At 57.1% G+C, this 85,275-nt stretch carries 83 protein-coding genes and 1 pseudogene; 62 read left to right on the plus strand and 22 right to left on the minus strand.

Annotated elements, in window-relative coordinates:
- Positions 1-108 (plus strand): IS3 family transposase (locus JFT58_RS25585; RefSeq protein WP_138762977.1); only part of this gene is annotated, 108 nt, incomplete at its 5' end.
- A gap of 496 nt (positions 109-604) precedes the next feature.
- Here JFT58_RS25585 and JFT58_RS30495 read toward each other — a convergent pair.
- From JFT58_RS30495 to JFT58_RS25640, 11 genes are all read right to left on the minus strand, one after another.
- Positions 605-1,324, minus strand: coding sequence for an MFS transporter (locus JFT58_RS30495; protein WP_332875137.1), 720 nt, complete (start codon positions 1,322-1,324; stop codon positions 605-607).
- 309 nt (positions 1,325-1,633) lie between these two features.
- Entirely contained in the window at positions 1,634-2,920 is a 1,287-nt protein-coding gene (locus JFT58_RS25595) for an OprD family porin (RefSeq protein ID WP_233095451.1), read from the minus strand.
- A 226-nt stretch (positions 2,921-3,146) separates the two neighbouring features.
- A complete protein-coding gene (locus tag JFT58_RS25600; RefSeq protein WP_198834704.1) occupies positions 3,147-4,499 on the minus strand; it encodes an MFS transporter in 1,353 nt (450 codons plus the stop codon).
- 69 nt (positions 4,500-4,568) lie between these two features.
- Complete coding sequence (gene dmpG / locus JFT58_RS25605) at positions 4,569-5,588, minus strand: 4-hydroxy-2-oxovalerate aldolase (RefSeq protein WP_198834705.1); 1,020 nt, start codon at positions 5,586-5,588, stop codon at positions 4,569-4,571.
- 10 nt (positions 5,589-5,598) lie between these two features.
- Entirely contained in the window at positions 5,599-6,537 is a 939-nt protein-coding gene (locus JFT58_RS25610) for an acetaldehyde dehydrogenase (acetylating) (RefSeq protein ID WP_198834706.1), read from the minus strand.
- Between the two features lies 1 nt (position 6,538).
- The gene (locus JFT58_RS25615; protein ID WP_198834707.1) at positions 6,539-6,730 is read right to left on the minus strand and encodes a 2-hydroxymuconate tautomerase family protein; all 192 of its coding nucleotides are present in this window, start codon (positions 6,728-6,730) and stop codon (positions 6,539-6,541) included.
- Between the two features lie 10 nt (positions 6,731-6,740).
- Positions 6,741-7,541: a 2-oxo-3-hexenedioate decarboxylase gene (gene dmpH, locus JFT58_RS25620; protein ID WP_198834708.1), complete on the minus strand. Its 801-nt coding sequence runs from the start codon at positions 7,539-7,541 to the stop codon at positions 6,741-6,743.
- Positions 7,542-7,552: 11 nt separating this feature from the next.
- Complete coding sequence (gene dmpE, locus JFT58_RS25625; RefSeq protein WP_198834709.1) at positions 7,553-8,329, minus strand: 2-oxopent-4-enoate hydratase; 777 nt, start codon at positions 8,327-8,329, stop codon at positions 7,553-7,555.
- 8 nt (positions 8,330-8,337) lie between these two features.
- Positions 8,338-9,795, minus strand: coding sequence for a 2-hydroxymuconic semialdehyde dehydrogenase (locus tag JFT58_RS25630; RefSeq protein WP_198834710.1), 1,458 nt, complete (start codon positions 9,793-9,795; stop codon positions 8,338-8,340).
- Positions 9,792-10,496 (minus strand): class II aldolase/adducin family protein, encoded by a 705-nt coding sequence (locus tag JFT58_RS25635; protein ID WP_198834711.1) that lies wholly within the window; start codon positions 10,494-10,496, stop codon positions 9,792-9,794. The genes JFT58_RS25630 and JFT58_RS25635 overlap by 4 nt, the downstream gene beginning before the upstream one ends.
- Positions 10,493-11,356, minus strand: a complete 864-nt coding sequence (locus JFT58_RS25640) for a VOC family protein (protein ID WP_198834712.1) — start codon at positions 11,354-11,356, stop codon at positions 10,493-10,495. The genes JFT58_RS25635 and JFT58_RS25640 overlap by 4 nt, the downstream gene beginning before the upstream one ends.
- Positions 11,357-11,462: 106 nt before the next feature.
- Between JFT58_RS25640 and JFT58_RS25645 the strand changes: the two genes are divergently transcribed.
- Complete coding sequence (locus JFT58_RS25645) at positions 11,463-12,371, plus strand: LysR family transcriptional regulator (RefSeq protein ID WP_198834713.1); 909 nt, start codon at positions 11,463-11,465, stop codon at positions 12,369-12,371.
- A gap of 594 nt (positions 12,372-12,965) precedes the next feature.
- On the opposite strand, the gene JFT58_RS25650 is transcribed toward JFT58_RS25645, so the two are convergent.
- Both JFT58_RS25650 and JFT58_RS25655 read right to left on the minus strand, forming a co-directional pair.
- Positions 12,966-14,081 (minus strand): alkene reductase, encoded by a 1,116-nt coding sequence (locus tag JFT58_RS25650; RefSeq protein ID WP_198834714.1) that lies wholly within the window; start codon positions 14,079-14,081, stop codon positions 12,966-12,968.
- Between the two features lie 162 nt (positions 14,082-14,243).
- The gene (locus JFT58_RS25655; RefSeq protein WP_233095452.1) at positions 14,244-15,116 is read right to left on the minus strand and encodes an AraC family transcriptional regulator; all 873 of its coding nucleotides are present in this window, start codon (positions 15,114-15,116) and stop codon (positions 14,244-14,246) included.
- Positions 15,117-15,223: 107 nt separating this feature from the next.
- Here JFT58_RS25655 and JFT58_RS25660 point away from each other — a divergent pair, with 107 nt between their 5' ends.
- The 16 genes and pseudogenes from JFT58_RS25660 (at position 15,224) to JFT58_RS25735 (ending at position 31,432) form a co-directional block, all read left to right on the plus strand.
- Positions 15,224-15,694 (plus strand): aldo/keto reductase, encoded by a 471-nt coding sequence (locus tag JFT58_RS25660; RefSeq protein ID WP_198834716.1) that lies wholly within the window; start codon positions 15,224-15,226, stop codon positions 15,692-15,694.
- Entirely contained in the window at positions 15,691-17,328 is a 1,638-nt protein-coding gene (gene mqo, locus JFT58_RS25665) for a malate dehydrogenase (quinone) (protein WP_198834717.1), read from the plus strand. The genes JFT58_RS25660 and mqo overlap by 4 nt, the downstream gene beginning before the upstream one ends.
- 300 nt (positions 17,329-17,628) lie before the next feature.
- On the plus strand, positions 17,629-18,453 hold the full coding sequence (locus JFT58_RS25670; RefSeq protein ID WP_198834718.1) for an alpha/beta fold hydrolase: 825 nt from the start codon (positions 17,629-17,631) through the stop codon (positions 18,451-18,453).
- 109 nt (positions 18,454-18,562) lie between these two features.
- A complete protein-coding gene (locus JFT58_RS25675) occupies positions 18,563-18,973 on the plus strand; it encodes a GlcG/HbpS family heme-binding protein (protein WP_198834719.1) in 411 nt (136 codons plus the stop codon).
- Between the two features lie 57 nt (positions 18,974-19,030).
- Positions 19,031-19,885 carry an SDR family oxidoreductase gene (locus JFT58_RS25680; RefSeq protein ID WP_198834720.1) on the plus strand — a complete coding sequence of 285 codons (855 nt, stop codon included), beginning with the start codon at positions 19,031-19,033 and terminating at the stop codon, positions 19,883-19,885.
- Between the two features lie 129 nt (positions 19,886-20,014).
- Positions 20,015-21,280 (plus strand): NAD(P)/FAD-dependent oxidoreductase, encoded by a 1,266-nt coding sequence (locus JFT58_RS25685; protein ID WP_198834721.1) that lies wholly within the window; start codon positions 20,015-20,017, stop codon positions 21,278-21,280.
- A gap of 157 nt (positions 21,281-21,437) precedes the next feature.
- Positions 21,438-22,361 carry a LysR family transcriptional regulator gene (locus JFT58_RS25690; RefSeq protein WP_198834722.1) on the plus strand — a complete coding sequence of 308 codons (924 nt, stop codon included), beginning with the start codon at positions 21,438-21,440 and terminating at the stop codon, positions 22,359-22,361.
- 277 nt (positions 22,362-22,638) lie between these two features.
- On the plus strand, positions 22,639-23,787 hold the full coding sequence (locus tag JFT58_RS25695; protein ID WP_198834723.1) for an FAD binding domain-containing protein: 1,149 nt from the start codon (positions 22,639-22,641) through the stop codon (positions 23,785-23,787).
- A gap of 12 nt (positions 23,788-23,799) precedes the next feature.
- The gene (locus JFT58_RS25700; protein WP_198834724.1) at positions 23,800-24,444 is read left to right on the plus strand and encodes a DsbA family protein; all 645 of its coding nucleotides are present in this window, start codon (positions 23,800-23,802) and stop codon (positions 24,442-24,444) included.
- Positions 24,445-24,551: 107 nt separating this feature from the next.
- On the plus strand, positions 24,552-25,202 hold the full coding sequence (locus JFT58_RS25705) for a DsbA family oxidoreductase (protein WP_198834725.1): 651 nt from the start codon (positions 24,552-24,554) through the stop codon (positions 25,200-25,202).
- A 4-nt stretch (positions 25,203-25,206) separates the two neighbouring features.
- Positions 25,207-25,866, plus strand: a complete 660-nt coding sequence (locus JFT58_RS25710; RefSeq protein ID WP_198834726.1) for a DsbA family protein — start codon at positions 25,207-25,209, stop codon at positions 25,864-25,866.
- A gap of 286 nt (positions 25,867-26,152) precedes the next feature.
- Positions 26,153-26,632, plus strand: coding sequence for a VOC family protein (locus JFT58_RS25715; RefSeq protein WP_198834727.1), 480 nt, complete (start codon positions 26,153-26,155; stop codon positions 26,630-26,632).
- A complete protein-coding gene (locus JFT58_RS25720; protein ID WP_198834728.1) occupies positions 26,625-27,842 on the plus strand; it encodes an FAD binding domain-containing protein in 1,218 nt (405 codons plus the stop codon). Before JFT58_RS25715 ends, JFT58_RS25720 begins: the two co-directional genes overlap by 8 nt.
- Positions 27,843-27,878: 36 nt before the next feature.
- Positions 27,879-28,241, plus strand: coding sequence for a DUF485 domain-containing protein (locus JFT58_RS25725; protein WP_198834729.1), 363 nt, complete (start codon positions 27,879-27,881; stop codon positions 28,239-28,241).
- Between the two features lie 77 nt (positions 28,242-28,318).
- Positions 28,319-29,899, plus strand: a pseudogene (locus JFT58_RS25730) (cation acetate symporter); the annotation flags it as partial.
- Between the two features lie 201 nt (positions 29,900-30,100).
- Positions 30,101-31,432 (plus strand): OprD family porin, encoded by a 1,332-nt coding sequence (locus tag JFT58_RS25735; protein ID WP_198834731.1) that lies wholly within the window; start codon positions 30,101-30,103, stop codon positions 31,430-31,432.
- 75 nt (positions 31,433-31,507) lie between these two features.
- On the opposite strand, the gene JFT58_RS25740 is transcribed toward JFT58_RS25735, so the two are convergent.
- Positions 31,508-33,277 (minus strand): CocE/NonD family hydrolase, encoded by a 1,770-nt coding sequence (locus JFT58_RS25740; RefSeq protein WP_198834732.1) that lies wholly within the window; start codon positions 33,275-33,277, stop codon positions 31,508-31,510.
- 167 nt (positions 33,278-33,444) lie between these two features.
- Between JFT58_RS25740 and JFT58_RS25745 the strand changes: the two genes are divergently transcribed.
- The 24 genes from JFT58_RS25745 (at position 33,445) to JFT58_RS25860 (ending at position 54,750) form a co-directional block, all read left to right on the plus strand.
- Entirely contained in the window at positions 33,445-34,824 is a 1,380-nt protein-coding gene (locus JFT58_RS25745) for an MFS transporter (protein WP_198834733.1), read from the plus strand.
- A gap of 101 nt (positions 34,825-34,925) precedes the next feature.
- A complete protein-coding gene (locus tag JFT58_RS25750) occupies positions 34,926-35,666 on the plus strand; it encodes a TetR/AcrR family transcriptional regulator (protein ID WP_233095453.1) in 741 nt (246 codons plus the stop codon).
- Between the two features lie 105 nt (positions 35,667-35,771).
- Entirely contained in the window at positions 35,772-36,518 is a 747-nt protein-coding gene (locus JFT58_RS25755; RefSeq protein ID WP_198834734.1) for a hypothetical protein, read from the plus strand.
- A 115-nt stretch (positions 36,519-36,633) separates the two neighbouring features.
- The gene (locus JFT58_RS25760; RefSeq protein ID WP_198834735.1) at positions 36,634-36,864 is read left to right on the plus strand and encodes an AlpA family transcriptional regulator; all 231 of its coding nucleotides are present in this window, start codon (positions 36,634-36,636) and stop codon (positions 36,862-36,864) included.
- 4 nt (positions 36,865-36,868) lie between these two features.
- The gene (locus tag JFT58_RS25765; RefSeq protein WP_198834736.1) at positions 36,869-37,711 is read left to right on the plus strand and encodes a ParA family protein; all 843 of its coding nucleotides are present in this window, start codon (positions 36,869-36,871) and stop codon (positions 37,709-37,711) included.
- An 81-nt stretch (positions 37,712-37,792) separates the two neighbouring features.
- Positions 37,793-38,002: a hypothetical protein gene (locus JFT58_RS30695; RefSeq protein ID WP_198834737.1), complete on the plus strand. Its 210-nt coding sequence runs from the start codon at positions 37,793-37,795 to the stop codon at positions 38,000-38,002.
- A 14-nt stretch (positions 38,003-38,016) separates the two neighbouring features.
- Complete coding sequence (locus JFT58_RS25775; protein ID WP_198834738.1) at positions 38,017-39,603, plus strand: ParB family protein; 1,587 nt, start codon at positions 38,017-38,019, stop codon at positions 39,601-39,603.
- The gene (locus tag JFT58_RS25780) at positions 39,600-40,148 is read left to right on the plus strand and encodes a DUF2857 domain-containing protein (protein WP_198834739.1); all 549 of its coding nucleotides are present in this window, start codon (positions 39,600-39,602) and stop codon (positions 40,146-40,148) included. The genes JFT58_RS25775 and JFT58_RS25780 overlap by 4 nt, the downstream gene beginning before the upstream one ends.
- Positions 40,145-41,335, plus strand: a complete 1,191-nt coding sequence (locus tag JFT58_RS25785; RefSeq protein ID WP_198834740.1) for an STY4528 family pathogenicity island replication protein — start codon at positions 40,145-40,147, stop codon at positions 41,333-41,335. Before JFT58_RS25780 ends, JFT58_RS25785 begins: the two co-directional genes overlap by 4 nt.
- A gap of 263 nt (positions 41,336-41,598) precedes the next feature.
- Complete coding sequence (locus JFT58_RS25790; protein ID WP_198834741.1) at positions 41,599-42,354, plus strand: PFL_4669 family integrating conjugative element protein; 756 nt, start codon at positions 41,599-41,601, stop codon at positions 42,352-42,354.
- Positions 42,351-42,869 carry a DUF3158 family protein gene (locus tag JFT58_RS25795; RefSeq protein WP_198834742.1) on the plus strand — a complete coding sequence of 173 codons (519 nt, stop codon included), beginning with the start codon at positions 42,351-42,353 and terminating at the stop codon, positions 42,867-42,869. The genes JFT58_RS25790 and JFT58_RS25795 overlap by 4 nt, the downstream gene beginning before the upstream one ends.
- The gene (locus JFT58_RS25800) at positions 42,866-43,321 is read left to right on the plus strand and encodes a single-stranded DNA-binding protein (protein WP_198834743.1); all 456 of its coding nucleotides are present in this window, start codon (positions 42,866-42,868) and stop codon (positions 43,319-43,321) included. Before JFT58_RS25795 ends, JFT58_RS25800 begins: the two co-directional genes overlap by 4 nt.
- Before the next feature lie 230 nt (positions 43,322-43,551).
- Positions 43,552-45,519, plus strand: coding sequence for a DNA topoisomerase III (locus JFT58_RS25805; protein ID WP_198834744.1), 1,968 nt, complete (start codon positions 43,552-43,554; stop codon positions 45,517-45,519).
- 903 nt (positions 45,520-46,422) lie between these two features.
- Positions 46,423-47,004, plus strand: coding sequence for an STY4534 family ICE replication protein (locus JFT58_RS25810; protein ID WP_198834745.1), 582 nt, complete (start codon positions 46,423-46,425; stop codon positions 47,002-47,004).
- 71 nt (positions 47,005-47,075) lie between these two features.
- Positions 47,076-47,333: a hypothetical protein gene (locus JFT58_RS25815; protein WP_198834746.1), complete on the plus strand. Its 258-nt coding sequence runs from the start codon at positions 47,076-47,078 to the stop codon at positions 47,331-47,333.
- A gap of 100 nt (positions 47,334-47,433) precedes the next feature.
- Positions 47,434-47,928 (plus strand): RadC family protein, encoded by a 495-nt coding sequence (gene radC / locus JFT58_RS25820; protein WP_198834747.1) that lies wholly within the window; start codon positions 47,434-47,436, stop codon positions 47,926-47,928.
- Between the two features lie 52 nt (positions 47,929-47,980).
- Positions 47,981-48,727 carry a DUF5983 family protein gene (locus JFT58_RS25825; protein ID WP_198834748.1) on the plus strand — a complete coding sequence of 249 codons (747 nt, stop codon included), beginning with the start codon at positions 47,981-47,983 and terminating at the stop codon, positions 48,725-48,727.
- A gap of 106 nt (positions 48,728-48,833) precedes the next feature.
- A complete protein-coding gene (gene pilL2, locus JFT58_RS25830) occupies positions 48,834-49,376 on the plus strand; it encodes a PFGI-1 class ICE element type IV pilus protein PilL2 (protein ID WP_198834749.1) in 543 nt (180 codons plus the stop codon).
- Positions 49,373-50,044: a chemotaxis protein gene (locus JFT58_RS25835; protein WP_198834750.1), complete on the plus strand. Its 672-nt coding sequence runs from the start codon at positions 49,373-49,375 to the stop codon at positions 50,042-50,044. Before pilL2 ends, JFT58_RS25835 begins: the two co-directional genes overlap by 4 nt.
- A gap of 9 nt (positions 50,045-50,053) precedes the next feature.
- Positions 50,054-50,773, plus strand: a complete 720-nt coding sequence (locus JFT58_RS25840) for a TIGR03759 family integrating conjugative element protein (protein ID WP_198834751.1) — start codon at positions 50,054-50,056, stop codon at positions 50,771-50,773.
- Entirely contained in the window at positions 50,755-51,303 is a 549-nt protein-coding gene (locus tag JFT58_RS25845; protein WP_177082066.1) for a lytic transglycosylase, read from the plus strand. The genes JFT58_RS25840 and JFT58_RS25845 overlap by 19 nt, the downstream gene beginning before the upstream one ends.
- Positions 51,300-51,815 (plus strand): integrating conjugative element protein, encoded by a 516-nt coding sequence (locus JFT58_RS25850; RefSeq protein WP_198834752.1) that lies wholly within the window; start codon positions 51,300-51,302, stop codon positions 51,813-51,815. Before JFT58_RS25845 ends, JFT58_RS25850 begins: the two co-directional genes overlap by 4 nt.
- An 8-nt stretch (positions 51,816-51,823) precedes the next feature.
- Complete coding sequence (gene traD, locus JFT58_RS25855) at positions 51,824-53,929, plus strand: type IV conjugative transfer system coupling protein TraD (protein WP_198834753.1); 2,106 nt, start codon at positions 51,824-51,826, stop codon at positions 53,927-53,929.
- An 89-nt stretch (positions 53,930-54,018) separates the two neighbouring features.
- Entirely contained in the window at positions 54,019-54,750 is a 732-nt protein-coding gene (locus JFT58_RS25860) for a TIGR03747 family integrating conjugative element membrane protein (RefSeq protein WP_198834754.1), read from the plus strand.
- A gap of 29 nt (positions 54,751-54,779) precedes the next feature.
- Here the strand turns inward: JFT58_RS25860 and JFT58_RS25865 are convergent, their stop codons facing one another.
- On the minus strand, positions 54,780-55,862 hold the full coding sequence (locus JFT58_RS25865; protein ID WP_198834755.1) for a hypothetical protein: 1,083 nt from the start codon (positions 55,860-55,862) through the stop codon (positions 54,780-54,782).
- A 117-nt stretch (positions 55,863-55,979) separates the two neighbouring features.
- On the opposite strand from JFT58_RS25865, the gene JFT58_RS25870 reads away from it, so the two are divergent.
- From JFT58_RS25870 to JFT58_RS25910, 9 genes are read left to right on the plus strand one after another with little or no spacing between them, the layout of a single operon-like run.
- Positions 55,980-56,309 carry an integrative conjugative element protein, RAQPRD family gene (locus tag JFT58_RS25870; RefSeq protein WP_198834756.1) on the plus strand — a complete coding sequence of 110 codons (330 nt, stop codon included), beginning with the start codon at positions 55,980-55,982 and terminating at the stop codon, positions 56,307-56,309.
- The gene (locus JFT58_RS25875) at positions 56,306-56,545 is read left to right on the plus strand and encodes a TIGR03758 family integrating conjugative element protein (protein WP_198834757.1); all 240 of its coding nucleotides are present in this window, start codon (positions 56,306-56,308) and stop codon (positions 56,543-56,545) included. The genes JFT58_RS25870 and JFT58_RS25875 overlap by 4 nt, the downstream gene beginning before the upstream one ends.
- Positions 56,546-56,562: 17 nt before the next feature.
- On the plus strand, positions 56,563-56,934 hold the full coding sequence (locus tag JFT58_RS25880) for a TIGR03745 family integrating conjugative element membrane protein (protein ID WP_198834758.1): 372 nt from the start codon (positions 56,563-56,565) through the stop codon (positions 56,932-56,934).
- 7 nt (positions 56,935-56,941) lie between these two features.
- Positions 56,942-57,355, plus strand: a complete 414-nt coding sequence (locus tag JFT58_RS25885) for a TIGR03750 family conjugal transfer protein (protein WP_198834759.1) — start codon at positions 56,942-56,944, stop codon at positions 57,353-57,355.
- Complete coding sequence (locus JFT58_RS25890) at positions 57,352-57,993, plus strand: PFL_4703 family integrating conjugative element protein (protein ID WP_198834760.1); 642 nt, start codon at positions 57,352-57,354, stop codon at positions 57,991-57,993. The genes JFT58_RS25885 and JFT58_RS25890 overlap by 4 nt, the downstream gene beginning before the upstream one ends.
- Positions 57,990-58,802 carry a TIGR03749 family integrating conjugative element protein gene (locus JFT58_RS25895; protein WP_090406491.1) on the plus strand — a complete coding sequence of 271 codons (813 nt, stop codon included), beginning with the start codon at positions 57,990-57,992 and terminating at the stop codon, positions 58,800-58,802. The genes JFT58_RS25890 and JFT58_RS25895 overlap by 4 nt, the downstream gene beginning before the upstream one ends.
- Positions 58,792-60,312: a TIGR03752 family integrating conjugative element protein gene (locus JFT58_RS25900; protein ID WP_198834761.1), complete on the plus strand. Its 1,521-nt coding sequence runs from the start codon at positions 58,792-58,794 to the stop codon at positions 60,310-60,312. The genes JFT58_RS25895 and JFT58_RS25900 overlap by 11 nt, the downstream gene beginning before the upstream one ends.
- Positions 60,275-60,691 carry a TIGR03751 family conjugal transfer lipoprotein gene (locus tag JFT58_RS25905; protein ID WP_198834762.1) on the plus strand — a complete coding sequence of 139 codons (417 nt, stop codon included), beginning with the start codon at positions 60,275-60,277 and terminating at the stop codon, positions 60,689-60,691. The genes JFT58_RS25900 and JFT58_RS25905 overlap by 38 nt, the downstream gene beginning before the upstream one ends.
- Positions 60,691-63,444: a conjugative transfer ATPase gene (locus tag JFT58_RS25910; RefSeq protein ID WP_198834763.1), complete on the plus strand. Its 2,754-nt coding sequence runs from the start codon at positions 60,691-60,693 to the stop codon at positions 63,442-63,444. Before JFT58_RS25905 ends, JFT58_RS25910 begins: the two co-directional genes overlap by 1 nt.
- A 35-nt stretch (positions 63,445-63,479) precedes the next feature.
- Here JFT58_RS25910 and JFT58_RS25915 read toward each other — a convergent pair whose 3' ends face one another.
- The 3 genes from JFT58_RS25915 to JFT58_RS25925 all read right to left on the minus strand — a co-directional run bounded on the left by JFT58_RS25915 (position 63,480) and on the right by JFT58_RS25925 (position 65,084).
- Positions 63,480-64,214 carry a zeta toxin family protein gene (locus tag JFT58_RS25915; RefSeq protein ID WP_198834764.1) on the minus strand — a complete coding sequence of 245 codons (735 nt, stop codon included), beginning with the start codon at positions 64,212-64,214 and terminating at the stop codon, positions 63,480-63,482.
- Positions 64,211-64,459, minus strand: coding sequence for a hypothetical protein (locus JFT58_RS25920; protein WP_020300912.1), 249 nt, complete (start codon positions 64,457-64,459; stop codon positions 64,211-64,213). The genes JFT58_RS25915 and JFT58_RS25920 overlap by 4 nt, the downstream gene beginning before the upstream one ends.
- Positions 64,460-64,826: 367 nt before the next feature.
- Positions 64,827-65,084 (minus strand): LasR-specific antiactivator QslA, encoded by a 258-nt coding sequence (locus JFT58_RS25925; RefSeq protein ID WP_090406506.1) that lies wholly within the window; start codon positions 65,082-65,084, stop codon positions 64,827-64,829.
- Between the two features lie 169 nt (positions 65,085-65,253).
- Between JFT58_RS25925 and JFT58_RS25930 the strand changes: the two genes are divergently transcribed.
- From JFT58_RS25930 to JFT58_RS25950, 5 genes are all read left to right on the plus strand, one after another.
- The gene (locus tag JFT58_RS25930; protein WP_198834765.1) at positions 65,254-65,508 is read left to right on the plus strand and encodes a helix-turn-helix domain-containing protein; all 255 of its coding nucleotides are present in this window, start codon (positions 65,254-65,256) and stop codon (positions 65,506-65,508) included.
- Between the two features lie 105 nt (positions 65,509-65,613).
- Positions 65,614-66,570 (plus strand): TIGR03756 family integrating conjugative element protein, encoded by a 957-nt coding sequence (locus tag JFT58_RS25935; protein WP_198834766.1) that lies wholly within the window; start codon positions 65,614-65,616, stop codon positions 66,568-66,570.
- A complete protein-coding gene (locus JFT58_RS25940; protein ID WP_198834767.1) occupies positions 66,567-67,949 on the plus strand; it encodes an integrating conjugative element protein in 1,383 nt (460 codons plus the stop codon). Before JFT58_RS25935 ends, JFT58_RS25940 begins: the two co-directional genes overlap by 4 nt.
- Positions 67,950-67,952: 3 nt before the next feature.
- Positions 67,953-68,261, plus strand: coding sequence for a hypothetical protein (locus tag JFT58_RS25945; RefSeq protein WP_198834768.1), 309 nt, complete (start codon positions 67,953-67,955; stop codon positions 68,259-68,261).
- A gap of 10 nt (positions 68,262-68,271) precedes the next feature.
- Positions 68,272-69,810, plus strand: a complete 1,539-nt coding sequence (locus tag JFT58_RS25950; protein WP_198834769.1) for a conjugal transfer protein TraG N-terminal domain-containing protein — start codon at positions 68,272-68,274, stop codon at positions 69,808-69,810.
- Here JFT58_RS25950 and JFT58_RS25955 read toward each other — a convergent pair.
- On the minus strand, positions 69,803-70,210 hold the full coding sequence (locus tag JFT58_RS25955; protein ID WP_198834770.1) for a DUF3742 family protein: 408 nt from the start codon (positions 70,208-70,210) through the stop codon (positions 69,803-69,805). The genes JFT58_RS25950 and JFT58_RS25955 overlap by 8 nt on opposite strands.
- Positions 70,211-70,666: 456 nt before the next feature.
- Here JFT58_RS25955 and JFT58_RS25960 point away from each other — a divergent pair, with 456 nt between their 5' ends.
- Both JFT58_RS25960 and JFT58_RS25965 read left to right on the plus strand, forming a co-directional pair.
- Complete coding sequence (locus JFT58_RS25960) at positions 70,667-70,996, plus strand: hypothetical protein (protein ID WP_079303129.1); 330 nt, start codon at positions 70,667-70,669, stop codon at positions 70,994-70,996.
- Between the two features lie 131 nt (positions 70,997-71,127).
- Positions 71,128-72,087, plus strand: coding sequence for an ArdC family protein (locus JFT58_RS25965; protein WP_198834771.1), 960 nt, complete (start codon positions 71,128-71,130; stop codon positions 72,085-72,087).
- A gap of 132 nt (positions 72,088-72,219) precedes the next feature.
- On the opposite strand, the gene JFT58_RS25970 is transcribed toward JFT58_RS25965, so the two are convergent.
- Positions 72,220-72,417: a DUF7740 domain-containing protein gene (locus JFT58_RS25970; RefSeq protein ID WP_007901093.1), complete on the minus strand. Its 198-nt coding sequence runs from the start codon at positions 72,415-72,417 to the stop codon at positions 72,220-72,222.
- A gap of 220 nt (positions 72,418-72,637) precedes the next feature.
- Between JFT58_RS25970 and mobH the strand changes: the two genes are divergently transcribed.
- The 4 genes from mobH to JFT58_RS25990 all read left to right on the plus strand — a co-directional run bounded on the left by mobH (position 72,638) and on the right by JFT58_RS25990 (position 82,024).
- Entirely contained in the window at positions 72,638-74,365 is a 1,728-nt protein-coding gene (mobH, locus tag JFT58_RS25975; protein WP_198834772.1) for a MobH family relaxase, read from the plus strand.
- 601 nt (positions 74,366-74,966) lie between these two features.
- On the plus strand, positions 74,967-77,585 hold the full coding sequence (locus tag JFT58_RS25980) for a PD-(D/E)XK nuclease family protein (protein ID WP_233095454.1): 2,619 nt from the start codon (positions 74,967-74,969) through the stop codon (positions 77,583-77,585).
- Positions 77,585-80,758 (plus strand): UvrD-helicase domain-containing protein, encoded by a 3,174-nt coding sequence (locus tag JFT58_RS25985; RefSeq protein WP_198834773.1) that lies wholly within the window; start codon positions 77,585-77,587, stop codon positions 80,756-80,758. The genes JFT58_RS25980 and JFT58_RS25985 overlap by 1 nt, the downstream gene beginning before the upstream one ends.
- Before the next feature lie 54 nt (positions 80,759-80,812).
- Positions 80,813-82,024, plus strand: a complete 1,212-nt coding sequence (locus JFT58_RS25990) for a phospholipase D family protein (RefSeq protein ID WP_198834774.1) — start codon at positions 80,813-80,815, stop codon at positions 82,022-82,024.
- Positions 82,025-82,883: 859 nt separating this feature from the next.
- On the opposite strand, the gene JFT58_RS25995 is transcribed toward JFT58_RS25990, so the two are convergent.
- Both JFT58_RS25995 and JFT58_RS26000 read right to left on the minus strand, forming a co-directional pair.
- The gene (locus tag JFT58_RS25995; RefSeq protein WP_198834775.1) at positions 82,884-84,953 is read right to left on the minus strand and encodes a hypothetical protein; all 2,070 of its coding nucleotides are present in this window, start codon (positions 84,951-84,953) and stop codon (positions 82,884-82,886) included.
- 68 nt (positions 84,954-85,021) lie between these two features.
- The gene (locus JFT58_RS26000) at positions 85,022-85,174 is read right to left on the minus strand and encodes a hypothetical protein (protein ID WP_198834777.1); all 153 of its coding nucleotides are present in this window, start codon (positions 85,172-85,174) and stop codon (positions 85,022-85,024) included.
- Positions 85,175-85,275 lie beyond the last annotated feature (101 nt).

An 85,275-nucleotide genomic window follows, 5' to 3' on the forward strand; every position in this document is an offset into this window, starting at 1 on the left:
GATTACATCGAGATGTTTTACAACCCAAAACGACGCCACAGTTTCAACAATCAGCTGTCACCGGTAGAGTTTGAAAAGCGTTACGCAGCGAGCCTGGAGAGTGTCTAGGAAACCCGGGGCGATTCAGTATGCGCGTGCACAACTGCTAACACAACGCCGAGAGGCGGCTCAACAATGGGCAAACTACCTAGACCATTTGCGGCAAAACGCGGCTCGATTGACGACAGATTGACGATGCAACGAAATTCCAGAATATGGTGACAGTGGAACCTCAAAAACGAAAAAGGGGCTCTTTATGATGACTTGGCTTTCAGCATCCAGGTTACTGAATATGGCGCGGCGGACGGGATCATGACTCATCCTCTAACGGTTTGAAAAGTCGGCAGTTTAAAAAATTAATCTATCGCAGATGGACTAAATTGTGTACTCATCACTCTGCGCTGTAAATGACGTCGTCTGAACACATTTCGAACATCTCCTTCTAGCCGGGTTTGATGCATGTGAAGGAGCACAGATCTCAAGGGAGCAAGAACGGGAATGCCATGAACAGCCCCGCGGCACTGGGAGAGCCTTGAACCGTTCTCCCTGCGCCGTCCGGATTGGTTTACTCAATAAATCGGTTACGACCGGCCAATACCGCAAAGACAATCTGCAGGCACGCCGCAGATAACAGCAACCACAGTGATACCTGCCAGGTGCCGAAAACACCATGTAGGCAACGGGCCAGGAACGGCCCCACTGATCCTAAGCCATAGCCTACACATTGGGCCATGGCCGACAACGAGCTCGCCTGGTGGTGATCACGAACCCGTAGACCGAATAATGTCAGGCACGTGACCATCGACATCCCTGCCCCCACCCCGGCGAACAATAACCAGATCAAAGACAAGGCAGGTGCCCAGACCAGACCCGCCATGCCAACGGTGATCGCCAGCGAGCATAAGAACCCCAGCAGACGCTGATCTTTGAGGCGCTTGATGGCAATGGAAGTAGACAGGTTGGCGACGACAGCAATGGCTTGATAGGCAAAGAGATGAACACCCAATTCCGAGGCACCAATCCCGACCGAACTCGCCATGGCGGGATACCAGTCAATCAAGGTGTAGAACGTAACCGTCTGCAGTGCCATGAACATCGACACCTGCCAGGCGATGGCGCTTCCCCACACTGATTTACTTGCAGCAGGTGGTGCAGCAGGAGCCCGGCCACGAGCGCGCTTCAAGTGCGGCAACCAACATGCGATGGCTACAAGGGCAAGGACAAACCAAACCCCAAGGGCAAATCTTCCATGTATAGCCGGTAAGCACCGACAACGGAGCTGCAAGGCCGCTGGCCAGTGCAGCCATCAGGGCCATGGTTGCGGCATATAACCCTACGCACAGAGCTGCGTGACTTGGGAAGTATCTCTTGACCAATGGAACAACCAGCACATTGGCGGTGGCAATGCCTCCACCGATGAGCAACGTTCCTAACCATAGGCCAGTGTAAGTACCACTGGAACGGATGATGCAGCCGATTGCGATAAGGCACAGCGCACCAAATAACGCCTGCTCCAATCCAAAACGTCGCGTCAGCCAAGGAGCCAACGGCGAGGCAGAAGCGAACATCAGCAAAGGCAGAGCGTTCAGCCCCTTCAAAACAGTGCGTGGGTGTAGGTCACGTACAGCCGGTTTTCATCCAGGTCGCGTTGAGTCGTCACGGTGCTGCGCAACATCGCATTGCGCCACTGCACGCCAAACCCGGACAACGTCGGGCCCTGGAACGCGTAGGTCAGCACCAGGTCGCGCTCCAACTCATGCTGGCTGCCTTGGTCCGACTTGATGTCGCCGCCGCGCTGGTAGATCACCTGAGAACTCAACCCCGGCACACCGACGGTGGCGAAGTTGAAGGCGTGCTGCGCAACCCAGGTGTTCTCGCCGGCACGCTGGAAACGCGCGCCGGTCTGGCGGTCGGTGATCAGGTACGTCGCCGAGCCATCGCCCTGGTTCAGAAACGGGAAGTCACTGGAACCATTGAGGTGCTGGTAGCCCAGGCTGACTGCATGCCCTGCCAGGCTGTAAGTGAACAAACCCGCGAGCACCCGGTTATCGACTTCGCCGTTGTTGTGGTAGCCGGTGCTGCGATAGCCCTCGGCCCGGCCCGCCGCGCTGCCGTTGCGGCCATCGGAGGAACTGTCGAAAAACCGCAGGTCACTTTTGAAACTGCCCACCGGCAACGCCAGGTTATGCACCAGGCCGACAAAGTGTTGCTGATAGAAGTCCTCGAGGTCGCCGTAGTAGTACTGCAGCAACAGGTCGGGACGCGGGGTGTAGTCGACACCGGCGTAATAGAACTGGTTACTGCGCTGGCCGGCCGGGCCGCCCGCACCGCTGATGGCGAGGTCTTCGTTGTTCGAGGAATTGCGGCTTTTGACCCCGCTCAAGCGCCCGCCGATCAATGTGAAGTGGTCGAAGTCCTTTGACGTGGCCTGCCAGCCCTGGAAGGTTTCCGGCAACAGGCGGCCGTCGTTGTAGACCACCACTGGCAGTTTCGGCATCAGGGTGCCGACCTTCAATTCGGTCTTGGCCACACGCACCTTGCCGGTCAGGCCCAGGCTGGCGAAATCACTCACGGCCCAGCCGTCGCTGTCGGTTGGAAACACAAACCCGCCTTGGCTGACACCGTTGGGGTTGCCGTGGGTGCCACGCCCGGAATCCAGGCGAATGCCAAGCATGCCCTGGGCGTCTACACCAAAGCCTACCGGGCCCTGGGTGTAGCCAGAAGTGAAGTTGAGAATGAAGCCCTGGCCCCATTCTTCCAGCTTCGAAGGCTGGGCCGGCCCGCTGCGGTTGTCCTGGTTGAAGTAGACGTTGCGGGCTTCGATTTTCGCGTGGGAATCGTCGATAAAGCCTTCGGCGTCGGCGTTAGAAACAGCGGCCATCGCGACCACCAGAGGCAAAACGCGCGCGCACGAAGTCGCCGATTTCAGTACGGAGTTTTTCATTTAGGAGTACCCATTACTTTTATTGTTGTTTAGGGTGAAGGGCCAAGCAGTGACGCAGATCTACTATGAGAGCTGACTTGCCTGAGTTAGCCGTGGGTCAGCCAACGAAGAAGAGGCCTGTGCCGACGCCATCGCCGGCAAGCCAGCTCCTATATTGATCGGGTTATCTAGTCGGGAGGGCGGTGACCTCAGGTGCCTTTCGGCGCTCGGTCATGCGCTGCAGCGAGAAGATCCCAATCGAGCCCAGCAGCGCCGGTATCGCCAGCACGATAAAGAACACCGACGGCTGCCCCAGTTGCGCGATCAACCACGCCCCCAGCATCGAACCTATGATCGAGCCGACCCGCCCGTTGGCCATGGCCCAACTCACGCCCGTGGCCCGGGCGGCCGTCGGGTAGATGCTGGCTGACAGCAGGTTCAACCCGTTCTGCGCCCCGGCCACGCCGAAGCCCACCATGAACACCGTCAGGCCCAACCAGAACGCATCGGCCAGTGCAAACCCCACCAACGCAATCACCAGCGCCGAGCCCAGATACGCCAGGCCCAACACGCGATATGGGCTCACGCGGTCCATCAGCAAGGCCATCAGAATCGCCCCCACCGTGCCGCCCAGCGGCACCATCGCACCGATGCGCGCGGCACTGGCGATGTCGTAGCCGGCGTCCTTAAGGATGCTTGGCAACCAACTGGTCAGCAGGTAGAACACAAACAGCGAGCAGAAGAACGTGCCCCACAACAACACAGTACGCAGGGCGCGGCCTTCGATGAACAGTTGGGAGATGGGCGAGCGCGCGGCCACCGGGCTTTGCGGTTCGATGAAGGTGATGTCGTGCAGGTCGGTGCGGCCGGTGATCTTGCCCATCACCTTGCGCAGCGCCTCGGCATGGTGTGCGTGAGCGGCCATGAAGCGCACTGACTCCGGCAACAGCCAGGCCAGCAATGGCAGCAACAGCAACGGCACAATCCCGCCGATCATCAACACACCGCGCCAGCCAAACACCGGGATGATCTGGCTGGCCACCGCTCCGCCAAGCGCCAGGCCGGTGGTGAAGCCGCTGTAGCTCAAGGTGACCATGATCATTCGGCGCCGCGCCGGCGAGTATTCGGAGCTCAAGGTGATGCACGTCGGCATCGCTCCGCCCAAGCCGATGCCGGTGAGAAAGCGCAGCGCGGTGAGCATGTCGATGGAAGTGGAATACGCCGACGCCAGGGTGCCGAGGCTGAAAATCAGCACCGAGACCAGCAGCACCTTCTTGCGCCCGCAGGCACCGGCCACCGGGCCGAACATGAAGGCGCCGACCATCAAGCCGAACAACCCGGCGCCAAACGCCGGTGACAGCTCGCTGGGTTGCAGCCCCCATTCCTGGCGCAGGGCCGGGGCGATGTAACCGATGACTGCGGTGTCGAAGCCGTCCACCAGCACCACCAGGAAGCACAGGACCAGCACCATGACCTGGTAGCCGGAAATCCTGTTGTTATCGATCATTGCGCCTATGTTTGCAGTCTTGCCGTTCATGGATGTTCCCCTTTTATTGGATTTGTCTGTGGGGTGAATCAGGTGCATCGCAAAGCGGTGTTCTTTTACCTAGCGCTCCAAAAGGTCCAGCGCTACATCAACAATCATGTCCTCCTGCCCGCCGACCATCCGGCGCTTGCCCAACTCCACCAAAATGTCCACGGCCTTCAAGCCATAGCGTGCCGCCGCGACTTCGGCGTGTCGCAGGAAGCTCGAATACACCCCGGCATAACCCAGCGCCAAGGTCTCCCGGTCTACCCGCACCGGGCGGTCCTGCAGCGGTCGCACGATGTCGTCGGCGGCGTCCATCAGCGCGTACAGGTCGGTGCCGTGGTTCCAGCCCAGGCGATCGGCTGCGGCGATGAACACTTCCAGCGGCGCATTGCCCGCACCGGCGCCCATGCCGGCGAGGCTGGCGTCGATACGGTCGCAACCCTCCTCCACCGCCACGATGGAATTGGCCACCCCCAGGGACAGGTTGTGGTGCGCATGCATGCCGGTTTCAGTCTCGGGCTTGAGTACTGCCTTTACCGCACGAAAGCGCTCGCGAATGTCCTGCATGCTCATGGCGCCACCGGAGTCCACCACGTAGATACAGGTGGCGCCGTAGCTCTCCATTTTTTTCGCTTCCAGCGCCAGGTTCTGCGGGCTGGTGAGGTGGCTCATCATCAGAAAACCCACGGTGTCCATGCCCAGGGTGCGCGCGTATTCAATGTGCTGGCGGGCGCAGTCGGCCTCGGTGCAATGGGTGGCCACCCGCACTACCCGCGCCCCGGCGTTGTACGCGGCCTTGAGGTCGTGCACGGTGCCGATGCCGGGCAGTAACAGCGTGGCAACTTTGGCGTGGCTGATCACGTCGCTGACCGCCTCGATCCACTCAAGGTCGGTGTGGGCACCAAAGCCATAGTTGAAACTGGAACCCTGCAGCCCGTCACCATGGGCCACTTCGATGGAGTCGACACGCGCCTTGTCCAGCGCGCGGGCGATGGTCTGCACGTTGTCGATCGAATACTGGTGGCGCACCGCATGGCTGCCGTCACGCAGGGTGACGTCGCTGATGTAGAGCTTCTTGCCGGGATCAAAAGTCATGTCGTGCGCCTCACAAAGCCATCGACTGCGCCATGCGTTCGGCGGTGGCCAACGCAGCGCAGGTCATGATGTCGAGATTGCCGGCATACGCTGGCAGGTAATGGGCGGCGCCCTCGACTTCGAGGAACACCGTGGTTTTCAAGCCGCTGAAGCGCCCCAGCCCAGGAATGTTCAGGGGTGCCTCGGCAGGGATCACCTCGAACTGGACCTTTTGCTTGAGGCGATAACCCGGCACATACGCGGTCACGGCATTCGCCATGTCCTCGATGGAGGCTTCTATCTCGCCCTGGTCCGCCGCTTCCGACAACACGTAAACGGTGTCGCGCATCATCAACGGCGGCTCGGCCGGGTTCAGCACGATGATCGCCTTGCCCTTGCCCGTTCCGCCTACGGCTTCGATGGCCTGGGCGGTGGTTTCGGTGAACTCGTCGATGTTCGCCCGGGTGCCGGGGCCGGCGGATTTGCTGCTGATGGAAGCGATGATTTCCGCGTAGTGCACCTTGGCCACCCGGGACACCGCCGCCACCATCGGAATGGTCGCCTGGCCGCCGCAGGTCACCATATTGACGTTGAGTGCCGACAGGTTGGCATCCAGGTTCACCACCGGTACGCAGTACGGGCCGATGGCGGCCGGGGTCAAATCGATCAGGCGGATGCCGGGTTTGTGCTGGCGCAAAAAGGCATCGTTGTGCACGTGGGCGGCGGCCGAGGTGGCATCGAACACGAAGTCGATGTCGGCAAATTCCGGCAGTTTCACCAAGCCTTCAACGCCCTCGTGGGTGGTCGCCACGCCGAGGCGCCGCGCCCGTTCCAGGCCGTCGGAGGCGGCGTCGATACCGACCATCACCGCCATCTGCAAATGCTTGCCGTGGCGCAGGATCTTGATCATCAGGTCGGTGCCGATATTGCCGGAGCCGATGATTGCGACTTTCTTTTTATGTTCACTCATCTCAGCGCCCCAAAGCCTTGGCGGTTTTACCGGCGATGCCGAATTGGGTTTTCGGCACTTCGGTGATGATCACCCGCACCGATTCCGGCGGGGCCTGGATCGACTCGATCGCGGCTTGGGTCAAGGCCTCGATCAGCCGCGCCTTCTGCTCGTCGTCGCGGCCTTCCATCAGAAAAACTTGCATGATCGGCATGGTGGTTTCCTCACGCAGACGTGGAGGCAAAGCGCATGGAAACGCTGCCCAGGTGCTGGTAGCGCACGGTGATCTGGTCACCCGCCTCTACCGCGATGGCTTCGGTGACGCCGCCGGTCATGATGAAGGTGCCGGCGGGCAATTCCTTGCCCTGGGCAGCGAGCATATTGGCCAGCATCGCCACGCTTTGGGCCGGGTGGCCGAGTACGGCAGCGCCGGCAGCGGTGGCGACCACTTCACCGTTTTTCTCCATCACCACGCCGAGGCATTTCAGGTCGAGGCCAAGCGGGCTGCGGGCCTGGCCACCGGTGACGAAGCGCGCAGACGAGGTGTTGTCGGCGATCACGCTCTTGAGGTCGAAGCGGAAGTTTTCATACCGCGAGTCGATCACTTCAACGGCCGGCAGGATGAAGTCGGTGGCCGCCAATACGTCGCCCACGTGCACGCCCGGACCTTTCAGCGGGTGCTTGAGCACGAAGGCGATTTCCGCTTCAACCTTGGGATGAATCAGCGAGTCGACGTCGATCACCGAGCCATCTGCGCAGGAGCCGTAGTCGGTGATAAAGCCATGGATCGGCTCGGTCACGCCCATCTGCTTCATCTTGGCAAACGAGGTGAGGCCCATTTTCAGGCCGACGATGCGCACGCCGCGTGCCTCTTTGTTGGCGCGGATCGCGTCCTGGATGGCATAGGCATCTTCCCAGTCCATGTCGGGATGGGCGTCGGTGATCTTGGCCACGGCTTCGCGGTTAAGCTCGGCGTTTTCCAGGTGGGTGGCCAGATCGGCGATGGTGGTTGCTGACAGATTCATAGAGGTGTCCTTCAAACAAAACGAACGGAAGCCGAGCCGATACCGCCCAGGCTCATGCGCAGTTGATCACCGGGTTGCACGGGAACCATGGCGGCCAGGGAGCCGGACAAAATCACTTCGCCTTTTTTCAAGCCGATGCCCAGTTGCCCCAGGGTGTTGGCCAGCCACACCACGGCATTCACCGGGTGGCCGAGGGCGGCGGCACCGGCACCGGTGGCGACGATTTCGCCGTTCTTTTCCAGGGTCATGCCGACGCAGGCCAGGTCGATATCCAGGGGATCGACCGCGCAGTCACCCAGCACAAACGCTGCGGCTGAAGCGTTGTCTGCCACGGTGTCCTGGATCCTGATTTTCCAGTCCTTGATCCGCGAGTCGACGATCTCGAAGCACGGCATCACATACGCCGTGGCACGGATCACATCGGCCGCCGTGACACCGGGGCCCATTAGGTCGGCCTTGAGCACAAAGGCAATCTCGCCTTCGGCCTTGGGCGCGATGAAGTCGGCGCAAGCCAATGCCGCACCGTCGTTGACCAGCATGCCGCTGAGCAGGTGGCCGAAGTCCGGCTGGTCGACGCCGAGCATGTCCATCACCACCTGGCTGGTGACCCCGATTTTCTTGCCGATCACGGTCTGCCCGGCATCCAGGCGCGGTTGCAGCATGGCCAGCTGGATCTGGTAGGCGTCGGCCACGCTCAATTCGGGGTATTGCTCGGTGAGCGGCGCTACGGGTTTTCTATAGGTGAGCGCCTGATGCAACTGCGCGCCGAGGTGGTTGAGGTTCGTCATGGTGGTACTCACAGGCGGATGCACACGTTGCGCAGTTCGGTGTAGAACTCCAGGGAATGCACCCCGCCCTCGCGGCCGATGCCCGACTGCTTGGCGCCACCGAAGGCGGTGCGCAGGTCCCGCAGGAACCACGAGTTGATCCAGCAGATGCCCACGTCGAGTGCCGCGCCCATGCGGTGGGCGACTTGCAGGTTGGTGGTCCACACACTGGCGGCGAGGCCGTAGGGCGTGTCGTTGACCAGGCGTACCACTTCGTCTTCATCATCGAAAGGTGCGATGTGGCAGCACGGGCCGAAGATTTCTTCGCGCACCACCGCAGAGTCTTCCGCCAGGCCGGTCCAGATGGTCGGCTGTACCCACGCGCCTTCGGCCAGTTCGGCAGGCATGTCCGGGATGCCGCCGCCGGTGACCACGGTGGCGCCGTCTTTGGCAGCCTGCTGGTAGTAGCTCAAGACTTTTTGCCGGTGACCGACCGAGACCAGCGGGCCCATGGTCACGCCCGGCTCATTCGGCGGGCCGACCTTGATCGCTTCGGCGCGCACCTTGAGGGCAGCAACAAAGGCTGCAAACAACGGGCGCTGCACGTAGACGCGCTCGGTGCCGAGGCACACTTGCCCGCTGTTTTCGAACACCGCGCGGGCGATGCCGGCCACGGCTTTGTCCAGGTCTGCATCGGCAAAAATCACCCCGGCGTTCTTGCCGCCCAGTTCCAGCGACACCGGGCGCACGCCCTTCGACGCGGCCTTCATGATCGCCTCGCCGGTGCCGGTTTCGCCGGTGAAGGTGATGCCGTCGACGTCCGGGTGTTCAGTGAGGAAGGCACCGGCGGAGTGCTCGCCAAACCCGTGGACAACGTTGTACACGCCCGCCGGTACACCGGCGTCGCGCATCACTTCGCCGAGCAAGGTGGCGGTGGCCGGGGTTTCTTCCGAGGGCTTGACCACCACGGTGTTGCCGCAGGCCAGGGCCGGGCCGACTTTCCAGGTCATCAGCAGCAGCGGCAGGTTCCAGGGGCAGATCACCCCGATCACCCCGCGTGGGTTGCGCACGGCGTAGTTGACCGCCTTGCCGCCGTCGGGGGTGTCCATGGTGAAGCTTTCGGTGGGCACGTTGCGGATCAGGTCGGCGAACACCTTGAAGTTGGCGGCGCCGCGCGGGATGTCCAGGTGGCTGGCCAGCGCATGGGGCTTGCCGGTGTCGGCCACTTCGGCGGCCACGAATTCTTCGGCGCGTTGTTCGATACCGTCGGCGACCTTGTGCAGCAAGGCGGTGCGCTGGGCGATGGTCATCTTGCCCCACGGGCCATTCAGCGCGGCACGGGCGGCGTTGACGGCGGCGTCCACTTGCTCGCGGCCGGCTTCGTGGACCTGGCCGATCACGCTGTTGTCGGCAGGGTTGCGGTTGTCGAAGGTGCGCACGCCTTCAACCCATTGGTTGTCGATAAAGTTGTGAAAATGCTTGGTCATGGTTGGCGCTCTTCTCTTGTTATCAGGTTCAGCTCGGCATCGCCGGCCGTCAGGTAGTCCCACATGCGTTCGAAGATCCGGCCGCTGTTGGTCGCCCGTTGCCGGGCGGCTTCGAGGCTCAGGCGTGGCGCCTGGTCGGCCACACCGGCAGCCAGCAGTTGCAGTTCGATGCGGGCGGCGTCTTCGAGGTAGAAGTTGAGGGTCAGCGCTTCCACCAGCGAACCGCCGACCACGATCGCGCCGTTGCCGCGCATCACCAGGGCCTGGGCGTTGCCCAGTTGCTCGGCGAGTGCCGCCGCCTGGGTGTCGTCGCGCAGCAGTTGCGGGTCATTCCACAGCGGCACGCCGTTGTTGAAATAGGCGCCCATGCCGTGACGCAGCTGCGGCGTGAGGCCGGCGCACGACAGGCTCATCACCTGCATCGGCATGCTGCGAATCACCGCCTGCACATCGGCGCGGCGCCGGTAGATCTGCTGGTGGATGCGCACCTCACCCAGCACGCCTTCCGGCAGCGGGCCGTGCACCGGCACCACCGTGCCGGGCTCGCCGGGCTGGATCAGACCCATGGGTTTGGCGGCGCACACCAGGAAACGCTCGGCATCCAGGCGCAGGCTGCAATGGCCGTAGGCATGGACAAAACCGGCCCGGGCCAACGCGCGGGCGGCAACCCGCACTTCGGCCTGCTGGCTTAACGTGCTCATAACTTGAACTCCGGAATATCCGGCTTCGAGCCCCAGGCGCAGAACGAGGTGGTGGCCAGGGGAAACTGCCGGGGCTGGTGACTGGCGTCGTCTTCCGGGGCGATGTGGCTGACCCCGGTGGAGTATTCGTAGGTCATGCCGTCGGGGCCTTCGAAGTACAGGAACATCGCCCCCGACGTCGGATGGCGACCAGGGCCGAACAGGATCTTGATCCCGCGCTCCTTCAGGAAGTACCAGGCGCGCATCACGTCATCGATGCTTTCCACCTGGTGGTTGATGTGCTGCACGCCCGCATGGCTGGAGGGAAACAGGGCGATCTTGTGGTGCACGTCATCGATGCGCAGCAGCGGCGCTTCACCGATACGGTCGCTGACCCGGGCGTTGGCCAATTGGGTCCAGAAGGCTTCGTCGCGCTTGGCGTTGGTGGTGCGCAAGCCGATGTGACTGAAGCCGGTGATGCCGGCGTCGCGGCTGGCGAAATAGCGGCTGCCGCTGGCATGTGGGCGCAGCACCAGTTCGATGTGGTTGCCGCTGGGGTCGCGAAAGTGGATTAGCTCGTTGACATGGCGCACCTCGGCCTCTTCGCGGCTGCCGGGACGCACGGCGTAACCGTTGTCTTCAAGCAGTTGGGCGGCGTGGTCGAGTTCATTCGAGTCAGTGACTTCGAACGCGGTGGTGGTTTCCCGGGGGTCGCCTTCGTAGTAGCACAGGGTGTGGTCGCGGCTGTCGGAGCGGAAATAGATCGCGCCGTTGGCCTCGCGGGCCACTTGCAGACCGAGCATCTGCGTTGCGTACAACTTGGCCTGGGCAAGGTCCGCCGTGCCCAGACGCACGTAACGGATGTCATGCAGATTGATCATGAACGTGCCTCTTGGTTTTATTCTTGTCTGGACACAATCCTCGCCGTCGGGCACAAATAGCAGAAGCGAATTCTAGTTATTCAATCTATTTGATTTGGTTATAGTCATGCGCACAGATCTGAACCTGCTACGGGTGCTGTTGGCCATTCACGATTGCGGCAATGTCACGGCCGCGGCCAAGCGCCTGGGCATGAGTCAGCCGGCGGCTAGTGCGGCATTATCCCGCTTGCGCCACTCGCTGGGCGATCCCCTTTTTGTGCGTAGCGGCACCGCCATGGAGCCCACATCACGGGCGCGGAGCATTGTCGAGCGCACCCGGGAAGTGATCGCCACGATCGACCAGGAAATCCTCCCAAGCCCCACGTTCGACCCCGCCGAAAGCCGCGACGAAGTCACCTTCTGCTTGAGCGAAATCGGTGAAGTAGTGTTCCTCCCCGCGCTCTTCGACCGCCTGCGCAATAAGGCACCCCACGTGAAAATCCGCTGCCTGAGCCTCGGCCCCGAAGACCTGCTGGAAGCCCTGCGCGACGGCAGGGTTGATGCGGCTTTGGGTTACTTCCCTGACTTGGATGCGCCAAACATTTACCAGCAACGGCTGTTCTCACACGATCTGGTGTGCCTGATCCGAGATAACCACCGCATCACCGGCCCGAAACTGACCATGGAAGAGTTCTGTACCCTAGAACACCTCCAAGTACGCGACGGCAGCCGCAGTCAGGAGATGTACGAAAGCTTTTTGGCGGAACAGGGGATCAAACGCAAGATCGTGCTGCAGATGTCTCACTACATGAGTATGTCAGCGATTATAGAACGGTCTGATTTGATTGCGGTGATGCCACGGACGGTGGCGCATATCTATAAGAAACATTCGACAGTACGGATGATCGAACCGCCAGTGGAGATACCGCCATATAGTTTGAAGCATCACTGGCATGCGCGGAATCAGAAAGATCCGAGGCATTTGTGGCTGAGGGCTCAAATAGGGGAAATGTTCGGTGATTACACCAATTTCTGACTCGAACTCAATACTGAACGCTAACCGCAAATCGATGATAGGCGTTGAGGGGCATAGCCACTCCAATGATAGTTCGTCTATGCTCTATGAGCGTAAACTACACATCCAGTGTGGATGTGCCAGCGTGCATTCATAAACTTACCGATGTAAGTTTTAAGCAGTAGACGTTCGGCGGTTAATATAGCCGCAGGTTCAGGGTCCGACCAAACTATCGCTATACGAGTAGAATACTATGTTTAAACTTGCATGCCGCTTTTAGTGCTGAACAACCTGAGTTCAGGCGTTTTTGATCGTCAGTAGTCTAGCATAACGGCATACCTGCCAATGAACCTGAACGCCGGGCGATGCACCTGGTAACTAACATCCTTGCAACATCTCGCAGATGCGCGGAGAAGATGTGTTCTAGTATCATAAACGAGAAAACGGGCCGCAACCGAACGGAACATCTCGAAGTCCTGAGCAACAATAGACTGCAGTAGCGCCTACTGCACCGAAATACTTCGTTCACGAATCTTCGATTAAACTCAGGCTACGTCCCATCACTCGGTATCTTTATCAAGGTGCCCAGGTAAGAACCGATGCTATAATATGCGATTAACTTAAATTTGAATAATCGATATAACCTGATTCACCACCGCCGAAGAATGTAGTGGGATTGGCTAGATTCAATGGTGCACCCAACTTAAAGCGGGCGGGTAGATCCGGATTCGCAATAAATGGGCGACCAAACGCAATGATATCCCCTCTTCCACTGGCCAGAGCAGCTTCCGCCGTTTGCTCATCATAACCGCCTGCCAGCATTACAACTCCCGTGTATTGGGCCCGCAGATGCTTAATGATCGAGTCCCAGCGCGGGTCGTAGTTTTCATCTCGTACGATACCCACGATCGCTGGCTCTACCAAATGGAGATAAGCGATTTCCATCATGTCAAGTTGGCGGGCGATGTAGCCAAACGTTTCTTCCGGGGTCTCGTCACCCATACCCATAAAGCGCCCCATTGGAGTAAGTCTGACGGATACGCGATCAGCACCGACTTCCTCGATAACAGCCTTGGTCACTTCCAACAGAAAGCGTGCACGGTTTTCAATGCTCCCTCCATAGATGTCGTCACGTTTATTGCTGTTGGAATCGATGAACTGATCCAGAAGATAACCATTGCCAGCATGGATTTCTACCCCATCCATATCTGCCAGCATGGCATTACGTGCCGCAGCGCGGTAATCCGAAATGATCGCCTGTATACCTTCAAATGTGAGCGCTTGAGGAACCGGAACTGACGCCCACACACCATTGCCGTTCTCATCAGCGATGAAAGTCTTTCCGTCCGGCACAGCTAACGCGCTAGGTGCAACAGGCAGACCACCGTTGGGCTGAAAAACGGGATGGGAAATTCTACCGACGTGCCAGAGTTGCAAGAACATCGTCCCGCCCTCACGGTGTACCGCATCGCTTACAGCTTTCCAGCCTTGCACCTGTTCTGGCGTATAGATACCCGGAGTCCAGGCATAGCCCTGACCTTGCTGAGATATCTGGGAAGCCTCGGAAATGATCAATGCGGCACCCGCTCGCTGGCGGTAATACTCGACATTCATGGCCGTCGGGACGTTACCGGGTTGCCCAGCACGGGAGCGCGTAAGCGGCGCCATGGCTACGCGATGCTTGAGCGCTTTTCGACCGATTTTGATAGGAGTAAAGAGATTCATGACCATTACCTTTAGCAGAGAGACCTTCGAGGCCTGAGTGAGAGTTCAGGCTTGCAAGGTAGCTGCAAACATCGAGCGGCAGAATACATCTGCTATGCAACGCTGCGTTGCAAAATGCGCGACGGTGGGTCAACGAAAGAATATGTTAGTGGTGAGCCCCTTCAGCACTCAGCCAGGCGCAAGTTTTGCCAGGTCCTGCCCTGGGGGGTGGCCGAACAGTCTTCGATAGTCGCGGCTGAATTGAGATGGGCTGTGGTAACCCACTGCGTATCCTGCAGCGGCCACGTTACCGGAGACGCCCATGAGAATCGTACGGGCTTTATGGAGGCGCACGTGCTTGAGATACTGAATTGGAGTCAACGAGGTTGCGGCCTGAAAATGACGGAACAAGGAGTTCACGCTCATATTAGCGACCCGAGCGATGTCCTCTACGCGCAAAGGCTTCTCGTAATGGTCTCTCATCCATTGAGCTGCGCGGGTTATCTGCGAAAGTCGGCTGTCAGCGCAACCGAACTGGCGCACCATAGCCCCCTGCGCACTGTTCATGAGCCGCCAGAGAATCTCCCGTTCGATGGCCGGGCCGAGGATTGGGATATCGTTTGGATTATCGAATAACCGGAGCATACGAATAATGGCATCGATCAAGTCCACCTTGGCATGACTTACAGCAACGGCTGAGGGCGTTTGCCGGTGCAACTCGATTCCTGACTCAACCATCAGCTCGGCAATGGCCTTACGATTCAGCCTCAAACCAATAGCCAGAAAAGGTTCGCTTTCACTGGCCTTTATCACGTAACCGATTACCGGCACCTCGATGCCAGCAATGAAATACTCGCCAGAAGTGTAATCGCGCAGTGTATCTCCCCAAGCGACGCGCTTAGTCCCCTGTGCCAGCAACGCGAATAGGGGCTCGGTAATGTAACCCGTTCGAGGCGTCGGCTCAGTAAGTCGTGCCGCCATGAGGTTTGGAAATGCTTGATCAAGCGCAATCTGCGCTGCATGGCGAGAAATTAAATTACGCAGTTCGGTTATCTGATTCATCGACATATTCGAGCATCAAGCACGTCGCCGTGCAAGCAGGTCACCTAAAATAATCGCCGCCATTTTGGTGGAATCGTGCAAGGTCTTGGCGTTATTAATCTATAGGAATGTCTCCATCCTGTGGCTCACTTGCAACGTCGCCATTAGGTGGTGCCAACAAGGGCAATCCTCATGTCGCTCGACACCTGCATCATCGTGGGCAGGAAGGCTTTCGCGTCAGCCCGTTCTGCCTCGGCACGAAGACATTCGGCGAAGATTTTAGCTGGGACTGCTTCCCTGAAGAAATCATAACCATCATTGCTGAATCTCTGGACTGCGGCGGTAATTTCATCGGCGTCGCCAATATTTACACCGACGGTCATCCGGAAAATAACATTCGCGACTTATTCAAGACAGCTCGCGAGGGACGCGAAAAGGCCGCTATCGGAGGCAAAGCGGAGCGTGCGCAGCCACGTGTTCGGGAAGCCAAGCGAATCCGACTATCAAGTCATGTCAAGCCTGACGTGAGCAAGACCGGTGTCGCCTCAACCCATGCGGCAGGCGAAAAACGTTCTATCAACTTGGATTGCGTGCAATGACCAAAACGACGAGCAAGGCCGTGCTGGGTTTCGCGATTTCGATGGGTATGCTTCAAGCTCACGCCGCTGAAAGCAAAAAAGTGGACGTGCTCCTGATCGGCGGCGGCATCATGAGCGCCACACTGGGCGTATGGCTCAACGAACTCGAGCCAGGCTGGTCGATGGAAATGGTCGAGCGTTTGGACAAGGTCGCCGAAGAAAGCTCCAACGGCTGGAACAACGCCGGTACCGGTCACTCGGGCCTCGCCGAACTGAACTACACCCCTGAAGACAAAGACGGCAAGGTCAACATTTCCAAAGCCATCGAGATCAATGAAGCCTTTCAGATCACTCGCCAGTTCCTGTCCTGGCAGGTCAAGAGCGACGTTCTGAAAAACCCGCATTCGTTCATCAACTCCACGCCGCACATGAGCTTTGTGTGGGGCGATGAGAACATCAAGTTCCTGAAGAAGCGTTACGACGCGCTGCAAGCCAGCCCGTTGTTCCGCCCGATGCAGTATTCCGAAGACCCGGTGCAGATCGCCAAGTGGGTCCCGCTGATGATGGAAGGACGTGATCCTTCGCAAAAGCTGGCCACCACCTGGACGCCCATCGGCACCGACGTCAACTGGGGTGAAGTCACCCGTCAGTACGTGTCCGCCCTGCAGACCCGCCCTAACTTCGACCTGAAGCTGTCCAGTGAAGTCAACGACATCACGCGCAACAAAGACGGCTCCTGGCACGTCGAGTACAAAAACCTGAAAGACGGCACCACCGGTGCAACGAACGCCAAATTCCTGTTCATCGGTGCTGGCGGCGGCGCTTTGAAACTGCTGCAAAAATCCGCCATTCCCGAGGGTAACGACTACGCGGGCTTCCCGGTGGGCGGTTCGTTCCTGGTCACCGAGAACCCGACTATCGCTATGCAGCACATGGCCAAGGCCTACGGCATCGCGTCCACTGGCGCGCCACCGATGTCGGTTCCGCACCTGGACACCCGCGTGCTCGATGGCAAGCGCGTGATCCTGTTTGGCCCGTTCGCGACGTTCTCCACCAAGTTCCTGAAGGAAGGTTCGTACCTGGACCTGTTCAGCACCATGACCACCCACAACTTCTGGCCAATGACCAAAGTGGGCGTCGAGCAGTACCCGCTGGTCGAGTACCTCGCCGGTCAACTGATGCTGTCTGACGATGACCGATTCAAAGCGCTGCAGGAATACTTCCCGCACGCCAAGAAAGAAGACTGGCGCCTGTGGCAGGCCGGTCAGCGCGTTCAGGTCATTAAGCGTGATGCGGACAAGGGCGGCGTGCTCAAACTGGGCACCGAAGTCGTTTCCTCCGCTGATGGCAGCATCGCTGCTTTGCTGGGTGCATCGCCGGGCGCGTCGACCGCTGCGCCGATCATGCTGAACGTGATGGAAAAGGTCTTCAAAGACAAAGTCGCAACGCCGGAATGGCAGGCAAAAATACGCCAGATCGTGCCGAGCTACGGCACCAAGCTCAACGATTCGCCTGCCGCCGTTCAGCGGGAATGGAATTACACCTCTGAAGTCCTGCAACTGGACAAACCTCCGGTCATTGACCAGGGCGTCGGAACCAACACTGAGCCGAGCAAGCGGGTAGAAAGCAGACCTGCAAACGATATGGCGTTGTAACGTCAATCGCCGCGCTGCGGTAACGCAGCCTGGACGGTCGCATGAGCCCAAACCTTGGCGCACTTTTGCAGATGGTCACCGGTTGTACGGCAAGAGCGCGCCCTAGGGCGCCGCTACTTTCGGTCAATCCCAATCGGTACTGAAGTGCTAGCAATGGACGTCGATCACAGGTTGTTTATCATCCGATAATTAGTATATGGTAAAAAACAGGAGTCGACAGGTGCACAGGCCCTCACCTGGCAAGCATTGAACTTTCTGCGTTGAAAACTTTTATTAACGATCAGTGAAAGGGGTGGCAAGATGCCGGTAGTCAATACTCAAGATGGCGCTCAAATCTTCTACAAAGACTGGGGCTCCGGCCCTCCGGTTGTGTTTTCCCACGGCTGGCCGCTGAATGCAGATGCATGGGATCCCCAAATGTTGTTCCTTGTCCAGCAAGGTTATCGTGTCATTGCACATGATCGCCGTGGACATGGCCGTTCAAGACAGACGGCGATGGGTAATGACATGGACACTTATGCAGACGATCTGGCTGCCGTCATCAATCATCTCGACCTCAAAAATGCCATGCTGGTTGGCCATTCCACAGGCGGCGGCGAAGTGGTTCGATACATCGGACGCCACGGGACCGAGCGTGTAGAAAAAGCTGTGCTCGTGGGTGCGGTCCCCCCCATCATGCTGAAATCTGCCAGCAATCCGAATGGTCTGCCTATCTCAGTATTCGATGGGATCCGCGAAGGCGTCGCCAAAGACCGCTCGCAATTCTTCAAGGATCTTTCAGGACCATTCTTCGGCGCAAATCTCCCTGACTCAACCGCTTCTCAAGGCATGCGAGACGCCTTCTGGGCTCAAGGAATGACGGGCGGGATTTTGGCGCACTATTTGTGTATTCGCGAGTTTTCAGAAGTGGATTACACACAGGACTTGCTAAAGATCGACGTACCCACTCTGGTCATTCATGGAGATGCCGACCAGATTGTGCCAATTGACGCTTCGGGCAAACTGTCAGCCAACATCATCAAAAATGCCAAGCTGAAAATATACAAGGATGCACCTCATGGATTGGCGGCCACCCACGCCGATCAGCTCAACGCTGACCTTCTGGCATTTTTGAAGGACCAGTAACACACAATAATGCCGTCTGAAGATGGGGAACATTGGTAGAGAGGTGTCTGCTGTTCAGCAAGATTGCAACCGTTCACACCTCTTGCGTCCCAAAGGAAGGATAAGAGTCATGTTGAAGTTAACTTCTTTGTCTCTCGAAGATGCGAAGCGTCTGATCCATGCAGCGGAAGTCAAAGCGGCGACAATAGGTTCGCCCAGCAACATTGCTATCGTTGATGCAGGGGGTAACCTCTTGGCGCATGTGCGGATGGATGGAGCGCAGATCGCAAGCATCAGTCATTCGATCAATAAGGCTTTCACAAGTCTGGCGTGCAAACTTCCAACCCATGTGCTCGGCCAGGATGCTCAGCCAGGGGGCCAGTTTTACGGACTTTCCAACACCGTAGAGGGGCGCATCATCACCTTTGCAGGAGGTGTCCCTCTGAGGTCTGGCCATGAACTCGTGGGGGCCATCGGGGTGAGTGGTGGAACTGCGGAACAAGATCGGGAGATAGCCGAGGCGGCCAAAGTGGCGCTTTAACTGCCTCCCAGAACATCTCCAAAAGTCACCCCATCTAATCCTAACCGAGGAATAACTATGACGACCGTTCTCATTACAGGAGCAGGCACCGGATTCGGCCGCGAGGTTGCGCTGCGGCTGGCCGCTGATGGTCTAGATGTAATTGCAGGCGTTGAAATTACGGCTCAAATACATGCCCTGTCGCAGGAGGCACAAAGTCGCGGGGTAATTTTACGTGTCGAGAAGCTTGACGTCACAGATGAAAGTGACCGACTCAGGGCTGCGGAGTGGGGAATCGATGTACTGTTGAACAACGCGGGTATTTCGGAAGGTGGCTCCGTCGCCGATATCCCTGAGCGAAATCTCCGTCGTCAGTACGAGGTGAACGTCATTGGGCCTGTTCTGCTGACCCAAATAATAGTCAAGAAGATGGTAATGAAGAAGAAAGGAAAAATAATCTTCATGTCATCTGTGGCTGGCCTCACAACAGATCCATTCGCCGGGGCCTACTCGTCCTCTAAACACGCTATTGAAGCAATAGCAGATGCGCTGCGCCAAGAGGTGCAGGAGTTTGGTATTGAAGTTGCAACGGTAAACCCCGGGCCGTTCCTGACGGGGTTCAACGACCGTATGTTCGAAACTTGGAAGACGTGGCAAGACGCTCCGTCTGAAAGGCTGTTCGACTACAGCCAATTAGCATTCCCTCACGAGCAGTACGACCCTGAACCGGTATATCAAACCACTTTTAGGGTTATCACCGGAGAGATCGACAATTACAGGAATGTAGAGCCAAAAGAGATTATCGATGAACAACGTCGTCAAATAGAATCAGCCTGGGAGCGTAAAACTACCGACGGGCTGGGGCGCCGGCATGAGGTTGTTGATAAGGCCTACAACATCGAGCCTGAGACCCCCATTTCACCGAAATCTTAAGCTCATAAGCGATCCGGCGGACGTGTATTCCGCGGACTAACAGACGGAATTACCGGACCTTTGACATCCAATAGTTCGGCGCCACCGCTTCAGTGCCGCAGGTGGTGCCCAAACCCTGGAGAGTTAAACATGGCTCACAACATCACAACTGACACTCCTCACCTGCGTGTACACGGCGTCGCAGGTTCTGCCAAAGCTTACGAAATAAGAGACTTCCTAAGCAGGAGCGTTGTCGACTATGACTGGATCGAGTTAGACGATTCATCCGCCAACACCGTCCCGGGAGTCAATACGCTCAGTGATCCTAGGTTGCCCGCTTGTGAATTTCCTGACGGCAGTTGGCTATTTTCGGCAAACCTGCATGACATTGCCGACAGACTTGGCTGGGTAAGCTCACCTAAGCTAAAAGAATATGACGTATCCATCTATGGAGCCGGACCATCTGGTCTGAGCGCCGCTGTGTATGCCGCATCAGAAGGTCTGAAAACCGTTCTGATAGAGCGCCACGCCGTGGGTGGGCAAGCAGGAAGCTCATCCTTGATCGAAAACTATATGGGTTTTCCTAGAGGTATAGGCGGACGTGAATTAGCTGAGAGGGCGCGGCAGCAGGCGGTACGTTTCGGTGCAGAAATCCTACACCTTAAAGAAGGCGTAAATGCCAATTTTGTGGGCGATAGAATTATCGTCGACCTTGGCGACGGCGGACGCATCACTGCGAGGTCCAACATATGTGCCACAGGAATTGAATGGCGGCGCCTGGATGTTCCGGATGAAGACCGATTCCTGGGCCGCGGTTTATTCTATGGTGCAGGATTCAGTGAGGCCCCCATGTGTACAGGAGAGCGTGTCTTCGTCATAGGGGGCGGAAACTCGGCAGGCCAGGCAGCGATCCATTTTGCCCAGTATGCCCTTGAGGTCATTATGTTGGTACGTCGCGGTGACTTAGGGGAACAGCTTTCTGATTATCTGGTTAGAAAAATCAGGGCGAAACATAACGTTCAAGTTCATACGAATTCAGAAGTCGTCACTGTCGAGGGTGGAGGTCAGGTTGAGTCGATCACTGTTCGAAATAATCTGACAGCCGAGACAAGGGTTTTCGAAACGCACTATGTATTCGCATGCATCGGTGGTCAGCCTAATACCAACTGGGCTTCACATACACATATCTTACGGGATCAGCGGGGTTATCTTGTCACAGGAAACGATCTGCTTAGGGATGGAAAGCTACCTGACACTTGGAGTTTGAGTCGACTTCCATTTCACTTGGAAACGAGCGTTCCTGGCTCGTTCGCCGTAGGCGACGTGCGTCACGGTTCGATCAAAAGAGTTGCGACCGCCGTTGGGGAAGGCGCTATGGCCGTGGCCTTCGTACACCAACATTTGGCTCAAACGTGAATTCCCCTATTTACCCAGGCGTAGCTTCGAAGGCGCTGAATATACGTGCGTTGAAGGGGTTAAATGGGCGTAAGCCGCGCGGAATATTTTCGTCAACTTCCCATAATTTGGATAGCCGTGCTCAAGGCCGTCTAATCCCTCTACAACGGAGCCCCGGATGGACAAACTTCTCGCGCTCAAAATGTTCGTCGAAACGGTGGATGCCAATGGTTTCTCTGCCGCCGCCAGAAAACTGGGGCTTGCGACTTCGACTGTGACCAGAATGGTCGATTCGCTAGAGGCGGAACTGGGTACTGCACTCGTCAACAGATCAACACGGCAGATAACTGTCACTGATGCAGGCGGCGCCTATTACTTGCGGGCTAGGAGAATCCTGGAAGATTTAGCGGATGCAGACGCAGCTATCGGCGATAATGCGGAAGAAGCCAGTGGCCCTTTACGCATATCCGTGCCCTCGGCCTTCGGCCGGTGCATTATTTCTCCCCATCTGGGGATGTTTATGTCTACGTATCCAAAACTGGAACTTGACATAACCCTGACCGATAGCATTCTGGACATGGTCACCGACAGGGTCGATCTGTCCATCAGGCTTGGCTCTCCTGCAATACTTGACGGTGTTGTTTGCCGCATCATCGGTAGGTTTAGGAGAAAAGTCGTCTGCAGCCCGGATTATCTTCAACGCCACGGTTTCCCCGAGAGCGTGGACGACTTGGCGCGCCACCAATGCCTGCGTTTCAATTATGGGCCATCCAACCAGACGTGGTGTTTTGTGGACCGATCCGACGCAGTGTCGAAAATCACTGCGACAGGAAGGTTCAAGAGCAACAATGCGGAAGTCTTGCGTGATCTTGCTTTAGCCGGAGGAGGAATTGCCCTTCTACCAGACTGGATTGTCCAGGACGACATCCTCGCAGGAAAACTTACGCCCTTGTTCGAGAATTATGTGGTCAACCCTGACAGCGCAAGTGACTCCATTTCAGCGTTGTTTTTGCCAAACCAGCGCGGATCCCGTCGTGTGAACGCCTTCATCTCGTTCCTCTCTGACGTGCTAAATGACGGCACGGGATATCCGACGGGGTGATCATTGCAATAATTGCAATGAGGCGTTGCGTGGCTAACCTATTCCTGTCGACCACACCAAGGTTTATATTAGAGCTTCAAATCGCTTAAGGAATCAAGAATATGAAACTTCCTCTTCGAAATCCTAATAACTGGTAATAGTCATTTATTAATTGGTCACTCACTCCTGATCGTTCGGCTGAATTTTAACGTTTTTCAACTTTTTCGACGTAATTGCCACTGTTCGGCAGCGCGATGGATTTTATATCTTTTGGCAACGTCTTCATGAGGCTAGAGCAATGTTTCATAAGAGTACAGCAAAGAAAGCAATAATCATCGGAGGCTCTCTGGGAGGCCTGTTTGCAGCGACGGCGCTTCGTGCTATAGGCTGGGAAGTAGATATCTATGAGCGTTCAGGAGCTACCCTAGACAGTCGGGGAGGCGGTATTGTACTGCAGCCAGAAGTCCTGGAAGCCTTGAAATTCGCGGGGATAACAAGTTCGCACGCATTGGGCGTCAGATCTAATAACCGTACCTATCTAACCGGCACAGGTGTTATACGGCATAAACACTATGCACCGCAAACCCAGACTTCCTGGAATACGCTTTACAACTTCCTTATGTCAGCCTTGCCTGATGAAAACTATCACAGAGGCCGAGAACTCGTCACGATTGAGCAGGGAAATGATAGCGTAACGGCGAACTTTGCAGACGGATCGACAGCCCGCGGGGATCTATTGATTGGTGCTGATGGTGGTGGCTCGACGGTGAGAAGCTTAGTGCTCCCGAACACACATCCCACTTACTCGGGTTATGTAGTATGGCGCGGGCTGGTTGATGAGCCAGACCTGCCACAGTTTGCCAAGGAGCAGATATATGAAGATTTTGTATTTCAGCAAGACCCCGAATCCCTAATACTTGAGTATATGATTCCAGGTGTTGACGGTTCAATCAAACCCGGCCAACGTAGGTTCAATTGGCTTTGGTATTTAAAAGCGGCCGAGGGCGATGAACTCGACCAGGTGCTCACCGATAATACGGGGCTTCGGCGTAAGAATTCAGTCCCACCGGGAGCGTTGAGCGCTCAGCCAGAGGCAGCGTTTCGCAAGAAAGCAGAAGAAGAGCTCAACCCGGCGTTTCTGGAGTTGGTTCGACGTACCGAAGACATCTTCGTCCAATCCATCCTAGATCTTCAATCTCCTAAGATGGTGTTCAACCGCGTGTTGTTGTTGGGCGACGCAGCATTCATACCCCGACCTCATACCGCGGGCAGCACCGCAAAAGCAGCCGCGAATGCAGTGAAGCTCGCTCAGTACATGGCCAACAGCACAGACGTCGATACAGACCTTGCGGCTTGGGAAAGGGACCAATTGATGATGGGAGCGAACATGAGTGAGTGGGGAATTGACATGGGCAATCGCATTATGGGCATCAATTCAAACAAATAAGGAAGACAGAAAATGAACTTAGCGACTTTGCATTACTTCTACGATCCTTTTTGCGGTTGGTGCTATGGCGCCGCGCCCCTTTTAATAAGCGCATCCGAGATAGCAGGACTCCAGATCGAAACGCACGGAATCGGAATGCTGTCGGGCGAGCGAAGTAAAATGGTCTCCGCCGAATGGCGAGATTTCGTACGACCACATGAACAGAGAATCAGCGCATTAAGTCATCAGCTATTTTCAGATGCCTATTTAACGGGAGTTCTAGATCAGACTACCGTAAGACTCGACTCTACTCCTCCTACGGCAGCGATGTTGACCGCTCAAAAAATTAACGGTCGTGGCGTTGAAATGCTCAAACGGCTTCAAATCGCTTATTACCAGGAAGGTCGCGCAATCGCCGATCCAAACATTATCGCTGAAGTTGCCATTGAGGCCGGGTTCGACCGAGAGCTGTTTACAGCAACTTACCGAGCAGTGATGCAGGACAATATTGAGGGTCATATCGCCGATAGCAATGCCATGCTGAGTACCTTTGGAAGTAGAGGGGTCCCCTTCCTGACCGTCGAAACAAATGGAGACTTCCACTCCTTGCCACTTGGTCACTATCTAGGTAAACCCGATCTGTTCAAGCTCGACATTGAGGCTATGTTGTTGGCGTGACTTCTTACGTTGCGCTGAACACTACGAACCTTTGCACAGTCGGCTGATTATCACAGCCCTCAATTGCGTTTAGTCTAATTCCAACAAACACCATTATGGAGAGTGACATGAAAACCATAGATATCCAGATTACTTCCGACTTTATTTGCCCTTGGTGCTGGATTGGCGAAGCAAACCTTGAACAAGCGCTTCAGATAACGGGCGCAGACGAAACTACCAAACTGCTATTTATTCCCTACTTGCTCAATCCTGACATGCCCATTGAAGGCAAAAATCGCAAAATCTACCGAACCGAAAAGTTCGGCAGTTGGGCACGCAGCCAGGCCATGGATGCGCAAGTGACACTGGCGGGGAAAGCAAGTGACCGACTCTTTAATTACGATGTCGTCGAAAAGACACCCAACACCGTGGCTGCCCATCGCCTGATCTGGCGCGAACAGGCGGGCGGTAATGAGGCAACATCACTCGTCAAGGCTATCTTTGAAGCATATTTCCGCGATGGAAAAGATATTGGTGATCTCGAAACCTTGGCAGACATCGCAGGCGATAGGGGTCAAGACCGCGAGTCCACTTTGGCATTCTTGAAGTCGAATGAGGGCAGAGAAGAGGTATTGCAAATGGCCGCAGATGCTCAGCTCACCGGAGTGCGTTCGGTGCCTAGCGTCAATATCGCCGGACACACCGTCACCGGCGCTCAACCGGCCAACATCTTTTCTGACATTCTGCGCCGAGTCCAGGCAGCAGACGGACAGGAGTAAAATGATGCACAAGGCAACCCTTCACTACATCTACGACCCATTCTGCGGATGGTGCTACGGGGCAGCGCCTATGATCAGCGCTGCTATGGAGATTTCTGAGCTTCATGTGCTGCCACATAGCGTTGGGATGCTATCCGGTGATAAGAAGCAATTGATGTCGCCTGAATGGCGTGACTTTGTGCGCCCTCATGAAGAACGCATCGCCTTCTACAGCAAACAGATATTTGCTTCGGCTTACGTTGATGGAGTATTGGAGCATCAAGATGTACTGCTGGACTCCTCGCCCCCCAGCGCCGCGATGTTAGCTGCGGAGCAAATCGATGGACGCGGTGTGCAGATGCTTAAAACATTGCAGATCGCTTATTACCAGTCGGGCAAAGCCATTGCTGAGGACGGCGTGATTGCTGAGGCTGCTCTCACCCTTGGCTATGAGGAAAGCGATTTTCAGGCCCGGTATTGGCGTGTCTTGAAGTCCGAAATTGACCAGCACCTGAACGCCAGCAACAAAATGCTGGAACAGCTCAGCGCAAAAGGGTTTCCGGCATTCGGTCTGGAGATCGACGGAACTATTGAAACCCTGCCACTTGGACACTACTTGACCCGGCCGCTGAAATTCAAAGCGGACATCGAAGAGCGGCTACGTGCTTTGCCTGGCGATCATTAATCTGTTCGCCCTCTCGTGAGTCAGCCGACGTCAAAGGGGTCTCACTCCGCAGGCAAGTGTACCGCCTGGCTGAACCTGGCCGCTGTACCCAAGCGGCTTACCCGGGCAACAACTCGCCGCAAAAGATCCAGATGAAAAGTATATTTTAAAACAATCACTTACCTTCTGATTTTCGTCGCAGACGCCCGGAGCTGAGATTTTTCGCTACTTCGGGACTTTACTCGCGACGCTAGCGGCTCTAATATTATTTATCGATCGATAAATACAAAAATAACCGGAGACCGCTATGCCTATCACCAAACTCGCCCACTATTCGATCAGGTCGTTCGACCTGGAAAAATCCTCTCGCTTCTACCAGACCGTGCTTGGTTTCAATGCTGGCTACAGGCCCCCCTTCGACTTCCCAGGTATCTGGCTCTACATGGGCGGCGACGAAGCCGACTTCGGCACTGTGCACATCATTGGTGTAGACCCACTGAATCCGGAAGCCTTGAAACAGTATCTTGGGGACAAGGAGCTTCCCGTTAGCGGAACAGGGACCGTCGACCATATCGCCTTTTTGGTGACAGGACTGACCGACTTCTGGGAGACCCTGCGCCGTGAGGGCATCGAATGGCGTGACCGCACTGTTCCTAGCCTAGGACTGCACCAAGTGTTCATCGAGGACCCTTCTGGCGTTACGATCGAACTGAATTTTCCAGCGCTGGAAGCAGAGCAAGCCGCTCTTGCCATGCTTGGCTCTACAGGGGTGCGGTCCCATGCTTAAGTCATCTGCACAACGTCGCGCCATTATCGTGGGCGGCTCATTGGGGGGCTTATTTGCCGCCAATTTACTGCTCAAGCGAGGCTGGCAGGTGGATGTATTCGAAAGGGTCCCCGTTGAGCTTGCAGGCCAGGGCGCGGGTATTGTGACCCATCCCGAATTGTTTGACGCCATGGCAGCAGCAGGCATCGCTATCGACTCATCCATTGGCATCCAAGTGAGTTCGCGCATCACCCTCGCCCAAGATGGCAAGCTAATAATGGCAAGCGCTCTGCCTCAGACTCTGACGGCATGGGGCAAGATGTACCACGCGCTAAGAGCTGCGATACCGGACAGCAACTACCACTCGGGCGGCAACGTGGTAGCTGTAGAGAGTATGGAAACCCACGCCGCTGTCACATTGGCAGATAGTTCAAGGCACGAGGCCGATGTGATCATCGCTGCGGATGGGTTTCGCTCGACCATCCGCCAACATTTCCTTCCTGATGTTGATCTGCAGTACGCCGGCTACATTGCCTGGCGTGGCCTGGTGCAAGAAAACGTCTTGTCTGCCTCGACCCACGAGACGCTCTTCGACAAGTTCGCGTTCTGTCTCCCGCCGCATGAGCAGATCCTCGGCTACCCGGTAGCCGGCCACTCCAACAGCACACAACCAGGCGAACGCCGTTACAACTTCGTATGGTATCGCACATGCGATAACGAAGCATTGAAGGATCTGCTGACAGACGCCAGTGGCAAGGTCTTCGATGGTGGCATCCCACCGGCATTCATACGAGAAGACGTGCTCGCCACAATGTATGAGGCAGCCCATAACCTGTTGGCTCCTCAATTTGCAGAAGTAGTCACGAAAGCTTCTGAACCACTATTTCAACCCATCTTCGATCTGGAAGTTCCGAGCATGAATTTCGGCCGCGTCGCACTGCTTGGAGACGCAGCATTTGTCGCTCGTCCCCACTGCGGTATGGGAGTGACAAAGGCTGCGGGCGATGCGAAGGCGTTGGTTGAGGCGCTGGACTTGAATGAATCAGTCGAGCAAGCACTCGCTGACTACAGTGAGGTGCGTTGCCGATTTGGCACCGCCGTTATCCAGCACGCTCGTCATCTTGGCGCCTACATGCAGGCTCAACTAGACGACAAGCAACGGGAGATGGCAGAACTCTATCGCACCCCTGAAGCCGTCATGCGTGAAACAGCAGCGCCCTTCCAATTATAAAAACAATAACCAGCGATGCATTCGCAGGAGACAACGATGGAACGCACATACTCGCAAGCTCGAGGTACAACCGTACCCGGCAGCTTGCCTCCCTTGAACGCCCGCAACCCGATTCTGGACAACCCGGAATTTCGTATATTAGTGCACCAACGTCGCACGTTTGCATGGAGTCTGACTGGAATCATGCTCCTGGTTTATTTCAGCTTCATCCTTGCGCTGGCGTTCAAGCCCAATGCCATTGGCACTCCAATCAACGAGGGCCTTCCCATGACATGGGGCATACCGTTGGGTTTCGGCATGCTCGCGTTCACCACGCTGCTGGTTGCCGTTTACGTCTGGCGCTCCAACGCCTGCTACGACCAGCGCATAAAAGCAATCATCGAGAGCGCACAGCAATGAAACAGCTCATCTATATATTAGGCGGTCTGGTGTGTTCCTCTGTAGCGATAGCCGATTCAGGTCCTATCGGCAGCGTACGCCCACAGAATCCGATCGCCATCGTTATGTTTTTCATATTCGTGGTTTTCACGCTGTTCATCACTCGGTGGGCAGCACGCAAAAATAACAGCGTGTCCGACCACTATGCCGCTGGTGGGAAAATCACCGGGATGCAGAATGGCTGGGCCATTGCGGGGGATTACATGTCAGCCGCGTCCTTATTGGGCATTTCGGCAATGGTATTCACCAGTGGATTCGATGGCCTGATCTACTCCATCGGTTTCCTCGCCAGTTGGCCGATCATCCTCTTTCTCATAGCCGAACCTTTACGCAATCTTGGCCGCTACACCTTGGCCGATGTGCTGTCGTACCGCTTGAAACAAGGCCCTATCCGAGCGTTCTCTGCATCGAGTTCGATCGTCATCGTTCTGCTGTATCTGGTTTCCCAACTAGTAGGGGCGGGCAAACTTGTCGAGTTGCTGTTTGGCTTCGACTACACCGCTGCGGTGCTCATCGTCGGCACCTTGATGGTCATCTACGTATTTTTCGGCGGGATGCTCGCCACCACCTGGATTCAGATCATCAAGGCCGTTCTCCTGCTGGCCGGCTGCGCGTTCATGGCCTTCATGGTGCTGTCTCGTTTCGACTTCAGCCTCAATCAGTTGTTCACGAAGGCAGTCGCTAGCCATCCCGCACATGGCGCTATCATGAGTCCCGGTGGACTAGTCTCAGACCCTGTGTCCGCGATTTCGCTGGGACTTGCACTGATATTCGGTACCGCAGGACTGCCGCACATCCTCATGCGTTTCTTCACGGTTGGCAACGTCCGCGCAGCACGGCAAAGCATTTTGTACGCGACGGGCATCGTCGGCGTAGGTTACGCACTGATCGTGATTATCGGTTTTGGCACAATCGCGTTGGTCGCCACAAACCCTTCTTATCACGACGCATCCGGGGCCATCCTCGGCGGAATAAACATGGTCGCGATCCATTTGGCGCACACTGTTGGAGGCGATATATTCCTGGGATTCATGTGCGCGGTGTCTTTTTCTACGATCCTAGCGGTCGTTGCCGGGCTTACGCTGGCTGGTTCTTCGGCTGTTTCCCACGATCTCTATGCCCATGTCATACGAAGGGGAAAAGCCAGCGATAGCGACGAAATGAGAGTCTCAAGGATCACAACGATCGTCCTGGGCGTACTCTCGATTCTGTTGGCGCTAGCATTCGAATCGCAAAGTATTGCCTTCATCGTAAGCCTGACATTCTCGATCGCGGCCAGCTCAAATTTCCCAGTGCTATTGCTCTCGATTTATTGGCGCGGACTGACAACCCGGGGCGCCGTAGTCGGAGGATCTCTGGGGCTTGGGTCCGCGATCACGCTGTCGGTACTCAGCCCAACGGTCTGGGTAAAAATCCTGCATCACCCACAAGCCTGGTTTCCCTACGAATATCCGGCATTGTTTTCCATGACTATCGGGTTCATCGGCATATTCCTGTTTTCGCTGACTGACCGCTCTGCCCAAGCAACCAGTGAACGCAACCGTTTCGATAATCAACTGGTGGACTCGGAACTGGGCAATTCCATCACTTGGCAAAAATCGAAGACAACCCATAATTAATAAGTCCTTCCTCAAACGAGAAAAAATGCAATCGAGCAATATGTAGATATTTAACCCCGAAAAGCACAAATGCTCACACTCGTAGCTTTTTAAAACACTCCTCACAAAGTTGTATCATCCAATTCGAAGTCTAATGCGTTCGTAAATAAAGCTGCACCGCAGCTTACATAATAAAAACTACTAAAAGACAGAGATAGCGCGATGCAAAAATTGAACCTGGCGGTAGCGATAACGATGGCTGCACTGACTCCCTATGTAAGTGCGGCAAGCTTTATTTCAGACAGCAAAGCCACACTAAAGGCCCGTAATTTTTACATAAATCAAGACAACAGAGATAGCGGTACGCCGAACAACAATAACTACCAGGCGGAATGGGGCCAAGGATTCATTCTGGACGTCACTTCCGGTTATACCGATGGAGTCGTAGGCTTTGGAGTTGATGCCATCGGCATGTTGGGCGTGAGACTTGACTCCAGCAGCGCCAAACACGGAAATCCTACGGGCGGCGCTTACGGAGGTATCATGTTCCCGAGCGAAGGCGATCACGCGGTGGATGAATTTTCCAACATGGGCTTAACCGCAAAAATCAAGCTATCCAACACAGAACTAAAGTTAGGAACGTTGATGCCTAAACTGCCCGTTGTTTTCTCCAACGACGGCCGGTTGCTACCGCAAACCTGGCAAGGCGGACAGATTACGGCGGCCGAGATCAAGGATCTTGCCCTCGTAGCTGGCCAGATCGAGCAGGTCAAAGGCCGCAATTCCAGCAATAACGAAAACCTATCCGTTACCGGCGCAAACAACCCTCAAACTGGTCGATTCAGCAATAAATTTAATTATGCTGGCGGTGAATATAAGCTTACCAAGGACCTGACAGCGCAGTACTACTACGGCAGCCTAGAAAACTTTTATAAACAACACTTCCTAGGATTAACTTACAATTTGGAGATCGGACCTGGAGTACTGAAAAGTGATTTGCGTTACTTTAAAAGTCAGGATAGCGGCCACAATGAGACTGATCCGGCTTATTTTACAACAGGCTATTACGGTGGTCGAACTATCAAGGGTGAGGTAGACAATAATCTTTACAGTGGATTGTTTCTTTACACTTTGGGAGGGCATACCTTGGGCGCGGGGTACCAAGCGAGCAACGGTGACAGCGACTTTCCATGGTTGAACCAAGGAGACGGGGGCTCTACCTATCTCATCACCGACAGTCTGATTCAGAAGTTCGGCCGCCCTGGAGAAAAGACATGGCAAGCCCGTTATGCCTACGACTTCGCCGCTGCAGGCCTACCGGGTGCAACAGCCAGTGTCGTGTACCTCAAGGGAGATGGCATCAATACTCCGGATACCAGTAACGCAAGCGAATGGGAGCGCGATATCACCCTCGCTTATGTAGTCCAAGGGGGCCCGCTCAAAGGCGTTGGCCTGATGCTGCGGAACGCTACGGTTCGTAACAGCAATCTACCTACGGTGCGGGAACAGGACGAATACCGCGTGATCCTGACCTACCAACTCGCTTTGTTCTGAGGTCAGCAGCCTGCGGAAATGACGATGCCGCTGGAGTCTCCTCCAGCGGCATCGTCATTTCCAACAAGCACTTAGTTATTCGTCGAATGTGCAGCGCTGAAGCGGCAACAACAAATGTGGTGCATTTCCTTTGCCGGCATGCAAGGTTGTCTTACCGCCAAATATCGACTGTGGTCGGTCCGTTTCATCGTCGTGCACAAACGGTCCGCAGCCTCGCATCGGGTTTTTCATGTTCGATAGACATGCCGCTTCTCCACTATGCTCATAGTCCCGACCCCGTACAGTCAAGCCAAAGCGATACCCTGCAGGAATGACCATTGAGGTGGGCCATATTTCTATTTGCACATCCACAGGAGTACCAGGTTTGAGCATTTCCTTGCGGTCATGTGAATGATAGGGCCTATATGGTGTACTCAATGTTTCATCTATGTGGCGGTGAGAGGCGCGTAGCCAACCGAATGCAAGCGGCATGTGTGGATCAAGCGCGCCCTGAAAAGTCACCTCTTCGCCATCAGCATCATAAACCCGAATTACCACGAATAGATCGGCATCTTCTGTAGAAGATGACACGCTAAGCGAAACAGCGAGAGGCCCTGTCAGTTCGATAGGGGAGGACAACGGCGCGCTGAGAAAATCTAGGCCTTCACTCAGTGCGTCGAAAGAACATTCTGTTTTTTGTGCGGGGTCTTGATCCACAAGACTGCCATTTTCCAGATCAAGATAAAGCAATGTCCATTCGGTTGTACTGAGTGGCCAGTGCGAGTCACAGCGAACGCTAGTGGTGCGATCAAGATGGCGCACACGCACTTGCACATTAGCCCTGGCGCTCCAACCGTTCTGCTCGCCCTTGAGGAAATGGCCGAAGAACGCCTGCTGCAATTGCACACCGTAGTCGGTGTAGAACTCAGCCCAATGTTCACCATCGTGCACTTCCAACCACTTATGGCTGGACGCAGCCCGCACATAACCTTCGATATTCCCACGCAGATGAAGGCCGTGCCCTCCCCAATTCCCGCAAGACAGCAGGGGAACTTGGATCCGGGAGAAGTCTGGTGAGCGTTCCTGATAATAAGGACCGTCCAGTGGTGTTGAGCTGATCGTCGACCAGATATCGACACGACGATCTGCCAGTTCGTCATCACTCAAGGTATCGTCTCCACAGATCAGCAGGCCATTGAACGGGCTTCGGGGCCCTCGCTCTCCCCGACCGTTCTGCACCGTTTTGACCTGCATATCTTGCCAACTGCGGGTAAACGTACAGCGAATGCCACCGTGGTAACTGGAATCACGGTAGCGATCCGCATAGCCCTCCCACACGCAAATGGCCGCTAAGGATGGAGGTTGCATTGCCGCTACGCGCCATTGATTGGTCGCAAAATAAGAGACTCCGGCCAATCCGACTTTACCGTTGCTCCAAGCGAGGCTCCCCGCCCACTCAACGCATTCATATAGGTCTTGGGTTTCGCGCGGAGCATGCAAATCTACAAGTCCCTCGGAACGCCCCGCGCCACGAGAGTCCACCCGGATGCAGGAATAACCTTTGGGAATCCATTTTTCGGGGTCGACCACCTCCCAACTCTGATAACTGTTTGAGGAGCCGGCCACTGCATCAGGAAATTTTTCCTCCAGAATCTTCCACGCACTCGGGTAACCATCTTGAAACGCCAACCCCTTCCCATACGGGCCATAGCTGAGAATGACCGGGAATGGCCCGTCACCTACTGGGCGAAAAATATCTGCCCTAAGCACGACACCGTCCCCCATCTCGATGGGAACATCCCATTCGATCAGCATCTGCGACGCAGCTAAATCGCTGAGTTGAACATTTTTAGTTTTTATGGTCATGCGGGCTCCCCTGTTGATCGATCGGCTAGTGAACGCTAAGCCGGGCTTGTTAATTATCGCTCGATAAACAATAATCAGCGAACAACGCGATAGCAAGCCAGAACAACAAAAATAGGAATTGAGTGCCGAGCCCTTCCTAGCCCGACACCCTATCCGGGGGAAAACAAATGAACGTATCCATTTCCAGCCAACAATCCGGAAAACCCATACAGCTGACCGACCTGATCGAGGCTAAACCCATCGGCAGATTTCACCTCAAAGTGATTGCCCTGTGTTTTCTGATCATCTTTCTTGACGGCTTCGATACCACGCTAATTGGTTTTATCGCACCAGCCCTGGTTTTGGACTGGCATATCGATCGCCACGCTCTTGGCCCCGTAGTCAGCGCTGCCCTGCTGGGCATCGCACTCGGATCGTTTGCCGCCGGTCCCATTGCCGATCGCTACGGTCGCAAATTGGTATTGGTCGGAGGAGTACTGTTGTTCGCAGTCATGACGCTAGCGACGCCCTTCGCTTCAGATCTTTACTGGATGAGCGTACTTAGGCTGTTAACGGGGCTTGGTCTGGGCGCAACCATCCCCAATGCCTGCACGCTAGCCTCGGAGTACGCGCCCCACAAACATCGGGCGGCGATCGTCACTACGGTATTATGTGGCTTCACGATTGGCTCGGCAGCGGGTGGGTTCGCGTCGTCCTGGGTACTCCGCTATTGGGGGTGGCAAGGCGTCCTGTTTGCCTGCGGCGGCGCTGCGTTACTGCTGGTACCATTGCTTATGGCACAATTGCCGGAGTCGCTGCACTTCCTCATCAAAAAAGGCAACTCAGCCACGCGCATCCGCTCAATTCTCGGGCGTTTTGCCCCAGAGGTTACGACGGATCAGATCAAGTCAGATAGCTGTCAATTCGCTCTATCCAGTAATCCGGTGGCGGCAATCGTCTCGACCACGTATCGACTGTCGACCCTTGCGCTGTGGTGCGCGTTCTTCATGGCTTCTTTCGCGGTTTATATCTTGATCGGTTGGCTGCCAATGCTAGTCACCGACGCAGGATTCACCGTCGCTGATGCAGCGATGACGGCGGGTGTGTTCCAAACGGGCGGCGCCATCGGGGTAATCCTGCAAGGTCGTGCTATGGATCGCTGGAACGCACACTGCGTGCTGGCGGGAGCGTATTTTGGCAGCGCCTTGCTGATCTTTCTGTTGGGAGGAGCCGGCAGCCATCTCATATTGCTTATGGCCTACGCCGGTCTTGCAGGTTTTTGCATCGCGGGAGCCAACTCAGGGATATTCGCGCTGGCGGCCATGAGTTACCCACCAGCCATGCGGGCGACAGGTATAAGTTGGATGAGTGGAGTCGGCAGATTCGGTGCCATCCTTAGCGGATTTGTCGGTGCACAACTGCTTGGCTCCGGCTGGAACCTGCTGCAGGTGACAGGCATGCTGACAGTCCCCGTTTTCATTGCTGCTGTCTCCATATTGGTAAAGTGGAAGGTGAGCCACAAGAGCAGGAGGCTGGTCACCAGAACTGGATCGCATCAGGACGCGTGATCGATAGTAGCCAAGATGCCAGATAGTCTCGCAGTTGTTGCTTGGTGACCAATCCGGTGTTATTAGAAGCCGGTTCGCCAGGTGATCCCAGGTTTTGTATGATGAGTTCCCTGATGACCCTGCGATCAATCATGCCCACTTCAAAAGCAATGAAAACGAGTCCGAAAATTGCTGCGCCCATTGACGTAGCCGCGGAAACCGAATCCCTTGAAACCCCCGGTAGACGACTGACGCCGCAGGCCCGTGAAAGACAGATCGTGATGAAGGCGATACAGCATTTCGCCACCCATGGGTTTTCAGGGAGTACGAGGGAACTCGCACGCCAGCTAGGTGTAACTCAGCCATTGCTTTATCGATATTTCCCCAACAAGGAAGCGTTGATTGACCGCGTGTATGATGAAGTTTATCAGTGGGACTCGAGATGGGAAGAGCTGATCAAGGACCGTTCCGTAGAACTGAAGCCCAGGCTGGTGAGCTTCTACACATCCTACGCTTCGGTCATCTTGCGTCGAGAGTGGATCCGGATCTTCATCTTCGCCGGCCTCACGCGGGAGGGTATCAATAACAAATACTTGGCTAAACTCCGCGAACGCGTATTCCTTCCGGTCATCGACGAGATTAGACACTCGCACGGTCTTCCCCGCTCGAACGACGCGGCCAGCCGTGAGACTGATCTCGAATTGATTTGGAGTCTTCACGCAAGCATTTTTTATATCGGCGTTAGGAAATGGATTTATGACCTTCCTATTACCGATGATATTGATGGGCTAATAGAGCGGCTGATCGACTCGTTCCTTTATGGTAGCCCTCATGCCTTGCAAGATACTTCAGGTGGAAGCTAACCCTAGCTGATAGGACAGCCGAGTTAGAGCTATCGGCTGTAATCAGGTAGAAATCCGTATGTAAAGCTAGAGGCCTACTCATAAGGAATGGAGGTCCAACGCCAAATGTCTGGTACTTTCAACGCTCAGTCCAAAATTTTTTACCGTCCGATCGATGCGGCATTAAGGTGGTGTAATCTTTACCGCTATGAGGCTGAAATAACGGGGGCTGCTTGGGCTTATCCGGAGGAGCTAACTAAGTTATTCCCTCAATGGCCCTGTCTACGCGCCAATATCGAAAAAATATACGATTCGATACGTAACGGAGAGCTCCCTTATGGTTGTCTCGGTATTTCGGTACCAACGGGATGCTATGTTGAATCTCATCAACTAACGCTCCGCCATGCTGACTTACGCCAGTGGATGCAGGTGTATTACCCTCATCAAAAACCTAGCTTTTTGTTTGAGCCAAACCGCGACGATCTTGAAAAAGTCAGTCTTGGGACTTTCCTGTCACTACAGGCAGATCGAGATACCCTCCTACGAGAGCTAAAAGCAATACAGCATAATCATCAGAAAATTTTGACCGACCTTCAACGCATAGGACTTGACCCAAATAATCTCAACGCGATGCTGGTAGCTCACGAAAAGCTTAGTGAGCGTAGCGAGGTCACCTATCTCAACATCATTGGCGCGTTACTCAATCTCTTTCTTGACGAATCACCTGCTGGCAACTCCTTATCCGTGTTCAAGAGCCAATCTGCCATCGTTGATGCGGTTATCGCACGCTATAGCGAGGTACCAGGCCTGAGCAAACGGACGTTGGATGAAAAATTCGCCGCCGCTAATCGCAGCTTCAGAAAAAACCAATAAGCAGAGTCATTGCACTGCAATCCCCTCGATTGCAGTGCAATGACCTCCTCCCCTTTCTGCTATTTAATTCAGGTCACTTCCCACCACGCGCCAATCGGCGCCAGGAGTGACCATCATGTCCAGCCAATTTTCACCCATCGCTGAAATGCCTCAAGCGCAGGTCGAACGCCACATCATGCGACGTGACGAGGTGGAGCGAAAAACCGGCTTCAAACGCGCGCATATCTACAATCTGATGAAGGAAGGTAAATTCCCTCAGGCTAAACGCATTGGATTGCGGGCAGTCGGCTGGGACTCGCTGGAAATCGAGCAGTGGGTCGTTGAACGCTTAGGGCAGCAGGCCTGATGTCATGCGTGTGGTCTCGGTGGTTTCCACTAAAGGTGGCGTGGGCAAAACCACGGTGACCGCCAACCTCGGCGGCCTGCTGGCTGACGCAGGCCTACGCGTCCTGCTACTGGACCTGGATAGCCAACCCACTCTCTCCAGCTATTACGCTTTGAGCCATAAGGCTGATGCCGGTGCGTACGATTTTATAGCACTCAACCTAGCTATGACCGCCCAGATTATTTCCAGGACAGTGATTGCAGGGCTCGATCTGATCGCCTCCAACGACGATCAAGGCCGGCTGAGTACCTTGCTGCTGCACGCTCCTGACGGGCGATTACGGCTGCGCAATCTGCTCGGCAACTTCCGCACCTACTATGACGTGCTTTTGATCGACACCCAAGGTGCGCGTAGCGTGCTGCTGGAGATGGCCATCCTGGCCTCCGACTTCGTCCTCTCTCCCATCGCCCCGGAAATGCTCGCCGCCCGCGAACTGCAGCGCGGCACCTTGAAGCTACTCAGCGAACTCGAACCTTTCCGCCACCGGGGCATTCCACCACTCCCCTTACGACTGCTACTGAACCAGGTGAATGCCATTCGAGTGGACACTCGGATGATCATCCATAGCTTGCGCGAAACCTTTGCTGGGACTACCAATATCTCGGTCCTAGACACCGTAGTTCCAGACCGAGTGGCGTATCTCAATGCTGCCTCCCTTGGCCTACCGGTCCACCGAATTGAGCCACGCCAGTCACGGGAACGACGCTCGCCATCAGCGCTGGAAACCATGCAAGCTCTGGCCATCGAGTTGTTTCCGGAATGGCGCGAAGCGATCTCTTCGGTGAGCCGATGCGTGGAGATTCGATGAGACAAATCACCACGCCGGCATTCTTCGCCAAGTCATTTTTTATCGACCTTTATGCCAACAGTGGTTGGCTAGGATTCTTCTATGTTGGATCAACTGCCCATCATCGTTCAGCCATCCATTCGACCACACCACTCACCTTGCGAGGAGTACTGCACCGTGGTCTTTCGCCTGCAGGGTGGGCGCTCGGCCATAGGGTGGTTCCTCGCAGAACTTTCCCGACATTTCGAAGGTTCGGGCACTGCCGAGATCGTCAAGTTCGAGATCGGTGACCATTTGCGTAACCAGCGTTAACTGAGGTTGTTCCGATGAAGAAGCTCAGTCAGGAGCAGATCACCGACAAGCTGCACCAGGACCACTTCCCTCGAGGGCCGGAGCTGGAGCGGCTGTCCGATCCACTTACTGACACGCCTATGTTGGTCACGCTGGAGGAACTGCGGCCCTACGAACACAACCCGCGCTTCATTCGTAATCCGCTATACGACGATATCAAGGCTTCGATCCGTGAACGCGGGCTGGATCAACCGCCACCGATTACCCGACGGCCGGGTGAAACCTATTTCATCATCCGTAACGGCGGTAATACGCGCTTGGCTATTCTCGGCGAGCTGTGGCAGGAAACTCGCGACGAGCGCTTCTTTCGCATTCATTGCCTGTTCCGACCTTGGAGCAATGAAATCACCGCCCTACTCGGCCATCTGGCCGAAAGCGATTTGCACGGCCAACTCACTTTCATCGAACGGGCTCTGGCGGTAGCCAAACTCAAAACCATGCTCGAAGCAGATGGCGCTTTGCTCTCACAACGTGAGCTGGTTCGACGTCTTGCCGCTGGAGGCTATCCGATTTCGCAGTCGCACATCAGCCGGATGCTCGACACCCTCGAATACTTATTGCCCGCCATTCCACAAACCCTGTATGCCGGGTTAGGTAAACCCCAAGTTGAACGCCTGATCGCACTGCGTAGTCAGGCAGAGCGAACCTGGAACCATTATCCAACCGCCCCCGTTGCGTTCGCCGATTTCTGGCTCGATACACTGGGTTATTTCGATGCCGACCCCGAATCCTTCGATCTTGAGCAGATCCAGGATGACCTGCTCGAACGCATGAGCCCCTTGCTCGGACAGTCCTACCGTATGCTGGCCCTTGAGCTGAGCGATACCCAACGAGTCATCTCGACGCCTGGTATTGTCGCTAGTGCGTCCGCAGAGAATGGTCATCCGCAAAGCCTGGATAAAGCTGCGGTAGGATTACCCTCCTCCGAGTTACGCCCCCAATCAACCGAGCCCAGAACCCAGAACGAAACAGCGCGAGAGGAACTGCTCACACCGCCCCAAACGAATGCCGTATCAGCAGTCAGCCCTCCGTCTCGCGTTCAACTGATTCGCGAACAGATCGATCGCGAGACTGCCACTGAAGCAGTACCGACCTTCGAAGCCGGCACGATCGACGACATCTGGACCATCGCACCAACACTGGATACTCCCGAACAACTGCGATCCGCCATTGCCACACTGGCGCGGGAAATGGCGGCCTATGCCGGACATCCCGAGAGCATCATCGATCAGCAGCATGGCTTGGGTTTCGCCCTCAACATCGAGCGAGTTGATCTTGCAGCGCCTCGCGCGACCGGCGTTCACTTATTGCTCCTGGCCCTGCTGCGCGCTCAGGACGAAGTCAACTGGGAAGATCGTAAGCAACTGCCGTCAGCGCTGTTTGGCCAATTGTTGCTGGGGATCTATCAACTCCCGCTCACAAATCGTCCCGCCGTGGACGTGGGACTGGAGCGACTGCCCGACGGTCTATTAATCAAACTGTATCGCCTGATCCGCCTGGCCCGTCGCCTCATCGACTTAACGCTTACTCCTGAAGACGACTCACCGAAGGAGCAGCCATGAACCTGTCCTTCAATGTGCTCAACCAGGCCATGCTGACCCAGGTGCTGCACGAGTTGCGCCAGGGAAACCTGCAGCGCTGCAAGGCACTCGGACTGAGTGAGGACGACATCTGCTTGTTACAATCCTTACCGCCCACCACCCTGTCACGCCTGGCCCATGCCACCGTACCCTGGGTAGAGGTCAAGATCGACTCGCCGGTGCTGCATCGATTGATCGAACAAGCCGAGCGTGACGAGCAGAACGAGCGCTTGATCAACCGAGCGCTCAAGCTGGGCGCCAGCAGCACGATCATGTATCAGTGCTTCGGCCTGGCGCATTCGGAAACCGCCCTGCGTCGGCGTCTGCTCAAGATAGAAACCCGCAAGGGCCGCCCTCAGCATTTGAGTGAAGCCCAGGAACATGCACTTTGGCAGCGTTGGTGCCAGCTGCGTGCGCAAGATGGTACTGAAGATCAGCTCGACGCCATGATGATGCTGGCCGAAGAGCAACAGATCAGCTTGACCATCGTCTGGCAGCAGATCGACCAGTACAGCAACGGCACATGAACAATGCCCCTGCCAAACGCTGGCAGCGTGTCCTGCAGCAATGCACCCAGCAGCTGAGTGAACGCTGGCCCGTACGCCCTACCACTGAACAACCCTCCAACCAGGCCCTGCAATCTGGCTTTCTGTTCAGTGGCCAATCTCACGAAGTCGTGCCACGTCGGCTGCTGTTGGATAGTCGGTTGACGCCGTTGGAACGTAATGCCTGGCAAGTGTTTCGACTCATGCTGCAAGGCCAGGGCGTGGTCACACCGCGCTATGAGGATTTGCAGCCTTACCTGTCAAGCGTGCCCTACGGTGCGTCAGCCTCCCGTGAAACCATTGCTCGGGTGTTGACGATGCTCAGGTTGACGCGCTGGCTCAGTTTGGTGAGTCGCGGACGCGAGCAGCTCAGCGGACGCCTTCAAGGTTCGCTGTACGTTCTGCACGATGAGCCGTTAACCCCCGCCGAAGCCATGGAACTGGATCAGGATTACCTGGCGCTAGTCGGACATGCCCTCGGCCATGCAACCAAGGCTGTGCGCATTGTCGCGCAGCACATTGTGGAAGAAATCCGCCAGGACACGGATATCGATCGGGATCGGTTACCGACGCGGCTCGACAACTGGGGCGAACACTGGACGCAGCAAGGATTGGATCAGGCAACCGATGCCGTGTTACACGATTCCGAACTGAGGGAAGATGCCCTCGTTCGGAATCGTGCAGGCCCTCGTTCGGATTCCGAACCGAGTCTGAACGCAAGTGTTTCCGGCACCGTTCGGAATCCGAACGCCGCCTGTACTGTATTAAAAGAAAGTATTTGTACAGTACCGCGCGCGACCCCAGCGGTGGATAACCTGCACTGGCCCACTCCGCTGCACCTGAGCCCAAGCGAGCGTCAGGCCATCGTCGTGGCGCTGAACAAGCTCAAGCCCGCGGATCGGCAGGCGGTGCTCAACGAAGCGGGGGCACGCTGTGCGGCCGGTGGAATCCGCAAGCCAGCGGCGTATCTGATGGGCCTGATCCAGCGTGCGCTGAAAGGTGACTTTCGTCCTTGGGTAGGTCGGGCAGAACCGTCACCCATTGCAGAACCACCTGCACCAACCCCCTCGCGTCCCATTCGAAAACAGGGCGAACCCGCATCCGCCCTCGCCCAAGCGTGCCTGAATGAGCTGCGCCAACTGCGTGGCAAACGCGGTGGACGTCAGTAGATTTGATGCCAGTGGCATCAAATCCATGGAGTTCCACTCTACGAACACATCAGACCAAACTATGAAACTTTTAGGGAGAAGCAGAGACATGCTTCCCATGAACGTAGACGTCAATGGATTTGATGCCACTGGCATCAAATCTACTGACGTCTCCATAGTTAACCCTCTTAAACCAAACCGAACAGACCGCATTCAGTTTTTTGGCTGTCCTTGACCCTCATCTGTCGCAACGTTCCTGTCCAAGCGAATGCGAGGACAACACCGTGGCCGATCACTATCAACTCAATCTGGGTTCATTGCGCAGCAGCATCACCCTGACCCTGCACACCCACCATGCCGCCCGTATCTGGCAAGGTCGGGCCGCACATGAAGGCGTCCACTCGATCATGGGTATGGCCGGCTACATCAGTGTCACCAACCTGATCAAACAAACCGCGGCCCAGGACGATCCCTATGCCGATTGGGCCATCGTGCAACTCGAAGAAAAACTGATGCAAGCCAAGGCTGGGATGCGGGAACTGACCCAACAGCTGGATCGGATCAGACAGGACCTGCCGACACAGATCGACATGGGCGACAACCTCAACATCCACCCCGTCACCTTGCCGTTGTACATCGGCAGCCAGCTGGGTTTTCTCGCGGTCTACCTGCTAACCGACTACGACACGCTGGTGCGTCGTACCCTGTTGGCCCATCACACCGCCCTGATCGGCCGTATCGACATGGAAGCCTGGATCGACGACGGCGCCCATCTGCTGCGTAGCCTGTTCGGTCAGGCCCAGCGCTATCGCCATGCCGGCGTCACGCGTGATGACATGGCGGCGAACAACGCCCGGGCCATTGCGGCCATTGAGAAACTGGGTTTGCCCCCGATGGACATTCTTGAGGGTCATCGCCGCTCCCAGTTTGCACCGCCAATCATTCGCCGTGGTGCTGTGCCAGTGGATGACGCCGACGCGTTGGCAGAGGACGCGGAAGAGTCGTCTGCGACAGTTAATAAGCCAGAGGACGAAGCATGAATCCCATGAATCCAGCTCACCTAATGCCCTTCGACGCGTTGACACCGGATGCCTACCGGCAGCTCGAACACGCAGCCTCCCTAAAAGGCCTTTTAAAACCTTTTAAGGGTAAGGGGGAGTTGGAGCACCTGGCGCAGGTGGCGAGGGAAATCGAGGCGCAGTTATGTCACCTGATGGTGGCTGTAGCGCAGCAGGCCGGACAGCCCCCTTACTCACTGCTGGATATTCGATTGGTGCTGCAGAACACCGGTGCTGGCAGCACCTTTTTGCGTTGGCGCACCCGTGACTTTGCCCGCATGGGGGTTGCGGTGTGGGAACGCCAGATTTGCAACAACGCCCTGCCGCAGGCCGTACGCGAGAGATTGCACCGTTTCGAATGCGAGCGCATTGCACTGAACCTGCAGATGAGCGTGGTGCATTCGCTTTACCGCCAGGCCACGACCTGCGCGATCAAAATGGCCAGTGCCGAACAGCTGCTGCGCCAGTTCACACCCGCAGTGGAGGTATCACGATGAGTACTTTTTTCGTTGGCGAAGGCAACATCGGCAGTGCGCCAGAGTTCCAGGAATTTCCATCAGGCAATGACGAGCCACGACGTTTGCTGCGGCTAAATGTGTACTTCGACAACCCCATCCCACGCGAAGGCATCTATGAAGATCGAGGCGGTTATTGGGCGCCGGTTGAGCTCTGGCACCGTGAGGCTGAACACTGGAGCACGCTGTACCAGAAAGGCATGCGCGTTCTGGTCGAAGGCCGCACCGTACGCGATGAGTGGGAGGACAGCGAAGACAATGCGCGGGTGACCTTCAAGATCGAAGCCCGTCGCGTCGGCATCCTGCCTCATCGGGTGCACGGCGTGGTTATGCGGGAACGCGCCAGTGAACCGGTGGCCTCTCAAAATACAGAGCAGGCCAGTTCACCGGCGTCGAAACCCAAGAAACGCAGAGGGCCGACACCGTCCGCCTGACAGACAGACATCAGGCATAAAAATTGCGCCTTTGCGCGAAGGTGCTGGCCAATGATTACTGGCTGCTCGTGAAGACCCATTCTGTTATCCTGACTACAAACAGACAGCAACCTCGGACCGTACAGGCCTGCCCTCACCAACTAATATGAGGGACCTGCCATTCAGGTTTCTCGTATCTCACAACGGCTGTTTCCAACAACGCTGCGCCGAACTCAATCCGGAGCAGTGCTATGCGTCTCTTCCTCTGCGAAAAACCGTCCCAGGGCCGGGACATTGCCAAGGTGCTCGGGGCCACTCGGCGTGGTGAGGGTTGCCTGATCGGCACAGAGACAACCGTCACCTGGTGTATCGGCCACCTGCTGGAGACAGCCCCACCCGAAGCTTATGGCATTCAGCACAAGAACTGGTCGTTGGATCATCTACCGATCATTCCCGTGCAGTGGCAGGTCGAAGTCAAACCCAAGACCGCGGCACAATTCAAAGTCATCAAACGCCTGCTCAGCGAAGCCACCACCGTCGTCATTGCAACCGACGCCGACCGCGAAGGTGAAATGATTGCCCGCGAGTTACTGGAGCTCTGCAAGTATCGAGGCCCCGTTCAACGCCTCTGGTTATCCGCACTCAACGAGACCTCGATTCGTAAAGCATTGTCCTCGCTGAAGTCTGGTCAGGAGACTTTCCCGCTCTATCACTCGGCCCTCGCCCGCAGCCGTGCCGACTGGCTGATCGGCATGAACCTCAGTCGTTTGTTTACCCTCCTTGGTCGGCGGGTGGGTTACGACGGCGTATTGTCGGTTGGACGCGTACAGACACCTACTTTACGCCTGGTGGTGGATCGGGATCGCGCGATTGCCGGCTTCGTCCCGGTGCCTTACTGGAACGTTGACGTGCACCTATCGTCGATGGGCCAGCGATTCATCGCGTCGTGGTTACCGCCACGCTCAGGACGGGACGAGGCGGGGCGTTGCCTGCAACAGGCGCTTGCCCATCACGCGGTCCAAACAATCACCGACGAGAAGTCCGCCACGGTACTCTCGTTGCAGACTGAGCATTTTCGAGAACCGCCGCCCCTGCCCTTTGACCTGAGCACGTTGCAGGAAGTCTGCTCGCGTAAGCTGGGGCTCGGCGTCCAGGAAACCCTGAACATCGCCCAAGCCCTGTATGAAACCCACAAAGCCACCACCTACCCGCGCAGCGATTGCCGCTATTTGCCCGAAAGTATGTTCAACGAGGCACCCGCGGTACTCGATGCCCTGCTCAAAACGGATCCGGCACTCAGACCTGCATTCGGAAACCTCGATCGATCATTGCGCTCCCGCGTATGGAACGATGCCAAGGTCACCGCGCACCACGGCATCATTCCCACCACCGAGCCGGCAAACCTGGCGCGGATGTCTGAACAAGAACGCCAAGTCTACGAACTGATTCGTAGCCACTACCTCGTGCAATTTCTGCCGCATCATGAGTTTGATCGAACCGAGGTAGAGCTGGAGTGCGGCGAAGAGCGTTTGATCGCTGTTGGCAAGCAGATCCTGGTCCAGGGCTGGAAAGGCTTGCTCTGCGAAAACACCGAGGAGGATGAGCCCAGTCACAAGTCCCAAGTCTTACCCGTCTTGCAACAGGGCACGCAGTGCGCAGCGGACGATGCGGAGCTCAAATCCATGCGCACTGCCGCTCCCAAACCTCTCACCGAGGGCGATCTGATCAAGGCCATGAAAAATGTGGCCAAGCTGGTCAACGACCCACGCCTGAAACAGAAACTTCGGGACACCACCGGTATCGGTACCGAAGCCACGCGAGCCGGCATTATCAAAGGGTTGATTGATCGCGGTTATTTGCTGAAGAAAAAACGCGCCTTGATGGCCTCCGCCGCGGCCCATACCCTGATCGAGGCGGTACCCGCCGCAGTCGCAGATCCGGGTATGACCGCAATCTGGGAACAGGCGCTGGACGAAATCGAAGCGGGGCGTCTGACCCTGGATGCGTTCGTCGCCAAGCAGGCGGACTGGATTGCGCAGCTAGTCGCACACTGCGGAACGCTCACCTTGGCAGTACCTGCCATAACCGGTCCGACCTGCCCCATGTGCAACGCCTCAATGCTCAGGCGCAAGGGGAAATCAGGGCCGTTCTGGTCATGCTCCCGCTACCCGGATTGCAAGGGCACGGTGTCGATCAGTAAAGATACGCGTCGCTCATGATGTTCCTGGGACGATCATCATGAGAACGGTGCGCTCTCTGCCTTGACGTCGTCCCACCCTCTCTGCTGTAGTGCCTCAGGATCATCGCCAACGGCGACCCAAGACCGATTTGCTCCGGGTAGCTCGGTCGAACTCTTCGAGTTCGGAGCCTTCTCTTCTGCGGAATTTAATTCCCGTTTTTTGCTCGACCTGATTGTGGTGGCGGATGACCACTTTTGCCTCTACCCGGCAATAGCGGTCATCCGCTTCGGCGATCGTATTCAGTCCCGGAGCCCACCGGGGAAACACGGGGCACCCTTTGTGCGCGGATGCGTGCCAGCATGTTCCGACCCAGGCCACGACAAGGGTCGGTTGGCGAATCATGGCGCAGTTCAACCAAGTTTTGCGAGGCGCTTGTCGACTGCGCAAGACCGTCAAAGGTGGTTTTTCTCTTCCTCGCCTGGTACCCCGCCAGGCCCACTCTTCATTTTTTCCTTTTCTTAATCCCAGTGACTGCCACCGTATTCCGGCCTTAAAAAAACGGGTGGCAGCGTCTTGACGCTCCCCTGTGACAGGCTTATACAAAGGGCGTGGTTCGCTGTCGTTGACAGCCCAGCCCAGGTAGTCAGAACCTTCAAGGCTACGCCATGTTCGTGGTGGTTTACCCAAGTGCGATCAGCGTTCGGAAGCTCGCACGGTTACCGCTTCAGCGGTGATGAATGCCCACTACCCATATCCGTAGCTCAACACTGCGAATTCTCATTTGCTGCATCGCTATTCCCTCAGACGCACTGTTCTGCTCGTCATCGGCTTGCCGGTGACGAGTCGTTCATCGCTCGCCTTCACCTTACCCACCCTGACGGGGGCTCACTTCCCCATCAGGGATTGTGCGTCGCCGTTTTCCCTTGAAACAGGAGAACCACCATGGCCCACGCCAACCACTCCCAAGAAGCGACCACCTACTTCAATCTGCACACCGTCGGTATCGGCTACCTCAACCGTGTTCGTGAAGTACAAGTCCGCCGCGGCCAGCCATTCATGGCCTGCGATATCGCCGCCCTGCACGGTGCCACCGATGCGGTGGAGTACACCCGCTTCGACTGCAAGGTCGCTGGAGGCGAAGCTGAACGTTTGATTCGTCTCTATATGGACGCCGTCAAAGCCGAGAAAAAGGTCTTGCTGTCGTTCCGTATCGGCGACCTGTGGATCGATCCGTTTCTCTACGAGAAAGGCGCTAAGCAGGGTCAACCGGGCGCCAGTTTGAAAGGTCGTTTGTTGTTCATCGACTGGATCAAGGTCAACGGCACGTTCGAGTACAAAGCGCCCGCCAGGCAGGAAGCAACAGCACCTGCTGAGCAAGCGCCAACCAGTGAGTCCTTCCCAGCGTCGGCTGATGCCGAAGCTGAGGATATCGACAACCCAACAGAGTCCAGGATTGAACCTGAATCTCCACCCACTCCCCGCACGGCCCGCCGTGTCGCCACGCGTACTGTTCAGTCTGCCTGAACAATCCACGACGTTTTACATCAAGGCGCTCAATCGAGCGCCTTTTCTTCAATCCGCACAGGAGAGTCAACATGGGACCCTTCTGGCTTTGCGACGACTGCCTGTTTGCTGCTGCTTACGAGGACTACAGCACGTTATCGCTTTACTACACGACGGATGAAATCGAGAAACGCATCGCCGGCATCCATCGTGGACTGTTGCGGTTAATGCCCTTCAGTGCCGACTTCGATCCCGACGCCGGCTGGGGAATAAGAGCCTTTTCTCCGTTGTCTTGCGACGGTTGTGGCTCACACCTACACGGTCAACGCCACCGATTCACGCGGCTGTAAACAGCGCGCCATCTGCTAACGCCCGCGACTCCACACCCACCTCGGGGACATCACTCCCCTTGGGCGTGTACCCCTGATTGTTCCCTTCGGAGGTACCACCATGAGCACCCAACTCACACTGATTGAAACCTCGGATTTCGAGGCTGATCGTATCGTCCAAGAAAACCAGGTGATCGACGAAGCGCTGCATATTCTGGATCGTCGGCTGTTCGCCCGCGGCCCGAACCTGACCTCACCTGGCGCCGTGGCCTCATACCTGAAACTGCATCTTGCGCAACAAGAGCATGAAGTCTTCGGTGTGATATTTCTCGATGCCAAACACCGGGTGTTGGCGTTCGAAGTCCTCTTTCACGGCAGCATTGATGGCGCCAGCGTTTACCCCCGCCAAGTCGTTAAGCGCTCCCTCGCGCATAACGCTGCGGCCGCCATTTTTGTTCACAACCACCCCTCAGGGTGTACAGAGCCCAGCCAAGCGGACCACGTTTTGACCGCACGGTTGAAGGAGGCCTTGGCCTTGATCGAAGTGCGCGTATTGAATCACTTCATCGTGGGTGAAGGTCGTCCGCTCTCCCTTGCCGAACATGGTTGGCTTTAACCCTCACAGGCGCCTTCGGGCGCCTTGTTCATTTTCATTCTGGAGCACCCTCATGAACCCCACACACCATTCCCCAGCCCTACTGGTGGCCTCAAATCCATTTGCTCGCGGTTACGACAACCTTCATATCGAACGGCTGTTACTGATCACCTACGAGAACGACTGCCCTCCCTGCTTTCGACCCGTGCACGACTCACAGGCCCATCTGCCCGACAATGAGCTGCAACTGCTCCCCTGCCTGTTCAATGAGGATTTCGCCTTGATCAGCGAAGGCCAATCCATTCCGGATGAGTTGGATGAGCGCTGCCCGTCCACCGGGCTGGTGCGCCAAGTGATCTACGCCGTGATGGGCGAAATGCTCAACGAGCGGCATCACGTCGGCGACCTGTACTCCCTGGAAGAAGCCCAAGCCAAGGTCCATCACTTGAGCTTCGAAACGGGACACTACAGTCGAGCCTGGGAAATCAGCACCGCACACCTTCCCGAAGAAGCGATGCTTCATCTGGAAGAGTGGGTCAGTCACTTCGTTCCGCGGCAAAACGGCCTCTTGTTCGAGATTTTTACGCTGCCAGATTGCTGCGGCATCGGTTGCGAACTTATCGGCACGCCATGGACGGACGAGAACTTGCTGAACATTGAGGGCAATCGTTATTCGAGCTTGAGACAAGAGCAACTCGACGCAGGCATACCGGAAGCCTTGGTCAACGTACTGTATCTGGCGGCATTGGCGGATGTGCGATTGTTAATCTTCGACCCCGACGCTGCCGTCTTGAATGGGCTCGTCATTTTCGATGAATAGCAACGTGTTCAGCGTTAACACGACCCACCTTGAATCATCTTTCTCACTGAATCGCTCCTTCACCTCATGTCAGGTTCTGCACTGAATCTGACATGAGGTTTCTTCCATGGAGCGTTTTTTCACGCCTGTCTGCCTGCTGGGTTTGTTGAGCGCCTGCACCGCGCAAATCCCCAACCCTTTGCCGACCAATCCAGAGATCGACGGTGGCTCCAATCGGGCCCAGCACTCGAGGGGCATAGCCGAAGAAAGCCATCCGGCAGAGCTTTGTTATGGCCGCTACACGCTGGTCAGCACCGAGCCCACCACGGAACAACGCGATCTTCTTGCCCAAATCATTGACGTGAGCATCCCGTCCAGCCTGAACCCTTCGGTGCAGGATGCATTGCAGTACGTATTGCAGCGCTCGGGCTATTCGCTCTGCCCCGTTACCGCGTCCGTGAGGGTGCTGTTTACTCGGCCCCTGCCCGCGGCCCATTACCGGCTCGGCCCGATCTCTTTGCGCCGCGCGCTGCAAGTGCTCGCTGGCCCCGCCTGGCAACTCACGACCAACGAAGTCAGCCGTTCAGTCTGCTTCGAACAGCAGAAAACGGAGGCCGGCGTCGCGCTGATCACACCCGTCTCGCCCCATCTGTTGGAGGCACGCCCATGAGAGCCTCGACGTTTCAAACCCTCATCATTGGGCTGCTTTGCTTGGCGGTCGCCGGCCTGAGCGGTGGTTTGTATAACCAGTATCAACGCGTGGCCGAACTGCAGAGCACGAACACCCAACACCTACAAACCCTGGACACCCTGCAACATGATTCAAGCGCCCTCAAGGACGCCCAGGAGAAGCTGCAGTACGCGCTGAAAGACCTGAAGCAGATGGTCGATACTGGTGAGCAACAGGCCAATACCCTCGATCCGATGTTGGATCAGTGGGCGCAAGAGATACAGGAACTGCGCGATGGTCTCGCAGCCCGCGCCACCCAGGCAGACCTGACAGCGCTGCGCGCACGCATTGAACAGGTCGAGCAGCAGCTCCTGGACCTCAGGACCCAGCCATTCCCTCCACCGCCGACGCGTTCTGCGACCAAACCGAAAAAGACCGCTCACCCCAAACCCACCCCGCTCTCGCCACCGTTTTCAGTATTGAGTGTCGAGTCCCGCGGTGGTGAGCGCTTTCTGGCGGTCGCACCTTATGACAGTCGCTCGCTCACGGATGTCCGGCTGCTGCATATCGGCGAGCAGCTCGGAGCCTGGCACCTGAAAGTGCTGGAGCCGAACTCAGCCATCTTCGCGGTGGCCGCTCAACCAGACCAGACCGTGCACCTCCCTTGAGAAGCGATCATGAACAGAGCGCTACTGCCCACCGTCGTCTGTCTCGCTTCGCTATTGGCCATGGGTGCTGCGATGGGAAACCCCGTCACGACACAGTCACGGAACCAGGACACGCAGGTCGCGCCCTTGGGGCGCACTGATGCTGAACAGGCGGCGAGCTGGGGTCTGACGGAGCAGGAGTGGACGCGCTTCGAACAGATCCAAACCGGCCGGCGCGGTTTCTGGAGCCCGAACCTCGATCCGTTGACCGCTCTCGGGGTCGAGGCCCAGACCGACCAAGAGCGCCAGCGCTATGCCGAACTACAGGTAGCGCTGGAAGCCAAACGCGCCGAGCGCGAGTTGGCCTACCAAAACGCTTACACCGCGGCCTGGGCCAAGCTGTTCCCCGGGCTGCTGCCGATCCAGGGCATGGCATCCCCGTCCCCTACCAGCTCAGCGGTCATGCCGCGTCAGGCCCTGTTTGTGGAGGACCACTGCCCAGCGTGCACCGCCGAAGCGCAGCGTCTGCAAAGCAGTGACATGGCGTTCGATATCTATCTGGTGGGCAGCCAAGGCGAGGATGAACGCGTCCGTCGCTGGGCTCGGCAAGCGGACATCGATCCAGCCAAGGTTCAACGCCGGCAGATCACCCTGAACCATGACCGTGGTCGCTGGTTCAGCCTGGGGGCCTTGGGGCCATTGCCCGCCACTTACCAACAGGTGAATGGACAATGGCAACGCCTCGACTGAGTGGTCTTGCGCTCCTGCTGACGATGCTCGCCGTCCAGGCTGACGAACTTCCGCCTCCGGCCTATCAACTTGCGGCGCATGACGCCAGCATCCCTTCTACGGTGCTGTTCGCGATTGCCCTGCAGGAGAGTGGACTCCGCGTCCGTGGTCGACTGCTGCCCTGGCCATGGACCCTGAACATCGCCGGTAGTCCTTACCGCTTCGCCACTCGCCAGGCTGCCTGTCACGCCTTGCTTCAGGCGCTCGCCCGACATGACGCCAAGCGGGTTGATGCCGGACTCGGGCAAACCAACCTGGGCTACCACGGACAACGTTTTTCCAGTCCCTGCGAAGCCCTCGACCCCTACCGAAATCTCGCCGTCACCGCCGCGCTGTTGCAGGAGCATCACGCTACCACCGGTGATTGGGTGTTGGCTGCCGGACGTTATCACCGCCCGGCAGGAGGAGCACCGGCCGCACGTTACCGCGCGGGTTTTTCCCGGCAACTCGAACGACTGCTGATTGCGTTCAAACAGGGCACACCACTATGACGCGAATACCCCTTACCTGCTATTTCATCCTGCTCTTGGCTCCTTTCGCCCAGCCGGAACTGACCGTAGCCGGGGATCAGCCTAGCGACTTCACACAACCCGATTTTCCAGCCATGGGCGTGCCGATAAATAACAAAGTTCAGGCTGATCGGCCCGTGCATGCGGACCTGTCCACCTTTGCCGATGTGGCCTGGATACTGCCGATTAGTAGTTCCCGGCTGAGCCCCGGCCCGGTCACGCCTCGTTCCCTGAAAATGCCCGGCCTGCAACCCTTCTTTCTGGTGGGTGACGATCCCCAGTCGCTGACTTGCCTGCGTCAACGCGCGGCTGAACTACAGGAAATGGGCGCGGCTGGCCTCGCCGTCGAAGTGATCGACACCGAAGCTTTGGCCCGGATTCGAGCAGCCGCTCCGAACATCACCATCCTGCCGGTCAACGGCAACGACATCGCCGCCCGCCTGCAGATTGAGCACTACCCCGTCTTGATCACTGCCACCTCATTGGAACAGTGAGTCAGGTCATGGCCGAGCATGCGATGGAGTCCAAGCTCCGGCCAGCGGTGGAGCTGTACACCGTAGCGATCTGCATCGCCGCCGCAGTGTTGTGCGTGTACTCGCCCTGGGCTGTGGCCCTGTCACCCGAGATTGGGCTGGTTGCGGCGCTGGCCTATGCCCTGTTCGGCCTTATCCGGCTTCGACAAGCCTGGGAGGTGCTGCGCTATCGGCGCAATATCCGTCGGCTGCCCCGTTACGAGCTGACCAGTCGACAGATTCCGATCAGCCGCAAGCGTCTGTTCATCGGCCGCGGCTTTCGCTGGACCCGCCTGCACACCCAGCGCCTGGTCGAAGCCCAGGATCCGGCGGTCGCCCACTATGTTGACCAACCGACCTGTTACCGTCTGGCCCGTGGACTCGAACGGCGCCTGGAGCATGCACCGTTTCCGCTCTCGACATTGGTCCGTGTCACCGCCTGGGACAGTGCCTTCAATCCGTTGCGCCCTTTGCCCCCGGTAGGTGGCTCGCCGCTGTTGCATGGGGTCGAGCCCAATGAAACGGAGGTCAGTCTGCCACTGGGCGAACGGGTCGGACACACCCTGGTGCTAGGCACTACTCGCGTCGGCAAGACGCGACTCGCCGAGGTGTACATCACCCAGGACATTCACCGCGTCGAACATGAGGTGGTCATCGTTTTCGATCCTAAGGGCGATGCCGACCTGCTCAAACGCATGTACGTCGAAGCCAAACGCGCCGGGAGGGAGAAGGAATTCTATGTTTTCCATCTAGGCTGGCCAGAGATCTCCGCGCGTTACAACGCCGTAGGACGTTTCGGGCGCATTTCGGAAGTGGCGTCGCGCATCGCCGGGCAGCTCAGCGGTGAAGGCAACTCCGCGGCCTTTCGTGAGTTCGCCTGGCGTTTCGTCAACATCATCGCCCGCGCTCTGATCGAGTTGGGCCGGCGTCCGGACTACCTGCAGATCCAGCGACATGTGGTCAACATCGACGCCCTGTTCATCGAGTACGCCCAGCAGTTTTTCGCCAAGACCGACCCGAAGGCGTGGGAAGTGATCGTCCAACTTGAAGGCAAGCTCACCGAGAAGAACATTCCCCGGCATATGGTGGGACGCGAAAAGCGGGTGGTGGCCATCGAGCAGTACCTAGCGTTGAAGCGGGTATTTGATCCGGTAATGGACGGACTGCGTTCGGCGGTACGATATGACCGTACTTACTTCGACAAGATTGTCGCCTCGCTGCTGCCGCTGCTGGAAAAACTCACCACCGGCAAGACCGCCCAGTTACTGGCCCCCAACTACACCGACCTAGATGACCCGCGGCCAATATTCGACTGGATGCAGATTATCCGAAAACGCGGCATCGTCTACGTCGGTCTGGATGCGCTGACCGACGCCGAGGTGGCCGCCGCTGTGGGCAACTCGATGTTCGCCGACTTGGTCTCGGTCGCCGGACACATATACAAACATGGCATTGACCATGGCCTACCCCCATCGGGCAGCAGCAGTGACAAGCTACCGATCAACCTCCACGCCGATGAGTTCAACGAGTTGATGGGTGATGAGTTCATCCCGCTGATCAACAAAGGTGGCGGCGCAGGTATCCAGGTAACCGCCTACACCCAGACCCTCAGCGATATCGAAGCGCGAATCGGTAACCGCGCCAAGGCCGGCCAGGTGATTGGCAACTTCAACACCCTGCAGATGCTGCGGGTGCGCGAAACCGCCACCGCGGAGCTGCTCACCCAGCAGTTGCCCAAAGTTAACGTGCTGACCAAGACCCTAGTTTCGGGTGCCACCGACACCTCCGATCCCGAGGCCAAGACGGACTTCACCTCGTCCTCACAGGATCGTGTCAGCAGCACCAGTGTGCCGCTGATCGAGCCTGCTCACATCGTCAGTTTACCCAAGGGACAAATGTTCTCCTTCCAGGCCGGTGGACAGCTCTGGAAAGTACGTATGCCATTACCTAAACCCTCCAACGACGATGCCATGCCCAAAGACCTGCAGGAACTCACTCAACGGATGCGGGCGGCCTACAACGAGCAGGCAGGGCAATGGTGGAGTACCAGCGGTGGCGGCCCAACAACTAACTTCGATTTAGATAAGGTGGGGTAAACCTACCCTCCGCAGGTTTCGATTCAGCAGAAACGATCCAGAAGGCGCCGTGAGCGGCATCAACTCTGCGGTGCACAATGGAGTGAACAATGGCGACTTCCACACAAAATACTCCGACACAACCGATCCAGCGCCCGGGATTAATCGTCTCGGCGATTGGCTTGGTTTTACGCATCATCGGTTTGCTGATCGCCTCGTTGCTGTTTTCGATCCTCATCGAGTTCGCCGGTTTGCTGCTATTCTGGAGCGATCAGGGTTGGCGGAACAGCCAAGCCATGTTGACGAACGAACTGGGCTGGCTGAGCGAGCACTTCAAAGCTTCACTCATCCTCCAACAACCCGGACAGACGATTGTCCAGTGGCTGGATTTTCTCAATCAATGGTTGTTGGTCAAGACCGGTTTTGCGGATTTTGCCCGGCAGGCGCGGGTGTCGAGCCAGGGCAACGGCTTCTGGAGCTGGATCAACCAGCTCTACGTGAGCATTGAGGACTTCGTACTGGCCGCAGTGTATGTGACCTTTACCTTCGTGGTGCGCCTGACCATTCTGGTCCTGGCCGCCCCCCTGTTTCTGCTGGCCATGTTTACTGGTTTTGTCGATGGCTTGATGCGCCGCGACCTGCGCAAGTTCGGGGCAGGGCGCGAAAGCAGCTTTGTCTACCATCGTGCTAAACGAGCCGTGACACCAGTGCTGCTCGTGCCCTGGATCATTTACCTGTCCCTGCCCTTTTCGCTCAATCCACTCGTTATTTTTTTACCGTGCGCCGCAATGCTTGGGATAACAACGGCAATCACCGCAGCAACATTCAAGAAATATCTTTAAAATTTGGCAGCCAACATTTCCTCAAAGCATTAGCTATGACTGGAGTTCATACTCGCTTTTTTGCAGGCAGTGGCGATTGCACTCATGAAGTCCTTCAACTTAGGCCAAATCCATTCACCACGCTTCTGATGTTCAGAGAATGGTTTTGAAAACATAAAATCAACCATGTCTTTGATTTGGTGCTCCGTATGAGGGGTCCCAAATTCCACTCCCACACTCTCGACGTATGATTGTCGATGCCTCAGGACGTCAGCGAGGGTATCGTCCAGCGTCTGCCCTACCAAAACATAACCGGATTTCTGCTGATACTGTCGGGAGCCATCACATACTTGCAACATATCGATATCTCCCAGGCCCAATAAAGCGCCCTTCTTATTGAAGTTATTGAGATCAGCTAAAGCATCCGCCATTGGACCACTCCCAATCGGAAGTGCATCAGGGTTGTGCTGTGATTGCCGAATGATTGCGCGTTCAATTCGACTAACGAGTACAAATTTAACATACCAAGGATCAAAATATTTCAAGGCCAAGTCATCAGGTATTTCACGATACGCAATACCAAGAGGAATTTTCACACCAAAAGGCGCCTTTAAATCTTTTCTCCAACTCATCTCTTCTATTTTTTTAAAATACTGCGTAAGGTATATATCGTCAGCATGTACCGCCGCAAGAATTTTTACCAAGCTTTCAACCGAATTAAAGCCGATCCATGTCATGCGGAGACCTGTATCAGCGAAAAACAATTGAAGCTCTTCAAGTGCACCTAATGCTTCAGCAGAGGTAATATCCCCCCGACGCCCCATATGTTCGTAAAGGGCTGCCGGAGTCACAGCCAAGTAGGTTTTTCGATCGCTCCAGCCTGTTACAAACCTAGTAAATGCGGTATATGATAACGCCTGCAAATCGCGATTCGGCTTAGACGCTCTATGTTTAAAAGACTGTATAATGCTGTTATCGAGAACCAAATGCATTGGCCCTTCTAGCTCGTAACTGACAGCGTATTTTCTTGCAAACGTCTCAGTTGATATAAAAAATTGGAAAATTTCTTCGTCAGCGCGACCATGTAGACGCTCCGCGACCTCAACTATAACTTTTTCTTTAATTTCTTCCACTACTACCATCCTTAAAGACAACTGAATCAAAACCGATCGCACCCAGCTCGAATAATCTGCTGACGTTCCCTCTTCCCTCGGAGATCTTAATTCCAGACCAACGTCGGGACCACCACAATGTCCGTTTTTCCTATTCGTTTTCTCATGCTCACTGTGATCGCATTTCACAGCGACAGCTTTGCGGCGGGCGGGCATGAGCAGCAACTCAGTCTACTCATCCGACAGCTCGATACTCTCGACACGTTGGTACAACAGGCCTCACGTTACGAAGCACCAGAATCAAATACACATTATCGCTTTGACTATCCCCGCCTAAGTCAAGACATCCAGCGCATCCGCCACGGTGTGCAGGGCTATCTCTCCCCTTCCCGCGCTCAACCCCGCGATCCAGCTGAATTGGTCGGCGATTACCGCCTCGACACCCCGTCCGCGGAGTCCTCGCCATGAGCATGACTGACGCCCAGATCGCAGCGTTCCAAAACGCCTCCGGCGTCTCGGCGCAGAGCAGTTCGACACTGTGGCTGTCCCTGGTTCTCGTCCTGGCTTTGCTTTGGTGTACCTGGGTGATGTGGACGGCTTACCGGGGTTGGGCCGCCGGCAGTGTGCGCTTTGGGGCCTTCGGCGGCAGCGCCGCGCGCGTCTTGCTCGCCCTGCTCGTACTGATGTTCTTCACCCTGTCCTAATCCAGGAGATCGCCGCCATGCTCAAGTGCTTTGCCCCTCTGAAAAACAACCTGCGTGATCGTACGAGTCAGCGCGTGATCGGTCTGCTGCTGGTGCTCGGTCCAAGCCTGGCTTTTGCCCAATTACCCACCATGGAAGCCCCTTCGCGCGGCGAAGGTTCCGGGTTGATCGATACGATCAAAAACTACGCCTACGACGGCGGCATCTTGCTCGGTCTGCTGATCGCCCTGCTCGCTTTTCTCGGTGTGGCTTGGCATTCCCTGACCGTGTATGCCGACGTGCAGAACCAGCGCAAAACCTGGAAAGACCTCGGCGCCGTAGTCGGCATCGGAGCCCTGCTGGTGGTGATCATCATCTGGTTCCTGACCAAGGCTGCCGCTATTCTGTGAGGTTGGCATGAACGACGCTATCGAACGCCTTGCCGACGGCACCTTGGTCTTTCTGCCAGAGCGACTCAATCGTGATCCCGCCGTATTGCGCGGTTTAACCAATGATGAGATGTGGGTAGCGCTCGGCACCGGCGCAGTCATTGGCCTGCTGCTGGGCGTTCCTCTGGCGATCGCCACCGCCTCCATTGCCGTGGCGCCGACCAGCATGATCGCAAGCATGGCGGTGGTGTTATTTGCCGGTGGCACACTACTGCGTCGGGCCAAACGGGCTCGCCCCGAGACCTGGTTGTACCGCAAGCTCGAATGGATACTCGCCAGCCGTTGGCGCCTGGGGCGCGGAAGTTTGATTCTCCACTCCGGCGCCTGGACGGTTCGCCGTTCGCGTCGACTGCGCCCTGCCCTGTCCCGGTGGCAACCATGAGTCGTTTTCGGAACAAGGTGGACGCCCAACAGGCCCATATCGTCAGCCTGCGTCTTGCGGTAATGATCCTTGCCCTGGTCTGTGCCGGGCTCTGGTACGGCTGGCGCTCGGCACCGATCGATCTGACCGTTCATGTACCACCGGATCTGCGCTCGGGCAGCACTCGCAAGTGGTGGGATATCCCCCCGGAGAATGTCTATGCCTTTGCCCTGTACATCTTTGGTCAGCTCAACCGCTGGCCCTCAGATGGAGAGCAGGACTATCGCCGCGCCATCTATGGTTTGCAGTCCTACCTGACACCCTCCTGCAAGGCCTTCCTCGATGGCGACTACGAGTACCGCAAGGCCGCCGGCGAACTGCGCCAGCGGGTGCGTGGCGTCTACGAAATTCTGGGCCGAGGCTACAGCCAAGATCCGGAACTCCGGGTCAAGCAACTCGATCGCGACAGCTGGCTGGTCAAGCTCGACCTCAACGCCGATGAGTATTACGCCGCCGAACCGGTGAAACGGGTGGTGGTGCGTTATCCATTACGCGTGGTGCGTTTTGATCTGGACCCCGAACGCAATAAGTGGGGGCTGGCACTGGATTGTTATCAGGGCACTCCGCAAAAAATCTCCCTACCTGGAGGTGAGCCATGAAGCGGATTTCTACCCTGGGACTCACCATCGCACTGATGCTATGGGGAGCTGCAGCGCAGGCCGTCGAGCTGATGCGCTGGGAACGCCTACCCCTCGCGGTCCCTCTGGTGATCAATCAGGAACGAGTGGTCTTTATCGATGAGGATGTTCGAGTCGGCGTGCCCTCAACCCTGACGGGCAAGCTGCGCGTGCAATCAACTGGCGGCACGCTGTACCTGCGCGCGTCGGAAGCCATTGCACCGACCCGACTGCAATTGCAATCAGTCACGACGGGCGAGATCATCCTTCTGGATATCGTGGCCACTCCCGGCGATCAATCGCTGGAGCCCTTGCGCATTCTCAAGAATGCTCAGGTGCAAGCTACCGAGGCTGAATCTAGCACCGCCCCTGTTCCAGAACGTACACCGATCCCGGTCTCTTTGACGCGCTACGCCGCGCAAAGCCTGTACGCGCCTCTGCGCACTGTGGAGTCTCTGCACGGTGTACGCCGCGTCCCGCTCAAGCTGCGCACCGAACTGCCAACCCTGCTGCCAACCGAAAACGTGTCCAGCACACCTATCGCCGCCTGGCGACTCGGTGATTACTGGGTGACGGCGGTGAAGTTGCGCAATCGTGGTTCAGAGACTCTGCAACTCGACCCGCGTCGACTTCAGGCCAAGCTGTTCGCCGCGGCCTTCCAGCATGCTTTCCTCGGGCCTGCCGGCAGCGCTGAAGACACCACGGTTGCCTACCTCGTCACCCGCGGTGCTGGCCTCGAACACGCCGTGCTGCTCCCGCCCGTTGCGCGAGGTGCTGACGATGAAGGCTAACGCCTTGCTCAAATGGCTGGTACCGGCTGCACTGTTGGCCGTGGTGTTTATCATCCTGAAAACCTGGGTCGCGGGTAGCAGTAGTTCCTCTCCAGAGAAGCCGGTTGATCAGGGCAACCTTCAGTTATCCGCCGAGCAAGCCAAGTCGCTCGGCATTGCTGGCGATACCCCACGCGACACCGTCGCCACCCTGGTCGGCCAGGTGAAGGCCATGCGCAGCGACATGCTCGGTTTGAAGAAACACAATGACTCACTGCAGACGGAAAACAACCGCCTGCGCGAGCGGGAAAGCAGTGTCGATTCGCGTATCCAGACGGCGCTTGGCAGTGTGACCCAGCAAGTCGACGAAGGCCGCCGCCAAGCCAACGAGGCCCGACTCAAAGCGGAACAAGACAGTCGCCAGGCCCGTGGTCTGCTGGCGCAATTGCAGGACCAGTTGTCGGGGCTGACCGGCAAAGGCAAGGATATGCCGATCGGATTGGGGCTTGAGCCGGGCGACGGTGCTCAATTCAAAGGGCAGCATTCTGCCAATGATGCGCTGCAGTGGATTGAGCCCTCGGATGCTCCGTCCACCGACGCCCGAGGCAAAACCAAGACCTCCTCCGCACTGAGTCTGCCTATCGCGTTCAACTCGCTGGAAGGCTTGAACGATAACGCCATTGATCGCAGCCAGAAACCGCTACATGCAGTCACCAAGGCTGAGCGTGATCTGACACGATCCGTTGATCGTACCGAAGGCGCGAAGCCGGTCTACACCATTCCCGAAAATGCGACATTGATGGGCTCGGTCGCGATGACCGCGCTGATCGGCCGAGTCCCGGTGGACGGCACAGTGAATGATCCCTATCCCTTCAAGGTGCTGGTCGGTCCGGAGAATCTGACTGCCAACGGCATCGACCTGCCGGACGTCGCGGGGGCCGTGATGAGCGGCACGGCGTCCGGTGACTGGACCCTGTCTTGCGTACGCGGACAGGTCGAGTCGATCACCTTTGTGTTTACCGATGGCACCATCCGCACGGTGCCTCAGCCGAAGGCGGTTGCCAGCCGCAATGCCTCCACTGCCCAGAGTTCGAACACCGACAAGATCCGTGGCGGACTCGGTTACTTGTCCGATCCGTATGGCATTCCTTGCATTGCCGGCGAGCGCCGCTCGAACGCCCAGCAGTACCTCGGCAGCCAGAGTCTGATCACTGCGGCCGGCGCGGGTGTCGCCGCCTTGCTCGGGAGTGAGCAGAACAACAACAGCAGCGTGATCAGTTCGGGCGGCAGTACGCTCGGGGTCACCAGCAGCAGTGGCAATAGCGCGCTGAATTCAATTCTCAGCGGTGGGGTCAGCGACATCCGCGAGTGGGTCACCAAACTGTATGGCGAGGCCTTTGCTGCCGTGTACGTCCCACCGGCCGCCCAAGTCGCACTGCACCTCGACCATGAGATCACCATCGACTATGAGCCCAAGGGCCGGAGCGTTCGCCATGAAAAAGACCATGCCTCTCTGTCTGAATTGGATTAGCTTGCTCTGCCTGGTCCTGGCGGGGTGCGCCACCGACAAAGAGACGCTGCTGCCCCATGGCGAGCAAAGCATGCTGGACATCTGGAACGGCGCCGGTTCGCAAGGCACTCAGCAACAACTGCTGGATGCTCGGCAGCAGTTACGCCGCCCGCTGGCTCAGGCAGATTTCTCCGCCTTTCTCCAAGAACCGTACACGCGCACAACAGAGAACGAGATCCGCAACCTGTTCCCTCGCCTGCCCAATCCCGATCTGGTGCTGTACGTGTATCCGCACCTGAATGGGACCGAGCAGGCACCGGTCCCGGGTTACTCCACAGTCTTTCCGTTCTACCAACGGGTGCAGTACGCATTGCCGGGTGAACGTCAGGAAGACTTGTAGTGCGTACCGGCGATGCGGACAACCGCACTGCCGCGTGGAAAACCTGGCGCAACCCATTACGCCCTCGCGCCACGTTGGCCGATGACGCCGCACTCTATGCGCACAACCCCAGCTTCACCGATCACCTGCCGTGGGTCGAGTACCTCGACACCGAGCAATGTTTTCTGCTCGATGACAATCGCTCGGTGGGTGCGGTGTTCGAATTGCTGCCCATCGGCACTGAAGGACGCGAACCCGATTGGTTGATGGCGGCCCGCGATGCCCTTGAGGATGCCCTGCAGGATAGCTTTGACGAGCTGGATCAAGCGCCTTGGGTGGCGCAGTTTTTCTGCCAGGACGACAACGACTTCACCCCCTACCTGACCCGGCTCATTGATTATATTAAGGACAGTGCGCGAGACACCATCTTCACCGAGGCGTATTTGGAACTCAGCCGCCGTCATCTGAAGGCCATCGCCAAGCCCGGAGGTCTGTTTGAGGATAAGGTGGTGACACGCCTGCCCTGGCGTGGCAATAACCGCCGGGTGCGCCTGGTGGTCTATCGCTGGCTTGAGTCTGACGTTGAGGCGGCGGGACTCACCCCGGTGCAATCCCTGCAACAGGCTTGCGAACGGGTCACGGCTTCATTGCAAGCGTGCGGGGTGCAATCGGCGCGTGTCGATGGCCGAGGTCTGTATGCCTGGTTAGTGCCCTGGTTCAATCCAGCCCCCACGCTCACCTATGAAGCACCCGAGGATTTCTACCAACACGTGGCCTATCCGGAGTCGGGCGACGGCGAGTCGCTGGAACTGCCCTTCGATCATGACTTCGCCGAGCGGCTGTTCTTCAATGAGCCGCGTTCGGATGTCCAACGCGGACTTTGGTTTTTCGACGATCAGCCCCACCGGGTCATGGTGGTGGACAAACTGCGGCGGGCACCATCGATTGGTCAACTCACTGGCGAAACCCGCAAGGGCGACGCGGTGAATGCCCTGTTCGACCAGTTACCCGAAGGGACGGTGATGAGTCTGACCTTGGTGGTCAAACCCCAAGATGTGCTCGAAGACCAGTTGAATCGCCTAGCGCGAAAAGCCATCGGTGAAAACCTGGCCTCGACCCAGACCCGTCAGGATGTCGAAGAAGCCCGCGCGATCATCGGCCGCCAGCACAAGCTGTATCGGGGAACCCTGGCGTTTTACGTGCGCGGTCACGATGAACAGCAACTGCACCAGCGCTCGGTCAGCCTGGCCAGCGCACTGCTGGGTGCGGGGCTGCAACCGGTACGTGAAGGCGACGAGGTCGCCGCCTGCAACAGTTACCTGCGTTGGTTACCGATGGCTTACAACCCGGCCCGCGACACGCGCAACTGGTACACGCGTTTGATGTTCGCCCAGCACCTGGCAAACCTCGTTCCAGTCTGGGGCCGCAGCACCGGCACCGGCCACCCGGGCATCACCCTGTTCAATCGTGGTGGCTCGCCGTTGAGCTTTGATCCGTTGTCACGTCTAGACCGGGCCATGAACGGCCATCTGCTGTTGTTCGGTCCGACTGGCGCCGGCAAGTCGGCCACCCTGGTCACCCTGCTGATGCAGGTCATGGCGGTGTACCGCCCTCGCCTGTTTATCGTCGAGGCCGGCAACTCATTCGGTTTGCAGGGAGAGTACTTCGTGACACAGGGCCTGTCGGTCAACAAGGTCCAATTGAAACCTGGCGCCTCGGTCAGTCTCGCCCCGTTCGCCGATGCTTGGCGTCTGGTCGAGCAGCCGGATCAGGTGGCGAGTCTGTCGATCGATGAGTGGGACGATGAGGTGGTAACCAGTCACGAAGACCAGCGCGATGTTCTCGGCGAACTGGAAATCACCGCCCGCTTGATGATCACTGGCGGCGAGGCCAAGGAAGAAGTGCGCCTGAGCCGAGCCGATCGCAGTCTGATCCGCGAGTGCATTCTCGATGCGGCGCAGACGTGTGTCGCGGCGAGCAGACAGGTACTGACCCACGACGTGCGCGACGCCTTGCTGCGCGTCGCCGCCGACACGCACTTGCCGGAGAAGCGTCGCGAGAGCGCCCAGGAAATGGGTGAATCCATCGACCTGTTCTGCCAGGGCTTCGAGGGTGAACTGTTCGATCGCGAGGGCACGCCTTGGCCCGAGCGCGATGTGACCATTGTCGATCTGGCCACTTACGCTCGCGAAGGCTACGAGGCACAGATGTCCATCAGCTACATCAGCCTGATGAACACCGTGAACAACCTTGCCGAACGCGACCAGTATCTGGGAAGACCGATCATCATGGTCACCGACGAAGGCCATATCATCACCAAGAACCCGTTGCTGGCACCGTTCGTGGTCAAGGGCACGAAGATGTGGCGCAAACTTGGCGCATGGTTCTGGTTGGCGACGCAGAACCTCGCCGACTTTCCGACTGCCGCACAGACCATGCTCAATATGATCGAATGGTGGATTTGTTTGAATATGCCACCCGCTGAAATCGAGGAGATCGCTCGTTTCAAGAAGCTTTCACCAGCACAGAAAGCCTTGTTGCTCTCAGCCAGCAAGGAACCGGGCAAATACACTGAAGGCGTGGTGCTGTCGAAGAAACTCGAAACACTGTTTCGAGTCGTGCCGCCCAGTCTTTATCTCGCCCTGGCCATGACGGAGCCCGAGGAAAAAGCCGAGCGCTGGACACTGATGCAAGACAATGGCTACTCGGAGTTGGAAGCGGCCTACCGGGTAGCAGAACGGATCGACAGAGCGCGAGGAATAGAGCCGGAATAAGGGGGGATTTGGCCCCGGCCCTGACAATTCGGCAGCTAGCCGTTGGACACCTTTTCAACGTAGGCATGCATGAACCAGTCAGGGACCTCATCAACCCTGAATTCAAGTTCGGTCCCATCTGAAACTTCGGCCAGCAGCACCAGGTCGGCACCGGAGTTATCGAAGATGTAGGCCCGATTCGACGTGGCAATAGCCGCAGGCAGCAGGTTCAGGCAACGGCCATAGCGCTGAATAATTTTCTCTGTGGGAACGGGATGCCCACCTGCCGCGACACGGTTACGGACCCTGTTGATATTGATGTCAGGGTCGTCAGTTGCCACAAAGTAGAGGTAGGTTCGGTATCCAGACTCTCTCGCCTTGACCATAAACGCGATTTTATCGTCGCTGGACATCACCGTTTCGAAGGTGAAAGATAGCTGGTTTTCGAGAAGCTTATTCCGGATGAAGTCGGAAAGCACTGAGGCAAAATAGGAGTTCATCGCGACCGTCTGGAAATTCAGACCGTTGCAGCTAAAGCCTATTTTGGCCGCCTCCTCATCGAGCTGGGAGGACCTGACCAGTCGATGCGTCCCGAGGAAATCAAGGACTTCGTCCCCCTCAACTTCCAGCTGAAAATCACTGAACTCCAGACGGCCGCTGTCTTTGGCAGCCTTCTCGATTTCATCCGGGTTAATGTAGATACCGATCAGGTGGGAAGGGATGGCACTTTTCATCGTGCTCTTGCCGGAGCCGTTGGGTCCAGCAAAGACCCTCAACCGAGGGACAGTCATGAGCAACGGCGCACCTTAATGACGCCACCCAGAGTCACTTTGTGCTTGGGCTTGGCCACCCGAATGACTTTGTGCTTACCGTCAGCAGTCGTTTCAACAAGCATGCCGTTCATGACTTCCATCACACTGCGGCCGGCAGCCAGCGCGTTGATATAGGCGGTATTGATGGCGCCTTCAGCCATGACCGGGATCTTATCCTCCAGTCGGCTCACCAGATCGTCACTCAACACTCGTTTGGCTTTCATATCGCGCTCCACGTTCTCAGAGCGTGCAGAATCTGCACTTAATCAGAATCTTAGCTACGTAAACCTGTTTGTAACAGGGCGAAAGCTACTTCTGTCAGCCCCCATTCTAGAGCAATGGCATCTGGAACCATACCCATCAAGAGATTTTACGCTTGATGCATGACCGGAGGCATTTGGGGCAAGCACGGCCCTTCGCGCAACGCTCGAATAAGGGATGCGATATCCCCTAGATTTTCAGTAATTGGACAAAAACGCGCCTCCTAGAAGCGACACTCGGTATAAACCTGCAATCAGTTGGTCTGTGAGAAGTGTCAGGTTGAATGCTAACGGGCACTCAAGCCGACGCAACCGCCCATGAGCGACAAGGTTACGGTGCGACGCCCCGGAGCCGCTGCTGAATCCTCAATAAAAAACCAGCTTCAAAGGCATCCTGGCTGTCACCGAGAGGAAAGGTCTTTCGGATTTGCGCCAGTTCCCACCACAAAGGAATATCGGTCGTTGCCTCAAGCCAAGCCTGGGCGCATTGCACGCCGCGCTCGATCATTGGTGCGAATTCGCTGCTCCAAGGTGTCAGAAGACTTGGGCAACCATCTGCCGCAGGAATTGATATGTAGTTTTCGTCCATACACACCCTAGATTTCTGATTTATTGTTAGACGCTGGGTCCAGTTTCGAAAATCTTAACGAAACCAAATAAACGCTCGATAACAGGCATGAGCATCAAATGGCCTAGATCAATGCCAATGTAGACTATATCCCGTGGATTGAGAGTCCCTCAAGGCGCAATTTGCGCGCATGACTCAAGACTACGAACAGCTTCGTCTGCAACTGGCGGAAAACATCCGCTTGATGCGGCGCGTAAAGAACCTGACCCAAGAGCAGTTAGCGCTCATGGCCGAGGTGGATCGCACCTACGTCAGTCAAATCGAACGATCCACGGGCAATCCGTCGCTGTTGGTCCTGTGCAAACTCGCCAATATTTTCGAAATTACCGCAGATCAGCTACTTATAGAACCCGATATCCTGCGCAACTCCCTTCACGTCAAATAATAGTCTCACTTCTCACAAATCCGATAGATCCGCCTTCATTTTTTCCACTGACATCCTTCCATACGTAACCGAACCTGCCCAAGCCATACCCCAAGAGCCTGGATCATGTCTGCTGCCTGCTCGTCAATCCCGCCCACAAAGCTACGGCCCTTGGCGCTGAGCGTCCTGCTGGCGTGCGGCCCCAGCGTGGCGCTGGACACCGGCAGCATCACGTCCTCCGTGTTTTCTCCAAACTGTCTCGAATACAGGGTCGTCGGCATTTGTTTCTGGCTGCTCTGCACGCCCTTCGGCTGCAAGGTCAAAACCTCGACCAAGGTTCGTCATTTCATTCCTGAACTGGTGGTCTCGAGCTACGCCACCACGGGCAATAACCCATGGACCGAGATGGCCACCCTCTCTTCCCCCATCAGCGGTGCGGAAGGTGGCGGCAACCTGATCACACCGAACACCCATCGCGACAACCTGCCCCGCTTCAAGAACGTCGATGGCATCGGCCACCCCGGTGGCTGGATCGCAACGCAACTGGCTTCTCAATCCGGCTATGCCTGCGCCAGCGGTGCAACTGCATTCATGCCTTACTACCTGAGTACCCTGGACTCACTGGCCTGGCGCCATGGCATCCCGGAAAGTTTCTACCCCGAGTCGCTCATGCCGGGGATCCGTGAAATCGGTCGTCAGGCCTCGGGAAACATGTGGGGCAACGTTTATCCCCGGCAGGGTTTTCTGGTACAGCCCGACGACTTCAAAGCCGCCGCAGTCATGGCGCAACGGGCCGGCGATGTGATGACCCGCAGCTGGCAGCCGCATGTGTATGTACCGCTCACACCCATACCACGCGACGGCTACTGGCCGCCTGGCCCGATCGTCGAAAACGACGCCTCAACCCACAAATGGCAGTTGCTCTACCCCCAGGTTCAGCCCACGTGCGCCATCTTCCCCAGCGATCCGGTCCAGAGCACGGATGGCGGCTACGCCTGGTCGCTGTGGCGCCCCTATAGCTGCTGCAAGCGTGAGGGGCAGACCTTCCTGTTCAGCATCGACTTCGAAGGAGGTGCTTCATGAGTCGGTTTCTCGTACGATCTTGGTTGGGCATGATAAGTCTGTTGCTCTGTGGACTGCTCGCCATGGCCACGCATGCCCACGCCGCCGAAGGCGATTACCGCCTGGGGACTCAAGGCGAAGTGCTCGATGACCGAGTGATGTACACCATTGGTGGCGGCTCGGCAGTCGGCTCACCGAGTTCGCTCTACCGACCCAGTGGTCTCGGTGTCGGCGGGTCATGGCGAGCGAACATGATGTGCGGAAACATGAGCCTCACCAACACCCTGCAAAACCAACTGAACGGCGTCACCGAAGGTTTCCAGCAGATCATGGGCAGCATCGTGCAGAACGCGACCCAAGCGGTGATGTCGCTGCCGGCGTTGATCATCCAGCGCGCCAACCCAGGCCTCTATGAGTTGCTCAGTAACGGGGTGATGCAGGGGCGCATCGACTTCGACCGCTCCAAGCTGACCTGCCAGGCCATGGCCGAAAAGATGGCGGACAAGGTCGGTCAAGCCGGTTGGGGCGAGCTGGCCAAGAACCAAGAAATGCAGGGCAATCTGGAGCAGACCGGCGGTGATGCGGTGGCGGCGGTGAAAAACACCGAGACCCGTAACGGCAACAATGGAGTGTCCTGGGTCGGCGGTTCGAAGGCAGGAGGCAATGGGCAGACACCCGTTCGAGTGACCGCCGACGTGGTGCGCGCGGGCTATAACCTGCTGCATAACCGGTCTGTGGATGATACTGCCTCGATCAGCAGCAGTGATTGCCTGGGTGGGGCTATTTGCCAGGCCTGGACTTCGCCCCAGGAGGAATCCGAATGGGCCGTTCGCGTGCTGGGCGAGAGCGAGGTCGCGACCTGCGACAGCTGCGAAACCCTTCGAGCTACCGCTGGCAGCGGATTGACGCCGCTGATTCAGGCGGCCTACAGCGAACGTCTCAAGGCCCTGCAAGGGCTGCTGTCCGGCTCACTGTCACCTACCCCTGACAATCTGGCTAAAGCCTCGAGTCCAATGCTGCCGGTGACCCGTGGCGTGATCGAAGCCTTGCGCGACGATCCCGACCAGGATCTGCTGGCGCGACGCCTAGCCAGCGAGACGGCCCTGTCCAGCGTACTCGATAAGGCACTGCTGCTACTGCGCACGCTACTGGCGGGCAGTCACGAACCGAACATCGCCTCCGCCGAACCAGCGCAGACCGCCTTGACGAAAAACATCGACACCCTGGAGCAAGAAATTCGCCTGCTGCAAACCGAGCTGCAGGTCCGGCAGATGCTGACCACCAATACCGCCAGCCTGGTGCTCGATCGGCATGCCGGTGGTGCCGATGCTTCGCGTACAGTCGAGCAAGGCGACCCCGAGCCCGGTCGACTCAATGATGCTGACGCCAGACGAAAGTAAGCCATGAAACGTTCACGGCTGTTCACTTTGCTTTCGAGTCTGGGGATTGCCGCGGTGATGATCCTGAGCGCCGCACTGGTCGCATGGATCGGCCGCGCTGCGCTGGGTAGTTTCGACGCCTGGCAGCAGGCATTCGAATCCGTACGACCCTATCTGCGATGGTGGCGTGCCCTGCTCTACGACGCCCTCTTTGCGCTCTGGTGGGGTCTGCTTCGGTGCTACCGACATCGACCCCAGGATCGACTGCGCGTGAAACGCATCGGGACATTAGGGCTCGTGCTCTTTACCTGCGTCGAGCTCACCCGACTGTGAGGTCACCACCATGCTCATGAGCACCAACAGCTACCTGGAGTTTTACCTCTCCCTGCTGGCCTGGATCATCAACAACGGCCTCTGGAGCCTCCTGTCCGACACCGGACTGTTCGCCGCGCCCTTTGGTGCAATCATCCTGCAAGAATGGCTATCGGCTCGTCAGCAAGGCGCAGATGAAGGCAACAAGGGACTATTGTCGGTACCGCGAATCGAGAACCGGCTGTGGCTGGCCTACATCGTCGTGTTATTCGGCTGCGCGCCGGTCTTTCCGTTGAGCCTCACGTCAATAGCGTTCGATGATGTGGCGAGCCAGCGCTGCGGTGTGAGTGTGGCCAAGCCGGCGGAAACCGCCTGGGGGACGACCTTCAATACCATCGGCGAACGCTCCGCTAACGTGCCGATCTGGTGGTTTCTCGTGCATGCCTTGAGCAAAGGGGTAACCGCCGCAGCCACCGCCTCCATCCCTTGCGCACCGGATATTCGGCAGATGCGCATGGAGATCGACAGCTCGCGTATCAACAGCCAGGTCCTGCTGCAGGAAGTCGCCGACTTCACCCGCGATTGCTATGGCTATTCCCGTTCCCGGCTGTTCACCAATCGCCCGCAGTTGGACAAGGCACAAAGTCATGACGCCTCCTGGATCGGCTCAAGCTATTTGCTCGACACGCCCGGCTACTACGATACGGATCGGTCACGCACACCACGAGTCAGCTGGCCCTATGACGAAAGCCGCGATGTTTCCTTACCGCGGCTGGAGAATGGCGCGGGCTACCCCACCTGCAAGCAGTGGTGGAGTGATAGCGGTGTTGGCTTGCGCGAGCGCTTGATCCAGCAGGTCGATCCCTCGCTGCTGACTCAGCTGAAAGGTTGGTTGACTGGTCGTTCGAGCAACGAGATCGAGGATGCCACCCTGCGCGAGCTGGTCAGCCCGCGCCAGCAATCGATGTCCATGTCACCCGGAGCGGTGTACCAGGACTATGGCTCCAGCGCCCGCGGCGGCTCGATCAATCAGGGGCTCAATAACCTCGCCACCAACACCGGGTTGGCCCTCGGTTCCTTCAGCAACTTCCCGGCGATGAATGCGCTACGAGCTGCCCTGCCCATGGTGCAGGCCTTCCTGATCATGGGCGTCATCATCAGCTTGCCGCTGATTCTGTTGGTCAGTACCTATCAGCTGAAGACCGTCATGACCGTGACGTTCGCGCTGTTCACCTTACACATGCTGAGCTTCTGGTGGGAACTGGCTCGTTGGGTAGACTCCCGCATGCTCGATACCTTGTACAACCAGGTTTCGGCGTCCAATCAAGTGCTGTTATCGCTGCCCACATCCGGGTTTATGGATGGGACTGTCACCGCGCAGGTGATCGAGTATGTGATGGGGGCGATGTTCTTGGTGCTGCCTGGACTGTTTTTGGTCGCGATGAGCTGGGCTGGCTACTCAATCGGCAACAGCCTTGAGGGGATGTTAGGTGGTGCAAGCAAAGCCGCGCATGGTGCTGCGGGCAAAGGAACGGATCAGTTGATGGGTGCTACGAAGAAGCTTACCTGACGTCATCAGATGATTTGAAATGACCTATGTAATGGCCATTGTCATCGTAGTTGCCAAGATAGGAGTTAGCCCCAAGGTAGTCAGGACCTGGATTGTCCTCTTCAAAATCCGTGTCGATGACAGCCTTGGACTGCAGAAGGGCAATCACAGCGATCACCAGCACAACAGAAGCGACCAGCCAGAAACCGACAAAGAGCAGCCCTCCGATCATTGCCAGTTTGGCAATCAGAAAGCTCCCGCGAACAAGTAATTTACCTGCGGGCATTCCTGCCGTCACCGCACGCTCAGCCCCGCGGGACTCAAACGCTTTCAACTTGCGATACCCGCGCTTTATCGACATGCCACAGGTATATGCCCAGCGGTGGGCACGTGAATTCTGAACAGGGTTCTGAGTCGGCATGGTCTCGCCCTCTTCTGAGCGTTTTCATGGTTGAGACAGGAGTAACAGCCTACTACTGAAAACGGTCCGTGCCTGACCGTTTATCAGTTTGCCCAGCCGAAAAATCTTCACTGGAAGACAGAAGACAAGCCCCGTGAAACAGCGTCTCTACAGTCATTGACCCATACAAATCGTCCGGCTAAATACAAGGTACGGATCGCTGTTCTCGACAGCACCCCGCCCAGGTAGCCAGAACCTTCAAGGCTACGTCACTTCGATGATGGCTCTCCCCAAGTGCGATTAGCGTTCGGTAGCTCGCACGGTGACCGTTTCTACGGTGATGAACGCCTACTGCTCTCCTGAGCGCCTTTCGAGCTCTGCTCGTCAGGAAAACCCTCTTGATTTTCTTCAACCCACTGCGGGGAAATCTTTTCCCACACGGGACAGGTTTCTTCGCGTTTTCAACGGAGACATACCATGCCCGACTCACTTACACCGGAAACACTGAACACCCTTCGGTTGCCCATCGTGTTCACACCTGGCGCATGGCAACGCGCAGTACAGCTCGAGCGTTCAGATCACGCTGGGAAGCTGCAGATCGATCGGTTGAGCCACGTATTGCGCGCAGCCTTCGAAGCCCACCTGGCCTATCCACAAAAGCCCTATGTGCTGTTCGAGGTAGTCCACATTGAACCAACCGATCACTTCGATCACGACCCGTTGCTGCAATTGAGTCTCAGCCTACTCCAAGAACCGGGTCAGCCTGGCGCCTTACTGATAGCGCTTGCAGGAGAACACCAGCGCTAAGCGCAATTGGCGGCGCCCACCTCCACATTCGGACGGCATGCAAGACCTGCATCAATCCAGCCCATCACCCACTGGGGAACCCTCCCCCGGCGGGCAAGGCGTTCCTTCGTTTTTCTTTCGAGGAAATTGCCATGCGCGATATCTACCAAGACGTAACTGACAAGATCGTTACCGCGCTAGACCAAGGCGTTGCTCCCTGGATCAAACCCTGGTCCTCAAGTGGCTCAGCTTACATCGGTCATCAACCCTACCCCATCAATGCCATCACGCGACGTCCGTATTCGGGCATCAATTTACCGCTGCTCTGGGCCGAGGCCAGGTTGCAGGGGTTCACTCAAGATCGTTGGCTGACCTTCAACCAAGCCAAAAAGGCCGGTGGGCACATCCGTAAGGGTGAGCACAGCACTCTGGCTGTGCTCTACAAGCCGATGGAGCGCGAGGAACAGACCGAGTCAGGCCAACCCGTACTCGATGAAAACGGTCAGCCCAAGGTCGCTCACTTCGGCATTCTCAGGACGCATTTTCTGTTCAACATCGAGCAAACGGAGGGGCTCGAGATGTTCAATCAAACCCTGCTCGAAACGGAACCGACCGAGCCCTTCCAGGCCAATAGCGTTGCGGAAAATATGCTGTTAAGTTCAGGTGCACGCATCGTTCATCGGCCTGCCGACGAAGCCTTTTACCACCCGATCAGGGATCTCATCCAACTGCCGACAAAAGCGCAGTTTCACGATGAAGGTGGGTACTACGCCACCGCACTGCACGAGCTGACGCACTGGACCGGGCATCACGCTCGGTTGCCGCGCGAAGGGGTGACGTCAGCCTGTCCGTTCGGCTCGCCAGGCTATGCCTTTGAGGAGTTGATCGCCGAGATGGGCGCTGCGTTTTTATGTGCTTACGCCGGCATTCAGGGAGAGCTGAGGCACGAGGGCTATATCGATTCCTGGCTCGGCCTGCTCAAGGCTGACAAACGTGCGATCTTTCGTGCCAGTGGCCAGGCCCGAAGCGCCTCGGAGTATGTACTCAACCTGGAGCAGCAACTGAAGCAAGCGGTCTTGGATGACTCGCCTTGCATGAACGATGGAGCTTAATCGATATCTCACTGTTGCAAACGCGTCACAAGGCCCAACGCGAGTTGGGCCCTTTTTTATGCTCAGAAGAAAGGCTCCATGCCGCGGGACCCTGACGCAAAGAACAAGAGAGGCGCGCACACCATCAGCCTGTCATTCCGCATCCAGGTTCTGCGCCAGAAAATCCACCAGCTCGAGGGGACTCCGGCTGTCGATCACCTTGTAGATCAGATCGCGTTTACTGCGCGGTAACTTCTTGACCACGCTCTTCGCCGAGGCCCTGACGGCTTCGTCGGTCCCATGGATACGTGCCGCGAGCAGCAGCACGAGCGTGGCATCAGTGAGATTCATGGCAAGACCTAAAAAATATGCACCGCAGTGTACCGATTCTTTTCTTTTCCGTACTAGCCCCAAAAAATGATGCCTAGGAGAATCCATATTCCGATTGCCGCACAAAGGGACACGAGCCAAAAGGACGGGTAAGGGTTGGAAGGGAATGGGCACTCAAGGGTAAGAGCGCTATCCGAAAAGGCTAAAAGGCCACTGACCCAGCCACTTCCCGGAGGTCACGATGCTCAGTCTGTTTCGCCACAAAAGGCAGAAGCCCCCTCCGCCACCGAAACTGAGCGCCACCGAAGGTTACCTGCCCATCGAGTCGGCCCACAGCTTGTTAGCCACGGAGCACCGCCGCCAGTTGCTCGATCGCATCTGGCAGTACACCGCCCTCTCCCACGCGCAGTTCATCCAGCTTTATTTAAATCCGATTCATCGCTACGCCGAGCAGGTCCAGCAACTTCCGGCCAGCGAGACGCACCACCATGCGTATCTCGGTGGCATGCTTGACCATGGCCTGGAGCTGGTCGCTTGCAGTTTGAAACTGCGTCAGTCGTATCTACTTCCCACCGGCGCCGCGCCCGAAGACCAAGCCGCCCAGACCGATGCCTGGTCGGCTGGCATCGCCTATGGCGCCCTGCTGCATGACATCGGCAAGATCGCCGTGGACCTGCTGGTCGAACGCCAGGATGGCCGTGTTTGGCATCCTTGGCAGGGCTCCCTGGATCAGCCCTACCGTTTTCGTTACATCAAGGGTCGTGACTACCACCTGCACGGCGCCGCCGCAGGCTTGCTCTACACCCAAATTCTCGACCGCCCAATCCTCGATTGGCTCAGTGGATTTCCGCCACTGTGGGCCAGTCTGCTGTATGTCCTGGCGGGCCAATATGAACGTGCCGGCGTGCTCGGTGAGTTAGTGATGCAGGCCGACCGTGTTTCCACCGCACAGAACATCGGTGGTAACCCGAGCAAGGCGTTGCAAGCACCGATTCATTCGCTGCAACATCACTTGATCAGCGGACTGCGTCACCTGGTTCAGCACGAGCTGAAACTCAACCAGCCGGGTGCCGCGGGATGGCTGACCCAGGACGCCCTATGGCTGGTCAGCAAAACGGTCACGGATAAGCTGCGAGCCTATCTGCTGTCGCAATCGATTGAGGGCATTCCCTCATCCAACATCGCGGTGTTCGATGAACTCCAGTCGCACGGGCTAGTCGAGTCGACCCCCGAAGGCAAAGCCATCTGGACCGCGCTCGTCGCACTGGGCAACTGGCAGCAGAACTTTACATTTCTGCGCATTCAACCAACGTTGATTTGGGGAAGCGAAGAACGGCCAGAAGCTTTCAGCGGAACAGTGAGCGTTGCAACCAATGACCACCAACCTGACGGTCCGCCATCCCCCTCACCGCCCACGGCAGTCAATACACGATCAACTCGAAGCCAATCGCAACCTGATTCACTAGTCATGGAAGATGACGACTATTTAGGAACGTTGCTGGACATGTTCGAAATAACAGAACCCGAAACCAATCGTTCACCTTTAGAAAGTGCTCACGAAATCTCAGATCCTGCTTCGGATAACTCTGGCCAGGTTTTCCTGAGTTGGGTCAAGGAAGGTATCCAAAGTCACAAGCTGATCATCAACGACAGCAAGGCCAAGGTGCACACGGTGAGTGGCCGCGTATTTCTGGTCACTCCTGGCATTTTTCAGCGGTATGTTCAGGAGTTTCCGGGTATATCAATGGGTGCCTATTACGAAGGTGAAGAATGGCGATGGGTGCAGAAACAGTTCGAGAGGCTGAAGACCCACAAAAAGCGCGACGATGGTTTGAATATCTGGCTCTGTCAGGTCGAAGGCCCCAGGAAGAAGGCAAAACTCAAAGGCTATCTTCTACAAAACCCAGCACTATTTTTCGAAGCTGGGTCCATGCCTGCCGATAACCCCTTTCTTAAACTCGAAAAATAGTAAATTTCCATGGCAGGCTAATGGATCCATACGACGTTCTGTATCGCGAGTACTCGCCAGCATTCATCCTCTGCGCTCATTCCTTTCTAGATCAATAACCGTCTTTGCGGACTCATATTTTTCAACTCGATGCTTTAGCCACAACTACACCTGCTTTCGAACTATCACATCCCCCAAGTCGTCGAGCACAGTAACCGCTCACGCCCCAGGCTGAAGCGAATCGACACTGCGGCCATCCACCTCGACCACTTGTCCAACCCGGAGAGAGGCTGTGATGAGCCTCCGCAATCGCGCTCCCTCTTCAGGGGCAGGTAGGAACGGCTCAATCACCACCTCGGGTCGCCTAGCGCTAGAGAGCGTTACGCGATGGGTAGCTGGAGAAAGGCTGCTAACGGTAAAGAGCGGAAATTCAGTAGGCGCGGCTCCGTGTCTGCCTTGCTGCGATATCTGACACACAGGCAGTCGTGGTCTGACAGCCGTTCTCAGCAATTTTCCGTCGTACGTGAATGGTTGCTTTCGGTTAGTCTTGTCGACCAGGAGCAGGGGAACAAGATGCAATAGGACGCCTGCATTCGATTGCCTTCAGGGAGTCAACTGCAGCATGCACATCACTTTTGGCCTTTTCTTGGACTCCCGTCAGGGTTCGTCCCCGACGAACTTCTTCAACACCCCGATAGTCGGCCGCCTCGGATTCCTGTCCCTGCTGGAGACCTACCTTGGTCTAAGCGCGCCAGAAGCGTCCAAGGCCAGACGCGTGGCCATCTACTCTGGCCTGCTGCGTGTCCATGACAACAACTCGCGCTTCTACAGTGAGTCCCTGAAGGCCGACAGTATCGGTACGGCCGCGCGCCTCCTGGCCTGGCGTGACGAGTGGCGGCTTGGCGGTTGGGACGGCAGCGCGAATCCAGAGCATCCTTCGCGAATCCAGGAGCTTGCTGCCATTGAAAAGGCAGCTCTCGAAACGCTGCCGCCCGGAGAGGCCGAGCGCTTGCACCTGGTGATGCAGGCTCTGAGTGCGTCCGGCCCCGGCCCCATCAAGTCAGTTCACCTGGTTGACCCGCCCGAGGACTTCCCGCTTCTCTGGCGGCAGGTGCTCGAGCGCCTGCCAGCGGTCGAAGTCCGACTTCCCGAGCCACAGGGAGCAGGCCAACTCCGTGCGTTGCAAGAGCAAGCCCTAACCGTTCTGGCTGGAGGCTCCGCGGGCAATCTGACCGTGCAGACCGACGGGAGTGTCTTGCTAGTGCACGCTCTCGCGGCCACGACCGCCGAACACTGGTTGAGCGCACAACACTCGCACCAGCCCGGCGACCGGCTGATCCTGGCTGAGGAGGCCGGCGACTCGCTAGATGTGTCGCTGTCCGCGACCGGCGGGGTCAACTGCGGGTTCGAACGCCCTAGTCAGCTCCGCCCAGCCCTACAGGCACTAATCCTTGCCTTGGAAATGTGCTGGGAACCAATAGACATGAACCGACTGCTGGATTTCCTGACGCACCCAGTTGGCCCATTCAGTCGTCCTGCGAGAGGCAGGCTCGCTCGTGCTGTCGCCAAGCAGCCTGGAATTGGGAGCGAAGCCTGGACGGCGGCTAAGGCCAAGATCGCAGCGGGTGACGATGCCCAGGAAGTAGCAGATGAAATTACCTTCTGGCTGGAGTCAGGGCGCTGGTCACGCACCGATGGAGTGCCGGTCGATGCACTGATTGCTCGCGTCGCCCGGATGAAGGAGGCTATGCGGCTTCGCCTCTCAGGTGAATCCGCTGATGCGGCGAGCTTTACGGCGGCGCATAGCCAATGTGCGGCCGTCCATGAAGCATTGATCGAGCTGGCTCGGCAAGGGTTGGCCACGGTGCTGCCTCGGCAAGTCGAGCAGTTGGTCGCCCACGCCGCGCCCGCCGGGGCAACCAACCCCGCTGCGGTTTCCCATGTCGGTTGCATGCGCTCGACCAGCACGGCAGCCGCGTGCATCGAAGCAGCTGATGAAGTGATCTGGTGGATGCCATCTACGCCTGCCCTGCCCTCGCCTCTGCCTTGGTCTCCTGCCGAGGTGAACGCTCTGACTCAATTAGGTGTGCAGCTGCGAGACCCGGCGCGTGAGCTTGTATCGTTAGCACTGAAGTGGCTGCGGCCACTACTTGCTGCGAGAAAAAGATTCATCATCGTCTGCCCTCCCCCCGGTACAGAAGTACATCCGATTCGCCAGCTTCTTAAGAAGCTCGTACCGGATATCGAGTCCGCTTCGCTTGACCTGGACATTGCACTCGACTCCACACTTCTCGGGGTAACCGCTGAGGTGCTTGCACCTCAGCCGCTGCCCGCTACTCCAAGACACATCCAACTCCCTCATCCCGTGCAGCTCGGCGACGCTTTACAGTCGTTCACTACGCTCAACGAACTCTTCAATGACGCAGCCCTATTCGTTCTGAAACGAGTGGCGAAGCTGGATCCGACCTCCGTCCTAGCGGTGGATGAGGACAACCGCCTGCTGGGTATCCTCGCTCATCGGGTGCTCGAGATACTCTTCGCGCACAACGATGCCTTGAGTTTGTCAAACTCCGATGCCGTTGCGTGGTTCCGCGCCGAAGCAGACTCGCTCTTGCTGACTGAAGGCGCTGTACTACTCATGCAGGGTACAGGGGTAACGCAGCAGCACTTCCGGAAGGTTTGCGAACTAGCCATTTGCAGTCTCCTCGATCACCTCAGGCTCGTGGGCGCCGTTCAGGTTCAGACGGAGGTGGAGTTCAGAGGAACCTTGGGAGCAGTCCCGCTGATCGGCAAAATTGACCTCTTGGTCACGCTTGGTGACAAGCGAACTGTCGCCGTGGACATAAAGTGGAGAGGCGATACCTACTACGCCGGGCTGCTTCGCTCTGGCGAGCACCTACAGTTGGCGCTCTACTCCAGCCTTATAGAGCAAACAAGCGGTATCGCACCCGCCGCGCTTGGCTATTTCATCCTGGAAAGTGGCGGGCTGTACATCACCGCTGCCGACATCTTCCCAAAAGCGCAAGTCAGAAGACCGCCGGACGGCGTAACCGTCTCCAATCTACTGGACCGCGCGCGCGCTACCTGGAAGTGGCGCAAGCAGCAGCTGGACGCCGGGACCATCGAAGTCGTTCCGGAAGATCCGAACGACGAGTACCAGGGCCCTGAGGGAACCTTTCCGGTCAACGGTCCAAGCAAATGGGACCGAGACCACCTTATCTTGCTGGGAGACTGGAAGTGATGAACAACATCGAATTCATCAGCGCCGGCGCCGGCAGTGGCAAGACCTACAAGCTGACCGAAACTCTCGCACAAGCCCTCGAATCTGGCACGGCACGGCCTCACGCCATCTTGGCCACGACCTTCACGGTGAAGGCTGCTACCGAGCTGCGCGAACGCGCCCGCTCCTGGCTTCTTGAAAAGGGCCGTATCGACCTCGCCACCGCCATAGGCCAAGCCCGCTTGGGCACCGTCAACAGTGTCTGCGGTCAGATGCTCAAGCGGTTCTGCTTCGAGTTGGGTCTGTCTCCCGACCAGACTGTCCTGGGTGAAGGTCAATCCAAGAGACTGCTCAAAGCCACGCTGGCCGAGTCGATGGATGCCGACGCACAAGCGGAACTAGTTTGGCTCACAGAGCGGTTCGGCATCGAACAGGCGGACTGGTCCAAGACTGTTGAGGCTGTCGTCAAGGCCGCGCTCGATAACGACATTGAGCCAGGGGCGCTTCGCGTGATGGGTACTCAGAACGCGGACGCTATGCTCGCGAACTGGCCTGTTCCAACTGCGGGGCTGGACCCGACCATGGCATTGGCGACCGCGCTGGCCAAGGCGCACCAGGAGGTAACCGCCTACGTAGAACAACAGCAGGCTGTCGGCACCAAAGTTGCAGACAACCTCTTAAAAGGCCTCGACGGGCTGCAAAAACTGGATCGCCTCTTCCGTGAAGGACGCTGGTGTTGGCCCGACTGGATAGGCGCAGCCGGGTTTGACGCCGGCGCTAAGGTCAGGGATATCGTGGCACCAGTCAAGTCCGCAGCTCAGGCCCACGAGTCTCACCCGGCCTTTCATGCCGAGGTCCGTCGGTACCTTGACAAGGTGTTCAAGCTGGCCGCCGATGTTCTCGACGCCTACGAGCAGGCCAAGAAGGCGCTGGGTGCAGTCGACTTCAGCGACCAAGAGGTGTTGCTGCTACGTGCATTGAGGACAAAGCCAGCCGTCCGTGAAGTGTTGGCGGCAGAACTGGATCTCATCATGGTCGATGAGTTCCAGGACACCAGCCCTCTCCAACTGGCGCTTTTCGTCGAGCTGGCCAAGCTGGCTAAGAAGTCGGTGTGGGTCGGTGACCCCAAGCAGGCTATCTACGGCTTCCGCGGAACTGACTCAAGCCTCATTTCCGGCGTTCTCAGCGCCATCAAGGGCTGGGGCGGAGTCATAGGGAAGGCTCTGGACACCTCCAGGCGCTCCACCGAAAGCCAGGTCTTGCTCACTAATAGTGTATTCAACTCTGCGTTCGAGCCCGACCTGACGCCTGAGCAGGTTAGGTTGCAGCCTCTGCGGAAGGACATCCCGGACCAGCCCGCGCTGTTGAACTGGAACTTCGAGAGCAGCCGAAACGACTCGGACTACCTAGGCCTTGGCCAGGCCATCCGCGAGCTGCTCGAGTCCGGGGTTAAGGTCGAAGACAAGGACACCAAGGAGCTCCGTCCGATTCAGGCCGGCGATGTCGGAGTGCTGTGTCGCTACAACGACCAGGTCGAATTTGCCGTCACGTCGCTCACGCGCTGGGGCATCCCGTCAGCCAGCCCACGCTCCGGCTTGTTGGGTACTGCCGAAGCCATCTATGTCATGGCCTGTCTGAGGCGCATGAACGACCCAACCGACACCGTCGCCACGGCGCTGGTTCTAACCCTGGCCGATGGCACTCCGATCGAGACCTGGCTTGCAGACAGGCTGCAATACCTAGCCACCGATGGGGCGAGGTCACACGAGTGGCTGACGAAGGGTGACAGCGCCCATCCGCTACTGGCCCGATTGGAAGAGCTGCGTCCAACGCTAATGGCTTTGACGCCACAGGAAGTACTGCGACTTGCTACTGCCGAGTCCCAAGTAGTGCGGCTGGTCGGCCAATGGTCCACCTCCCCTCACGAGAGCCGCAATAGGCTGTCCAATGTCGAGGCACTGGTCGAGCTCGGAAAGACTTTCGAGGACGAGTGTGTCGCCGCGAAGCGACCGGCGACCGTCAGCGGCATGCTTCGTTGGCTGGACGAACTCGCCAGCGCAGAGGACGATAACCGGGCCATTTCAGAAGACAACTCGGTCTCGGTCCTCACCTATCACGGGGCCAAGGGGCTGGAGTGGCCAATCGTCGTGCTGACAAGCCTCGACGCGACAGCACGCAGTTCGCTTTGGGGCGTGCGCGCGAGAACAGTTGGGGGCTTCGATCCGCAGCAGCCGCTCGCCAACCGCTTCGTACACTGCTGGCTGAAGACCTGGGGCAAGCGGTCCCAGCCCCAAGCCGCCCTCAACGCTGAAGCCAGCTCCACTGGTCAAGTTATGCAGGCCGAGGCCCTGGCGGAGAACAAGCGCCTTCTCTATGTGGGTCTGACCCGCGCGCGTGATATGAACATCGCAGTGTCGTTCGTTCGCAAGTCAGGGGCGGGGCGCGCCTGGGTCGGCGAAATTCAAGGCGCAGCCAACCTGTTATTCGGCGATTCAGGAACCATGGCGATTCCCGACGGCCAGCAGCTCTCCAGACTATCGAGATCGTGGAACAAGGATGACTGCTCAACGGAGCCACCTGCCAAAGCCTCCGAGGCCTGCCGCTGGTTCACAGCTCGTCCGCGCGTGCAGGCCGAGCCGTTGTGGCATCGACCGAGTTCTGCCTCGGGAGGCACGTTCCAGGTAGTCGAGACTGACGCGGTAGGAGTCCGGCTGAGCTTGGCGGGCAAGCCCGACATGGCATCGCTGGGCACGGCGCTCCACCTGTGCATCGCTCGCGCCGGCGTGCTTGGCGGGATTTCAGCCCCTGAAGTCGAACGAATCCTGATGACCTGGGCCGTGGCTCATTCTGTGGATAAGGAAGCCGTTTGCGCCCAGGCCAGAGCGTTCCAAGCTTGGGTAGCCAAGCGCTGGCCTGGCTGCCCCGTTTACGTCGAAGTGCCCATCGAAGCGAATGGCCCTAACGGCACTCGTATCCGGGGCCGCATCGACTTGCTGGTTGAACTGCCAGATGGTTGGATTCTCATGGACCACAAGTCGAACCCCGGTGGCTCAGCCAGAGACGAGGACCTGGTGGCTGAGCACGGCCCCCAGCTCGAGTCCTATGGTCATGCCCTTCTCAACGCAACCAGCAAGCCCGTGAGCGAGCGATGGCTCTACATGCCGGTCGCTGCACGAGCAGTCCGCCTGTCCTGACGTTCCCAGAAGCGCACCGGACTTAGTTCAATATAAACACGAGGAAAAGCAGAGATGGATGTGAAGTTCCTGTCGGCTTCGCAGACGCAGTCGACACTCATAGCGCTGGTCGAGAACTGCGAGTCGATGCAATGGGCAGTAGCCTGGGCGACCGAGAACGCGGTCTTCGAGGCAGCGATGAAAGACAGCTCGAAGTTCGAGCACTTCGTTGTCGGCACTCATATGTTCCAGACGCAACCCGAGGTGCTTGAGCGGGCAGCAGCACTAGCGGCCGCAGCCGTCGTTCCTCCTACGGGCGACCTGTTCCACCCGAAGGTCTACCTGTTTCGTAACGGGCAACGCATAAGGTGCGTGGTCGGGAGCCCAAATCTCACGAAGGCGGCGATGAGCCGAAACGTCGAGGCGAGCGTGCTGCTTGATGGCTCGCTCGACGATGCAGCGCTGGTAGAGCTCAGTCGCTTCGTCGCAGAAGCGTGGAAGGGTGCGGAGGACATCTCTCACGAGTTCCTCTATCGGTACCGTCACCAGTACTCAGCTAAGACGGCTGCGCGACAGGAACTGATCAAGTTCGCTGACGTTCGGCTACCTTCTAAGCCGAATACCAAGCGCGCGCCACATGACATGAGCTGGGCGGACTACCTGGTGCAGGTCCGAAGCTCATCACACCCGTCTGCGCACCTGTTTAAGGAGCGCTTGGGCGTTCTGACAAAGGCTCGCGCCCTTTTCGCGACTGGCATACCCTACGCGAAGTGGAACGAGGACGACCGCAAGCTGGTCGCTGGCACTCTCGGGCGCAAGAAGTCTCAGCAGCCTGGCGTGGACTACGGGCTTTTCGGGAGCATGGGCGCAAGTGGGACGTTCTCGAACCTGGTCATCGAAGCGCCCACAGGTCTCTCCCACGCCCTCGATTTCATCCCGTTGATCGGCGCGGTCACGCAGGACGACTACGACCGCTACTGCAAAGCGTTCAGAGCAGCCTTCGATCAGGACGGGCGAGTCGGCGGACTACCGACCGCGACTAGGCTCTTGGCGATGAAGCGGCCTGACACATTCGTGTGCATCGATTCTGCCAACCGAAAGGACTTGTGCGAAAACTTCGGTGTCAGCCCGAGTACAACGAACCTGGAGAACTACTGGCAGCGCATCATTGAGCCGATGCACGGTGATCCGTGGTGGAGACATCCGCAGCCGAGCAATGCGGCTGACGCTGAAATCTGGTTGGGACGTGCAGCGCTTCTGGACGCCATCTACTACACGCCCCGTTGAGCATGCCGCTCTTCGACTTCCTGCGGACGCAGGACACGTCCATTCCCTCTTGAAACCGCCGAGGTTCACCGATGGTGAAGAAGTCGCTGACTTGGTCATCGTCAAAAAAATCTACATCCTGGCAGTGCAGGCCAAGACCCTATGCCAACGCCTCACCATAAGTGAGGACGCGTGGTTTCTTGTGAGTATTAGTCTGCCGGCTCTCACACGGTTGAAAGTCAGCTTGCAGCCTCCGCCGACGTTCAGCTGCGGAATCAGGCCGACAGCAACCAGCCTTTTCCGGTCACTACCGACAAGTCCCCTAACTCTCGCTTTGGGTCGAAAACGGGCGGTTGCGGATGGTTAAATCCACAACCCAAAGTGGACCTTCGTCAAGGGCAATTTCCCGTCAGTAGCCCTCACTGACTACCCCATCCGGACGAGGCGGTATGCTCCCAGTCTATGTGCACGACAAAGGTCACATGACCTGACTCAACTCCGTTAACCAAGGCCCATACGCTAGGTGTAGTGTAGGTAGTAGATCCGGTCGCATCAGTACGTCACACCCCTCTACGCAGTACGAGTCCTCAACTGAAATCTGATCGCTCCGCACTCGCCACGTACGTTGAACCACCGCAAGGTTTCCGGCGGTATCCACCCATCTCATAGAGCCTGCGTATCCGCAATGTCGCAGATCAGCGAGCATTTGAACACTTGCCGGAGGGACCAGTAATGAAGTCCTTCCCAACCAGTCATTAATCGGGACCCGGCTTACTAACCAAAGACTACGCTCGTCCATTAGCTCATCTGGACTGCCCGCACTGATCAACCAGTCCTCAACATACCCTTCGTTGAAAGGGCACGCATCGGGGGGGATATCTTAATCAGGATGCACTGCGACAATCCCGCTCATACGAATAATCATTCGCTGCCGACCCGATTCTGTACGCGAGCTTTGAGGATGCTCCTCCTCATAAAAGCCAAGTCTAATCCAGCCACTGTATTCAGGATCATCGGCAGCGACTGTGACGACCGGGTTAAGACCATTGCGTGCGCTGGCTTCCCATTTAGGGCGCGGCGTCCTGCTGGCGACAGCCATCAAGTGCGCCGGAATATTTGGCAGGATGTTGCAGAGCATCTCCTCGACCAACTCTGATTCGAAGCCTTCGGGCAGCCCTACAGGATGTGGAAGGCTAACGAGCATGGAGTCAAGAATGGATAGATAGAGCTCCATTTGCCATAGCAAGACTTGGGCTGAAAGACGGGCATTGCCATCACGACCGACACTGAGCTCCCATCGCCGGCGACCTGGAATAGAATCACGCCACACGATGTTATTCAGACGTCCCTCGATGATGTACGGGAGGTCAGGCCAGAACTGCGCCAGAAATTCCATCACTTCAAGCTGCTCAAGTGCCGCGATCATCCGTAACTGTTGACGAACGATCGGTGTGGACGACATCGTCGGATCAGTTCGGTCTGCAACTGTCACATCTATCCTGGCAAGAAGTAGTTGCGCCATGCTCGCCACTGCCCATGAGTCGGACTCGGCACACAGCGTAAGCTCGGGTGTGACATCGGCAATCAGGTGTGAAAGATCGACTGGAGACTCAAGCAACACGCGAAGCACTAGATGCAGCGAGGACACTGAAGTATCAGCCAGTAGCCAGTGGCTCAAAGGACGCGCGAATAAATGAGTACGATCACGCAGCAGACGTGCTATGGCACTCAAGACCAGCCCTTTGCGTGGCAAGACCGGATTGCCCAGGCGATTCAGGAGCAGGCTGATCAAGGCCTCTTCCACTGACCAGTCGCAGCCCCCCGGCTCAAGATCTTCAAACCCAAGGTAGCGTCCCGGCAGCGGCAAACGAAGCTCCATCACATCCAATGCCTCCGCCCATGCCTGTGTTGCGATGCCTGGAGCCTCCCATTCGGCAAGCTGCTCAACCAGACGTTGCGTCACACCATGAACATTGCCAGACCTCAGCTTACGGGCCGTCTCGTCTGCTAGCACCTGCCGGGCTTGAGCAGGATCAAGCTCAAGCGCTCTGCCTACCGAAGCTGCGTGCTTACGGCCGCCGACGTTATGCCAGCCACCGCCGCCTTTTGCACAGCTATACGCAAGCACGTAGGTGATGGCGGCCAGTTGTACATGACCGGCGTTATCAAGCGCGGCAGCCAGGCCTTTGATGGCCTGATAACGATCCCGAAACCAGTAATCCGTATCGTGCACATAAAAGTGGATCAGTCGTTGGGCTGCTAATTCATCGCCTGCATCGACCATTTCGCTGATGATGTAAGCCAGAGGTAGTGTCACTACCCCGTCGATCTCGGAATCCGAGATTTTCGCTTCACCTAGCCTGCGAAGCGTAGACAGCACATCCGTATAGGTACGCGTTTGAGGAAAGGCGGGGCGAAGCTCCTCACCTGTGGTGTCGTTTTCACGGGATCTGCTTTCACTGCGTACTATCTGCGTGGGATGACGGTAATCACGCAGGGCTGCTGGAGTTGTAAGCGCATGCTCTGATGCAAATGTAAGAAGTCGCTCAACGGCATCGATCCGATACCCCGTAGCGTCATCTAACACTTCTGCACATAGTTGTGTGAATCGATCCTGGACGTAGGACAGGTTGCTCGGGATAAGCCGTTCGAGCGGTCTGAGCCGATCCATGACAAGCTTACTGCCGGCACCATCGTTTGAACCCCAAACCCCATCGAGCAAGAGCGGATCTGCCGTTTCGGCAACCTTCGTCAATGCGCTCGTCAGCGCGGCGAGCGTGACCCAGGACTCACCCCCACGCTCACGTGCCAACGTCGACGCTAAAAGCCGAACACCGCGAACCGGGTCAACAGCCATGAGTGCACTGAACCAGGCATTCGGCGCATGCCTTGTCTCTCTGCCGTCGGTATGGTTCCTCACTGCCCGCACGAGCGGCTGTAACTTGATCAAGCCATCATTTAGCCTTAATCGAAGGCAGCACAGCCTGAGGAAGCTAGGGCGTTAAGCCCTAGCAGATCTCACTTTTTCTTTTTTGCAGGTTTCTCTGCCTTGTCTGATTTCTTCGCCTTTTCTGGCTTACTATCAGCTTTCTTTACAGATTTCTTCGGTTCGGAGTCTTTTTTCTTGTCTTTCTTTTCGGAAGACTGAATCGCCCCTAGTTTCGTAGACACCTCCAAGCCTTAAAATGAGGCCCATTAGGAGGTGCCATGAGCAACCAGCGATATCCCGAAGAATTCAAAATCCAGGCGGTCAAACAAGTGACCGAAAAGAA

Source organism: Pseudomonas sp. MF6767, from assembly GCF_016405475.1.
In the GTDB taxonomy this organism is placed as follows: Bacteria; Pseudomonadota; Gammaproteobacteria; order Pseudomonadales; family Pseudomonadaceae; genus Aquipseudomonas; species Aquipseudomonas paracarnis.

Bases quoted from the DNA above. Each gene is read 5' to 3' on its own strand.
- JFT58_RS25960 (WP_079303129.1), top strand. From the start codon at position 70,667: ATGCCCGACTCACTTACACCGGAAACACTGAACACCCTTCGGTTGCCC.
- mobH (WP_198834772.1), top strand. From the start codon at position 72,638: ATGCTCAGTCTGTTTCGCCACAAAAGGCAGAAGCCCCCTCCGCCACCG.
- JFT58_RS25760 (WP_198834735.1), top strand. From the start codon at position 36,634: ATGTCCAGCCAATTTTCACCCATCGCTGAAATGCCTCAAGCGCAGGTC.
- JFT58_RS25710 (WP_198834726.1), top strand. From the start codon at position 25,207: ATGCACAAGGCAACCCTTCACTACATCTACGACCCATTCTGCGGATGG.
- dmpH (WP_198834708.1), bottom strand. From the start codon at position 7,541: ATGAATCTGTCAGCAACCACCATCGCCGATCTGGCCACCCACCTGGAA.
- JFT58_RS25985 (WP_198834773.1), top strand. From the start codon at position 77,585: ATGAACAACATCGAATTCATCAGCGCCGGCGCCGGCAGTGGCAAGACC.
- JFT58_RS25725 (WP_198834729.1), top strand. From the start codon at position 27,879: ATGGAACGCACATACTCGCAAGCTCGAGGTACAACCGTACCCGGCAGC.
- JFT58_RS25610 (WP_198834706.1), bottom strand. From the start codon at position 6,537: ATGAGTGAACATAAAAAGAAAGTCGCAATCATCGGCTCCGGCAATATC.
- JFT58_RS25685 (WP_198834721.1), top strand. From the start codon at position 20,015: ATGGCTCACAACATCACAACTGACACTCCTCACCTGCGTGTACACGGC.
- JFT58_RS25825 (WP_198834748.1), top strand. From the start codon at position 47,981: ATGAACCCCACACACCATTCCCCAGCCCTACTGGTGGCCTCAAATCCA.
- JFT58_RS25885 (WP_198834759.1), top strand. From the start codon at position 56,942: ATGAACGACGCTATCGAACGCCTTGCCGACGGCACCTTGGTCTTTCTG.
- JFT58_RS25735 (WP_198834731.1), top strand. From the start codon at position 30,101: ATGCAAAAATTGAACCTGGCGGTAGCGATAACGATGGCTGCACTGACT.
- JFT58_RS25700 (WP_198834724.1), top strand. From the start codon at position 23,800: ATGAACTTAGCGACTTTGCATTACTTCTACGATCCTTTTTGCGGTTGG.
- JFT58_RS25715 (WP_198834727.1), top strand. From the start codon at position 26,153: ATGCCTATCACCAAACTCGCCCACTATTCGATCAGGTCGTTCGACCTG.
- JFT58_RS25905 (WP_198834762.1), top strand. From the start codon at position 60,275: ATGAAAAAGACCATGCCTCTCTGTCTGAATTGGATTAGCTTGCTCTGC.
- JFT58_RS25720 (WP_198834728.1), top strand. From the start codon at position 26,625: ATGCTTAAGTCATCTGCACAACGTCGCGCCATTATCGTGGGCGGCTCA.
- JFT58_RS25915 (WP_198834764.1), bottom strand. From the start codon at position 64,214: ATGACTGTCCCTCGGTTGAGGGTCTTTGCTGGACCCAACGGCTCCGGC.
- JFT58_RS25640 (WP_198834712.1), bottom strand. From the start codon at position 11,356: ATGATCAATCTGCATGACATCCGTTACGTGCGTCTGGGCACGGCGGAC.
- JFT58_RS25950 (WP_198834769.1), top strand. From the start codon at position 68,272: ATGCTCATGAGCACCAACAGCTACCTGGAGTTTTACCTCTCCCTGCTG.
- dmpE (WP_198834709.1), bottom strand. From the start codon at position 8,329: ATGACGAACCTCAACCACCTCGGCGCGCAGTTGCATCAGGCGCTCACC.
- JFT58_RS25920 (WP_020300912.1), bottom strand. From the start codon at position 64,459: ATGAAAGCCAAACGAGTGTTGAGTGACGATCTGGTGAGCCGACTGGAG.
- JFT58_RS25935 (WP_198834766.1), top strand. From the start codon at position 65,614: ATGTCTGCTGCCTGCTCGTCAATCCCGCCCACAAAGCTACGGCCCTTG.
- JFT58_RS25880 (WP_198834758.1), top strand. From the start codon at position 56,563: ATGCTCAAGTGCTTTGCCCCTCTGAAAAACAACCTGCGTGATCGTACG.
- traD (WP_198834753.1), top strand. From the start codon at position 51,824: ATGGCCGAGCATGCGATGGAGTCCAAGCTCCGGCCAGCGGTGGAGCTG.
- JFT58_RS25940 (WP_198834767.1), top strand. From the start codon at position 66,567: ATGAGTCGGTTTCTCGTACGATCTTGGTTGGGCATGATAAGTCTGTTG.
- JFT58_RS25650 (WP_198834714.1), bottom strand. From the start codon at position 14,081: ATGGTCATGAATCTCTTTACTCCTATCAAAATCGGTCGAAAAGCGCTC.
- JFT58_RS25630 (WP_198834710.1), bottom strand. From the start codon at position 9,795: ATGACCAAGCATTTTCACAACTTTATCGACAACCAATGGGTTGAAGGC.
- JFT58_RS25850 (WP_198834752.1), top strand. From the start codon at position 51,300: ATGACGCGAATACCCCTTACCTGCTATTTCATCCTGCTCTTGGCTCCT.
- JFT58_RS25765 (WP_198834736.1), top strand. From the start codon at position 36,869: ATGCGTGTGGTCTCGGTGGTTTCCACTAAAGGTGGCGTGGGCAAAACC.
- JFT58_RS25945 (WP_198834768.1), top strand. From the start codon at position 67,953: ATGAAACGTTCACGGCTGTTCACTTTGCTTTCGAGTCTGGGGATTGCC.
- JFT58_RS25750 (WP_233095453.1), top strand. From the start codon at position 34,926: ATGAGTTCCCTGATGACCCTGCGATCAATCATGCCCACTTCAAAAGCA.
- mqo (WP_198834717.1), top strand. From the start codon at position 15,691: ATGACCAAAACGACGAGCAAGGCCGTGCTGGGTTTCGCGATTTCGATG.
- JFT58_RS25955 (WP_198834770.1), bottom strand. From the start codon at position 70,210: ATGCCGACTCAGAACCCTGTTCAGAATTCACGTGCCCACCGCTGGGCA.
- JFT58_RS25870 (WP_198834756.1), top strand. From the start codon at position 55,980: ATGTCCGTTTTTCCTATTCGTTTTCTCATGCTCACTGTGATCGCATTT.
- JFT58_RS25980 (WP_233095454.1), top strand. From the start codon at position 74,967: ATGCACATCACTTTTGGCCTTTTCTTGGACTCCCGTCAGGGTTCGTCC.
- JFT58_RS25875 (WP_198834757.1), top strand. From the start codon at position 56,306: ATGAGCATGACTGACGCCCAGATCGCAGCGTTCCAAAACGCCTCCGGC.
- JFT58_RS25655 (WP_233095452.1), bottom strand. From the start codon at position 15,116: ATGAATCAGATAACCGAACTGCGTAATTTAATTTCTCGCCATGCAGCG.
- JFT58_RS25970 (WP_007901093.1), bottom strand. From the start codon at position 72,417: ATGAATCTCACTGATGCCACGCTCGTGCTGCTGCTCGCGGCACGTATC.
- JFT58_RS25645 (WP_198834713.1), top strand. From the start codon at position 11,463: ATGCGCACAGATCTGAACCTGCTACGGGTGCTGTTGGCCATTCACGAT.
- dmpG (WP_198834705.1), bottom strand. From the start codon at position 5,588: ATGACTTTTGATCCCGGCAAGAAGCTCTACATCAGCGACGTCACCCTG.
- JFT58_RS25895 (WP_090406491.1), top strand. From the start codon at position 57,990: ATGAAGCGGATTTCTACCCTGGGACTCACCATCGCACTGATGCTATGG.
- JFT58_RS25810 (WP_198834745.1), top strand. From the start codon at position 46,423: ATGGCCCACGCCAACCACTCCCAAGAAGCGACCACCTACTTCAATCTG.
- JFT58_RS25595 (WP_233095451.1), bottom strand. From the start codon at position 2,920: ATGGCCGCTGTTTCTAACGCCGACGCCGAAGGCTTTATCGACGATTCC.
- JFT58_RS25600 (WP_198834704.1), bottom strand. From the start codon at position 4,499: ATGAACGGCAAGACTGCAAACATAGGCGCAATGATCGATAACAACAGG.
- JFT58_RS25745 (WP_198834733.1), top strand. From the start codon at position 33,445: ATGAACGTATCCATTTCCAGCCAACAATCCGGAAAACCCATACAGCTG.
- radC (WP_198834747.1), top strand. From the start codon at position 47,434: ATGAGCACCCAACTCACACTGATTGAAACCTCGGATTTCGAGGCTGAT.
- JFT58_RS25800 (WP_198834743.1), top strand. From the start codon at position 42,866: ATGAGTACTTTTTTCGTTGGCGAAGGCAACATCGGCAGTGCGCCAGAG.
- JFT58_RS25740 (WP_198834732.1), bottom strand. From the start codon at position 33,277: ATGACCATAAAAACTAAAAATGTTCAACTCAGCGATTTAGCTGCGTCG.
- JFT58_RS25845 (WP_177082066.1), top strand. From the start codon at position 50,755: ATGGCAACGCCTCGACTGAGTGGTCTTGCGCTCCTGCTGACGATGCTC.
- JFT58_RS25695 (WP_198834723.1), top strand. From the start codon at position 22,639: ATGTTTCATAAGAGTACAGCAAAGAAAGCAATAATCATCGGAGGCTCT.
- JFT58_RS25990 (WP_198834774.1), top strand. From the start codon at position 80,813: ATGGATGTGAAGTTCCTGTCGGCTTCGCAGACGCAGTCGACACTCATA.
- JFT58_RS25965 (WP_198834771.1), top strand. From the start codon at position 71,128: ATGCGCGATATCTACCAAGACGTAACTGACAAGATCGTTACCGCGCTA.
- JFT58_RS25890 (WP_198834760.1), top strand. From the start codon at position 57,352: ATGAGTCGTTTTCGGAACAAGGTGGACGCCCAACAGGCCCATATCGTC.
- pilL2 (WP_198834749.1), top strand. From the start codon at position 48,834: ATGGAGCGTTTTTTCACGCCTGTCTGCCTGCTGGGTTTGTTGAGCGCC.
- JFT58_RS25660 (WP_198834716.1), top strand. From the start codon at position 15,224: ATGTCTCCATCCTGTGGCTCACTTGCAACGTCGCCATTAGGTGGTGCC.
- JFT58_RS25900 (WP_198834761.1), top strand. From the start codon at position 58,792: ATGAAGGCTAACGCCTTGCTCAAATGGCTGGTACCGGCTGCACTGTTG.
- JFT58_RS25840 (WP_198834751.1), top strand. From the start codon at position 50,054: ATGAACAGAGCGCTACTGCCCACCGTCGTCTGTCTCGCTTCGCTATTG.
- JFT58_RS25835 (WP_198834750.1), top strand. From the start codon at position 49,373: ATGAGAGCCTCGACGTTTCAAACCCTCATCATTGGGCTGCTTTGCTTG.
- JFT58_RS25670 (WP_198834718.1), top strand. From the start codon at position 17,629: ATGCCGGTAGTCAATACTCAAGATGGCGCTCAAATCTTCTACAAAGAC.
- JFT58_RS25615 (WP_198834707.1), bottom strand. From the start codon at position 6,730: ATGCCGATCATGCAAGTTTTTCTGATGGAAGGCCGCGACGACGAGCAG.
- JFT58_RS25795 (WP_198834742.1), top strand. From the start codon at position 42,351: ATGAATCCCATGAATCCAGCTCACCTAATGCCCTTCGACGCGTTGACA.
- JFT58_RS25755 (WP_198834734.1), top strand. From the start codon at position 35,772: ATGTCTGGTACTTTCAACGCTCAGTCCAAAATTTTTTACCGTCCGATC.
- JFT58_RS30695 (WP_198834737.1), top strand. From the start codon at position 37,793: ATGTTGGATCAACTGCCCATCATCGTTCAGCCATCCATTCGACCACAC.
- JFT58_RS25775 (WP_198834738.1), top strand. From the start codon at position 38,017: ATGAAGAAGCTCAGTCAGGAGCAGATCACCGACAAGCTGCACCAGGAC.
- JFT58_RS25780 (WP_198834739.1), top strand. From the start codon at position 39,600: ATGAACCTGTCCTTCAATGTGCTCAACCAGGCCATGCTGACCCAGGTG.
- JFT58_RS25635 (WP_198834711.1), bottom strand. From the start codon at position 10,496: ATGAGCACGTTAAGCCAGCAGGCCGAAGTGCGGGTTGCCGCCCGCGCG.
- JFT58_RS25805 (WP_198834744.1), top strand. From the start codon at position 43,552: ATGCGTCTCTTCCTCTGCGAAAAACCGTCCCAGGGCCGGGACATTGCC.
- JFT58_RS25690 (WP_198834722.1), top strand. From the start codon at position 21,438: ATGGACAAACTTCTCGCGCTCAAAATGTTCGTCGAAACGGTGGATGCC.
- JFT58_RS25815 (WP_198834746.1), top strand. From the start codon at position 47,076: ATGGGACCCTTCTGGCTTTGCGACGACTGCCTGTTTGCTGCTGCTTAC.
- JFT58_RS25785 (WP_198834740.1), top strand. From the start codon at position 40,145: ATGAACAATGCCCCTGCCAAACGCTGGCAGCGTGTCCTGCAGCAATGC.
- JFT58_RS25680 (WP_198834720.1), top strand. From the start codon at position 19,031: ATGACGACCGTTCTCATTACAGGAGCAGGCACCGGATTCGGCCGCGAG.
- JFT58_RS25675 (WP_198834719.1), top strand. From the start codon at position 18,563: ATGTTGAAGTTAACTTCTTTGTCTCTCGAAGATGCGAAGCGTCTGATC.
- JFT58_RS25705 (WP_198834725.1), top strand. From the start codon at position 24,552: ATGAAAACCATAGATATCCAGATTACTTCCGACTTTATTTGCCCTTGG.
- JFT58_RS25930 (WP_198834765.1), top strand. From the start codon at position 65,254: ATGACTCAAGACTACGAACAGCTTCGTCTGCAACTGGCGGAAAACATC.
- JFT58_RS25925 (WP_090406506.1), bottom strand. From the start codon at position 65,084: ATGGACGAAAACTACATATCAATTCCTGCGGCAGATGGTTGCCCAAGT.
- JFT58_RS25860 (WP_198834754.1), top strand. From the start codon at position 54,019: ATGGCGACTTCCACACAAAATACTCCGACACAACCGATCCAGCGCCCG.